This is a genomic window from Rhodococcus sp. 008 (genome assembly GCF_001682295.1).
Classification (GTDB): Bacteria; Actinomycetota; Actinomycetes; order Mycobacteriales; family Mycobacteriaceae; genus Rhodococcus_F; species Rhodococcus_F qingshengii.
Genome location: NZ_CP012749.1, coordinates 5,971,397 through 6,086,739, shown reverse-complemented (window position 1 = coordinate 6,086,739; position 115,343 = coordinate 5,971,397). Strand labels below are relative to the sequence as shown.

The window sequence follows — 115,343 nt, the reverse complement described above, 5'->3', positions numbered from 1 at the left end:
GAATACCTCGGCGGCAGGCAAAAACGACGGCCACACGACCCGCAGCGACAGATACGAGAACGGCGATCCACTGCGTGGGGGAGTCGGCAACAGCGAGGACGCCGAAGGAGACCGATTGCAGCCCGAGGAAGATGAACAGCGCCGCGACCCCGAACGGTCCGGCACCGCCGCTGTGCATGACTTCGCGGGCGCGCTCCGGTGGACCGTAACAACCCAGTCCGTCGACGGAGTCTGCCAGTCCGTCCACGTGCATCCCGCGTGTCCCGAGAGCGAGCGCACCGACCGTCAGCAAGCCTGCGAGATAGGGATTCAGGCCGATACTGGTTGTGCCCCAGAGCAGAAACGTCGCGGCAATGCCGAGAGCGATCCCGGTGAGCGGAGCTGCCGCGATGGCGCGACGGCCGGCAGTTCGATCGATGTCGGAGGGACCACGAACCGGAAGGACCGTCAGCCACGAGAAGGCCAGCGGCACTCCGGACAGCGGGCCCGCCACGCTCACTCCGCCGTATCGGTCTTGGTCAGGTCGATCGACTCCGGTTCGTCGGCAGGTGCGCTGCCCTGAGTGCTGACACCGGCTTCGGAGAATGTCGCCATCTTGCCCAGGATTGCCACTGCGCCCTGAAGAATCGGGAGAGCTGTGACTGCACCTGAACCTTCACCGAGACGCATGTCGAACTCGACGATCGGGTCGAGACCCATTCGGGTCAATGCGATGGTGTGGGCAGGTTCGGTGGAGCGGTGTCCGGCGACCCACCATTCACGTGCGCCGAAAGCCAGTTCGTCGGCAACCATGGCGGCTGCGGTGACCACAACGCCGTCGAGGATCACCGGCGTGCGACGCGAAGCTGCCTGGGCCAGAAAGCCGGCCATCGCGGCGAGGTCGGCACCCGAAGACGTGCGCAGCAGCGCGACTGTGTCGCGAACGTGCGGACGGGCACGCCGGAGAGCGTCGCGAATCGCTGCGGTCTTGCGGATCCATCCGGCGTCGTCGATACCGGTACCTCGACCCACGACCGCGACGGGTTCACTGTCCGTGAGTGCGGCGATGAGTACGGTTGCGGGCGTCGTATTGCCGATGCCCATGTCGCCGGCGATGAGAAGATCTGCGCCCCCGTCGATTTCCTCGTCCGCGATCGCTCGGCCGGCGGCGATGGCCTGAAGGGTTTCCTCGTTCGACATGGCGTCTTCGCGGTCGATGGACCCGGAAGACCTGCGCACCTTGTGGTTCGAGACGGACGGATCGGTATCGCCGTCCACTGCGATGTCGACGACGCGTACCGTGGCGCCGGCAACCTCGGCGAGGACGTTGACTGCCGCGCCGCCCCCGAGGAAGTTGGCGACCATCTGTGCGGTCACTTCCGGCGGATAGGCGGAGACGCCGTTGCGGGCGATTCCGTGATCACCCGCGAACACGACGACGCGAGGCCGAGCGAAAGCGTGTGGGGGACAAACTCCTTGGCAGGCTGATGCCCAGCCGGCGAGAGCCTCCAGTCGGCCCAGCGAACCGGCCGGCTTGGTCAGATCACGCTGACGCGCATCGGCCTGCGCTCGCACCTCGCGGTCGGGCGGGGTGACGGGTTCGAAGTCGGCGCTACTGACTGGCGCGACGTCAGGGTTGGCATCTGGATTCGCCCCTGAAATGGCCCCTGGATTGGCCTCGGTACTCACATCGTGCCTTCCGGTTGTGCAGCAGTATCTTTCAAGATGAGCGGTAACCCTGCAACCACTAGTACGACACGATCGCACACCCCGGCGATACGAGCGTTGAGAGTGCCGATCTCGTCGCGGAACAATCGTCCGGACCGCGTCTCGGGGATGACGGCCAAACCCACTTCGGGGCTGACCAGCACCAGGTGTCCGCGATAGTTCTCGACACTGGCGACCAGGCTGTCCGCAGCGGGAGTGACGGTGCCGCGCGGAGCGTCCCAGGCGCCTTGCCGATCGAGTTCCGCGGTCAGCCACGTTCCCAGATCGTCGACCAACGTCGCTGTGTGTGAATCGCTTTCGAGCTGCGCCGCGAGATCGCCGGCATCTGCGGTTTCGACCGTCGACCAATGGGAGGGCCGTCTGTTGCGGTGCTGGTCGATCCGGCTCTCCCAGTCTGCGTCGGAGACATCACGTCTGGCTGTCGCCAGGTACCGGACCGGTGCCGAACTTTCGGGTAGGTGGCCTCCACAAACCAAATCCTCGGCGTGCGCGGACTTACCAGACCGCGCGCCGCCGAGGACCAAAGTTCTATACGTGTTCGTCACGCTCAGATTGCGTCGCCCGGCCCCACACGAGGCTTCGGTGCGCGCAGCTTACGGATCTGCGACGCGCGAACGAACGCGTACCAGCCGAGCTTGAATCCGCCGTCGGTGCTGTCGGGGAAGCGCTCGGCGACGCGGTTGTTGATCATGCGACCGAGCCAGATGCCTTCACCGACCATGAAGAGCATCATCACGAGCATTGCCAGCGTGACGATCTGCTGGAGTGCGGGCGTGACGAACATCGTCATGATGAGGATCAATGCGAGCGGCATGAACAGCCCGACGAGGTTGCGGCGAGCGTCGATGAAGTCACGGACGTAGGCGCGAACCGGTCCCTTGTCGCGGGGGAGCAGGTACTTGTCCTCGCCGGCGAGCATGCGGGCGCGGCGGTCTGCCGACGATGCGCGACGCTCGGCGGCTTCGGCCTTGCGGTCCTCCTTGGAGCCGCGGGTCGCCTTACGGCGGGCGCGGGCTTCCTTCGCGGTCAGCGGGGCAGGGGCAACGGGGCCACGCCTCTTCGCCTCGGCGTCACGACGCTTGGGTGTGGGGCGGCCCTTGCCCACCTGCTCGATGGGCGCCTCTTCGGAGGCCGAGGATGCCTCAGTGCCCTCGACGTCACGTTTGTCGGAGTTGTCTGAGTCACCGCGGCGTAGCAATTTCACACCTCCAGGCTATTGGATAAGTGCACGGTCTGGGAAACCGACCTCGGTCTTTCTGAAAAACCCGATCGCCCGAGGCACTGAAACGCGCGAGATCGTGAAACATCGGGGTCATTCGGGACTCTTAGACTTCGGCTATGCGGGTAATAGTTGCTCCAGATTCGTTCGGTGAGACGTTGACGGCCGTGGAGGCGGCTGAGTCCATTTCTGCCGGTTGGCGACGTGGCCGACCCGAAGACGACGTTGTCACCGCGCCACAATCCGACGGTGGGCCGGGTTTCGTCGACGTCTTGGCCACGGCTGGGGGCGACATCCGGACTGCACGGGTGTCCGGGCCTTTGACCGCCGCCGTCGACGCCACGTGGCTGTTCGATTCGGACACGGCGTACATCGAGTCCGCCGAGGCCGTCGGGCTCGGCCTGCTCGGAGGTCCGCCGACGCGGGACACTGCACTCGCCGCGCACAGTCTCGGTGTGGGAGAGCTGATCGCTGTCGCGCTCGAGGCAGGCGTGAAGACGGTTGTCGTCGGACTCGGTGGGAGTTGCTGCACCGACGGGGGACGTGGACTGGTGGAGGCGCTGGGCGGCCTGGAGGTTGCAGCGGCGGCTACGGCAGGCACTCAGTTGTTCGCCGCCACCGACGTCGAACACGTACTTCTCGGCGAGCACGGTGCGGCAGCGGTGTTCGGCCCGCAAAAGGGTGCCGACGCCGAAGCCGTCGCTGTCCTCGAAGCGCGGAACGCGAGATGGGCCGAACAGTTGGAGTCCGTCACCGGAAAACGAGTGTCGAATTTTCCGGGTGCCGGCGCCGCGGGTGGTATCGGTGCCGCGCTCTTTGCGCTCGGTGCACAGCGGCGATCCGGGGCCGACGTCGTCGCGGATCGCACCGGACAAGCCGCGCTACTGGCTTCCGCTGACCTGGTGATCACGGGCGAAGGCAAGTTCGACCACCAATCTCTGCGCGGCAAACTCGTCACAACGCTCGCTTCGGCGGGGGCAGCACACGGCGTTCCGACGCTCGTCTTTGCCGGCCAGGTGACGCTCGACGAGGCGGACTATGCGTCGACCTCGATAGTCGCGGCGAAGTCGGTGACGGATTTCGCCGGGTCGGTGGAACGTGCGATGGAGGAAGCGTCGGCGTGTCTCGAGGGACTCGCCGAACACACGGCACGCGAGTGGAACATCTGGCGCGGCGTCCGGAGCTGAGGATCCACAAGCGTCGACGCGCCGTTGCCGTGTCGGGAAGACCGGATAGGATGAAGACGAATCGCACCCGGTAAAGGACTGGCGGGAATAAGTCGGCAGCGGCGTACCGTTGAAGCGTTCACGGGTTGGTACGAACATTAGGGAGAGCCCATGACTGTGCAGAACGAGACCGCCACCCACGGCGTCAAGATGACCGAGGCCGCGTCCGCCAAGGCGAAGGCACTCTTCGATCAGGAGGGTCGCGACGACCTCGCGCTGCGTATTGCAGTGCAGCCCGGCGGCTGTGCCGGACTGAAGTACCAGCTGTTCTTCGACGACCGCACGCTCGACGGTGACCTCACTGTCGACTTCAACGGCGTCAATCTGGTTGTCGACCGGATGAGCGCGCCGTACGTCGAAGGTGCGTCCATCGACTTCCTCGACACCATCGAGCAGCAGGGCTTCTCGATCGACAACCCCAATGCAACAGGCTCCTGCGCCTGCGGTGACTCGTTCAACTGAGTCTGTCGATCACAACTCAATTCACGAACAACTGACGCGGAACCGACATTCGGTTTCGCGTCAGTTGTTTGTGGTGACTCGTACGTAGACCGTTCCGATCCGACAGCTCGGACGCCGATGACGGCGCTACGGGCGGTAACGTGAACTTTTGCTCCTCTTTCATTCTTGTACTCACTTCGCTGAAAGGCCACGATCCGTGACTATTGCGGTAACCGGTTCCATCGCCACCGACCACTTGATGCGCTTCCCCGGCCGCTTCGCCGATCAGCTCCTCGCCGATCAGCTCGCCCACGTTTCGCTGAGTTTCCTGGTCGACGATCTCGTGATTCGCCGCGGTGGTGTCGGCGGCAACATCGCTTACGCCATGGGCGTGCTCGGTGGGTCCCCGCTACTCGTCGGCGCAGTCGGTGCCGACTTCGCCGAGTACCGCACGTGGCTCGAGGACAACGGCGTCGACTGCAGCGCGGTCCGTATCTCGGACAAGGCACATACGGCGCGTTTCGTGTGCACCACCGACGAGGACATGGCGCAGATCGCGTCGTTCTACCCCGGTGCGATGAGCGAGGCTCGCGAGATCGAACTCGCGGCAGTGGCCAAGACTGCAGGCGCAGTCGAGTTGGTGCTGATCGGCGCCAACGACCCCGAGGCCATGGTTCGCCATACCGACGAATGCCGTCTGCTCGGGATTCCGTTCGCAGCGGATCCGTCGCAGCAGCTTGCCCGCCTGTCCGGTGACGAGGCCAAGGCGCTCATTCACGGCGCGAAGTACTTGTTCACCAACGAGTACGAGTGGGGTCTTCTTCAGCAGAAGACTGGTCTGAGCGAGGAAGAGATCCGCGCGCAGGTCGGCATCCGTGTCACCACCCTCGGCTCCAAGGGTGTGGAAATTGTTGACGCCGAAGGCAATTGGGTGCGCGTCGACGTAGTGCCCGAGACCGGCAAGGTGGATCCGACGGGCGTTGGCGACGGCTTCCGCGCCGGGTTCCTGCTCGCACACGGCGCCGGTCTGAGCTTCGAGCGTGCTGCACAGTTGGGATCTTTGGTCGCTGTGTTGATTCTCGAGACCGTGGGAACGCAGGAGTGGGTGTTCAATCGCGACGAGGCACTCAAGCGCCTTACCGACGCATACGGCAGCGCGGCAGCGGACGAGATCGCGACGATCCTGCCGAAGTAGGGCTCCGCCCCGTGAGTGGTTGAGGAGTTCGGAGACTCCCTAACCGCTCACGGGGCCGAAGGCCTAGATATTGACCGGGTACACCGGTTCCTGGATCTGCGGCACGATGCGCTTCTCCACGAAGATTCCGTGCCAGACCATGAAGGTCAGGACGGTCCACAGGCGTCGGCTGTGGTCGGACACGCCCTCGCGGTGATCGTTGAGCATCTTCACGACGGCCTGCTTGTCGAAGATGTGGTCGGTTCCCGACTCTTCGATCTGCAGATGTGCCCAGTCGAAGAGTTCGGTGCCGCGCAGCCAATGGCGCAGGGGAACCGGGAATCCGAGCTTCGCGCGGTGCAGAACATGGTGCGGCACAATGCCTTCCAGGGCCTGGCGCAGTGCGTACTTGGTCGTGTCCTTCGTGATCTTCTGATCGAGCGGTACGCGTGACGCGACGTCGAAGACCTCGGGATCGAGGAACGGCACACGCAGTTCCAGCGAGTTGGCCATCGTCATCTTGTCTGCCTTGACGAGGATGTCGCCGCGCAGCCAGGTGAACAGGTCGAGATGCTGCATCCGCGCAACCGGATCCCAGTCCCGTGACTGCGCGTAGATCGGCGCAGTGACGTCCTGGTGAGTCCACTCGGGGCGGAAATCGCGCAGGACGGCGCGGAGATGAGCGTCGTTGAAGCTACGAGCATTTCCGTAGTAGCGCTCCTCGAGCGTCAAGGAACCGCGGTTGAGCAGACTCTTGCCGCGAGTGCCGTCCGGGATGCGTTCGGACAACTTGCCGGCAGCCCGACGCAGTCCCTTGGGGAGGTACTCGAAAGGCTTGAGCGACAACGGCTCACGGTAGATCGTGTAGCCGCCGAACAGCTCGTCGGCACCCTCGCCGGACAGCACGACCTTGACGTGCTTGCGCGCTTCCTTCGCGATGAACCACAGCGGAATCAATGCCGGATCGGCTACCGGGTCGTCGAGGTACCAGACGATCTCGGGAATGGCAGCGGCGAACTCGGCGGGGGAGACCACCTTGACGACGTGCTTCGCGCCGATCGCTGCGGCAGATTCTGCAGCGACGTCGACCTCGGAATAGCCCTCACGTTCGAAACCGGTCGTGAAGGTGATCAGGTTGGGGTTGTGGCGCATCGCCAGCGCCGCGATCGCCGTGGAGTCGATACCACCGGACAAGAACGAACCGACGGTGACGTCGGCGCGCATGTGCTTGGCGACCGAATCCTCGAGTGCCTCGGCGATTTCCTGGTAGCGCGCCTTCTCGGTGCCAGGTGCAAAAGGCTTGGCCGGGAACTTCGGCGTGAAATACCGCGTGAACGTGGGCTCCTCGCCCGGACGCACCCGGGCGAAGCTGCCCGACTCCAGGCGTCGGATCTGCTTGTGCAGTGTTTCCGGCTCCGGTACGTACTGCAGAACGGTGTAGTGCTCGATGGCACGCGGATCCAGCTCGGTACCGATGCCGATCAGATCGGTGAGTTCGAGCAGGCTCTTCTTCTCGCTGCCGAACGCGGTGCCGCCGTCGCCGGTCGCGATGAACAGCGGCTTGATCCCGAACGGATCGCGCGCGATGAACAGCTCGCGTGTGTCGGTGTCCCAGATCGCGAACGCGAACATTCCGCGCAGGCGCCGGACCGCGTCCTCACCCCAGTAGTGGAATGCAGCGACGATGGCCTCGGAGTCGCCCTCGGTGAAGAACTTGGCGTCGTGGTCCTTGACCAGTTCGGCGCGGATCTCCAAGTAGTTGTAGATCTCGCCGTTGAACGTGAGCGCATAACGCTCCGGGTTCTCCGGTGGGCCCCAACGCAGCGGCTGGTGGGAATGAGCGATGTCGATGATCGCCAGGCGGTTGAACCCGAAGACGAGGTGATCGTCGTTCCACGTCCCGTGTTCGTCCGGCCCGCGGTGACGAAGGCAATGCATCGCCTGGTCGACCCGCGAGACGGCGTCCTCGCTGGTTCCGCCAGATGTCAGTAGCCCGAGCAGTCCACACACAGCGTCCGGTTCCTCGATTCAGAATTTTTGTACAGAAGGCTCCCGGACACGAGTGTCGGGGAGAGGTCAACGAACTCTTGACGAAAGTATGCCGCAGATCGACGTCCCTGCCGATCGCGGCGGAACGAATCGACGTGATGTGCGTCGCCGAAACGACCTGAGCCGTTCCTGAGCAGCACCTGAGAGAGCTGTGTGACGTCCGCCGCGACACGGGCGAGGACCCGAGGATGGATAGCGCCCGGCTTTGGTCTACGCTGCGTAGTAATTGGGCCTTCCCTCCGGGCATGCCCTAGTTGAATTTTGTGGCGATCAGGAAGGCGTGAACGTGGCGCAAGGTCGGATCCTTCGGCGAGCGGGGCTGGCAGTATCTCTGGGCATTGCTGCCTTGCTGCTGTCGGGTTGCTCCATCGACAACGAAGTGCTTCGTTTCGGGTGGCCTTCGGGCATCACCCCGGAGGCGACGCGCATGCGTGAGCTGTGGACGTGGTCGGTTGTAGCCGCCCTCGTCATGGGTGTGCTGGTGTGGGGGCTGGTCTTCTGGGCCGTCATCTTCCACCGCAAGAAGAAGGACTCGCCGGAATTCCCGCGTCAGACGGCATACAACGTGCCGCTCGAACTCGGTTACACGGCAGTTCCCTTCGTCATCATCGCGGTTCTCTTCTACTTCACCGTCATCGTTCAGAACCATGTTCTGGACAAGACGGACAATCCTGACGTCGTCGTAGACGTCACGGCCTTCCAGTGGAACTGGAAGTTCGGCTACCGCTCCATCGAGTTCGGTGACGGCTCCGCCAAGTACAACGGAATCGACGTCGAGGCCGAAGAGGCTGCAAAGACCGAGGGCTCCACCGTGAACGAACACGGGGAAGAAGTCCCCGGCCCGATCCACGGCAACAGCACCGAGGACCTGAGCTACCTGCACTACGACAAGATCGAGACCGTCGGCTCCAGCCAGGAGATCCCGATCCTCGTTCTGCCCACCGGCAAGCGGATCCAGTTCGAACTTGCTTCCTCGGACGTCATCCACGCTTTCTGGGTGCCTGAGTTCCTGTTCAAGCGCGACGTTCTCCCGAACCCCAAGGAGAACCACTCGGACAACATCTTCCAGATCAGTGAGATCGAGAAGGAAGGCGCGTTCGTCGGGCGTTGTGCAGAAATGTGTGGCACGTTCCACGCGATGATGAACTTCGAGGTTCGTGCGGTTTCGCCCGAGGACTTCGCCAAGTACATCGAACTGCGCAAGGGTGACGCGGAGGGCAAGGGTGGTCTGACGACCGCTGAGGCTCTGCAGGCAATCGGTCAGTCGCCGGTGGCTACGTCGACCACGCCGTTCAACACCGACCGCGAGTACCGTCAGGCAACCGTCGCCACTGCAGGCAACTGAGCCGGCCAGCCTCTTCACTGAACAAGGACAAGTGCTGATATGAAGATCGAAGCCAAGCTCTTCGAGATCCTGACGATGTTCTTCATTCTCGTCGCGATCATCTACGGAGTGTTCACCGCTCTGTCACGCACAGGTATCGAGTGGGCCGGACTGACGGCCATCGTCCTGTCTGCAGGTCTGACGCTCATCGTGGGTACCTACTTCCGCTTCGTCGCCCGTCGTCTGGACACCCGTCCCGAGGACTACGACGACGCTGAAATCTCGGATGGTGCAGGAGAACTGGGCTTCTTCAGCCCGGGTAGCTTCTGGCCGATCCTGCTTGCCGCTGCTGCTGCACTCGCGGCAGTGTCGCTGGCGTACTTCCAGCCGTGGCTCATCGCAGTCGCAGTTGTCTGTGTGCTCGCCGCAGCCGCAGGCCTGGTGTTCGAGTACTACACCGGACCCGAGAAGCACTAGTTTCACCCGCACTCGAACAGAGGCGCCGCACCCACCCGGGTACGGCGCCTCTGTTGTCGTTTATGTGAGTTTCGGTGGTAGGAGGGTGCCTGTCAACAGCCGCTCTCTGTCAATCGTGGAGCGAGTATTCGAGGTCGTAGCGGTGCAGACCGTCGACGACCTCGAGCTCGAGAGTGCCTGAGATGCCCTTCAACTCGCCGGTTCCGGACCCCGGCACGATCTCGTACAGAAGCTTCTGCGTTCCGTCGATCATCTGACCGAACTGCTGCAGGGCGAACGATCCCACAGCTTCGTCGACCTGCCCCGTGACAAACTCCAAAGCGATATAGCCCGCTGCACCGGCTGTCGGATCGCCCGCGGACAGCATCAGGCCGGACGACGTGCCTTCGACGCCGCCGATGAACGTCTTGTCGAACTCGAAGCGTCCGACGCGTCCGGAGAGCTCAGGATCGGCGGGGCGAAGATCGATCTCGAAGGTGCCGCGTGCATGAGATGTCATGGTCCGAGTATCTCACCAGGCGACAACGCCTCGAGGGGACTCCCGAGAACGTGCAACACTCGGTAGATGATTCTCGAACATGCCGTCCTGCAGGTCGATCCGTCGCAGTCAGCGCAATTCGAGGCCGCATTCGACGTGGCCCGAACCATCATCTCCGAGGTTCCCGGATTCATCAGGCTGCGGCTCTCGCACTGCCTGGAATCACCGGAGCGATATCTCCTGCTGGTCGAGTGGGAAGACGTGGAGTCACACACCATCGGGTTCCGTAAGTCGCCAGGATACGAGAAGTGGCGAGAACTTCTCCATCACTTCTACGAGCCGTTCCCGACGGTGGAGCACTATTCGACTGTGCTCGAGGTCTAGCAAAGCGTAGTGCCTGCTGTTGTCGGCGCTCAGACGACGAACCGGGGGAGTGGTGCCCACTTGGAGGTTGTCCATACTGAATCGCTCAGAGAACGAGTGAGGCCCCGAACCGGAATCCGGTTCGGGGCCTCACTGGTCAACTGACGTTCTTAGTGGAGTTCTCCACTGGAACCATCGGACTTGCCGTTGGTTCGGTTCTGGTAGTCCAGAAGGATCTGAAGCTGCTCGTGCTCAGCTTCGTGATGAGCGGCTTCGAGAGCCTCGCTCTCCTCGACTGGGTCAGCGGTGATCAGGCTACCGCTACCGGGCTTGCCGGCGAGGCCGAGCTTGTTCATCTTCTTCGGGACAGCAGCACCCTGGTACTCGAGCGGGATCGGGTGTCCGTGCTCGTCGACGGGGCCGAGCGGCTGGTGGATCTCGATGTACTGGCCGTTCGGCATCCGCTTGATGATGCCGGTCTCGATGCCGTGTTCGAGGACTGCACGGTCACTGCGCTGCAGGCCGATGCAGAACCGGTACGTCACGAAGTACGCGATGGGCGGAAGGATGACCATGCCGATACGGCCGATCCACGTCATTGCGTTCAGCGAGATGTGCAGGTGGTACGCGATGATGTCGTTGATGCAGGAGATCGTGAGCACCAGGTAGAACGCGATGGACATCGCACCGATAGCGGTACGGACCGGCACGTCGCGCGGGCGCTGCAGGATGTTGTGGTGAGCGTCGTCTCCGGTGAGACGCTTCTCGATCCACGGGTACGCGATCAACAGTGCGAAGACGAGGCCCATGATCAGGGCGACGGCGAACACTGCAGGGATCGTGTACCGGTTGAACAGGTAGATCTCCCACGCCGGCCACAGTCGAGCAAGGCCGTCCGTCCACATCATGTAGATATCGGGCTGGGAACCTGCCGAGACCTGTGACGGGTTGTACGGACCGATGTTCCACACGGGGTTGATCTGGAACAGACCACCGAGCAGTGCGAGCACGCCGAAGGTCATGGCGAAGAACGCGCCACCCTTCATCGCGAAGACCGGGAGGATGCGGACGCCGACGACGTTCTGTTCCGTACGGCCGGGGCCGGGGAACTGCGTGTGCTTCTGGTACCAGACCAACGCGAGGTGGCCGGCGATCAGAGCCAGGATGATGCCCGGGAACAGCAGCACGTGAGCGACGTAGAGACGCGGGATGATGAGGTCGCCGGGGAAATCGCCGTCGAAGATCAGCCAGTGCATCCAGGTACCGACGATCGGGATACTCATCGTGATACCACCGAAGGCGGCGCGGAGGCCGGTGCCCGAGAGCAGGTCGTCGGGGATGGTGTAACCGAAGAAGCCTTCGAACATCGCCAGGATGAGCAGCAGGCAGCCTATGACCCAGTTCGCTTCACGTGGGCGACGGAAGGCGCCGGTGAAGAAGATGCGAGCGAGGTGAACGATGATCGACGCCGCGAACATCAGTGCAGCCCAGTGGTGAATCTGGCGAACGAAGAGACCGCCGCGCACCTCGAAGGAGATGTTCAGGGTCGTCTCGTAGGCGCGAGACATCGTGACACCGCGAAGCGGCTGGTATGCGCCCTGGTAGACGACGTGTGCCATCGACGGATCGAAGAACAGCGTCAGGAACACACCGGAGATCAGCAGGATCACGAAGCTGTAGAGCGCGATCTCGCCGAGCATGAAGGACCAGTGCGTCGGGAAGACCTTGTTGATCTGCCGGCGCATGCCTGCGGCGAGGTGGTAGCGGGAGTCCATAGCCTCCGCTTGTCCAGCCGCTGCCGCGCTGATCTTGGACGGTTTGGTTGTTGTTGTGGTCACGGTCGACGCTCCCAAAATGCCGGGCCGAGTGCTTCGATGAAGTCACCGTCGGCGACCAGGAAGCCCTCTTCGTTCACTGTAATAGGCAACTGCGGAAGTGCGCGAGCAGCGGGACCGAAGATCGGCTTGCCGTAGGTCAGTGCGTCGAACTGCGACTGGTGGCAGGGGCACAGAATACGGTTGCTCTGCTGTTCGTAGAGCGAGGTGGGGCAACCCAGGTGGGTGCAGATCTTCGAGTAGGCGAAGTAATCGCCGTAGTTGAAGCTTTCCTGGCCCTTACGCTTGGTGACACGCGCGGTGTCTTCCGTGCGGAGGCGGATGAGCATCACCGAGTTACGAATGCCGCGCAGTGCTGCGAGCAGAGCGTGCTCGTCGCCACGGTCGGACTCGCGGAACGGGAAGACCGTTTCCATCGAACCGGCATCGAGATCTTCCGGGCGAACGAGGACGATGTCCTCGGGACGGCCGGTGTCACGACGCAGGTAGATGGTCTCGCCCGGGTAGTTCGGGGTCCAGCCGGACACCCACAGAGGTGAGTCGTCGCCCTTGGCCCACGGGTTCTTGATGAGTCCGCCGAGGGGCATGACCATCATGACGCCGAGTGCGCCGCCGCCGAACATCAAGCTGCGCTTGATGGCCTTGCGGCGGGGGAGGGTGGACGTCTCGAGGGTGTCGCCGAGCTCGGCGACGATCGTGCGACGATCGACCTCGGTGGAACCACCGTCGTGGCGGTCCTGGATCGAGACCTCTTCGGGGATGAACTTCTTCGTGAACTGAACGGCACCGATGCCGACGCCGAGGATCGCCAGACCCATGGTCAAGCCGATCAGCGGGGTGTACAGGCTGTACTTGCCGTAGTTCTCGTCACCGGCGCCTGCGTACTCCCAGGGCCAGAACAGGTAGATCGCGATGAACGCGATCGCCGAAACGCCGGCGAGGCCGAACCAGAAGGCGACGTTGCGCTCGGCGCGCTTTTCCGCCCTGGTGCCCTTTACCGACCAACGATCACGGCGGTAGACGACATCGACGCCATCGAGATTGGTACCCAGCTTGACCAGGTCGTCGCGTGACATCGCGTCGAGCTCTTCATCTGTGTACTTCTTAGGCGTATCGCCGCCATGCTGGCCAGCGTCGCTCATGACCTTGCTCCGATCCACAATGCTGCACCGACGACAGCGATGATTCCGACGGCCCACATGGCGAGACCCTCAGAGGCCGGACCGAGGCCACCGAGCCCGTACCCACCGGGGTCCTTCGACTCGCCCGACGACTTGACGTAGGCGATGATGTCCTTCTTCTCCTCGATCGTCAGCTGACGATCCGAGAACTTCGGCATGTTCTGGGGACCGGTAACCATGGCAGCGTAGATCTGCTGCTCGCTGGCCGGATCCAGGACCGGGGCGTACTTGCCCGAGGACAGTGCGCCACCGCGGCCGGTGAAGTTGTGGCACGACGCGCAGTTGAGCCGGAAGAGCTCACTGCCGCGTCCGACGTCGCCACCGCGCAGCGAGGACTGGGCGATTTCGCCGTTCTCGTCGCGGATGAGCGTCGGGCCGCCGCCGTTGGCCTGGATGAAAGCGCCGAGGGCGTCGGTCTGCGCAGCATCGAACTTGGGGTCCTTGCGTGCAGCCTGGGCCTCGTTGCGAGCTGCCGGCATACGACCAGAGGAGACCTGGAAGTACACGGCTGCTTCGCCGACGCCGATGAGGCTGGGACCGCGGTCCTGCACGCCCTGCAAGTTCGCGCCGTGGCACGTGATGCATGACGTGTCGTACAGCTGCTTGCCTTCACGAATCAGGGCTGCTGAATCGTCACTGGCGGTCGCAACCTGCGGAGCTGGTGTCAACGCCGAAGCGAGGAAACCTGCGCTGATCAATCCCATCATCAATACGAGCGCGCCAGTGACGCGCCGGCGGATTTTCCGCTGGCGACGCGACTTCGCGGCATTCGCTGAGTTATCGGATGCGGGAGGGGGGGATGAACTCATCTGTATCCCTTTGGTATGTCGGGACGGAACTGGACGTCAGGGGCTGCCTGGGGCGTACAGCTGATTAACGGATGAAATAAATCGTGGCAAACAGCGCGATCCACACGATGTCGACAAAGTGCCAGTAGTACGAAACAACGATCGCGGCGGTGGCCTGGGCGGGCGTGAACTTGCTGACCCGGGTACGTGCGATCAAGAAGACGAAGGCGATGAGACCGCCGATGACGTGCAGACCGTGGAAGCCGGTGGTCATGTAGAACACCGAGCCGTACACGCTGCTCGAAATCGTGGTGCCCTCGTGCACGAGGTGGTAGTACTCGTAACCCTGGCCGGCGACGAAGAACGCCCCCATGACCAAGGTGATGGTGTACCAGCGACGAAGTCCGAAGACGTCGCCACGCTCAGCCGCGAAGACACCCATCTGGCAGGTGAACGAAGATGCGATAAGCACCAAGGTCACCGGCACGGCCAGATAAAGGTTCAATTCGGTTGGCTCCGGCGGCCAATTTCCGTTCGCCTGAGCTCGTGCCACGAAGTACATGGCAAAGAGCCCTGCGAAGAACATGAGCTCACTTGACAACCACACGATGGTGCCAACGCTGACCATATTCGGCCGGTTCAGCGAGTGCACGCGTTGGGTGATTGCCGATCCTGAAGTCCCTACTGCGCTCGTCACAGACAGAAGTATGACGCTTCGTCGTAAGAGACGACCACTCGGGTCCACCATCGGCGCGTCGCTCGGCTCGAGTTCGCGGGATCGGGCGGCGAACGCGCTGGTGGCGTGGTCGGAATATGCTGGCGCGATGGCAGCTACACACAAGAGTAGACCGTGGTTCCTGAGAATTTTCGGCACGAAGATTCCGACACCGCTCGATGCAGGGCGGTCGGATCTGGTCGTCGTTGCCGAAGGCTTCGACGACGCCGAGGCGAGCTCGACGGCTCTCGAACGTGCCGCCTCCACCGAGCCGGAGTTCAGGGCGGAGTCCGAAGTGGTTCTGCGGCATCATCTCGACCTCCCGGAGGGCTCGGTAGCCGATGCCGAGAGCATCGTCGCCCAGGACGGATATGTGCGAGGCGTGGGTCGGCCCGAGGACGTGACTCCGGTGGTCGAGAATTCGGTTCGCGTCGTCTTCGAGCGTGTCCAGGTGCTTGACGCCCTGCATTGCTCCCAGGAGCGGTCACGAATGGCCGGTCTGGCGCAGCGACTCGGTGGTTCGGTCGCCGGGTGGGACGCGCTCCAGCCCCCGATACTTGCGGAGGCGCCGCCCAAACGCGGTCGCAGAAAGTCCTGAGCGGCCCTATTCGGTTTCCTCCTTACCTCACTGACTAGGCTGCGAGGGTCATCGGCAGCACAAAATGGCAGCGCGAAACGACAGCTCGAAATCCAGCCCACTTGAACGACAGGGGACCAAGGCACTATGGCCGGCACCGACGCATCCAACGCCGCGAACGTCGATTCGAGTGCAGTGGTGCGGTCCTGGCCGTTGATTCTCGGTTTGCTCACGGACGGCAGTGACTTGTCGGAAGCCGACAGTCGCTGGGCGATGGGCGAGATCATGTCGGACAACGCCACCTCCGCTCAGATCGCTGCTTTCGGGGTCGGTCTGAAGATGAAGGGCGAAACCCCCGCGGAGTTGGAAGGGCTCGCCGCCGCGATGCTCGAACACTCCAGGCGCGTGCCGGTCGATTCCGACGTCGTCGACATCGTCGGCACGGGTGGTGACCGCTCCAACACGGTGAACATCTCGACGATGGCCTCGATCGTGGTTGCCGCGTCCGGTGTGCGAGTTGTCAAGCACGGCAACCGCGCTGCTTCGTCCAAGAGCGGTGGCGCCGACGTGCTCGAGGCGCTCGGCGTTCGCATCAACCTCGGGCCGGAGCAGGTTGCGAGGTGCGTCGAAGAGGTCGGCATCGGCTTTTGTTTCGCGCCGGTCTTCCATCCCGCACTGCGCTTTGCGGCGGTGCCTCGCAAGGAAATCGGCATTCCGACGGCATTCAACGTGCTCGGTCCACTGACCAATCCGGCTCGTCCGCGTGCCGGGCTGATCGGGTGCGCATTTCCGAAACTGATCTCGGTCGTCGCGGGAGTCCTTGCGCAGCGCGGCAATTCGGCGTTGGTGGTACGGGGAGACGACGGACTGGACGAACTGACCACATCGACGACGTCGACGGTTCACATCGTCGGCGGTGGAAGTGTGCGAACTGTCACGCTGGATCCGCGTGACCTCGGAATCGACCGCGTTCCTCTCGAAGAGTTGCGTGGAGGCGACGCCGAAATCAACGCCACCGTCGCCAGAACGCTGCTTTCCGGGCAGAAGGGGCCGGTCCGGGACGCGGTCCTGCTGAACGCGGGAGCAGCCATCGCGGCATTCAACGGTGTCGGCGACGATCTCGAGAGTGCGATCTCTGCCGGGATGACTGCAGCCGCTGCCGCGATCGACAGCGGCGCGGGCGCTGAACTGCTTCACAAGTGGGCGGCGCTCACCGCCGAGCTGGCCGACCAAGCCTGATCGAGGGGCTATTCACCCAGCGAGAAACCGGCCTCGACGTCTGCGCTGGAGAATGACTGGAACGCAATGTGTGTGGCGGTTCGGAGAACGCCGGGCACCTTGTTGATTCCTCCGGTGACCACGTCGGCGATCTGGGCGTGGTCACGCACTTTCACGATGGCGATCAAATCGACGTCACCTGCGCACGAGTAGACCTCGGTCACTCCGGACAGGTCGGCGACGGCCTGCGCGGTTTCCGGGATCCGAGCGGACTCGGCGTGAATCATGACGATGGCGTTGATCATTTCTCTCCTCGATTTCCCTGCGGGTTGTGATGACCCGGCGGTTTCGATCGAGCTTAGGGGTGCCGCCCCGCCGTTACGTCATCGATGTTCGGATTCGGTTCCGGCTCGGGCGAGTCGGCACCAGGCTTCCCACTTGCCGGCGCCGCTCACAGGTTCGACGTATCCGGATGTCGCCGACACGATTCGGACACCGTCCGACGAGAGCCACCTTGCGATCAGTCCCAGTTCTTCGGGTGACGCGCCGCGGAACGGGGCGTCGTCCGGTAGGACGGTTTCGGCCGCCGCGGTGATGGCGTCGACGACGGGCATCGGGTGAGTCCCACGTCTGGCGAGCCCGGCGGACGCGAGACGCCCGGACCGGATCACCGACAGCTCCCAGCCGCCGTCTCCGGTGGGGCGGGCGAGAACGAGTTGTTCGATCGCCGCGATTGCAGCGAGTCGCTGAGTGCGCCGCACTGCGGTGGCGACTGCGACCGTTCGGTCACGCAGACGAGCAGCATTCTCGAACAACGCGTGTGCGGACAGCTCGTCGATCCGGGCCTGCATCTGTTGGAGGGGAGCGTCGTTGGTTCCTCGGAAGAATCCACGCACGGCCTCAGGGGCGGCCGCGTAGTCCTCTGCGTTGATTTCCGGGGTCCAGGAGGCTGGACACGCCCCCAGTTCGCGAGCGGGGCAGTCAGGGCCGTGAACGGCGCCGCGTCCGAGACGCTTGGTACACGTGCGCAGACGACTGAACTCTGCGACGGTGTCGGCGACGTCGACTGCGTCGCCGCGAGAGGTGAACGGGCCGATCGAATCGGCCGTGGGCGTGCGAACCACGGACAGTCTCGGAAACGCCTCGTCGGTGAGGGTGATCCACCAACCTCGCTTGGGAAACTTGGAGCGACGGTTGTACGGCGGCGCATGCGCGCTCAGCAGTCGTAGTTCACGCACCCCGGCCTCGAGAGAGTGCGCGCACTCGACATGGTCCACGCGGGTGGCCAGCGCGACCATTTCCTTCATCCGGCCGCGGGTCTCCGAACCGGTGAAGTAGTTGCGGACGCGGCGTCGAAGGTCGGTAGCAGTTCCTATGTAGAGGGCTTCGTCGGAAGGACCGCGGAAAAGGTAGACACCGGGGCTTCGCGGCAGGTTTGCGGCGAAGGACCGTTTGGCCCGTTGATGCGAGGAAATGTTGGGCAGGTAGTCGACTAGTTCGCTGTAACTGTGGACACCCTGGTTTCCGACCCTGTCGATCAGTCCGTGGAGGACGTCGACGGTCGCACGCGCGTCGTCGAGAGCCCGGTGCGTCGGCTGGGTGGTCACTTGGAAGAGATGGGCGAGTGCGGAGAGCTTCACCGAAGGTGCTTCGTCGCGTGTGAGTACGCGCCGGGCGAGTTTGACGGTGCACAGGACACGGAACGCAGGCCACGGGCGCGCGCTGCGTGACGCCGCTGCTTTGAGGAAACCGATGTCGAACGGCGCGTTGTGTGCCACCAGCACCGCGCCCTCGGCGAACTCGAGAAATGCAGGCAGGACACGTTCGATGGGAGGTGCGCCGATCAGCATGGCTGTGGTGATTCCGGTCAGTTCGACTATGTACGGCGGAATCGACCGGCCGGGGTCGACGAGTGTTGCCATTTCGCCCAGTACCTCGCCGCCGCGGATCTTGACGGCGCCGATCTCGGTGATGGAGTCCTGGTCGGCGCTGCCCCCTGTGGTCTCGAGGTCGACCACGACAAATGTTGTCTCGCTCAGCGGTGTGTCCAGTTCGTCGAAGCTCAGTTGCCGCCCGACGTCGAACTTCTCCCCGTCGGAGAACGGGGGCGGAGACGGAAATTCTCGGGCCGAGGCGGGACTCACACCGCAGACAGTAGAAGTACCCCCCGACACGAATTCGAGAGTGCAGACACGGAATCCGACCCGCACGGACTTCCGTTGCGAAATCGGTCGATGAACGCCCGACAAAAGTAGGAGAGACGAGGATCACACTGGCGGTGGGAACTCGCGAATGTGGACGCGCGCCTACTTGTGAGTAGGGCGAGTCGAGGGGGTCTTCGGTGCGTCTGTCGACGGCTGAAACCGCGTCCGTGACCGGAACAAGTTCTAGTTTCAAGTAATCATCGTTGAACTGCATGGAAGATCGGATTGTCGGGTTTGGTGAGCCTTGGCAGTGGGTAGCGGGTGCGGGTTTGACGGCCTGGAGTGGGTCGCCGAACCGACCTGTTGTTATCTCCCCGTGACCCGCCGGGCGTATCGCGGGCGCGGCACCACGATTTCCGGCGAATCGGGCGCGATTGTCACGAAGCGGTCGACATCGTCGCGATCATTTCGTAACCTTCCTGAGACCTAACGAAGTCTTGCCGGACCAAACAGGACCGGCATCGTCAGGAACCGCCTAATCGGGATCTCCGCGAGGAACCCGAACCGGGAACCCAAGTTTCCACTGGGGTGAATCCCGCCTGGGGTGCAGCACGCAGGATCGCTGCAGACCACGCGGGTAGGGCTGATCTTCCCAGCCCGAACCCGTCAGCTAACTCGGTCGGCGGATGAATGGAAGAAATGGAGCACCCCTTAAGTGGCGTCACAGAGTTTCAAGCGTTCAGCGCAGTTGGCAGTAGCCGGCGCGCTCGCAGTCGGAGCATTCGCTGCAACCGCTGCACCTGCCTCGGCAGACCCCATCACCATCCCCGGCGTCGGCACGTTCGAGGTTCCGGGCGTTTCTATTCCTCAGTTGCCGGTCATTCCGGGCATCACCGACATCGCACCGGCTGCACCGGCCGCTCCCATCTCCAGTGTTGGTGAGCAGGCAGTTCGCGCCGCAGAGAGCAAGCTGGGCTCCCCGTACGTGTACGGCGCAGCCGGCCCGGACGCATTCGACTGCTCCGGTCTCGTTCAGTGGGCATACAAGCAGGCCGGTCTCAACCTGCCTCGCACGAGCTACGACCAGGCTGCAGCCGGCGTTGCCGTCGCACAGTCCGATCTTCAGGTCGGCGACGTGATCTCCTTCTACGGCGGATCGCATTCGGGCATCTACGCCGGTAACGGCAATGTCATCCACGCGTCGACCGCTGGTCAGCCCGTGAAGCTCGCTCCGGTGTCCTCGATGCCGTACGACGGCGCTCGCCGTTACTGATTTCTGAACACGCTCGACGGCTGTCTCCGGTAGGCAGTCGGAACGATCCGCCGCTGTGATGCGGCGGAGCTCGGGGGAGCTCCGGATCTTCGAATGTGGGCCTCGAATCTTCGATTCGGGGCCCACATTTTCGTTTCGCGACAATTCGCCCGGTACTTCACCCCGACACGCCTACCGGCGAGTAGACACAAACGTATGCCGTTCCGTAACCTTATCGAGACATTGCGCGGCCGAGACAGGTACTGTGGATAGTTGACAGCCAGCTAACAGATCGTCGACCGGTCCCGGTCGGCGTCGCTTCACCGAGACGGAGAGTTGCATTCCGTGGTTTCATCGAAAAACAACAGTCGAGTACGGGCCGCATTGACAGTGGGAGTGCTGGCGTTCGGACTCGTTGCAGGGCCTTCGATGCAGGCCGGTGCCGACCCCGTCATCACCAACCCCACCGAGGCGCTCGACAAGCTCGGTGAACTCTCCCGGGTTTCCGAGCAGACCAACGAAGCGCTGCACAACGCGCAGATCGACCTCGACGCGAAGCTGGCAGTCGCGAATGATGCGGACGTGCGATCGGCAGCCGATCAGGGTCTTCTCGACGCGGCTTCGGCGCGCGTCGCCGAGTTCGCTCCGGCGGTAAACCGTATTGCCACAGCGAATTACCAGGGTGCGCGAACCAATCGCCTCTTTGCGTTGATGGTGAGCGACTCGCCGCAGCAGTTGCTCGACCAGATGTCTGCGCTCGACGTGATTTCCAACGACGCGGCAGTACAGGTCTCTCAGTTCAACCAAGCCACTGCCGATGCGCGTGCCGCCTCGGAAGCGTCGAAGCGATCGGCCGAAGAAGCGCGAACCGCCGCCGATCAAGCCCGCGCGCTCAGTGACGATTTGCAGCGCAAGCAGAGTGAACTGCAGACGCAGATCGCCGACGTGACCAAAGCCTTCCAGAATCTCACCGACGACGAACGTAACCAACTGAGCGGTACGCCTTTCCCGCCGGACGTCGATCTCAGCAAAATTCTGGCTAACTTGACCCCTGGCTCGGGTGCTGCTGCTCTGCAGGCAGGCCTCACGCGGATCGGTGACCCGTACGTCTGGGGCGCGACCGGCCCGAACGAGTTCGACTGCTCAGGTCTGGTGGTGTGGGCCTACAAGCAGATCGGAAAGACTCTGCCGCGATCGAGCCAAGCGCAGGCGCAGGGCGGTGTACCGGTGTCGAGGGACCAACTACAGCCCGGCGACGTCGTGACGTTCTACAGCGACAACTCGCATGTCGGCATCTACGCCGGCGACGGAAACATTCTGCATGCGTCGACGTTCGGCGTACCGGTGAAGGTCCAGTCGATGGCAGGCATGGAGTTCTCCACTGCGCGTCGTTACTGACGGCTTGCTGCGCCTGAGTGGCGTGTGGCCAGCCGCCGTGAAGCGTCGAGTCGAGTTCTCCTACACTCGGCACCGTGCCGACTGAACCGATGACGACGCCCGACGTCGGCGCAGATCGACCACGCCGTTGGGAGTATCCGGCCCTCGTGGCGCTCGGTGTAGCCGTGGTGCTCGTTCTGGGCCTGACGATCTTCCTGACGAACAGGTCCGATTCCGACGAAAACGCCGCCGCCGAACAGGACGCGGAACGCAGCGCTCAAGTCCAGAGCTTTCTCGATGCATGGGCCGCGGCTCAGATGTCCGACGATCCGTCGGGGCTGGCGAAGTTCGTCGACAGTTCCGCCGCACCCGGTGTGCTCGAGGCGGAAGTTCGACGAGCCACTGCAGCGGGAGCGCTCGAATTCTCCGACTGGGGATACGAGATTCCCAGCGGCGGCCTGACTCCGGCGCCGCGAACCGGTGCGCCGGGCGGAGACGTCGAAGTATGGAATGCGCAAGTTCTGTTGCGGTACGCCCTCGACGGCGTCGACGCATTGCCCACGCGCAAGGCAGTGTCCATGACACTCGCGAAACGCGGCGATCAGTGGTCGGTTCTTGCGGACGGGTCGATCGTCGGACTGGACGGCGCCCGAACGGCGGGCGAATCCTGGAACGGCCCCTGGGACTTCGGCCCGCTTGCCGTCGCCGAGAATTCTGCGGGTAACGCGCTGGTGATCGGCCACCCGGGTCAGCAGGCGTTCGTCGACGCTTTGGCTGCCGATGTGGACTCAGCCATCGAGAACACGACGCAGTTGTGGGGGCCGTGGTGGTCCGAGCGCGCGGTGCTCATGGTGGCGGGGTCCGCTGAGGAATTCACCGCACTGGTCGGCTCCCATCACGACGGCGCTTCGATTGCCGCAGTGTCGGTCGCGGATGCGCCGGCGGACGGGTCTTCCGACGTGAGCGGCCAGCGGGTGGTCTTCTCGCCTGCCGCGGCTTCGAGGTTGACCGACATCACCAGGCGAACGGTGTTGCGCCACGAACTGATGCACATAGCCGCCCGATCGAAAACCCGTGACGGGTCGCCGATGTGGGTATTGGAAGGGTTTGCCGAATACGCGGGAAACCGTGGATCCTCGCGGGCCTGGGGTGAGATCGCGCCGACTCTGGCGGCAGCGGTACGCTCCGGCGATACTCCGACCGAGTTTCCGGACGACACGCAGTTCAGCGGTGTACCGGTCGTGAGTTCACTGGCGTACGAATCGGCGTGGTCGATCAACGCGTATATCGCCGATCGATTCGGAGAAGCAAAGCTGACCGACCTCTTTCGCGCTCTCGCCTCCGGAAAGATGACTGCCGAAGACCTCGATTCGCGGATCCGAGCGGTCGTTGGCGTCGGAACCGAGGAACTGCGAGCCGGATGGGTCGACTGGACCAACAGCCATCTGGGCTGAGCGGTTCGCGGCTGGGTCGATTGCAGCGGCGAGGTGCCCTTCGCACGTTTGAAGCACCGAGTGCCCTACGGTGGACGGATGCGCCGGACCCTCTTGGTGACCAACGATTTTCCTCCTCGCCCCGGAGGTATCCAGTCCTATCTCCACACGTTCGCCGGGCATCTGCCGCCGGACAAGTTGGTGGTGTACGCACCGCGGTGGCGGGGCGACTCGCACAAGAAGTTCGATGCGGCACAGCCTTTCGAGGTCGTTCGGCACCCGACGACGCTGATGCTGCCGTCGCCTTTTGTCGCTCGTCGAGCCGCGAAGTTGGTCAAGAAGCACGACTGCGAGTCGGTCTGGTTCGGTGCGGCAGCGCCGTTGGCGTTGTTGGCGCCGGTTGTTCGACGTGCCGGAGCGAGCCGAGTGATCGCGAGTACTCACGGCCACGAGGTCGGATGGTCGATGATTCCCGGTGCGCGGCAGTCGTTGCGTGTGATCGGTGACCACACCGATGCGGTGACGTTCGTCAGCAAATACACCCGTGGGCGGTTCTCGGCGGCCTTCGGCCCGCAAGCGGCGCTCGAGCACCTTCCTTCCGGAGTGGACACGTCAGTGTTCCACCCGGACTCGGTCGCCCGCGCGGAACTGCGTAAGCGATACGGGCTGGGCGAGCGGCCCACGATCCTGTGCCTGTCGCGGCTCGTGCCACGCAAGGGGCAGGACATGCTCATCAAGGCGCTGCCGACCGTACGCAAGAGCATTGACGGGGCGGTACTGGTGATTGTCGGAGGTGGGCCGTACGAGGACCATCTCCGCCAATTGGCGCGTAAGACCGGGATGGACGATCACGTCGTCTTCACGGGCACGGTGCCCGCCGCAGAGTTGGCGGCGCACCACACGATCGCCGACGTGTTCGCCATGCCGTGCCGTACCCGAGGCGCCGGATTGGACGTCGAAGGACTGGGAATCGTCTACCTCGAGGCCTCGGCTACCGGTGTGCCGGTCATCGCCGGGCGCAGTGGTGGCGCTCCGGAAACGGTGCAGCAGAACAAGACCGGGCTCGTGGTCGACGGCACCTCTGTTCGCGACGTCGCCGAATCCGTGATCGAGGTGCTGTCCGATCGTGATCGCGCGGCCGCGATGGGAGCAGCCGGCCGGGCATGGGTTGCCGAAGACTGGAAGTGGGACACGCTCGCTTCCAAACTGCGTAATCTCCTCGGCTGAGCAAACGGGACTCGAACGCGAACGGCCCGCACCGAATTCGGTGCGGGCCGTTCATGTCGGCACGTTCGTGTCGGCAGAGGACTGATCGGCGAAAGACTACTTGGCGTAGATCTTTTCGATGTCGGCGGCAAAGCTCTCGTGCACGACGTTGCGCTTGAGCTTCATCGTGGGCGTGAGTTCGCCTGTGTCCTCGGAGAAGTCGACCGGAAGAATGCGGAACTTCTTGATCGCCTCGGCGTGTGAGACGAGCTTGTTGGCCTCGTCGATGGCGTCCTGGATTTCGCCGACCAGTTCGCCGTCCGAAACCAGGTCGGCCGCTGTGGTTCCTGCGGCCTTGTTGTTGCGCTCGTTCCAGGCGGGAAGAGCTTCGGCGTCGATGGTGATGAGGGCGCCGATGAAAGGCTTCTGGTCGCCGACCACGATGGCCTGGCTGATCAGCGGGTGCGCGCGAAGGGAATCCTCGAGCTGAGCGGGGGAGACGTTCTTGCCGCCTGCCGTGACGATGATTTCCTTCTTGCGGCCGGTGATGGTGATGTAGCCGTCCTTGTCGACGGTGCCGAGGTCGCCGGTGTGGAACCAGCCGTTCTCGATCGACTCGGCGGTCGCCTTCTCGTTGCGCCAGTAGCCGGTGAAGACCACCGGTCCCGAGAGGAGGATTTCGCCGTCTTCTGCGATACGAACGGAGTTGCCGGCCAACGGCTTTCCGACAGAGCCGACCTTCTGTGCGCCGATGGTGTTGACGGCGAACGCTGCGGTGGTCTCGGTCAGTCCGTAGCCCTCGTAGATCGTGACACCGATACCGCGGAAGAAGTGGCCGAGTCGAGCGCCCAGAGGTGCACCACCGGAAATGGCCAGCTGGCACTGCCCGCCGAGCGCTGCGCGCAGCTTCGAGTACACGAGCTTGTCGAAGAGAGCGTGCTTGGCCTTGAGAACGATGCCGGCGCCGCCCTTGTCCTGCGCCTCGCTCCACGCGACGGCGGTGTCTGCGGCCGCGTCGAAGATCTTTCCCTTGCCGTCGCCGTGCGCCTTGGCGCGTGCGCTGTTGTAGACCTTCTCGAACACGCGCGGCACCGAGAGGATGAAGTCGGGCTTGAACTCGCCGAACGTCGGAACGAGGTTCGGGATGTCACTCGTGTGCCCCAGCGCTGCACCGGCGTCGAACGACGCGATGCTGACTGCGCGAGCGAGAACGTGCGCGAGCGGCAAGAACATCAGCGTGCGGACGCCAGGAGTCTTGAGCAGCGTGCCGAGGTTGGAGTCGAGGATGCCCTTCGACTCGGCAATCAGGTTGGAGTGCGTCAGCTGGCAGCCCTTGGGTCGGCCTGTGGTGCCCGACGTGTAGATCAGGGTCGCGGGATCGGATGCCTTCAGTGCCGCGACGCGGGCGTGGACGTCCTCGTCGGAGATGTCGGCGCCCAGTGCGGTCAATTCCTCGACGACACCCTTACCGCCCGCCGCGGCATCGATCTGGTAGACCGTGCGCAGCGCGGGTGCGGCTGCAGCGACGTCCTTCACGGTCGCGGCGTGAGTGTCGTTCTCGACGATGAGGTCGATTGCTTCGGAGTCCTCGAGAATCCAACGAACCTGCTCGGCTGCGGAGGTTTCGTAGATCGGAACCGTCACGCCACCGGCTGCCCAGATGGCGTAGTCGACGAGCGGCCATTCGAAACGCGTCGCCGACATGAGGCCGACGCGGTCGCCCTGCTTGACGCCGATCGCGATGAGGCCCTTGGCGACGGCAGTCACCTGAGCGGCGAAATCGCCTGCAGTGACATCGACCCATGCATTTCCGACTTTGCGCTTGTAGACAACCGCCGCCGGCTTCGTCTTCGCGAAGGCGAAGACCGAGTCGACCGCGGAGGCATCCTCGGGAATGGTGAACGTCTGGGGTGCGCTGAACTCAGGCACGAAATACCTCCGACACTGCGAAATACTGACGAGTAGGGTTTTCGTCTCCTACTGTAGTCGCATGTCCGACGCAGTTGTGGCCAGGCTTACAGTCTGTCCGGTATGTAGTGTTGCGACACCCCTCGACGCTTCGCGGACGCGATATGTGAAGCTACTTCGGTGAGCAGCATTCAGGTCGCAGACCAGACTTTCATCGCCGCCCCGCCCGAGCGGGTCGCCGAACTGTTGTCCTCGCGCGCGCAGTGGCGTCGCTGGTTCAGTGATCTCGAGCTCGAAGTCCGGGAAGATCGCGGTCCCGCAGGATTCCGTTGGGGAGTGTCCGGTCAGCTGGTCGGCACCATGGAGGTGTGGCTCGAACCGGCCATGGACGGGACGATCGCGCACTACTTCCTGCACTGTGAGCCGGTCGGCGTATCGCCGTCCGATCTGGCGACCCTCGACCTCGCCGGGATGAACCGCAAGCGTCGGGTCGATGGCAAGGTCATGTCGTTCCAGCTCAAACGCGAACTCGAAGCGGGACGTGCCGCCGGAGTAGCACCGGACTGATAATCGAAGCACTGCACGTTGTGCAGGTTCTGGACCTTTGACGAAGGAAGGTAGCGCAGTCGTATGGCCGAGAAGACCAAGGGGTTGATCAGCATCGACGCTCCTGCCGACGCCGTGATGGACGTCATCGCCGATTTCGAGCGGTACCCCGAGTGGGTGGCCGCGGCGAAGTCCGTCGAGGTGACGGCGCCGGGACAGGGCGGCCGCGCGGACCGAGTACGTTTCGTCCTCGACGCGGGGATGGTGAAGGACACCTACGAACTGCAGTATTCGTGGGCACCGGACGGTATGGCGGTGAGTTGGGAGCTGATCTCGGGCGAGATTCAGAAGTCCCAATTCGGTTCGTACACACTCGAGCCCGGCCCGAACGGCACCACGTCGGTCACCTATGAGTTGACGGTCGACCTGACGATTCCGATGATCGGACTGTTCAAGCGCAAGGCCGAGAAGATCATCACCGACACAGCTCTGAAGGAACTGAAGAAGCGAGTCGAGGGCTGAGTGCCGGAGCAACGATCGCGCGTCCAACTGTTCGTCGGTAAAGGCGGAGTAGGCACGACGACGCTTGCCGCAGCGACTGCTGTGTCGGCTGCGACCGATGGGGCGAGAGTGCTGCTCGTGTCGATCGATCAGGCAGGTTCTCTTGCAGACGTCCTGGGCGTGCCGAATCCGCGAACGACCACATCTCTCACCGAGCGTCTCGACGTCCGGCAACTCGACACGTCAGCGCTCCTCGAGGACAAGTTCCGAGGATTGTCGGGGTTGATCGACGCTGCAGGAACTTTCGGAGCGGGAGATCACGAACACGGTTCGTCGTTCGAGGGCTTGGAACCGGAAGAGTTGACGGGATCCCTGGGCATCCAAGACATGCTCGGGCTCGCCGAGATCGTCGACCTCTCGGACAGCGGCGACTACGACGTCGTGATCGTGGACTGTCCGGCCGCAGCCGAAGCGCTGCGGATACTCGGCTCGCCGTCGATGGTGTCGGAGTATCTCGAGCGATTGTGGCCGCGGCACAGGCGGATGGTCGCTGTGACAGGTACGGACATGCGGCTGCTCCTGCTCGTGTCCGTCGTCGAACGCGTGCTCGCGTCGGTGGATCGGATCGCGGTTCACCTCTCGGATCGGGAGAACACCGGCGTGCGTGTGGTGACGTCGGCCGACGGCGTGTCGGTCGCGGCGACTCGTCGGACGTTGTCCGGGCTGGCTCTGGCCGGGTTGCGAGTTGACGGGATTGTGGTCAACAACCTTGTCCCGCAGTTCAACTCGTCCGCCGGGAAGGGTGTCGACGATTCACCGGCGGCGCAGTGGCTCGCGTCGATCCGGGCGGCTCAGGCACTCGTCGTGGACGAACTGCGTGGATCAACCGATGGAATGTCCGTCACAACGGTCGAACGCGCTTGCGCCGAACCGGTAGGGTTGGCCGCTCTGGGCGAGATCGCGGCCACGTTCGAGGGTGGAACGGGCACGGATTCGGGCACCGTCGGTACCGCGGACAACATCGTGGTGTCGTTGGAGTCCGGGACCGGAGTCGATTCGGTGTACGTGATGCGGATGTACCTTCCGCTCGTGGATCCGTCGTCGTTGTCGTTGGGCCGGGTGGAGGACGATGTGCTGGTGGGAGCAGACGGCGTACGACGCAGAGTTCGTTTGGCGTCGGTGCTGCGTCGTTGTGTCGTGAACGGGGCGGAGTTGGACGGCAGTTACCTGATCATCCGGTTCAGCCCGGATCCCGCGGTGTGGCCGGTATGAGCGAAGAGCACGAGCGCCTCGTCGCGGAGTTTCGCGCGCTGGCGGAAACCGTTCTGACGCGCCTGGAACCGGTGCTGCAGAAGGCCGCAGCAGCGACGGCAGACGTTGCGAGTGACTCGGCGTCCACGGACACGCAGCCGGTGTTCACCGGCTGCAGCTGGTGCCCGGTGTGCGCCCTCGCCGCACTGGTTCGCGGTGAGCACCACGAACTGTTGGCATTCCTCGCGGGTCAAGCAGCAGCATTCCTTGCGTTGCTTCGTGAGATTCTCGACGAGTTTCTCGGGGGGCCGTCAGGTCCCGATCGTGGACCGGACGGCGGTCCGACGACGCCAGGTGCGGAGCGAACTCGCACGGCGGCATTTGTCCCGATCAACGTGACGGTCAAGGACTGACTCAGTACCCCGGGTAGAGCGAACGGCCCGAGATGAGCACAATCGACACAATGGTCACCGACGCACGAGGCACCGATTCAGGGTGCGCACTCCAGCGGACGCCGCTCGCGCGGGAATCGTCGCGATGAGCGCGCGCCGCTTGAAAGCGGTCTCCGACTCCACCATGGACGACATCTTGACGGTCGGCATCGACGTCGGCGGGACGAGTATCAGGGCCTCCGTCGTGGACGTCGACGGACAAGTGCTCGAGATGATTCAAGCCCCGACCCCGCAGTCGGCCAGGGCACTCGAAGACGGTCTCGATCGCGTCGTGCGCGAATTGGTCACCAGGCACGAGGTATCGGCCGTGGGGTTGGCGGTCGCCGGCTTCATCACCTCCGATCGAAGCTCGGTTCGGTTCGCTCCGCACTTGCCGTGGGTGGACGCGCCGGTCGGAAGTGACTTGAGCAAGCGGCTCGGCTTGCCGGTCGTTCTCGAACACGACGCCAATGCAGCGGCGTTCGCGGAGCACCGATTCGGCGCGGCCGCAGGTGGCCGCAATGTCGTGATGGTGGCAATCGGGACCGGAATCGGTGGAGCGCTGCTGATCAACGGTGAGCTGTACCGGGGGAGTCACGGCGTCGCCCCCGAACTGGGCCACATCCAGGTCGTTCCGGGCGGGCGTCAGTGCGCGTGTGGCAAACGTGGGTGTTGGGAGCGCTATTGCAGCGGAACGGCGCTCGTCGACACGGCAATCGAACTGCTTGCCGCCGACCCGGCCGCGTCGACGGTCCTGGCGCGCGAGGTAGCGGTGGATCCTGGTTCGCTCACCGGTCGCCGGATCGCCAACGCCGCGCAGGACGGTGACCCACTCGCGCTGGCAACGATCGCCGAGTTCACCCGTTGGCTGGCCGTGGGTCTGGCCATGGTCGGTGACGTCTACGATCCCGATCTGGTCGTGATCGCCGGCGGCGTCGCGAGTTCTGCCCCACTGTTTCTCGACGACGCCCGCGAGCAATACGCGACATTGTTGACCGGGGCGAAGCACCGCCCACTGGCCCGCATCCGTTCCGCTCAGCTGGGCGAAGCTGCGGGCATGGTCGGCGCCGCCGCATTGGCCCGATCGGTAGTGCCTCAGGATCTCGGTGGGGTCGACGGCGCTGGAACCACGTCTGCCGGACTGTGATCGGGTCGATCCTGCAGGGGCGTGTGTAGCGGGGGTTACCGGTCGGCAGTAAGGTCGTACTCAGCGAAATTCAGCTGTGAATGGGAGGGACGCCGTGTGGTATTGGCTCTTCAAGTATGTGTTGCTGGGGCCGATTCTCTGGCTGCTCGGGCGTCCGACGGTCAAGGGTCACGAGAACATTCCGACTGACGGGGCGGCCATTCTGGCCAGCAATCACCAGGCGGTTCTGGACTCGTTCTACCTTCCGCTTCGCGTCAACCGCCGCATCACGTTCCTTGCCAAGAGTGAGTACTTCACCGGTTCCGGTCTGAAGGGCGCTTTCCAGAAGTGGTTCTTCACCGCGGTCGGTCAGGTCCCTATCGACCGAACCGGTGCAGACGCGGCGCAGGATGCACTCAACGCCGGTCTCAAGGTCCTCGGTTCGGGCAGCCTGCTGGGTATCTACCCCGAGGGGACGCGCTCGCCTGACGGTCGCCTCTACAAGGGCAAGACCGGAATGGCGCGCCTCGCACTTGAATCGGGCGTCAAGGTGATCCCGGTAGCGATGGTCGGCACCGACAAGATGAATCCGATCGGCTCACGGATGTGGCGTCCCGCCAAGGTCACCGTGATCGTCGGCGAACCCATCGATTTCTCCCGCTTCGAAGGCATGGGCGGAAACCGCTTCGTCGAGCGCGCTGTGACCGACGAGGTGATGTACAAGTTGATGAAACTCTCCGGCCAGGAGTACGTGGACATCTACGCGGCAAGCCTCAAGAACCAGGCGCCCACGAAACCCGAAGCTGCCGTCGACGTTCCGGCGGAAGGCGGCGAGTCGGTTGTCGATCTCGTGGCCTCGGCCGAGTCGAAGGAATCCGCGAAGTCCGACAAGGATTCGCTCCCGGACGCACAAGCCAGCTAGAGATTTCCCACACCGGCCGCACGCGCATTGGCTCCAGAGCCTGCGCGTGCGGCATAGTTTTCGGACGTGCGCTACTTCTACGACTGTGAATTCATCGAAGACGGTCGAACCATCGATCTCGTGTCCATCGGCGTTGTCTGTGAGGACGGCCGAGAGTACTACGCGGTTTCGACGGAGTTCGATCCCGCCCGTGCCGGTAGTTGGGTGCGCAAGAACGTGCTGCCGAAGTTGCCGCAGCCTTCGTCGCCGCTGTGGAAATCACGCGAGAAGATCCGCGACGATCTTCTGAAATTCTTCGTTCCGCGGCCGATGGTGGTTCCGGAGCTCTGGGCGTGGGTCGCCGCCTACGACCACGTCGCGCTGTGCCAGTTGTGGGGCGACATGACGGAACTACCGCAGTCGATGCCGCGGTACACCCGCGAACTCCGACAGTTCTGGGAAGACAACGGCAGTCCTGCCCTCCCGTCGGCGCCCGCCGACGCACACGACGCACTTGCCGACGCCAGGCACAACCTCGTGAAGTTCGACGCCATTTCGGCTGCACGGTCACTTCGCTGACCCAGGTTTCGGTGCGTGGGAAGTGTTCCGATTGGGCTGCGATCGAGAGCCTGTGTGACGCGCCGACGAGCGAGCGAATATCCTGTAGAGGTGAACTGGACTGTCGACGTGCCGATCGACCGCTTGCCCGAACTCCCGCCGCTGCCTGCCGGACTGCGTAAGCAGCTCGACGAGGCGCTCGCGAAGCCCGCTGCTCAGCAGCCCTCGTGGCCCGCTGACCAGGCGGCCGCCATGCGGACTGTGCTCGAGAGCGTGCCTCCCATCACGGTGGCCAGCGAAGTCGAGGCGCTGCAAGAGCGTCTCGCGCAGGTCGCGCGTGGTGAGGCATTTCTGCTCCAGGGCGGTGACTGCGCCGAGACCTTCGCGGACAACACCGAGCCGCACATCAAGGGAAACATCCGCACGTTGCTGCAGATGGCCGTCGTGCTCACCTACGGTTCCTCGATGCCGGTCGTCAAGGTCGCTCGCATCGCCGGCCAGTACGCCAAACCGCGCTCGGCCGACATCGACTCGTTGGGTCTGAAGTCCTACCGCGGCGACATGATCAACTCGCTCGTCGCCGACGAGGCAGTCCGCGCCCACGATCCTTCGCGACTGGTGCGTGCATACGCCAACGCCAGCGCCGCGATGAACCTGGTTCGCGCACTCACCGGCGCCGGCATGGCCGACCTGCACAAGGTGCACGATTGGAACCGCGAATTCGTCGCAGCGTCTCCCGCGGGCGCACGTTACGAGCAACTGGCAGCCGAGATCGACCGCGGCCTGCAGTTCATGAACGCGTGTGGCGTCACCGATCCGAGCCTGCACCAGGCACAGATCTTTGCCAGCCACGAGGCTCTGGTTCTCGACTACGAGCGCGCGATGCTGCGTCTCGACAACGACAGCGATCACCCCAAGCTCTACGACCTGTCGGCTCACTTCCTCTGGATCGGTGACCGCACTCGTCAGCTCGACGGCGCGCACATCGCCTTCGCCGAGTTGGTGTCCAACCCGATCGGCCTCAAGATCGGCCCGAGCACGACGCCGGAAATGGCGGTGGAATACGTCGAGCGTCTCGACCCCACCAACAAGCCAGGTCGTCTGACTCTGATCTCGCGCATGGGCAACGGCAAGGTCCGCGACCTGCTGCCGGCGATCATCGAGAAGGTCCAAGCCACCGGTCACCAGGTCATCTGGCAGTGCGATCCGATGCACGGCAACACCCACGAAGCCTCCACCGGGTACAAGACGCGCCACTTCGACCGCATCGTCGACGAGGTCCAGGGATTCTTCGAGGTCCACAACGGTCTCGGCACGCATCCGGGTGGCATCCACGTCGAGCTGACCGGTGAGAACGTCACCGAGTGCCTCGGCGGCGCGCAGGACATCTCCGACCTCGATCTCGGCGGTCGCTACGAGACGGCGTGCGACCCCCGATTGAACACCCAACAGTCGTTGGAGCTCGCGTTCCTCGTGGCCGAGATGCTGCGAGGCTGAAACCTTGCTTCGCCGAAGCTGATTCGCGCCGGCATAGATTTTCGGCAACCGCCCTCACCCGCTCGCGCAGGTGGGGGCGTTCGCTATTGCGTGAATCGTGTGACGAATCGGCGCTGCCAGGGCATTTCGACGGCGCGAGGTGAGTAACGTGCGCGAACGTACGCGGTGGCGTCCTTACTGGGCACTCCGTCCATGACGGCAAGAGCGGCCAACGCTGTTCCGGTGCGGCCGTATCCACCACCACAAGCGATCTCGACTCTTTCGGTTTCCGAGCGCACCCACACTTCGTGCAAGGCCCTGCGCAGCGCATCGGGATCGCTCGGCAACCAGAAATCTCGCCAGCGGACCCACTCCGACTCCCATTCGGTGTCGGGAGGTTCTTTGCCGGTCAGATAGACGCCGAAGGTGGGGAGAGGTCCGGAAGGAAGTGGATTGCGGAGTCCTCGACCCCGAATCGATCTCCCCGACGGCAAGTCGAGTATCCCAATGCTCTCGGGTTCCCACGTGGCCATGAATTCAGATTAGGCCGAAGCGGACTGTCAGGGAATTGCGACGACGCTGATGTCGGTGCCCTTGGCAACGAGGTCGTTCTTGACGCTCTGGCTGATGATGACCGAGCTGTCGTTCTGGGTGAGCTGACGCACGGTGATCTCGAGGCCGAGGCGGCCGAGTTCTTCGCGTGCTGAGGAGACGGAGCGGCCGATCAGCGAGGGAACCTTGACGGAATCGGAGATGAGGAGAACCACGGAGGTGCCGGCGTTGACGGAGGACCCGACTGCGGGATCGGTGCCGATCACGCTACCGCCCTCGACGGCGTCGTCGAACGTTGTTCTGGTGGTGCTGACTGAGATGCCTACCTTGTCGAGGGCGGCGCGCGCAGCGTTCTCGGACATGCCCTTCACATCGGGAATGTCTACGGGCGGTGACCCTTTGGACGTGATGACCTTGACCGAGGAGCCCACGGCAACTTCGGTTCCCGGTGCCGGGTCGAGCGCGGCCACGCCGCCGATCGGGATCTTGGAGCTGAATGTGTCCCCGCCGTCGACCGCGACGAGAGTGCGGTCGGCGAGTTGTGCGCCCAGGGCCGAGACGTCGCCGCCGGCCGGAATGGGCGGGACAGTCGGACGCCCGAGCGAAGTCAGTAACGCCACGGTCGAGCCTTTGGTAACCCTCGAGCCGGAGGCCGGGTCTGTCCCGATCACCGTGTCGATGGGTTGGGCGTCGGAGTACTGACCCTGGACGTCGGGGGAGAGCCCGGCGTCCTGCAGAGCGGTGACCGCAGTGTCCTTGGTCAGCCCGTCGATCGAGGGAACGGCTGTATAGCGGCCAGATCCCATCCACCATCCGCCGAAGCCCAACGCGAGCGCGAGGACCGCGATGACGAGCAGCCAGATCAGGGTGGCTCGTCGCGATTTACGACGTGCCTCGACAAAATGAGCATGCGGATCGTCGTGCCCCGGGTGGTCGTCGCCGAAATCGGAACCGTCGTCGAAATCCGAGTCACCGTCGACCGTCGCCGGACGAGCAGTTTGTGCGGTGACCGCGCGAGTGTGCTGGATACCGCCAGGGGGAGGAGAGCCCGTGCCGAGCGCCGTGGTGGCTGCCACAGCCGGGGCCACGTCGGACGCCAATACCGTCGTGGCAGCAGGGTTCGGGCGCGCAGCAGAGTTCGGGTGTACCTCCGTGGGAGGCGCGGGCGCCGGTTGTGGCCGGGCCGGGGCAACTTGCGCGCTCTGGTGCTGGGCGCTTCGACGCGGAGCGGGAACGCGGTATGACGGAAGTTCCAGTTGCTCGCTCACACTGCGAAGTGCAGCTGCCATCTCACCGGCGTCGGCGAAACGATGTGCGGGCTCGCGGTGAGTGGCTTCGGCAACCAGACGATCGAACTGCGCCGGTACACCGGGGATACGTGAACCTGGGCGCGGGACATCGTCGTGGATGCGTTGGTAGGCGATGGAGAGTGACGTATCGCCGGTGAACGGTGTTGTACCGGTGAGAAGTTCGAACATCAACACACCGGTCGAGTAGACGTCGCTTCGAGTGTCGGCAATTCCTGACGTCACCTGTTCCGGCGACAGATAGGCCGCGGTGCCGAGGATCACGCTGTTGGAGGTGGTGGTTGCTGCCGCAGCTGCACGCACCAATCCGAAGTCGGCGATCTTCACTTCGCCGGTGTCCGAGATCAAGATGTTCTCGGGTTTGACGTCACGGTGAACCAGTCCCGCTCGATGCGCCACCGCCAACGCGTCCAGGACAGGTGCCACGACTGCAGCGACTGCGTGTGGCGGCATCGGTCCGCGCTCACGAAGGAGTTCACGCAAGGTTCCACCGTCGACGAGTTCCATCACGAGGAACACGTGATTGCGATCGCTGCCTTGGTCGTAGACGGCCACAAGGGCCGGATGCTTGAGTCGGGCCACGGCCCGGGCCTCGAACTCGAAACGAGTCAGGAACGCTGGATCGCCGGCGAATTGCGGGTCCATCACCTTGATCGCGACAGGTCGATCCAACCGTGTATCGAGGCCTCGATACACGGTCGACATACCGCCGCGCGCGATCGGTGCGTCCACTCGATAGCGGCGCTCGAGCATTTCGCCGATCAACCCTCGACCTCCGTAATGACTATTCCTCCGTGCTTGCGATCTGCGTGCTTGCGGTCTAGGTGGTAGCTGTCGGCATGTGGGTGGTTGTTTACCGCGTACTGGCTCCCGCAGTGAGGGCGCCCATTTACATCCACCGCGAAATCCCGGTTACTGATACGCCGCATCCCGTCCATCGTAGCCAGCGATACCGACGCGGAAGTCTCGAGAACGTCACAGAGCGCTGTGACCTGAGCGGAGCGGCAGTTTCGAGCACTGCACCGGGCGGTACACAGCGGGCTCGCCGGACCGGATAAACTTCTCGCGGTGAGCGCGATTCCTTATTGTGATGATGTCCTGGATTCTTCGGTTTCCCTGTTCCAGCTGGTGGATGTGGCGAAGAACGTCGGGTTGCCGGTGAGCAAGGTTCACCAGTTGCTTCGCGATCACAAGATCATCGCAGTCAAGCGGCATGGCGTTCTCGGTGTCCCCGAAGTGTTCTTCGGCGAGGACGGCCAGATCGTCAAGTGGCTGCCCGGTCTGCTGGCGGTGCTGCACGACGGCGGCTACACCGATGTCGAAATCCTCCGCTGGTTGTTCCTGGCCGACGATTCCCTGCCGGGGCGCCCGGTGGACGCACTGCATGGTGATCTCGCGCGTGAGGTCATCCGCCGCGCACAGGCCATGGCTTTCTGAGCTGCCGGCCTTCTGACAACTCACCGCATGCGGTTTTTCGCCGCGTAGGTTGCCGACCGGACCAGACCCGGCGCAGCGACTCGAAGTCGCGTGCGTCCTGGAACGGACACACGTCGATGCAGTATCCGGAAGTCGGCGCGCTCGACCTGGTCGAGAATTGCTCCGTACAACACGAAAGCCGTGCGGATCGACGGCTGGACCCGCCGATCGAGCATCGGGATGCCAGATTCGGCAGACCGATACCGCCCCCGCGTCACGGCAATGAAGTGTGCCAGCGCGCGCTTGACCCGAACGTCCACCGTTCCGGTTCTGCGCCCGTGCTCGAGCATCTCGATGTCGACCCCGAATGCGGCGAACTCGCCCGCCGGTAGATACAGACGTCCCCGGTCGAGGTCTTCACCGACGTCGCGGATGAAGTTGGTCAGCTGAAACGCCTCACCGAGATTCGACGCGGGCACTACCGCTTCCTGCTGCGGAACGCTCACTCCGAGAATCGGGAGCATCTGCAAACCGATGACGACGGCAGAGCCGTACATGTACTCGCTGAGTTCGTCCATCGTGTTGTAAACGGGTCGAAACTTCGCCGTGTCGGGGGCGTCCATCCGCATGGACTCGAAGAAGGCGTCGAAATATGCGCGCGGGATGTCGAACGTCTTCACAGCATCCGCGAAGGCCGGGAGTACGCGTGTCAGGTCGAGGGGAACCGTCGACGGGAAGCCACCTGTCGCAGTGGGGTTGTCGAGTGCGTTGACGGCTGCACGTTCGACGTCGGCGAGCACCGTGCCTCGTTCATGCGGACCCGAGGGTTCGTCCACGATGTCGTCGACGACGCGAGCAAATGCGTAGAGCGCGTGAACTGCGCGGCGTCGAGGTACGGGCAACAACCGGGTGGCCAGAAAGTACGTTCGGCCGTGTTCCCTCGTCACGTCCTCGCAGAATTCATAGGACGCAGGCAGTGCGTTCATGACACGCGGATCACGCAGATCCTGACGTCGAGGGCGCCGAGGCGGCTGACGTCATTTCGATCGGTTTCTCGTGTTTGCGTCCACGAAGTCGCAGTGGGTCTTCCGTCTGCAAGGACATCGCCGCGATCACGGCAGCGACGATGGCCAGAGCCACGTGCGGGAAGGTGTAGAGGCCGATCGATCCGTCCGGCTGGAACACCAGCATCAGCCAGGTGGACAGCCCGGTCAGTACGGCGAGAGTCGTCGGCGACATTGCGAAACCGGCAGCTACTGCCAGTGGCCAGGAGTAGTACCAGGGGAGTGCTGCGGGGGACAGAACGACGATGGCGACCATCACGATCACGATGCCCATGACGGCGTCGCGCTCGGTCTTGCGGTAGCGCCACCACACGACGGCGATGATCGCGATCAACACAACCGCCGAGATGGTCCGGGAGACTTCGAGGATGTCGTTGAAATGGTCGCCGGCGAACCAGGAGGTTGCCATGGTTCCGATGTGCGCCACGATCGTGGGCAGCGAGAGCCAGTTGATGATCTTTGCCGAACCGGAGAGTGCCGTCGTCCAGCCGAGGCCGACTCCGGCGATCAGTGAGGTGGATCCGAGTACCGCCACGAACACCGCGAAACCTGCGCCGGCCGTTTTGACGAACGATCGGATCGGTGACGCCGGTTCTCGCCCGGCCGCTGCGGCGTCCTCCCGCTCGTGGATCATCCAGATCCAGACTATGAAGGGAAGTGCGACGCCTGCGGTTGCCTTGATCGCGACGGCGAGCGCGATCAGCCCGATGCCGAAGAGGTGCTTGCGTTCGAGAGCGAGCGCAATGCCTGCGGCCATGAGGCCGACCATGAGCATCTCGTTGTGAACGCCGCCGATCAGGTGGATCAGGACGAGGGGATTGAGTACTGCGAGCCACAGGGCGATCGAGGTGTTTCCGCCGAGCTTCGTCGCGAGATGGGGAACGGCCCACATCATCAGGGCGAGTCCGGGGAGCATCGTGATCCGCAACAGCATCGTGCCGGCGATGACGTTCTCACCGGTCAGCCGAACGATGGCGTCGGCAAGGAGAAGGTGAACCGGACCGTACGGGGTAGTTGTCGTCGTCCACACGTTTGAGACGTTGTCGAGCAGGATTCCCGGATTGACGACGGGGCCGACGGCATACGGGTCGAAGCCGTTGCGCAACAACGCGCCTTGCGCCAGGTAGGAGTAGGCGTCACGGCTGAACATGGGCACCGCGAACAGCAGCGGAAACGTCCAGACCGGGACGACGTAGCGCAATCCGCGCAACGAGACGTCACCGCGCAGAGTCGAGCGGCCCAGTCGAACCCAGGCGGCGATCATGCACAGGACACCGATCCAGACGATGGCCGCCGACAGAATCGATCCGTGGCCGAAACGGAGCCAGGACAGATGCATCGACTCGAGCACCGGATCTTGGCGCCGGACGCTACCGGCACCGAATCCGCCGAAAGTGATCATGACTGCGCCGAAGAAACCGAGCAGTGCACTGTGACCTTCGGGAGTCCGAAGGAAATTGGCGGCCCTTAGGTGCCACGGTCTTTCAGTGGCTGCGGCAGAGGACGTCATCGGTGCAGGTTCCTCCCCCGAGGAGATCGGTGTCGATCGGCGCATGCAGCGCCCGAGTCGGTGAATCGTGGATGAATGGTCGGTTACGAGGGGCTAGTTTAGTTGCTCGCACGAGTGCCCACCGCGCTGGCTCGCTCCCGTGTACCGGTAATACGTTCGGCGGCGAGTCGTCCGGACAGCAGAACGGTCGGTACTCCCACCCCCGGAACGGTTCCCGATCCGGCGAGAACGACGTTGTCGAAGCCGCGGGCGAGGTTCTTGCGTCGGAACGGCCCCGTCTGGGTGAAGGTGTGTGACGCCGCGAACGGGCTACCCGCGGCCATGCCCTTCTCGAGCCAGGTCTGCGGGGTGTCGATGTGATCGATATCGAACCCCTCCACCAGTCCCGTGTAGCCACGTTCTTGCAGCGTGAGGATGATTTCACGCACGTAGGCCGGGCCGAGAACTTCCCAGTCGAGCCTTGCACTGTCCAGATTCGGGCACGGCGCGAGGACTGACAGCGGTTCACGGATTCGGCCGTCTCGCGAGAAGGCCAGGCTCGGATCGGTCTGTGCCGGTCGGGTGACGAGCAGTGACGGATCACTCATCAGTCGCCCGCGGCCGCGGCGTGCCGTGATCTCGGCGAAGGTACGCTTCCACGCCTCGCCGAAGTCGATCATGTGGTGTCGCTGCGCGGGCCATTCGTCGGCGACCGCGGAGGAAACAGTGCCGTGAATCACGACAGCGGACGGCGATGTACGCACCGGGCGCGGACGCAATCGCGTATGCGGGCGCAACAGCGAGTCCGTGACGGCCATGTCGGGAGTGAGGACGGCGGCGTCACAGTAGAAGCGCTCGCCGTCGCGTGTGTGAACGGTGTGCACGCGCCGATCGCTCACCTCGAGGCGTTCGACAGTGCGGCCGAGATGCAGAATTCCGCCGGCCTCGGTGAAGGCGTCGGCCATCGACTCGGCGATCGTGCGCATCCCGCCCTCGGGGAAGTAGACGCCGAGTGAGGTGTCCATGTGAGCGATCGCCCCGTACACCGCGAGGGCCCGAGACGGAGCAACGCCCGCATACAGCGCTTGGAAGGTGAAGATCCGCCGGAGGCGAGGGTCGCGGATCTTGCGATCCACCTGCCCGCCCAGTTTCCCGAATCCTCCCAGTGCGACGAGCCGGCTCAGATCTTTGACTGCGTCACGCGAATTGACCAGTCCGAGGGGAGAATCGAAGTCGGCGTCCATGAAGCGGTCGAATTCCGCGTCGAAGATCCGGTTCAGCCATCGCCGCAACGCACGGTATCGCTGCGCTTCTTCCGGCCCGCAGACACGGGAGACCTCGGCAGCCATGTCTTCTGGATCGGCGTGGACATCGAGAGCGGTGCCGTCTGCGAATCGCGCGTGGTACGTCGGGTCGAGCTTGTGCACAACGAATTTGGGGTTTGTCGAGGCTGGGTCGGCACCGACGGCGGCAAGCGCGTCTTCGACGAGTTCGGGCATCGTGAGCACCGTTGCGCCGTTGTCGATGCTGTAGTCATTGCCCTGGTAGACACCGACTCGCCCACCGACCGAGCTGTTGCTCTCGAGAATCGTGACGTCGCGGCCGGCGCCACGCAGATACAACCCCGCAGACAGTCCGGCAAGTCCCGCGCCGACGATCACGACTCGATCGGTCGGCGAGCTGACGGTTCGAGTGCGGTGCACGTGTGCCACAGTCAGTAGCTTCGCTTCGTGGCCGCGATCGCCATGTCGGTCAGGCGAGCCTTGGACTCTGCCGTTGCCGTGCTCGAGTCGAGGGCGTTCGCAGCTGCCTCGACGAGGGTGTCGATCTGCGTTTCGACGTCGGTGACGGCGCCCAGATCGGTGATCACCTGGCGCAGAGTGTCGACCTCGGTGTCGGTCAGCTGGGTGCCGATTCCGTTGCGGAGCAGTTCTGCTGCCGCCGGATCTGCGGCGTCGGCGCGGGCAAGCGCCATCGCGAACAGGACAGTTCGCTTACCGGCGATGAGATCGTCGCCCGACGGTTTGCCCGTGACGGACGGATCTCCGAAGACACCGAGCAGGTCGTCGCGAAGTTGGAAGGCGATACCGATGTCCGTGCCGAAGGTCCGGTAGGCATCGACCAACTCGGCGTCCGCACCGAACAGCGCGGCGCCGAGGTGCAGTGGGCGTTCGATCGTGTACGCGGCGGTCTTGTAGCGGTTGACCCGCATGGCTGCCTCGACGGTCTCGTCGCCTCGGGCTTCGTTGCTGATGTCGAGGAATTGGCCACCGAGCACCTCGGTGCGCATTGCCGACCAGACCGGGCTCACTCGTGCGGCCGCGTCGGGGCTGATCCCGGATTCTCGGATCATGTCGTCAGCCCAGGCCAAGGCCAGGTCGCCGAGGAGAATGGCGACGGCCTCGCCGAAGTGCGCGGAATCGCCGCTCCACTCCTCGCCTCGGTGCTGGTCCTCGAATTCGACGTGAACGGTCGGGAAGCCGCGCCTGGTCGTTGATGCGTCGATGATGTCGTCGTGCACGAGCGCGCAGGCCTGCACCAGTTCGAGGGCCGCGCACGCACGAATCACCGCGTCTGCGTCCTTACCGTTCGGGTCGCCTCCGGCGCCGAGCCATCCCGTCCAGGCGAACGACGGTCGGACGCGCTTTCCTCCGCGCAGGACGAAGGCCTCGAGGGTGCTGACGGCCTCCTCGTATCCACCGCCGATGTTCGAGACGAGTTCGCGGCGTGAAGCGAAGAAGTCGCGGAGCGCTGCTTCGAACAGACCTGGCAGTTCGAGTGAGGTCGGATGCGGTGCGGTGTTGGTCGAACTCTGTCCAACGCGCGCGGTTCCTGCGGACAGGGTGGCCTCCAAGATCGGTATGTTCTCGCGCCGGATGGTTACACGGAAGCGAGCTTGGGGCCCAGCTTAGTAGGGGTTGGAATCAACGGCGGGTCGGGCCGTGAACTGCGCGATCCTGACATTCGGGATACGCAGTACTGGGCGATGAGCTTGTTTGCAGCTGGAAAACATATGCTTGACCGGTGACATTCGATCCAGTCAGGGGCCGCTCAAGCGAGGGGTGGGCCACCCGAACACCGTCGATCGTCGATCGGATCGCTTCCTCGACAGGTAGCCGTATTCCGTTCTCGGTCGAGTTTTCGCCGCCGCGTGACGCGGACGCCGAAGCGCGCCTGTGGCGTGCGGTGCGTACCTTCGAGCGGCTCGGACCGGCGTTCGTCTCGATGACCTACGGCGCAGGTGGCTCGACGCGCGATCGTACGGTGCGTGTCACCGGCGAACTTGCCGAAGAGACGACCCTGCTGCCGGTTGCTCACCTGACTGCTGTCTCACACAGCACCGAAGAGCTTCGCGCCATGGTCGGTGCCTACGCCGATCGTGGGATCAGCAACATCCTCGTATTGCGCGGCGATCCGCCCGGCGATCCGCTCGGCGAGTGGAAGAAGCATCCCGAAGGCGTCGAGTACGCCGAGGAACTCGTGCGGATGGTCCGTGACCTGGGCGACTTCCACGTCGGCGTCGCATCGTTCCCCGAGGGGCACTACCGCGCTCCGGACTTGGCATACGACACGAAGTACCTGGTGTCGAAGTTGCGTGCCGGCGCCGAGTACTCGATCACACAGATGTTCTTCGACGTGGAGGACTACCTGCGTCTTCGTGACCGGGTGAGTGCGTACGACGCAGAACAGGGCGCCAAGCCGATCATCCCGGAGATCATGCCGGTGACGTCGCTACGCTCGGTGCGGCGCATGCTCGAGCTCTCGGGCTCGTCATTGCCCCCCGCTCTCGAGCGTCGATTCGACGCCGCGGCCGGAAGCGGTCCGGACGAGAACCGTGCAGCGGTCCGCGAACTCGGCATCGATCTGGCCACCGAGATGGGTGAGCGGTTGATCGCCGAAGGCGCTCCGTGCCTGCACTTCATCACGCTGAACTTCGCGCGCGCCACCAGTGAGGTCCTCGAGCGACTCGGTCTCACCCCCGACACCTCTGTCGGGACAGCACAAGCCGTCTGATCCCGGTTGCCCCGCTCGACACCAATCGAGGGGGCAATCGCCAGGCGCTACTTCGCGGTGTTTTTCGGATTCCTGTTGTCAGCTTGCTTGCTGACAGGTGATTTCGTGACAGGCGTCTTCATGACCGGTGCTTTCGCGGCGGGCGCGCGCTTGATCGGTGCTCGATTGCGCGCCATCCAGGCCATCGCACCGACGACAATCGCGACACCGAGCGCCACCCCGGCCATGATTCCTGCCCACCCGGCGAAGCTTCGGGTGCTTGGGTCCGCGTAGTTGACCTCGGCGCGCATTGTCGACACCTCGCCGGCGGGCAAGGTCCACGACACCCGGGAATCGCCGTCTCGTGTTCCGTTGGTCGTGCCGACCCGTGCCGGGAAGGCGATGCTGACCTGGACGTCGGCGCCCTGAGTCGGAACCGTCTTCAGGTCTGCCTTGCCGTCGAGCGTGACGGTGTCCCCGGATCGCTTGAGGGTGATCTGGAACGACCCGGACCCCTCGGCGTACATGGAGCCCAGTTGGGCGACGTCACCGAAGGACAAGTCGCTGAAGAACGCCTGGCTGCCGACGTACCCGTCCTTCTTGTACTCCTGAACCCGTATCTTGTCCTCCAGCGACGAAGGTGGGGTCAGCTGCGGACCCTTGTCCGCCTCGTTCGCCGGAATAGCGGCAGCTACCACCTGTCCGGTCACACGATCGTTCGCGGACACTCCCATCGACACCTGCACGCGGATGCACCCGGCAAGCAAGGGAACAAGCATGAGGGCGAGCGCGGCAACCGTCAGGAAACGTTTCCGACTGGTCGGCTTGGCGGCGGGATCGGTGGACTGTTGCACAGTGGTCATCGTGCCAGCCGTGGCGTAGCCAGTCATCGAGGCGGGGGCGTGTCGGCGGGTGAAGTTCGGCGGGTGACCTTCACGACCTGCTCGAACGACGCATCCAACGACGAGTCGCGCCCTGGCGGCTGTCCGACAGTGCGATTCGAGCCGCACTGCGACCGCTGGCTCCGGACACACCGCCACCGGGATGAGTCGATGCTCCGGTCAGATACAACCCGTCTGCTCCCGGAACGCGATGGCCGGACAGTTCCGGAAGCGGTCGCCACAACATCATCTGATCGAGTGACATCTCGACGTGCATGACATTTCCGCCGATCATCCCCAATTCCGACTCGATGTCCCGGGGAGTCTGAATGAATCGGTCGAGGACGGAATCGGCGAACCCGGGTGCGAAAGCCTCCATCTCGCCGACGATCCGGTCGGCCTCCGCCTCGGCGACCGATGCCCAATCGCGATGTCCGCTGAGGCGATACGGCTGCCACTGCGACCACAGTGTCACCTGATGCCGCCCGGCCGGGGCGATCGTGGGATCGATTCCGCTGAAACTCATTCCGAGAACCGCAGGGCGAGGAGGAAGTTCCCCCGCCAGTGCTGCGCCGTGTGCCGTGCGCAAGTGTGCGCGATCGGAGACGAGTAATTGCAATCCCGAGGTACTTTCCCGTGTCGTGGCGTCGCCGCGGTACGACGGAAGCGCGGATGTCGCCAGTCGAAGTACCGCGCCGATGCCGGGGCCGACCCTGATTTTCCGCCGCCAGTGATCGAGCGTGGTTCGGTCGAAGCCCCCTCGGCCCAGGAGGTCGAGCGTGGTCAGGATGTGGCACCCGGCGATTACCTTGCGAGCGTGAACTTCTCGACCGCTCTCGGTTGTGGCGGTCCAGTGACTCGAGTTTCGACGGATCGACGTCACGCCGTCACCGAGCGCGACCGTGGCGCCGTCGACAGCCATCCGGGAGGCCAACGCAGCACTCAGTGCGCCGCTTCCACCGACTGCTCGCCCTGGCGGCAAGATGTGCATGAGGGCCGCGAAGCCGACCATCGGAGCGGTTCCCGGTTCCGACATCGCAGGCCCGGACTGGGCGCCGAACCACGCAAGCGCTGCTTTGAGTGCCTCACTGTCGAAATACTCGTCGAGCAGTGCGTCGCCAGGCGCGAGGAACTGCCGAGACAGTTCGCTGTTGCCGCGTGCGGTGGCGAGACCTCCGAACGCACCGATCAGGTTCGATCCGGTGGGCGGTGCGGAAAACGCTTTCATGACATGTCGACTGCGCTCCGACCAGACCGCGACGAATCGCCGGTAGGAGTCGGCGTCCTTTGTCCCGCATGCTCGTTCGATGGACCAGCAGGTTGCGTCGAGGTCGCGGTGAAACGCGATGCCCGGCCCGTCGGTGCCCGGGGCGGGCGGCGCGAACGCCCACGGGTCACAGTCGATGTAGCGCAGTCCGTGCGCGCCGAGTCCGAGTTCCTCGATGATGCCGCTGTGTCGGATCATGAGGTGTGCCGACGACCCCCGGTCCACCTTGTATCCGGGAAATCGCTCGACGGTCGAGACGGCGCCGCCGAGAACCGTGTCCTTCTCCAGAACCTCGACCGACCAACCCTCGCGTGCGAGGTAGGCGGCCGATACGAGCGCGTTGTGTCCGGAGCCGACGACGACGGCGTCGAGAAGCGCGCTCACAGCGGCAGTCCACGGCCGAGGACTGCGAACGGCCGGTTGTCGCCGGCAAAACGAAATCTGCGGAGCACGTCACGAAAGCCGAGGCGACGGTACAGCCGCCAGGCTCGGTTGTCCTCGTCGTACACCTCGGGTGTCGACAACAGCACACTACGTTCGGGTCGATCGACGAGGAGGTGACGCAATAGCGATTCGCCCAACCGGTGACCTTGTCCGTTCGGATGCACGTGGAGTTCGGTGAGTTCGAAGTAGTCGCTCAGAATCGCGTCGATCTCGCTCTGGGGACGACCCGAGCGCCGAAGCCCGTGCAGTACCTGTTGATGCCACCACTGGTCCGGGCTCCCGCGATACCCGTAAGCGATCCCCACCAGCGGCAGATTTTCGTGTGACGGTTGCTGAGGAACCGCCAATGCGCCGACGGCCTTCCAGCCAGGCCGGTTCGCGTGCTCCTGCCACATCGGTGCGCGATGGAACTCGGTTCCTCGCGGATAGTCCATCGCGGTGACGTACACGGCCAGTGCCTCGTGGAGTCGACTCGCGAATTCTGCGCGATCGAGGTCGACCGTATGTGGTGTCCAGGCGATCTGCGGGTCGACCGGTCTCACCTCTTCTCTTGACGGCGTGTCGGTGGGTGCAGTTATATTGAATAGGTCGAACAGATGTTCGATGTGGGTGATCCGGAGATGCCCGAAGGGAAGCGGGCATCTCCGGCCCACCTGGTCTTGGATCCTCACGGTGCAGGAGGTGCCCCGATGTCCGAGCGTGTGAAGCCTGAACGTGTGAAGTGCCAACGAACTCTTCCTGCCGAGTTGTCGAGTCCGTCGGATGCCGCAATTTCTCGATTGCCGATGTCGGCGAGGCGGTCCTTCGGCGCGACGGACGCCAGCCACCGCACTGCTCGAGTGGGAAAGTCCGGTGTGGCGTGGGGGCTGCTCCGGAAGGCGGATGCGCTTCTTGAGGAAGCGATTGGGGCGGGCGATCCTGCCGACCGGTTCCGGTGTGCCTACCTGGCGGCCCTACGTGGTGCCGGGGCAGTGTTGGCCGCAGCTCCTGCCGGTGCCGGCTCGAAGCGCAAGCGAAGCGGAAACGCGTGGGTTCTGATGGACGCCGCAGCGCCCGCGTTCGGAGCGTGGTCGAAGTTCTTCGCAGGGTGGTCCTCTACGCGTGCGGCCGTGGAAACCGGCGTGTCGATCGTGATCACGGACTCCGATTCCGACGCATTCTTCGCCGAGGTCGGCCGTTTTCTCACGGCGGTCGAAGATTTCATCGGTCAGGACGCGTCCGAGCATTTGCGAGCGTCGTGAACAAATGGTCCGTGTCGGCAGTTGTTTCCGGGGAATTTCCTGGTCCGCACAGGCAAATGGAGCCGAATCGGGGCCCTTCGGCACGAATACGTACGCTTGTGGCGGAACTCGTACCCGGAGTTGGTGGTCCGAGACCTAAACTGCTCGTATTATGAAAACAGGTAATCGTCCAACTTGATTACCCGCCGCCTCACACCGTGGGGTGGTTGCCAAACTTCCAGTGCCGGGGGAGGTACCGTGCCACTCTCCGAGCACGAGCAGCGCATGCTCGATCAGATCGAGAGCGCTCTCTATGCCGAAGACCCCAAGTTCGCCTCCAATGTGAGGGGCGGCCGTATGCGGGCGCCGTCGAGTAGACGGCGGTTCCAAGCAGCGGCTCTATTCGTGCTGGGTCTGGTCCTGCTGATCGCGGGGGTTGCACTCCCGCTCAAGCCGGGCGGTTTTCCGATCATCAGCCTGTTCGGTTTCTTGTTCATGTTCGGCGCAGGGGTGTTGTTCCTCTGGGGTGGTGGACGTAAGTCTGCGCCGGCCGCCGACTCCGCTTCCGAAGGTGGCAATCATCCCTCCGGTCCGCCGGGTAGGGGTAGTGCCGGCGGATCCGGGCGGGGACGCGGCCGGAAGTCTGGCGGCGGATTCTCGTCGCGGATGGAAGATCGATTCAAACGCAGGTTCGAGCAGGACTAGCTCTCCCGCCCTTCTTCGGGCGTACTTCGAGAGTGATGCAGTTCGGACGTGACGCCCTCTTCAGGGCACGGACGACCACACGTGTGGCGGTCGGCAACCAAGGTTGCCGACCGCCACACGCCGTTGCTGTGGGTGTTGTACGTGTGCGCCGGCAATCCATCGAGTGAATCAGTGACGTGCGAGCGAATCACTCGCCACTCCTGCTGCCTCAGGGCATGCCCGCGGGCTTCCTCCACTTCGCTCCACTCGGCCCTCCACTTTCCTCCACCCTGGTCGAACTGCAACGCACGACCAGACCTCGTCCCGCTCACGTCTATTCGAAAACCGCGCTTGTACTGCGATTTTGTGTGGGGGAGCAACAGATCGTGGCGTAAAGGGTCGATCTGACGGCGGTGTGGGCCGGGACACGGTTACAAATTTCCCCCACGTCTCCCCACCTGCGCTGACCTGCTATTTATCAGCAAATGATGCTGAATAGGGACCATGTGCTCCTTGTTTGTGGGGGAAAGTGGGGTACTGTGGGTTCGGGCGGAGAGCTGAAGCACGATCCGCTCGATAGGGAGGGTTTCAGCGCAAGCTCGCAGGAGGTGTCGAGTGTTCCTCGGTACCTTCACGCCGAAGCTCGACGACAAAGGTCGGCTCACGTTGCCGGCAAAGTTCCGAGACGAACTGGCAGGAGGATTGATGATCACCAAGAGTCAGGATCACAGCCTCGCCATCTACCCCCGGGACGAGTTCGTCAAGCTTGCTCGAAAGGCAGCGGCAGCTCCACGCAATGATCCGGCAGCTCGGGCGTATGTCCGTGCTCTGGCCGCCGGCACAGATGAACAGCACGCCGATGCCCAGGGGCGAATCACCCTCTCGGCTGATCATCGGCGTTACGCAAACCTGTCCAAGGAATGCGTAGTGACCGGCTCCGTCGATTACCTCGAGATCTGGGATCTAGCAGCCTGGGAGAGGTATCTCGGAGACAACGAAGAGGACTATTCGCAGGCAACAGGCGAATCTCTCAGCGAGATCGTCTAGGCGAAGAGCCCCCGGCGAATGCCGCGAGGCCTCTGCCCGGAAAGACCCTGACGCACTTCCCCAGCGCCAGGTTCTCCTTCGGGCAGGGACCTCGAAGCATTCGCCTTCTCGAACAGTCATCGCCTTCTCGGAAAGTCAGCACCTTTTCGAAAAGTCATCGGAAATCATGAAAGTAGGAGCCGGAGCAATCATGGTGGATCACGAGGTGAACGAACCCTCGGATGCCGATGGCTTCGCGCACGTCCCTGTACTTCTGCACCGCGCCGACGATCTTCTCGGCCCTGCCATCACCGCCGTCGGTGACGGTGGAGCGGGCGCATACATGATCGATGCAACGTTGGGGCTCGGTGGCCACTCCGAATTCTTCCTGGGCAAGTACCCGGGCCTTCACCTCATCGGTCTCGATCGCGACACCAACGCACTCCGGATCGCTTCCGAGCGTCTGGCGCCATTCGCGGACCGAACGACGTTCGTGCACACCACGTATGACGGGATCGAGGACGCGCTCGAACAGGCAGGTCTGCCGTCGACGGAGTCGGTTCACGCGATCCTTTTCGATCTGGGTGTGTCGTCGATGCAGTTGGACGAAGCCGACCGAGGTTTTGCGTACTCGATCGACGCTCCTCTCGACATGCGGATGGATCAGACGGTCGGGCTGACCGCGGCAGAGGTCCTGAACACTTACAGTCACGGCGACCTTGCTCGCATTCTGAGCACGTACGGCGAAGAACGGTTCGCGGGAAAGATTGCGTCCGAGATCCTTCGGCAGCGTGAGCGTGAACCCTTCACCACCAGTGCAGCTCTGGTCGAATTGCTGTACCGAACAATCCCGGCAGCCACGCGGCGTACGGGGGGACACCCGGCCAAGCGCACCTTCCAAGCGCTGCGGATCGAAGTCAATGCCGAGTTGGATTCGCTTCGTGCAGCCGTTCCTGCCGGGCTCGACGCACTGGCAGTCGGTGGGCGAGTGGTGTTCATGTCCTACCAGTCGCTCGAGGATCGAGTTGTGAAGGCGGAGTTGGTTCCCCGCTCGAAGTCCACCAGTCCTGAAGGACTACCGGTCGAGTTGCCGGGTATGGGACCGGAGTTCCGCATTCTCACCCGTGGCGCAGAACGTGCGTCAGAGCAGGAAATCGAAGAGAACCCACGATCAGCTCCGGTGCGTTTGCGTGCCGCAGAACGCATTTCCAGGAGGCGGGCATGAGTCGTCAGGGCAAATCCGGTGCAGCGCAACGTGCATACGACAAGCGCACCGCACGGGCGGCAGGCCGGACCGGAACTGTCGCTGCTGCCGGCCCGTCTATCTCTCCTCGGGCGATGCTCAAGGGGAGAGTGCCGTTCGTGGCCTCCGTCATCGGACTTCTGTCCATCGGTCTCGCGGTGACTCTGCTGCTGACCACTCGCGCTGCCGAGGATTCGTACCAACTCAGTGATGCACGTGCATACAACCAGTCTTTGGTCGAGCAGAAAGCAGCGCTCGAACGTGACTTCCAGTCGCGTAACTCGGCTCCGGAGTTGGCAAATCAGGCAAGCGCTCTCGGCATGGTCCCCGCCAAGGACCCTGCACGACTGGTAGTTCATCCGGACGGTTCGGTCGAGGTCGTCGGAACGCCGACTCCCGCGACTGCCGGAGCTATGCCGCCGCTCGATGCGCCCACATCGGTGCCCGCACCGACTGCGACACCCCCGCGCACAACAACGCCGGTTGCTCCCGGAGCCACGCCGAGCGTTCCGAATAACACGCGAAACCTCGCGCAGAGTGAACAATTGGTTCCTGTGATCCCCACGACGACAGCACCCGCCACCACGACGGCGGTGCCTGCTCCGCCTGAGGAACGTCGGTGAGTCAGAACTCCCGTAACAACCCCGGTCGGCGTCCGCGCCGCTCGGCCACCGCCTCATTTCCGTTTCGTCAGCGAGTCGGTCGTATCACCATGTGTGGTGCGCTCGCCGTTGCGGCATTGCAGCTCTTGTGGATTCAGGGAATCGACGCGCCGAGTCTGGCTGCGGAATCTGCCAATCAACGAACCACGACCCAGGTCGATCCGGCTGTACGTGGCTCGATAACCGATCGCAACGGAAACCCCCTCGCCTTCACCATGGAAGCCAAGGCGCTGACTTTCCAGCCGGTGCGGGTACGCAAGGAACTCGAGGAAGCGCGCGCCAAGAGCATCGAGCAGGGCGCCGAGGGTGACAAGCAGGCGCCGGAAGTGAGCGATCGCCTCGCCGAGATCGCCGCCGGAATCCACGCCAAGCTCGGCGATACCGTTCCGGAAAAAGATCTGCTTCAGAAGATGAACAGCAACGAGACTTTCACGTACCTCGCGCGCAGCGTGGATCCGGCGGTTGCTGCCGAGATCTCGGACAAGTTCCGGGAGGTCGGCCTCGAGCGTCAGGACATCCGCGAGTACCCCGGTGGCTCTCTGGCCGCGAATCTCGTCGGCGCGACCGGCTGGGACGGGCACGGTTTGCTCGGTCTCGAAGATTCGATGGACTCCACGCTCGCCGGAACCGATGGATCCGAAACGTACGACCGCGGTTCCGACGGCGCTGTGATCCCCGGCAGCTGGCGTGACAAGCAACCGGCAGTCAACGGTTCGGGTGTCGAGCTGACCATCGATTCGGACCTCCAGTTCTACGTTCAGCAGCAGGTCCAGATCGCCAAGGACAAGTCGGGCGCAAAGAACGCTTCGGTTGTGGTCATGGACTCCAAGACGGGACAGGTGTTGGCCATGTCCAACGACAGCACCTTCAACCCCGCAATCGGCATCGACAAGAACGCGCCGACAGCCGAAATGGGCAATCCGTCGGTCAGTACGCCGTTCGAGCCCGGATCGGTGAACAAGATCGTCACCGCAGCAGCGGCCATCGAGGACGGTAAGACAACTCCGGACGAAGTTCTGCAGGTCCCGGGCAGCATCACGATGTCCGGTGCCACAGTCAAGGACGCGTGGGATCACGGTGTGGCCCCGTACACCTCTACCGGTGTATTCGGAAAGTCCTCGAACGTCGGCACCTTGATGCTCGCTCAGCGAGTGGGCGAGGATCGCTACGCAGACATGCTGAACAGGTTCGGCCTCGGACAACGCACCGACGTCGGACTTCCCGGCGAGAGCGCGGGCAGCGTTCCGAGTCGCGACCAGTGGTCCGGCGGAACCTTCGCGAACCTGCCGATCGGGCAGGGTCTCTCGATGACAACCCTGCAGATGACCGGGATGTACCAGGCCATTGCCAACGACGGCGTGCGAATTCCTCCGCGGATCGTGAAGTCGACTGTCGACTCTTCCGGCACGCGGACCGAGACGCCGCAGCCCGAGGGCGTCGAGGTGGTCAGCGCCCAGACAGCGGCGACTGTTCGGGACATGTTCCGGTCGGTCACTCAGGAAGACACCGGCAACCAACGAGGAACCGGTGTTGCCGCGGGTGTGGAGGGATACCAGGTCAGTGGAAAGACCGGGACCGCGCAGCAGGTGGATCCCGCGTGCAAGTGCTACTCCAACTCCAACTACTGGATCACCTTCGCGGGAATCGCGCCTGCGGACAATCCTCGATTCGTGATCGGAATCATGCTCGACGCACCGGTTCGCGGCGTGGACGGCGGCGGCGGTCAGTCGGCGGCACCGTTGTTCCACAACATCGCGTCGTGGATGCTCCAGCGTGACAGTGTCCCGATGTCGCCGGACCCCGGTCGCAAGTTGGTGTTGCAGGCGGACTGATTGCGGTGTGTCGGTTTCGACACGGTCTTCGGGTGAATCCCGGACACGGTAATCTCAAACGTCGCAGTAACCTCATTCATCGCAGTGCGCCGAACTTTGCTTGCGTTGCGACCGCCATAGACAACGACCGCCATAGACAACGACCGCGATAGAACAACGACAATTGCCAGGAGTCGAGTGACAGTGCCGAATCGTTTGCAATCGTCGAACTCGGACGGCGCTCCCGGGACGCGTCCGACACAACCGGTTGCTACCGCGATCACGGCGCTCTCCGAACTGTCCGGGGCTCGCCTCGAATGGGTGGGGCAACCGGGATCACAGTCCTCGGAGGTCGTCGTCAAGGGCGTCGACCTGCGTGCGCAGGGAATCGTGACCGATGACCTCTTCGCCGCTCTGCCCGGTGCACGGACCCATGGCGCTCAGTTCGCCGTCGACGCTCTGGGGCGCGGTGCGACCGCGATCTTGACCGACGAGGCCGGCCTCGAATTGATTGAGGCAGCGGACAAGGCGCCTGACCGGTCCGTCCCAGTTCTCGTTCATCCGAACCCGCGGGATGTGCTCGGTGAGATCTCAGCGGAAATCTACGGCCGGCCCTCGGAGAAGATGCAAGTCGTCGGTATTACCGGCACATCGGGCAAGACCACGACGTCGTACTTGCTCGAAGCTGCGATTGCCGGAGCCGGCCGCAAGCCGGGCCTGGTCGGGACCATCGAGACTCGAATCGACGGCCGCCGGGTGCCCAGCGCTCTGACCACGCCGGAGGCTCCGCAACTGCATGCTCTGTTCGCCGTGATGGCCGAGCAGGGGATCGACACCGTCGTCATGGAGGTGTCCAGTCACGCGCTTGCCCTCGGGCGCGTCGACGGCATCCGCTTCGACATCGGAGCCTTCACGAACCTTTCTCAGGATCACCTGGATTTCCACCGGGACTTCGAGGAGTACTTCCAGGCCAAGGCACGGTTGTTCGATCCCGAGTCGACTGTGCGAGCCGAGCATGCGGTCGTCTGCGTCGACGACGTGTGGGGTCGACGGATGGCCGAGTTGGCCGCGACCGACGAGAGCGACGCGGTGACCACGGTCTCGACCTCGACGGCCGAGGCCGAGTGGACGGTCGGCGCAGTCGAGGTTGCCGAGGACGGCTCGCAGACCTTCGAGTTGGTCGGGCCGGACGGACAATCGTGGCCGGTCTCACTTCGGCTCCCCGGGCGATACAACGTGGCCAACGCTGCACTGGCGTTGACCGTCAGTTTTGCTGCGGGCCTCGACCCGGACGCGGCTGTTCGAGCGCTCGGGACCGTGGACGTCCCGGGGCGAGTTCAGCGGATCGACCGGGGGCAGAGCTTTCTCGCCGTGGTCGACTACGCGCACAAACCGGCAGCGCTCGAAGCTGTGATCGCCACGCTGCGCAACCAGGTTCCCGGTCGCGTTGCCGTGGTGGTCGGCGCAGGCGGGGATCGCGACGCCGGCAAACGGGCACTGATGGGTGAAGCGGGTGCGCGTGGCGCAGACCTGCTGATCGTCACCGACGACAACCCACGCACCGAGGATCCGGCGAAGATTCGCGCTTCGGTGATGCAAGGCGCCACGGACGTGCCCGAATCCGAACGCGGCGAGGTTCGCGAAGTGGGGGACCGGGCCGCCGCGATCGAGCAAGCAGTCCGGTGGGCACAGCCAGGAGATGTCGTCCTGGTGGCAGGCAAAGGCCACGAAGTAGGTCAAGAAATCGACGGGGTCAAACACCCGTTCGACGACCGCGAGGTGTTGGGCGAAATGATCGGCCGATTCGCGATCAACACAGCACATGGAGGCAAGCAATGATCCCGATGACGCTCTCTCGGATCGCCGAGATCGTCGGAGGAACCCTGCACGACGTCGACGATTCGTCGACGCAGGTGACTGGAACCGTCGAATTCGATTCGCGCAAAGTAGCTCCAGGTGGGCTCTTCCTCGCCCTACCCGGAGCGCGTGTCGACGGTCATGATCACGCGGAAGCGGCGGTGGCAGCGGGCGCTGTGGCGGTGCTCGCGGCGCGGCCGGTCGGAGTTCCGGCAATCGTCGTTCCATCGGTGCCGAACGACGGTCCCAGTGCAGTGATGCTGCTCGAACACGACACCGACGGGTCCGGAGCCGCGGTCCTGCATGCCCTCGGCCTTCTGGCCCGAGCAGTCGTCGACGAACTGGCAACTGATGGCACACCGGCCGATGGTGGACTGACGCTGGTCGGTGTCACCGGTTCTGCCGGCAAGACCTCGACCAAGGATCTGATAGCAGCGCTGCTGCGCGAGTGCGGCGAGGTGGTTGCGCCCCCCGGGTCGTTCAACAACGAATTGGGTCTGCCGTGGACAGTGCTCCGTGCCGACGAGAAGACCCGCTTCCTCGTTCTCGAGATGTCGGCCCGTGGGGTCGGTCATGTCGGCGAACTGACGAAGATCGCGCCGCCGAAGATCGGCGTAGTTCTCAATGTGGGCACTGCCCATCTCGGTGAGTTCGGTTCGCGTGAAGCGATCGCGGTCGCCAAAGGTGAACTGGTGGAAGCACTCCCGTCGGCAGCCGACGGTGGAGTTGCGGTCCTCAACGCCGACGACCGCATGGTCGCCGCAATGGCGAGTCGAACCAAGGCCCGGATCGTATTCGTCGGTCAGTCGGAAGACTGCGACGTTCGGGCGACCGACGTGGTTGTCGACGACCAGGCCAGGGCTTCCTTCACACTGAACTGTTCACAGGGTTCTGCACGTATTCGCCTGGCCGTTCACGGCGAACACCACGTGAGCAACGCCCTGGCCGCGGCGGCCGTCGCACTCGAGAACGGCCTCGCGGTTGCAGACATCGCACGTGTCCTCGAGGGCACGAAGGCAGCGTCCGCGAGGCGGATGGAAGTCACCGAGCGCGCCGACGGCGTCACCGTCGTCAACGACAGTTACAACGCCAATCCCGATTCCATGCGCGCCGCCCTCAAAGCGTTGGTGTCCATGGCGCGATCGGATCGGCACTTCGGTCGCCGTAGCTGGGCTGTGCTCGGAGAGATGGGTGAGCTCGGACCGGAATCAGTTGTCGAGCACGACGCGATCGGTCGCCTGGCCGTCAGACTCGATGTCAGCAAGTTGATCGTCGTCGGAACGGGCCGCACCTCGCGTGCGATGCATCAAGGTGCGGTGATGGAGGGGTCGTGGGGTGACGAGTCCGTCGTCGTGCCCGACGCAGCTGCGGCAATCGCCATTCTCGAAGCGGAACTCGAACCGGGCGATCTCGTCCTGGTGAAGGCGTCCAAGTCGGTTGAACTGTGGACGGTCGCCGAAGCGATACTGGCTGCAACGCCCAACACCGACAGCGAGAACACCGGTGACGCGAACACCGATGGCGAGAACGGCGGGGATTCGCAGTGATCCAGATTCTTCTCGCCGCAGGCATCGCGCTGGCGGTCTCTATCATGCTCACGCCGATCCTGATCAAGGCGTTCTCGAAACAAGGTTTCGGGCAGGAGATCCGAACCGAAGGTCCAGCCAGTCACCAGGCCAAGCGCGGCACTCCCACGATGGGCGGCGTCGCGATCCTGACCGGAATCTGGGCCGGCTATCTCGGCTCACACCTCATCGGTCTCGGCATGGACAACGCGGAGGGGCCATCGGCGTCCGGCCTACTCGTTCTCGGTCTGACCACCGCGCTCGGTGGAGTCGGTTTCCTCGACGACTTCATCAAGATCCGCAAGCAGCGCAATCTGGGACTGAACAAGACAGCGAAGCTGGTCGGCCAGTTCGTCGCTGCCATTGCCTTCGGAATCCTGGCCCTTCAGTTCCGCGGTGACGACGGGCTGACTCCGGGCAGTGTTCATCTGTCGTACGTCCGCGACATCGCCACCGTCTCACTCGGTTCCGTGGTCTTCATCGCCTTCTGCTACCTACTGGTCAGCGCCTGGTCCAATGCCGTCAACCTGACCGACGGCCTCGACGGATTGGCCGCCGGTGCGATGAGTTTCGTTCTCGGCGCCTACGTCATCATCACGTTCTGGCAGTTCCGCTACTCGTGCGAGACGAATCCCGGTAAGGGTTGCTACGACGTCCGAGACCCGCTCGACCTCGCGGTGCTCTGCGCGGCAGGCGCCGGCGCGTGCATCGGTTTCCTCTGGTGGAATGCCGCACCCGCCAAGATCTTCATGGGCGACACCGGTTCTCTTGCCCTCGGCGGCATGCTCGCCGGATTGTCGATCACCACAAGCACGGAACTGTTGATGGTGGTCATCGGTGCACTGTTCGTCGCGGAGGCCGCGTCGGTGGTGATCCAGGTAGCGGTGTTCCGGTCCAGCCGACGGCGAGTCTTCCGAATGGCGCCGTTCCATCACCACTTCGAACTCGCCGGGTGGGCTGAAACCACGGTCATCATCAGATTCTGGTTGTTGGCGGCTATTGCGTCGGCTATCGGATTGGCACTCTTCTACAGCGAATACCTCGCAGCGCTCGGAGGCTGAAAACCATGACCAGCTCAGCGGATTCCGAGAACGACCTGTCCTGGCTCCGCGGTACGCGAGTGCTGGTCGCCGGAGGGCGGGTGTCCGGTCAAGCGACCATCGAACCTCTCGTCGCCCTCGGTGCTGTCGTGACGGTTGCCGATTCGACCTTGGACTTCGCGGAGCGCTGCGCGGAGCTCGGCGCGGACATGGTGACCACCACCTCGATCGAGGATGCCCCGGATTCGATCACCGAGTACGGGCTCGTAGTCACCAGTCCGGGCTTTCGGCCGGATGCACCGATCCTTGCAGCCGCCGCCGGTCACGGGATTCCCATCTGGGGAGACGTCGAGTTCTCCTGGCGCGTCGACCACAGCGGGCACTTCGGCACACCCCGTAAATGGCTCGTCGTGACGGGGACGAACGGAAAGACCACGACGACGTCGATGCTGGCCTCGATTCTCGACGCCGCCGGAGTTGTCGGCCGAGCCTGCGGAAACATCGGGCTGCCGATACTCGACGCACTCGCCGAGACGTCGCCGCGCGTGGAGTACCTCGCTGTCGAACTGTCGTCCTTCCAATTGCACTGGGCGCCTTCGGTGCGTCCGGATGCCGGCGTGGTCCTCAACGTCGCCGAGGATCACCTCGACTGGCACGGCGGAATGAGCGCGTACGCCGAGGCCAAGTCGCGGGCGCTGAGCGGAAAGGTCGCGGTGGTCGGCCTCGATGACGCGATCGCTTCCGAACTGGGAACTCGCGCAACTGCAGACATTGTCACCGGGTTCAGATTGGGTGAACCGGGCGAAGGAGAACTGGGTGTCGAAGCGGGACACCTCGTGGACAACGCATTCGGCGATCACGTCCGCTTGGCCGAAGCAGCGTCGATAGATCCCGCCGGCCCGGCAGGCGTCATGGACGCGCTGGCCGCCGCCGCGTTGGCGCGGGCACTCGGATTCGAGGCAGACGTCGTCGAACGCGGTCTGGCCGCACACAAGGTCGGCCCACACCGAGGGGCGCTGGTCGGCCGTGTCGGGTCCGTTGTGTACATCGACGACTCCAAGGCCACCAATCCGCACGCAGCCCGACCGTCGATACTCGCGCACGATCGCGTCGTCTGGGTTGCAGGCGGTCTGCTCAAGGGAGCCAGCGTCGACCAATTGGTGAGCGAAGTCGGCCCTCGACTCTCCGGCGCTGTCCTTCTCGGGCGTGACGCTGGTGTGATCGAGGACGCGCTCGCGCGACACGCGCCCGATGTTCCCGTGGTGCACGTGATGTCGGGGGACGATGCAGTGGTGAGCGAAAACAGCAGCAACTCGACTCTCACCATCCGGCTGCCGTCGGGTGCCGACGCGGATGCCGTCATGGCCGCAGTGGTAGTCGAAGCTGCCGAGTTGGCGTCCCCCGGTGATGCAGTTGTACTCGCCCCGGCCGCCGCGTCCTTGGACATGTTCGCCAGCTACGGACATCGTGGTGACAGCTTCGCCGCCGCCGTCGCCGCATTACCCGATCCGTTCACGGATTCGCCTGGCCAAGCCGGGAACTTGCTATGACCAAGGGTCCCAAGACCCGAATCGGTGCCTGGTTGGCGCGGCCGTTGGCGTCGTTCCACCTGGTGGTGACGATTGCCACGATGTTGACTGTCTTGGGGCTCGTGATGGTTCTGTCGGCGTCGAGCGTCGAGCAGTACGTGTCCGGTGGCTCGGCGTATTCGTTGTTCACCCAGCAGTTGATCTTCGCGATTCTCGGAGCTGTGCTCTTCTACGTCGCGCTGCGGATCCCGGCGAGAGTGCTCCGGCAGTATTCGTTTCCGCTGTTCGTCGTCGTGCTGATCATGCTGGTACTCGTCCTGATTCCGGGAATCGGCACAGAAGCGCAGGGCGCGCGTCGCTGGTTCAACGTCGGCGGGTTCTCGGTGCAGCCCTCGGAAATCATGAAGGTCGCGTTGGCGATCTGGGGCGCCCATCTGTTGGCTTCGCGGCGGCCGGACGACCGATCCGTGAAGTCGATCCTGATTCCGCTCGTGCCCGCAGCAATGCTGGTCTTCGCGCTGGTCGTCGCGCAACCGAACCTCAGTACGACCATCGCATTGGGAATCATCGTCGGGGCCCTGCTGTGGTTCGGTGGGCTGCCACTGAAGCTCTTCGGCTCGATCGCGGTGACGGGCGTCGTCGTGGCGGGCGTGCTGGCGATGACGGCCGGTTATCGTTCCGATCGAGTTCAAGCCTTCTTCAACAAGAGCGACGACCTGCAGGGCAACAACTATCAGGCCAAGCAGGCTTTGTATTCGCTCGCCGACGGGGGCCTTTTCGGACGCGGACTCGGTCAGAGCGTCGCCAAGTGGAACTACCTACCCAACGCGCACAACGACTTCATCTTCGCGATCATCGGCGAAGAGTTGGGATTTGTCGGCTGCGCAGTGGTGATCGGTTTGTTCGCTGTATTCGTCTACACGGGATTGCGGATCGCAGCCCGCAGCATCGATCCGTTCTGGCGGCTCCTGTCGGCCACTGCAACTACCTGGATCGTCGGCCAGGCAATGATCAACATCGGTTACGTCATCGGACTGCTGCCGGTGACCGGACTCCAGTTGCCCTTGGTCTCCGCCGGCGGTTCGTCCTTGGCGATCACATTGTTCATGTTCGGTGTCATCGCCAATGCAGCGCGCCACGAGCCCGAAGCAGTTGCCGCTCTGAACTCCGGGCAGGACGGCAAGATCTCGAAGTTGCTCAGACTGCCGAAGCCCGTGCTGTACCACCCGCCGTCAGGGGGCCGGCCGATCCGTCGACCGAAGCCCGCACGGCAGATCGAACCGGCACGCGGACGCGACGGCCGGCGCGCGATCGAGACGGGCGATCGACGCAAGCGGGCAGATCAAGGTGCTCGCCCTTCCTCGGATTCCAACCGAGGTGCGGCCGCTGGGTCACGGAAGCGCACCGCGGGAGGGCAGAATGGTCAGCGTCGGCAGGCGCCGACACGTAGGGCACAAGATCCACGAGAAGTTCGAGAGCGAGGAATTCGTAGGTGAGCGGCAACAAATCGGCTCTGTCGGTAGTGGTGGCAGGGGGAGGCACGGCTGGTCACATCGAACCCGCACTTGCTGTCGCGGACGCGGTCAAGGCCGCTGCGCCCGACACCAGAATCACTGCGCTCGGGACGGCGCGTGGTCTCGAAACCACCTTGGTGCCGGCTCGCGGGTACACGCTCGAGCTCATTCCCCCGGTTCCGCTTCCTCGTAAGCCCACGATGGATCTCGTCAAACTGCCGACACGCATCCTCGCCTCGGTGCGCAAGACCCGTGAGGTACTCGATTCCGTCGACGCCGACGTGATCGTCGGTTTCGGTGGTTACGTCGCGCTTCCGGCGTATCTTGCCGCACGTGGCGGTGTTCTTCGGCGCCGCCGCAAGATTCCGATCGTCATCCACGAGGCGAACGCCAGTGCCGGCATCGCGAACAAGATCGGTGCTCGCCTGGCGACGCGGGTGCTTGCTGCTGTTCCGGGTTCCGGAGTGAAGAACCGCGGCGATCAGGACGCCGAGATCGTTGGCATCCCGGTTCGCGCGTCGATCGCCAATTTCGATCGAGCGGGACTCCGCTCGCAAGCTCGCGAGTACTTCGGACTACCTCAGGACGGTCCCGTTCTGCTCGTCTTCGGCGGATCGCAAGGCGCGAAGTCGCTCAACGACGCGGTGTCCGGAGCAGCGGAAGAACTGGCGAAGGCCGGGATCTCGGTCCTTCACGCACACGGACCCAAGAACTCTCTCGAAGTCACGCAGTACTCGGAGACGGCACCGTATGTGGCTGTTCCCTATCTTTCGCGGATGGATCTCGCGTATGCCGCAGCCGACGCGACTATCTGTCGTTCGGGCGCGATGACGGTCGCCGAGGTCTCGGCGGTCGGGCTTCCGGCCGTCTACGTTCCGTTGCCGCACGGCAATGGTGAGCAGGAACTCAACGCGAAACCCGTTGTCGCAGCGGGCGGTGCGATCATCGTCTCCGACAACGAGCTCACGCCGACGTTCGTCGCCGGTACCGTCGTCCCGATGCTGAGCGACAGCGCGCGCCTCGACAAGATGAGCAGTGGTGCTGCCAACGTCGGGCACCGCACCGCGGCAACCGAGATCGCACGGATCGTGCTCGACATCGCGGCAAAGGAAAACGCCGTCCAGGAAAACGCAAGGGGAAACCGATGACCGCGCTGCCCGCCCACCTCGAGCGAGTACACATGGTCGGAATCGGCGGTGCCGGTATGTCCGGCATCGCTCGAATTCTGCTTTCCCGCGGGGGCCTTGTCTCGGGTTCGGACGCCAAGGAGAGCCGAGGAGTCCTGGCGCTTCGTGCACGCGGGGCACAGGTCCGGATCGGCCACGACGCCGATGCTCTCGACCTGCTGCCGGGTGGTCCGACCGTCGTCGTCACGACGCACGCGGCTATCCCGAAGGACAACCCGGAACTCGTCGAGGCCGCTCGCCGCGGAATCCCGGTGATTCTTCGTCCGGCTGTCCTTGCATCACTGATGCAGGGCAATCGCACGTTCCTGGTTTCGGGTACACACGGCAAGACGTCGACAACGTCGATGCTCGTGGTCGCCCTGCAGCACTGTGGTTTCGACCCTTCGTTCGCCGTTGGCGGCGAACTCAACGAAGCGGGAACGAATGCCCATCACGGCAGCGGTGACGTCTTTGTCGCGGAGGCGGACGAGAGTGACGGGTCGCTGCTGCAGTACGACCCCAACGTGATCGTCGTGACCAACATCGAGGCCGATCACCTCGACTATTTCGGGAGTGTCGAAGCGTATGTGAAGGTGTTCGACGATTTTGTCGACAAGTTGCGTCCGGGTGGGCTCTTGATTGCTTGCCTCGACGACCCGGGATCGGCGGATCTCGCGAAGCGAATCGTGGCCTCGGGCCGTTCGGACATCCGGGTACTCGGTTACGGATCGGCAGACGCGCAGGAAGTGGAGGCGGGCACCGCCTTCGAGCCTGTCGACGGTGTCGAGGTCGGAGTCCGACTACTGGGCTTCCATGCGCACGACGTCGGGGGAGTCCTGCAGTTCCACCTGGCGGGCGAGAGCGCCGCGCGAACCGTGCGGATGGCAGTGCCGGGTCGTCACATGGCGCTCAACGCACTTGCGGCTCTACTGGCTGCCCGTGACGCCGGCGCCGAGACGGAGGAGATCGTCGAGGGGCTCGCCGGATTCGGTGGCGTACACCGCCGGTTCCAGTTCACCGGCCGCGAGCGTGGTGTCCGGGTGTTCGACGACTACGCCCACCATCCGACCGAAGTTCGTGCGGTTCTCGGCGCGGCGGCGGATCTGGTTCGACCGGAGGACGATTCGTCGTCGACCAATTCGGCAGCCGGACGCGTGATCGTGGTCTTCCAACCTCATCTCTATTCACGCACCGCCGCGTTTGCCGAGGAGTTCGCGCAGGCGCTGGACTTGGCCGACGAGGTTGTCGTTCTCGATGTCTACGGCGCTCGCGAAGAGCCGATGCCGGGCGTCAGTGGTGCGCTGGTCGCTCAGTCGGTCACGAAACCTGTTCACTATCAACCGGATCTGTCACAGGCGCCGAAGCAGGTGGCGGCGTTGGCTCACCCCGGCGACATCGTCATCACGATGGGTGCCGGTGACGTGACCATGCTCGGCAAACAGATCCTCGATGCTTTGCGTTCGGCGCCGCATCCCGCGCCGCGATGACACCCGACGCACGAAGTCGGCGCGGGCGTCGAGATCCTCGAGCCAGACAAGCCACCAGTACGCGTCGGCGCAGTACTCGCACCGAATCGCGATACTCGACGCGGTCGACGGAGCCGGCTCCCGAACCCACACCGACTCGTAAGTGGTTCAAGCGACCGCTGATCGTGGCACCGCTGGCAATCGTGCTGGTGGTGGGAATTGCGTTGACGGCTTGGTTGTCTCCGGTGCTCTCGGTCCGGGGCACCGAAGTTCTCGGTGCGACGACCGTCAGTGAGGAACAGATCCTTTCGCTCCTGGCCGTACCGACCGGTCAGCCGTTGATGCGGGTAGACACCGGCGCCGCCGCCGCACGTGTGGCGACGATTCCGAAGGTGGCCTCGGCTCGTGTGCAGCGGATGTATCCGTCGACTATCCGCGTCACCGTCACCGAACGGGTACCGGTCGTCTTCGTCGACTCACCTGAGGGTGCACACCTGCTGGACGAGAAGGGCGTCGACTTCGAGATGGGCGTCCCGCCGCCCGGGGTTCCGCGTCTGGTGACACCGACGCCCGGGTGGAACGACGAGCCGACGCTTGCCGCGCTCGAGGTGTTGTCGGTGTTGCCGCCGGATCTGAGATTTCAGGTGGGAGAGGTTGCCGCTCGGTCGATTTCGAGTGTCACGCTGACTCTGCTCGACGGTCGCGTCGTAAACTGGGGCGGTGTCGAGCACTCGGATCGTAAGGCTGCTGTGACGCTTCCGCTGTTGACCCAACCGGGGCAGACGTACGACGTGTCCAGTCCTGATCTGCCGACGGTGCGATAGCGCCCGGTGCAGCCGTGCGTCAGTGCGCAGCAAATACTTCGGTGTGTCTCGGCGCGCCTAATGGCGGAACGCGACGACGGTGCATAGCGTTTCGTTTCAGATCGAATACTTGACATAACTCTAACCCTGTGGTTGAGGTTTAGAGTTTATCTCGAACACCAGCAGTACCAAATACACCAGCAGTACCAAATACACCAGCAGTACCAAATACACCAGCAGTACCAAATACACCAGCAGTAACAAATACAGCAGCAGTAAAAAGACAGCAGCACTGACAAGCAGCGTGAAACACGACACGGAAGGCGAGAGCCGATGACGCCCCCGCACAACTACCTCGCCGTAATCAAGGTCGTCGGCATCGGCGGCGGCGGCGTGAACGCAGTCAACCGCATGATCGAACAGGGACTCAAGGGAGTCGAGTTCATCGCGGTCAACACGGACGCGCAAGCCCTTCTGATGAGTGACGCCGACGTCAAGCTCGACGTCGGTCGTGAATTGACCCGTGGCCTCGGCGCCGGTGCCGACCCGGAAGTGGGTCGCAAGGCAGCCGAAGATCACAAGGACGAGATCGAAGAGGTCATCAAGGGCGCCGACATGGTGTTCGTGACCGCAGGCGAGGGTGGTGGCACCGGAACCGGTGGTGCCCCTGTCGTGGCAAGCATCGCCCGGAAGCTGGGCGCACTCACCGTCGGCGTCGTGACGCGACCGTTCTCTTTCGAGGGCAAGCGTCGTGGGGGACAGGCGGATACCGGAATCCAGGCGCTCCGCGAGTCCTGCGACACACTGATCGTCATTCCCAACGATCGCCTGCTCCAGCTGGGTGACGCGGCCGTCAGCCTGATGGACGCGTTCCGCAGCGCGGACGAGGTTCTCCTCAACGGCGTCCAGGGCATCACCGACCTCATCACCACTCCGGGTCTGATCAACGTCGACTTCGCGGACGTCAAGGGTGTCATGTCCGGTGCCGGTAGTGCGTTGATGGGAATCGGTTCCTCGCGGGGTGAGGGACGCGCGATCAAGGCGGCGGAATCCGCGATCAATTCCCCGCTCCTCGAAGCTTCGATGGAAGGCGCCCGCGGCGTGCTTCTGTCGATCGCCGGCGGTAGCGATCTGGGCCTGTTCGAGATCAACGAGGCGGCTTCGCTGGTGCAGGAAGCTGCCCACATCGACGCCAACATCATCTTCGGAACGGTCATCGACGATTCACTCGGTGACGAGGTTCGTGTGACGGTCATCGCTGCGGGATTCGACGGAGGAGCTCCGGCTCGTCGTCCCGTGGAGTCGACCGCGCAGGGACGTGGAGCTATCGGCGCCGGGCGCGCGGGTGAGGTCGGCCGGTCGCCGGTGGCCGCCGAACCTGCTGGCGAGCAGCCGATTTCCGCAGCGCGCGAGACCACCGGTTCGGGCAGCTTGCCTCCGATCGGTGGCCCCCGCCATGCGCCGGTCCAGGAAGACGAGGGCGACGACGACGTCGACGTGCCGGTCTTCATGCGTCGCTGACGTAGGGCTACAAACAGTTTCGAGAACAGGGTGCCCGGAATTTCTGGGTACCCTGTTCTTGACTGGATGTCCGGTCACGTCTGAGCCGGACGACAACTTTCGACGTTTGTGAGCACACTTATCTTGAGTACCGAGAAGTCGACCACCCGCACCCGCATTCGCCGCGTCGTGACCAGCCGAGCCGGTGGTGTTTCCGCGTCACCGTACGAGTCGTTCAATCTGGGCGATCACGTCGGAGACGATCCGGCAGCCGTCGATGCGAATCGCCGACGTCTGGCTCGCGAAATAGGCGTCGAGCCTGACCATCTCGTGTGGATGGAACAAATCCATTCGCGCAACGTCACTGTCGTGACGGAACCGACCGACGAAGTGATTCCGGTGACGGATGCTCTGGTCACCACTGTTCCCGGCCTGGCGCTAGCCACCCTCAGTGCAGATTGTGTTCCCGTTCTGCTCTCCGACGAGGAGGCCGGTGTGATCGCGGCCGTTCATGCCGGACGGATCGGTGCCCGCATCGGTATCGTCCCGCGCGTCCTCGCGGAGATGGTGCGTCAGGGCGCGGACGTTTCGCGTATCGGCGCCTTCCTCGGTCCGGCTGCGAGCGGACGCCAGTACGAGGTTCCCGCTGCGATGCGCGCGGACGTGGAAAAGCACTTGCCGGGCAGCGCAACTCGCACCGAGAAGGGCACGCCGGGGCTCGATCTGCGTGCGGGACTGCGTAAGCAGTTGCTCGCCGCGGGTGTGTCCGGTGTCGCCGAGGACCCGCGGTGCACGATCGAGGATCGCGCGTTGTTCAGTCATCGCCGAGAATCTCTGACCGGGCGTCAAGCTGCAGTGATCTGGATGGAAGCGCCCGCAGCGCAGGAAACCGTCTAGGCAGAAATGCGCGAGACGGAAATGCGGCTGACAGAAATATCGACGGCACTCGACTCGGTGAGGGCGCGATTGGCGGCCGCCTGCCTTGCCGCCGGTCGCGAGGTTTCCGACGTAGCACTGCTGCCGGTGACCAAATTCTTTCCGGCGTCCGACGCTCGAATCCTGTACGAACTGGGTTGCCGTGAATTCGGTGAGTCTCGTGAGCAGGAAGCAGTGGAGAAGGTCGCGGACTTCGACGGCGCTGCACAGACGGGCGCGATCGATGATCCGGTTCGCTGGCACATGATCGGACAGTTGCAGCGCAACAAAGCTCGGTCGGTAGCGAAGTGGGCCTATGCAATTCACTCGGTGGACAGTGCGCGACTGGTCGATGCACTCGATCGGGCTGCGCTGAGTGCTTTGTCGGACGGTGAGCGCACGGAGCCGCTCCGGGCGCTCATCCAGGTAAGTCTCGACGGAGACCCCGCGCGTGGCGGAGTTCCGACGGGCGAACTAACGCCTCTCGCCGAGCGGATCGAATCAGCCGAAGGTCTCGAATTCGCGGGACTGATGGCCGTCCCGCCGCTTGGATCAGATCCGGACGAGCAGTTCGAAATCCTCCGCAGGGCACATCTTTTGATCCTCGAATCGCATCCCCGGGCAACCGAACTCTCGGCCGGTATGACCGGCGATCTGGAGGCTGCAGTGCGCCACGGATCAACCTGCGTGCGTGTCGGAACCGCACTGCTCGGCTCACGACCAGTAATCTCGAGGTGATCGCTCAGGTGATCGCCCAACCCGTCCACACCGCTGCGACCGGTCGCAGTCGGATTGATTCCGCCGCGCCAAGGAAGGTCGATCAATGAGCAACCTGCATAAGTTCAAGGCTTACTTCGGCATGGTTCCCCTCGATGACTACGAGGACGAATACGTGGAGGAGCCCGATCAGGCTCGCCGCGCACCCCGTCGTAGTCACGACGGCTATGCCGAGCGCGACGACCGCGAGTTCGTCGAACCTGCCTTCTCGAAGGCGAGCTACGCGCCCAGTCGTCGTGACGAAGAGGACGCGGAGTTCGATCGCTACGATTCCCGGCCCCGCGTCGACACCGTTCCCAGCCGCAGCAGCCGCCCGGCGATGGCGCCGCGCCCGGCAAGCCGTGGCAACCTCGCGGTCGACGCGCGCGCAGAGCGACCCGAAGCGCGACGTGCGCCGGTTGTCGACGACGGCGGCCCGCTCGCCAAGATCACGACACTGCGTCCGCAGAGCTACGCAGAGGCCCGCACGATCGGTGAGCGGTTCCGGGACGGCACTCCCGTCATCATGGATCTGGTCGACATGAGCAACGCCGACGCGAAGCGTCTGGTCGATTTCGCGGCCGGCCTGGCGTTCGCATTGCGTGGTTCTTTCGACAAGGTAGCCACCAAAGTGTTTCTTCTCTCACCGGCCGACATCGACGTTTCCGCCGAGGAGCGCCGTCGGATCGCCGAGACGGGTTTCTACAGCCAGAAATGATGGTCTCGACCGCAGTCCGGCCCCTGAGCAGGGGTGACGTGAGCACATTCGAACGGCGGCCCGCCTCGGCGGACGCCGCATTCGGACCCATCGCCGGCCGTTACAAGACGGACTCGATGCGGACCGGTTCCGGAATTGCTGCGGTGTGTCTGTTTTGGACACACCGCAGAAGTCAGGCAGAGTGAGGGTGTGGACGCGCTTCTCTCTGTGATCTATCTGGTGCTGGTTGTCTTCTGGCTGTTGCTGATCGGCAGAGTGATCGTCGAGTTCGTTCGTTCGTTTGCCAGAGATTGGCGACCGACCGGATTGGTCGCAGTCATTCTCGAAACCATTTTTACGATCACCGATCCTCCGGTGAAACTGCTCCGCAGGTTGATCCCCCCGATCAACCTCGGTGGAGTTCGCTTGGATCTATCCATCATGGTCTTGCTTTTCATCGTCATCATCCTGATGTCGGTTGTTCGCTGAGCGCAGTCCGAGTGAGTGGTATGCCAGAATGGATGCCATAACTCATCCAGTGGTTCGCCACTACGTAGACTGTGTTGCAACTGAATGCTTGCTAGACCGCCAAATGACGCGTGAAGGGATCCTTCCATGCCGCAACTGACTCCAGCTGACGTGCACAACGTTGCGTTCAGCAAGCCGCCTATCGGCAAGCGTGGCTACAACGAGGACGAGGTCGACGCATTCCTCGACCTCGTCGAGCAGGCGCTGTCGCAGCTCATCGAAGAGAATGCGGACCTGCGCCAGCGCGTAGGTGAGCTGGATCAGGAGCTCGCGGCTGCCAAGAAGTCGCCGGCACCTGCTCAGCAGGCAGCACCCGTCGCAGCGCAGCCCAAGCCGGAGCCCGCTCGGGTCGTCGAACCGCCCAAGCCTGCACCTGTTGCAGCGCCGGTTCCCGCCGCCGCTGCCGTTGCAGCGCCGCAGAGTGGCGACACCCACATGCAGGCCGCAAAGGTCCTCGGACTGGCTCAGGAGATGGCGGATCGCCTCACCAACGATGCCAAGACCGAGTCCGAGCAGCTGCTCGGCAGTGCCCGCACCAACTCCGAGCAGCTCATGAGCGAGGCTCGCAGCAAGGCTGACGGCATGATCGCGGATGCGCGCAACAAGTCGGAGGCGATGCTCACCGACGCTCAGACTCGCTCCGAGACCCAGCTTCGCCAGGCTCAGGAGAAGGCAGACGCTCTCAAGGCGGACGCCGAGAAGAAGCACACCGAAATCATGGCGACCATCAACCAGCAGCGTTCGGTCCTCGAGGGCCGTATCGAGCAGCTCAAGACGTTCGAACGCGAGTACCGGGTGCGCCTGAAGTCCTACCTGGAATCGCAGCTCGAAGAGCTCGAACAGCGCGGCTCGGCCGTTCCGGTCGACGGTGGACAGGATTCCTACAGCCCGTCCTTCGCCAAGGGAAACAGCTGACCGAGAGCGCCCCGTCGGCTCAGCTATCGGACCGGACAAAGGTTGATACGTGCTGGTCGTGACGTTGGTTCTCGCGGGAGTTGGTTTCGCTCTCCTGATCGTCGCCCTGACCACAGGGTCGCTGATCTGGGCGTGGGCATGTATCGCGATTTGTGTAGCAGGTGCCGTCCTCCTGCTGGTCAGTGCGCTGACCAGCAGGAAGGCGGTTCCTTCGTTGGATGACCCGGCATCGGGCAGCGGAATGTCGTCGCCTTACGGTCGAGTCGAGAGTTCCTCGGATTCGTCGATCGACGATGCAGCCACCGCCAACGATGACAATCAGAGAAATCATGGCGAGTCGCCGGGTGGCCCCGACAAGTCCTAGGGCGAGTTCCGACAAGGTCCAGGACGAGTATTAGACTGTCCAACACGAATACCAGGCTGTGATCCGGCAATCACCGGGGAGCTTTCGGAAGAACGGTTCTTGTCGCTTCAGGCGCCCAGAACTCAGTAGAACCGAACGGGTGAGCCCGTCACAGCTCGATCGAGTGGCACCTCGGGATCCAAGCGCGGATCTACGGGGTGCAAACGGGGTGGTACCGCGGTGTCGGCGCACAAGCGCCACGTCGTCCCCGTGCCGAGTCCGACTGGCACGAGGAGATCGCCATGGCGAGTAACGGGTATCCCAAAGTCGACTACGGTGTCCCCGCCGACACCGGAGTCAAGTTCCCCGAACTGGAACAGAAAGTCCTGAAACAGTGGGACGACGACGACACCTTCCGTGCGTCGGTTTCCAATCGGGACGGCAGCGAAGAGTTCGTTTTCTACGACGGACCGCCCTTCGCAAACGGTTTGCCGCATTACGGTCACCTGCTGACGGGGTACGTCAAGGACCTGGTGCCGCGCTTCCAGACCATGCGTGGACGCAAGGTCGAGCGACGCTTCGGCTGGGACTGCCACGGACTGCCCGCAGAACTCGAAGCGGAGAAGCAACTCGGCATCAAGGACAAGGCCGAGATCGAAGTCATGGGTCTGGCCAAGTTCAACGAGTACTGCAAGGCCTCGGTGCTCAAGTACACCGACGAGTGGCGCGACTACGTCACCCGCCAGGCACGTTGGGTCGACTTCGACAACGACTACAAGACCCTGGACGTCGACTTCATGGAGTCCGTCATGTGGGCCTTCAAGGAGCTGCACGACAAGGGCCTGATCTATCAGGGCTTCCGCGTGCTGCCCTACAGCTGGTACGAGCAGACTCCGCTGTCCAATCAGGAGACTCGTCTCGACGACGCGTACAAGATGCGTCAGGATCCTGCAGTCACGGTCGACATGCCGCTGGTCGCTCCGGGTTCACCATTGGACGGCGCAAACGCGATCATCTGGACCACGACTCCGTGGACACTGCCGTCCAACTTGGCCACTGCGGTTCATCCCGAGGTCGACTACGTCCAGGTGCTCGGCGAGGACGGAAAGCGGTACGTGCTCGCGGAAGCACGGGTTGCTCATTACGCACGTGAGCTGGGGGAGGACCCCGAGGTCGTTTCCCGTCACAAGGGCGCCGAGTTGGTCGGACTGTCGTACACACCGCCGTTCGACTTCTTCCTCGGACATCCGAACGCGCACGTCGTGCTTTCGGCCGACTACGTGACAACCGATTCCGGAACCGGAATCGTCCACCTCGCACCGGCTTTCGGTGAGGAGGATATGGATGTCGCCACGGCCAACGGTATCGAGGTCGTGCAGCCGCTCGATCCGGGTGGAAAGTTCACCTCGATGGTTCCGCCGTACGAGGGCTTGATGGTCTTCGACGCCAACCCGGTCATCATCAAGGACCTCAAGGCCGCTGGAAAGCTGCTGCGGCACGAGACGATCGAGCACTCGTACCCGCACAGTTGGCGCAGTGGGCAGCCGCTCATCTACATGGCGGTTCCCTCGTGGTTCGTCGCGGTCACCAAGTTCCGCGATCGCATGGTCGAGCTGAACAAGGACATCACCTGGGTGCCCGAGCACATCCGTGACGGCCAGTTCGGCAAGTGGCTCGAAGGTGCACGCGACTGGAACATCAGCCGAAACCGCTACTGGGGCAGCCCGATCCCGGTGTGGGTGTCGGACGATCCGCAGTACCCGCGTACGGACGTCTACGGATCGCTCGATCAGTTGGAGGCAGACTTCGGTGTGCGTCCGACCGATCTGCATCGCCCGATGATCGACGACCTGGTCCGCCCGAACCCCGACGACCCGACCGGGAAGTCGATGATGCGCCGCGTTCCCGAGGTGCTCGACTGCTGGTTCGAATCCGGTTCGATGCCGTACGCGCAGGTGCACTACCCATTCGAGAACCGTGAATGGTTCGAGGGCCATTTCCCGGGCGATTTCATCGTCGAGTACAACGGGCAGACTCGCGGCTGGTTCTACACGCTGCACGTGCTGGCCACCGCACTCTTCGATCGTCCGGCGTTCAAAACCGTTGCTGCGCACGGCATCGTGCTCGGCGACGACGGACTCAAGATGAGCAAGTCCAAGGGCAACTACCCGGACGTGAAGGAGGTGTTCAACCGCGACGGCAGCGATGCCATGCGATGGTTCCTGATGTCTTCGCCGATCTTGCGCGGCGGAAACCTCATCGTGACCGAGCAGGGCATCCGCGAAGGTGTGCGTCAGGCATTGCTCCCGCTGTGGAACGCCTGGAGCTTCCTGCAGTTGTACGCGCCGGAATCCGGTGTGTGGCGTACCGATTCGGAGAACATCCTCGATCAGTACATCCTGGCCAAGCTCGCTACCACCCGCGACGTGATCACCGAGGCCCTCGAGGTCAACGACATCGCCGGCGCGTGCGACGAGCTTCGGTTGTTCTGTGACGCACTCACCAACTGGTATGTGCGACGGTCGCGTTCGCGGTTCTGGGACGAGGATCGCGACGCGATCGACACCCTGCACACCGTGCTCGAGGTCGTGACGCGTCTCGCTGCGCCGCTGTTGCCGCTGGTGTCCGAGGTGATCTGGCGCGGGCTGACCGGGGAGCGCTCGGTTCACCTGGCTGATTGGCCCGAGGCGTCGGAGCTCCCCGCGAACCCCGAGCTGGTAGCGGCGATGGACGACGTCCGGACCGTGTGCTCCACGGTGCTGAGCCTGCGCAAGGCGCAGAATCTGCGTGTTCGTCTTCCGCTGCCCGAGGTCACGGTTGCGGCGCCGGATGCCGAGCGTCTGCGTCCGTTCCTCGGACTGATCGCCGACGAGGTCAACGTCAAGAAGGTCGATCTGACCGATGACGTCGACGTGCACGGGCGCTTCGAGATCGCGGTCAATGCGCGTGCTGCAGGACCGCGTCTGGGCAAGTCCGTTCAGACTGTCATCAAGGCGGTCAAGGCGGGCGACTGGACCGAGAACGCGGACGGCGTCGTGGTTGCGGCGGGCATCGAACTGCTGCCCGAGGAGTACACGCAGAAACTGGTTGCGGCCGAGCCGGATTCGACGGCAGCACTGCCGGACGGTGCGGGACTGGTCGTACTCGATTCCGCTGTGACGGAGGAACTCGAAGCCGAGGGATGGGCCAAGGACCGTATCCGTCAGTTGCAGGATGCGCGCCGTGCTGCCGGTTTCGACGTCTCGGACCGGATCAACGTCGTGCTCGAGGTTCCGCAGGACTGCAAGGAGTGGGCGGAGCGTCATCGCGAATTGATCGCCGGTGAGGTTCTGGCCACCTCCTTCTCGGTGGGTGAAGCGGGAGACGACGCCGTCGATCTCGGTGACGGTATCCGCGCCGCGATCACGAAGGTCTAATACCGCCATATCTACTCCGGCTCCCCGATGAATGTCTGTATGTCGGGGTGCCGGAGTAGTTTGCTCTCATGAGCACGAGCAAGGAAACCGTGGCGCGCATTCTCGAGCAGTTGGAACCGCTCGACGTGCGGGCAAGGGCGATGTTCGGCGAGTACGGACTGTATTGCGACGAGAAGATCGTGGGCTTGATCTGCGGAGACGTTCTGTTCGTCAAACCCACCGAGGTCAGTACGGAGTTCGGATCAGAGGCCGATCTGGCTCCGCCGTACCCGGGAGCGAAGGATTATTACCGGGTGACGGAGGAACGGTTGCAGGACCTCGATCACCTGCACGCCTTCATTCAACGGACTGCCGACGTATTGCCCCTGCCGAAGAAGAAGTCGCCGAAGAAGAAGGCGCGGACGTAAATTCTGCACCTACTTTTGAGAGAACCGTAACGCCCGATGAATCAAGGTGATCCCACACGAAGTCGTAGGTGGGTGCTGCATCTCGACATGGATGCGTTTTTCGCTTCCGCCGAGCAGTTGACGCGTCCCACTCTGCGAGGTCGCCCGGTGCTGGTCGGCGGCTTGGGCGGGCGCGGGGTGGTGGCCGGGGCAAGTTACGAAGCGAGAGTTTTCGGTGCGCGATCGGCAATGCCGATGCATCAAGCACGCCGGATGGTCGGTGGTGGAGCGGTGGTATTGCCGCCACGGATGTCCCTGTACTCGGTTCTCAGTAAACGCACGTTCGACGCGTTGCGCCTTCGTATGCCGATCCTCGAGCAACTGTCGGTGGACGAGGCTTTCGGGGAACCGGTGGAGTTGGCCGGTGTCGGAGCTGACGAGGTCCGCGCGTTTTGTGAGGACCTGCGGGCGTTGATCAAAGCCGAGACCGGGTTGGTCGCTTCGATCGGGGCCGGCGCAGGTAAGCAGGTCGCCAAGATCGCGTCGGGACTGGCAAAGCCCGACGGCGTCGCAGTGATTCCTCCCGGGATGCAGCACGAGTTGCTCGATCCACTGCCGGTGCGAAAGCTGTGGGGGATCGGCCCTGTTGCCGAGGAAAAGCTCAAGCGTCTCGGCATCGAAACCATCGGAGGGTTTGCCCGCACTCCCATAGCGGAGGTGGCGTCGATACTCGGAACCACTGTCGGACCGGGGTTGCACCGCCTCGCTCAGGGGATCGACGATCGACCGGTCGCGGAGCGTGCCGAATCCAAGCAGATCAGCGCGGAATCCACGTTCGCCGCAGACATCGTCACCATGGCGCAACTGCGCGCGGCCGTCGAAAGTAGTGGTCGTGCAGCATTTTCCAGGCTGGAGAAGGACGGAAGAGCTGCTCGCACCGTCGTACTGAAGCTCAAGAAGTCCGATATGAGTATCTTGACTCGATCCGTGACGCTGCCGTTTGCCACCATCGACCGCCAAATCCTCATTGCGACTGCGCAGAAACAGGTCATCGATCCACAGGAATTGGGGCCGATTCGCCTGGTCGGTGTGGGATTCGCCGGTTTGTCCACCGTTCGGCAAGGATCACTTTTTCCCGAGTTGGATCAGGATGTTCCCGGCTATCCGGTCGAGACTCTCACTGGTGCCCTCGATGAGGCCGAACTCGACGTTCCGGTGGCAGCACGTGTCCCTCAGCGCTACTGGCACCCCGGTTTGGACGTGAAGCATCCAGAATACGGACACGGTTGGGTGCAGGGCGCCGGGCACGGTGTGGTCACCGTTCGCTTCGAAACCCGTTCCAGCGGAACGGGAATCGCCAAAACCTTTGCCGAATCCGATGAGGTGCTCGAGGTAGCAGATGCGGTCGACAGCCTTCTCTGAGGATGTCCTTAGACTTTTTCCGCTTACCGTTGGGTAATGTTGTCGACGATCCTCGAGCAAGCACGATGTTCGACTGACGCTCGAATGTGAACACCCGAATGGATAGGACTGAGAAGTTGAAGCTTCAGAAGATGACCGTTGCAGCCGTGGCGATCGCAGCAGCCCTGACGATGACCGCGTGTGGTTCAGACGGAGGAGACTCCGACAAGACGACTTCGGCGAAGCCCACGACCACCACCTCTGCGGCACCCACGTCCGAGGTTGTTCTGCCGACCGCCCCTGAGCTCAACGCCAAGGTCGCTCAGGCACTCGACGAGAGCGTTCCGGCCGCAGACAAGGTCAACCTCGTCCAGGGCGCCGAGGCTGATCCCGAGCTGATCAACCAGGTCGCCGCTGCCGCCAAGGCTGCCGGCGCGCAGGTCGAGATCCTCGACCCGGTCACCGACACGGGCAGCGAGACGGCAGCAGCTTCGCTGAACATCGTCGTCAACGGCCAGCCGCTGCAGCAGGGCCTGCAGGCGTCGTTCGTCTACGAAGACGGCGTCTGGAAGCTCTCGAAGACCACCGCTTGCCAGATCGTCGGCGTTGCAGGTCTGACCTCGCCGGCTTGCGCTGCTTGATCTCTCGGTAACACCTGAAACACCAGAGCGGCCGCCGACTCCCGAAGGGGAGTGGGCGGCCGCTCTTCACGCGGTAAGCGACGTCAGTGATGGAATCCCTCGGTGACGCGCGGCCGCGGCATCGGGCTGTCCAGTTCGTCGAGGAACGCGGTTTCCTCTTCGATGATGCGCAGCAGATTGGCCGCCAGGTCCATGCTCAGTCCGTTACGAACCACGATGCGCTGCACTGTCAGATCCGCGAGATCGTCCGGCATGGGGTAGGCCGGCACCAACCAGCCCTTGCCTCGCAACCGGTCCGAGAGGTCGTACAGCGTCCAGTTGGACGTGTGCCCCTCGGCGAGGCGCCACGCGAAGACCGGGATGTCGGAACCGTCGTTCCACAGTTCGAACGCGTCGAGTTTCCCGATCCCTTCGGCGAGAAATTTCGCCACGTCCTGGGAGGACTGCTGGATCGCGCGATAGCCGTCGTGGCCGAGACGCAGGAACAAGTAGAACTGCAGGATCACCTGAGCGCCGGGACGCGAGAAGTTCAGTGCGAAGGTCGGCATACTGCCGCCGAGGTAGCTCACCTTGAAGACGAGGTCGTCGGGAAGTAGATCCTGCGATCGCCAGACCACCCAGCCGAGGCCGGGGTAGACGAGCCCGTACTTGTGCGCCGAGGTGTTGATGGAGTGGACGCGCGGTAGTCGGAAATCCCATTCGAGTTCGGGCTGAAGGAACGGTGCGATCATCGCACCGGAAGCGCCGTCGACGTGGATGGGGACGTCGAGTCCCGTCTTCGCCTGGATCGCATCGAGTGCCTTCGAGATTTCCAGGACCGGCTCGTACATCCCGGTGTACGTGACGCCCATGATCGCGACGACGCCGATGGTGTTCTCGTCGACGTACTTGTCCAGATCGTGACCGTCGAGGGTGCGGTGTTCCTCGCTGATCGGCACGTAACGCGCTTCGACGTCCCAGTAGTTGCAGAACTTCTCCCAGCACACCTGGACCGCGGAACTCATGATGAGATTTGGCTTTTCGGTCGACTTGCCCGCGGCTTTTCGTGCGTGCTGCCAGCGTCGTTTCATCGCCAGGCCGCCGAGCATGCAGGCTTCGGACGAACCGATCGTCGAGGTGCCGATTGCGTCCTTGGGGGAGGGTGAGTGCCAGAGATCGGCAAGGATGCGCCAGCAATAGGTTTCGATCGCGGCGGTCTGCGGATACTCGTCCTTGTCGATCATGTTCTTGTCGAACGACTCGGCATACAGTTTGGTGGCGTGATCGTCCATCCACGTGCTGACGAACGTCGCGAGATTGAGCCGCGCATTGCCGTCGAGCATCGTTTCGTCGTGGACGATCTGATACGCGGTCTCGGGAAGCATGCCATCGGGTTCGAGTGTGTACTTCGATGCAACCGAATCCTCGCCAGGCCTCGAGAAGATCGGATTGACGGCTACGTAATCGGTGTGATCTGACCTTCTGGGTTCCGGCATGAACTCTGGCTCCTCACATCAGTGTGTCGCGTTGGTCTGTTTCGTACCTACTCTCACCGTTCAGTGTGGACGGGCAGTTGTCAAAGGGTCTGTGGTCCCGAATCATTCGCGAAAGGCCGAGACAGGACGAATCCGCTCGTTGTCAGGGCGTTTGTGCGCGCAGGCGATCTGCGGCGGCCGATGCCATCGAGTGGAGAACATCGGGGGCGATCGGACTCGGCGCCGTCGCGGACAGCTGAGTCAACGTCGTCCCGACTGCGGCCACGATCGCGTCGGCAACCAAGGTGAAACCGCCACTCTCCGTGATGATTCGGAAAGCGAAAGACGCATCGCCGATGTTCGGGTCCGACGCTCCGCCGACGCGATAGGTGATTGTCGTTCCGTCGGCATCGGTTCCCGAATACTCCGCACACCCAGCCAGCGTGGTCTGAAGTTTCTCGAAAGCTGCTGCTGCCGCGGTGCCGTCGGCGTACGAAGCAGAGTCCTGATCGATGCTCGTGAAATCGGGGCCGGTGAACATGTCGGAGAGGTCGGCGACCGATCCGGGAGCCTGGGTGGCTATCGGCGCCAGAACCTGGGCGCAGACGGCGGGGTCGGTGCTCGACTTGTCCGCCTCCGAATTCTCCGGCGCCGGTGCGAGGCCGAGGTCGTCGACCGGGTCGGGAACTATGTCGAAGTCCGCAGGTAGCTCGGACAGGGTGAGCGCGGCTCGTTGCAGGCCGTCACGGTCGAGAGGCGCCCCGCTCAGCGGTGCGGCCGGAGCAGCCGTGAACGGCGCCAAGCCGACCTGTGGGGCGGAAACCTGCGTAGTCGTGTCGGCACCAGGCGAGTCGTCCGAGCCGCAACCGGTCACGACGAACAGTGCCGCCGTTGCGGTCAGACCAAGTGCGAGAAGCGACCGGCGTGTCACGATTCCCACCGAATGCTGTTGGAGATGGTCTGCCGGATCACCGAGGAGCTGTCCGGGTCGCCGTATGCCTGGTCGCCGCCGACGGTCATCTGTCCGTCGATCGGCAAGGGGAGTGAGAGGTCGACGGTGAGGTTTCCGGAGCCGGCCATGACGTACTGATCGATGTTCAGCGTTCCGGCGTCACCGGCCAGGTTCCAGACCGGGCTCTGCGGGGTCTGCGATACGTCCACCGCGAGCGAAAGCCGATTGCCCTCGCGCGCGGTGAGCGTGACGGTGGTTGTCTGATCGAGCAGGATTTCGCTGCTGACTTGCTGCCGAACCACCCAACGTGCGCCGACACCGACCGGAGCGTCGGGGAGTGCGACGGTCCGGTAGACCGCTTGGCCCAGCGCTTGTTCGATTGCAGCGCGGGCAGCATTGGCCGAGTTGGCGGAGGGCTTCAACCGTAGGGCGGTGATGGCGCCCGAATCCGTGACCGACAATCCGGCCGCAGACCCGTCGGCCCCGCTCAGCGCAGCCTGCAGCGTTGCATCGGGCGAGGTCATCGACGACAGCGTGAGGTCAACGACTGCGGTGGGATCGTCAGCGGTCACGTTTGCCGAGAGCGGGATCGTGATCTCCGGCGAAGAGAAATCCTGCGCCGGTTGTTGATCGATCTGCTGACTCACGACGGCCTGGGTGACGAGCGTCGCCGTCTGCGTGGTGCCGACAGGCAAGCTCGTACGCAAAACCTCGCGCGGCTCGCTTCCCGCCTCGAGAACTTCGACCGTCGCGGCGGTCACCGGAACAGTCACCTCACTCGGCGAGGAGGTCGGGGTGTTCGGAGGTTGATCCGAGTCGCCGCAAGCGGTGAGAACGGTGGTGAGAGCGAGGGCAGCGAGGGCGAACGGAACGCGTCGGCCGGTCGTGGACAGCAGTGGCACGCGCTCCAGGCTAGCCGCAGTTGCAGAGTGCGTGACCCGGTGCGGTGAACATGAGGGATGATGGTTGCGTGAGTACAGACCACCCAGACCGAGATGTCAACGCGGAGGATCAGCCGATTACCGAAATCTCGAAGGCCGACGAGCCCGAAACCGTGAAACCGGAAGCCGTGAAATCGGAAGACGGTGACCTGGCGGTTGCGCCGGTCGAAAAGCCCCGCCGGCTGACCATGCTCATTGCCATCGCCGCTGTCATCCTGCTCTCGGACATTCTCACGAAGGTGTGGGCAGTCGCCGCGGTCAAACCGGGGCAGCCGATCGAAATCATCGGTGACGTGGTCACATTCACGATGGTGCGCAATCCGGGGGCAGCGTTCTCGATGGCGACGTCGATGACGTGGATCCTCACTCTCGTCGCAATCGGTGTGGTCATCGGTGTGATCAAGATCGGTCGCACGCTCCGATCACCGTGGTGGGCGCTCGGTCTCGGCCTCGTTCTCGGCGGCGCGCTGGGTAACCTCGTCGACCGATTCTTCCGCTCTCCCGGAATCATGCGCGGACATGTGGTGGATTTCGTCTCCGTCGGCTGGTGGCCGGTGTTCAACATCGCGGATTCCGCGATCGTCTGTGGCGCGATTCTGCTCGTCGTCCTGACACTGTTCGGCTTCGAACCCAACGGTGAACGCCTGCGTGATCACAAGGCGGACGACAAGAAGCTCACCGAATCGAAGGCTGCAGCCGAGGGAGAAACCAAGTGAGGGAATCCCGTTCGATGCCAGTGCCCGACGGTCTCGATGCCATGCGCGTCGATGCCGGCCTCGCGCGCCTTCTCGGACTCTCGCGCACCGTGGTCGCGACACTCGCGGAAGAAGGCTCGGTACTCGTCGACGGTGTGGCCGTCGGCAAGTCCGATCGTCTGACCGCAGGGTCGTGGCTCGAGGTAGTCCTGCCCGAACCGCCGCGGCCCCTGACCATCGAAGCGACACCGGTCGAGGGAATGGAGATCCTCTACGCCGACGACGACGTCGTGGCAGTCGACAAGCCCGTCGGAGTTGCCGCGCACGCCAGCGTCGGGTGGACGGGACCGACCGTCATCGGCGGACTTGCCGCGGCCGGTTTCCGCATCTCGACGTCCGGTGCCCACGAGCGTCAGGGCATCGTCCACCGTCTGGACGTCGGAACGTCGGGTGTCATGGTGGTTGCCACATCCGAGCGCGCGTACACGTTGCTCAAGCGCGCTTTCAAGCAGCGGACCATCGACAAGCGCTACCACGCTCTCGTGCAGGGACATCCCGACCCGAGCAGCGGAACGATCGACGCGCCCATCGGACGCCATCACGGGAACGACTGGCGATTCACGGTCACGGCCGACGGCAAGCCCAGCGTCACGCACTACGACACCATCGAGGCGTTCCAGGCAGCGAGTCTGCTGGACGTGCACCTCGAAACCGGTCGCACACACCAGATCCGTGTCCACTTTTCGGCGTTGCGCCATCCGTGCTGCGGCGACCTGACTTACGGCGCGGACCCTCGACTTGCCGAAAGGCTCGGCCTCGAGCGCCAGTGGTTGCACGCCGTGTCTCTTGGATTCGCACATCCGGCGGACGGTCGCTGGGTCGAGATCAAGAGCAAGTACCCGAAGGATCTCGAACACGCACTCGAAGTTCTCCGGTCCTCATGACACCGCGCGGGCTTACCCCCGCGCTGGCCGTCGTCGCGGTGGTGGTCGGTGTGGCGGCGGTGGTGGGCGTGGGGTTCGCGAATCCCGTGCCGACCCCGCCGATCCGGACGGACACTCTGGGTCCGGACAGCGGGGAAGCTGTCCCGGACTACCTCGACCGAGCGCGAGATTCTGTTGCGTCGGTCGACGGGCCGGCGTGGGCGTTGGTCTCGTTCACGAAGGCACTCACCGTCGGCGAGGTCATCACGTCGACCAGCAGTGTTCAGGTGCCGGGCGCTGAGGTCTCGGGCGTTCGCGTGTCCAGGGTCATGTTCCGAGTTCCGATCGAACGCGTCCAGACGCCGCTCATGTCGGTGCCCGTGCCCGACAACGACGAAGCAGTGCGCAGATCGCCCGGGGTTGCAGCCACGCGACTGGTCTCGCTCGGCGGCGACACCGATCGTCAGCAACAGGTGGCGCTCGCGTCGGCGAAGCGATTGTCCGCCGGGTGCGCCTGCGCGGTGGGCGTGCTGGTGCGAGCTACTCCCGAAGGACTCGAAGCGATCGAACATGACTCGAACGTCCGTGCAGTGGAAGCGTTGCCGTCCGACGCCTCGCCGTGGCTGGCAGCCGTCCGCCCCTTGCTGCCGGAGTACGTGGACGTCGTTGCTCCCGGCCCCGACGACGGCCCGGTCCCGTGAACTCCGGTTCTGTGAACAAGGACGAACGCGCTAGGTCCGGTTCGTCCTCGGGGATCCTCTACGGTGTGGCGGCGTTCCTGTTGTGGGGAACGTTCCCGGCATTCTTCGGACTACTCGACTTCGCCGATCCGGTCGAGATCCTGGCGCACCGGGTGGTGTGGACCCTTCTGTTGATGCTGATCGTGTTGGCCTTTGCCGGCCGCCTCGGATCGCTTCGCGGAATCAGCGCACGCACCTGGCTGCTGGTGACCGCGGCGTCAGCGGCGATCGCCGTGAACTGGGGGACGTACATCTATGCCGTGGTGTCAGGCCGCGTCGTGGAGGCGGCTCTCGGGTACTTCATCAACCCGCTGGTCACCGTTCTGCTCGGCGTCGTGATCTTCCGCGAACGACTGCGTCCCGCCCAGATCGCCGCGCTCGTTCTCGCTGCCACGGCAGTTGTGGTGATCACGGTCGACTTCGGGAAACCTCCGATCGTCGCTTTGCTGCTCGCCGGCTCGTTTGCCACCTATGGGTTGGTCAAGAAGGTGGTTCCGCTCGATCCTCGAACCAGTTTGACTGCCGAGGGAGTCGTTGCCGCACCGTTCGCGGTCGGCTACCTCGTGTTTCTCGGCCTGACCGGGGCCGGTGCATTCATCAGCAGCGGTACCGGGCACAGCCTGTTGCTGCTTGCCGCCGGCCCGGTCACCGCGCTGCCGCTGCTCCTGTTCGGCGTCGCCGCTCAGAGAGTTCCGTTGGCGACGATGGGCATGCTGCAGTACCTCACCCCGGCGCTCCAGATGGCGTGGGGTGTGGCCGTCATGCACGAGGACATGCCGGCGTCACGGTGGATCGGCTTCGTTCTGATCTGGGCTGCACTGGTGATCTTCACGACAGACACCTTCGTCGCCAGTCGACGTTCGCGGCGTTCGGTGAGGTCGAGCGCCGAACCCGAGGTTCCGGTCACGTGACCGGAGGCGGCGCACGGCGACTCCGCTACGTCGGTCGCCGGTCGTGTCGGCAGCGCGGCATACACTCGATCTCGCTCCCAGACCTTCAGAGAGGCGCACGTGGCTGACTCGTTCGTACATCTTCACAATCACACCGAGTACTCGATGCTCGACGGTGCGGCCAAGGTCGGCGCCATGTTCGAGGAGGCCGCTCGTCTCGAAATGACCGCAGTCGGCATGACCGACCACGGAAACATGTACGGCGCCAGCCAGTTCTACAACGAGGCAAAGAGCGCCGGCATCAAGCCGATCATCGGCATCGAGGCGTACATCGCACCCGAATCCCGCTTCAACACAAAGCGAGTTCTGTGGGGCGATCGAAGCCAGAAGTCCGACGACGTCTCCGGTAGCGGTGCGTACACGCACATGACGATGGTGGCCGAGAACGCGACCGGACTCCGAAACCTCTTCAAGCTGTCTTCTCTCGCGTCCATCGAGGGACAGCTCGGCAAGTGGCCTCGCATGGACGAGGAGCTCATCGCGGCGCACGCCGAGGGCATCATCGCCACCACGGGCTGCCCGTCCGGTGAGATCCAGACCCGCCTTCGTCTCGGCCACGATCGCGAGGCTCTCGAAGCTGCCGCGAAGTGGCAGGAGATCTGGGGCCCGGACAACTTCTTCCTCGAACTGATGGATCACGGTCTCTCGATCGAGCGCCGTGTGCGAGAGGGTCTGCTCGACATCGGCAAGCAACTCGGTATTCCGCCACTTGCCACCAACGACTGCCATTACGTCACCAAGGACGCCGCCGAGAATCACGAGGCGCTGCTCTGCATTCAGACCGGCAAGACGCTCTCCGACCCCACTCGCTTCAAGTTCGACGGCGACGGCTACTACCTCAAGTCCGCTGCCGAGATGCGCGCCATCTGGGACAACGAGGTACCGGGGGCATGCGACAACACCGTTGCCATCGGCGAGCGTGTGCAGTCGTACGAGGACGTGTGGGCGTTCCACGACCGCATGCCGATCTTCCCGGTCCCGGAGGGACACACGCAGCAGACCTTCCTGCGCGCCGAGGTGATGCGCGGACTCGATCGCCGCTTCCCGAGCGGACCGCCGCAGGAGTACCTCGCCCGCGCCGACTACGAGATCGGCGTCATCAACGAAATGGGCTTCCCGGCCTACTTCCTCGTGGTCGGCGACCTGATCAACCACGCCAAGGACGTCGGGATCCGTGTCGGGCCCGGCCGTGGATCGGCTGCCGGTTCGTTGGTGGCCTACGCGATGGGTATCACCAACATCGACCCCATCCCGTACGGGTTGCTGTTCGAGCGATTCCTCAACCCCGAGCGTGTGTCCATGCCCGATATCGATATCGACTTCGATGATCGCCGTCGCGGCGAGATGGTTCGCTACGCGACGGACAAGTGGGGCAACGACAAGGTCGCCCAGGTCATCACCTTCGGCACCATCAAGACCAAGGCTGCCATCAAGGACTCGGCTCGCGTCCAGTTCGGCAAGCCGGGCTTCGCCATCGCCGATCAGATCACCAAGGCACTCCCGCCGCCCATCATGGCCAAGGACATCTCTGTCTCCGGTATCACCGATCCGAAGCACGAGCGGTACAAGGAGGCCGTCGAGGTTCGAGCACTCATCGACTCCAGCCCGGACGTCGCGAAGATCTACAAGACTGCGGTGGGTCTGGAGGGGCTGATCCGTAACGCCGGTGTGCACGCCTGCGCGGTCATCATGTCGTCCGAACCGCTCACCGACGCAATCCCGGTCTGGAAGCGCGCCCAGGACGGCGCAATCATCACCGGGTGGGACTACCCCTCGTGTGAAGCCATCGGCCTGCTCAAGATGGACTTCCTCGGTCTGCGAAACCTCACGGTCATCGGCGACACGCTCGAGAACATCAAAGCCAACCGCGGCATCGACCTCGACCTCGACACTTTGCCGATGGACGATGCGGCAACATACGAACTGCTCGCCCGCGGCGACACTCTCGGTGTGTTCCAGCTCGACGGCGGCGGTATGCGCGAGTTGCTGAAACTGATGCAGCCCACCGGATTCGGCGACATCGTCGCCGCCTTGGCGCTGTATCGACCGGGACCGATGGGTGTGGACGCCCACATCTCGTACGCTAAGCGCAAGAACGCCTTGGAAGACGTCAAGCCGATTCACCCCGAATTGGAGGAGCCGCTCGCGGAGATCCTCTCGGAGACCTACGGCCTGATCATCTACCAGGAGCAGATCATGCAACTGGCGCAGAAGGTGGCCGGGTATACCCTGGGTCAGGCCGACTTGCTGCGTCGCGCCATGGGTAAGAAGAAGCTGTCCGAGCTGGAAAAGGCCTACGCCGGCTTCCGGCAGGGCATGTTGGACAACAACTTCAGCGAAGCCGCCATCAAGGCGCTGTGGGACACGGTCCTTCCCTTCGCCGGCTACGCGTTCAACAAGTCGCACTCCGCCGGCTACGGACTCGTGTCGTATTGGACTGCGTACCTCAAGGCGAACTACCCGGCCGAGTACATGGCGGGTCTGCTGACCTCCGTCGGTGACGACAAGGACAAGTCCGCGATCTACCTCGCAGACTGCCGCAAGTTGGGCATCACCGTTCTCCCACCGGACGTCAACGAATCGCGAGTCGACTTCGCGACCGTCGGTGACGACATCCGTTTCGGTATGGGGTCGGTGCGTAACGTCGGCGCCAACGTCGTCGCCTCGATCATCAAGGCGCGCACCGAGAAGTCGAAGTTCACCGATTTCTCCGACTATCTCGGCAAGATCGACGCGATGGCTTGCAACAAGAAGGTCACCGAATCGCTCATCAAGGCCGGTGCTTTCGACTCGTTGGGTCATCCGCGCAAGGGCCTGATGTTGGTTCATGCCGACGCCATCGATTCCGTGATGAGCACCAAGAAGGCGGAGGCGATCGGACAGTTCGACCTCTTCGGCGGTGCCGAGGCGGACGAGTCGATCACCTCGGTGTTCGACGTCAAGATTCCTGACGAAGAGTGGGATTCCAAGCATCGCCTGGCGCTCGAACGAGAGATGCTGGGGCTGTACGTTTCCGGTCACCCGCTCAACGGCGTCGAGCACATTCTTCGCCAGCAGTCCGACACGTCCATCGCCGCGATACTGGAAGGCGGCGTCCAGGACGGTGCCCAGGTAACTCTCGGCGGCATCATCGCCTCGGTGGACCGCCGGGTCAACAAGAACGGTCTGACCTGGTGCATCGTGCAGCTCGAGGATCTCGTGGGTGGAATCGAGGTGCTGTTCTTCCCACAGGCGTACGCCGTGTACGGAATGGACATCGCCGAGGATGCCATTGTGTTGGTCAAGGCTCGCGTCTCGATCCGAGACGATCGGATGTCACTGATCGGCAACGACCTTGCGGTACCTGATATTTCGGCGATCGGGGTTGCGCGTCCGCTGTCGGTCTCGCTGCCGCTTCGGCAATGCACCAAGGACAAGCTCAGTGCTCTCAAGCAGGTGTTGACCAGGCATCCGGGGACGTCCGATGTCCATGTCCGACTGATCGGCGGAACCGAAATCAGCTTGTGGAAGATCGACGACGTCCTTCGGGTCGAACCGTCCTCGGCACTGATGGGCGACCTGAAGGCTTTGCTCGGACCGAGTTGCCTGACGGTCTGACCGCCGAGCGGACCTGAACCGAACGAAGGGACCTTGCTGCTGATGCAGCAAGGTCCCTTCGTGGTTCGCGGGAGTTCGGGGGAGTGCGGTGATCAGGTGGTGCGTGAGTAGTGCACGCGCCGTACCCACCACGTGACTACAGCGGCCGTTGCGGCAGTCAGTACGGCCACCTGCATCGACTGCGTGACGGCACCGGCGACGACGAACAGCACGAACCCGACCACGAGAGCTTCGATCTTGTACAGCGGCCACCGAGTTCCGGCCAGATCGACGCAATAGTCGGGGGAGGGGCGTGATTCGCGAGTGGAGATATCTGCGGTGGTCATCTCGTCCCTTTCCGATACGGCTGTTCGAAGCTGTGGTTTCAGAGTAGCCAGAGATGAGAGTTCGGGCAAGCGAACTTTATTGATCGGCAGCTCACTTAATCGATCAACCAGGGGAGTGCGCGGGCGACAGGCCTGGTCGGCGTGGTTCGGTGGCCAAGGTGCTCGAGTGGGTGTTCACTGGTATACATGCCAATCACAGGTGAGTACGAACCCAGTCCAGCGTCGTGGGCCGCCGATCAGGTCGCACGCATCGAGAACTCCGGTGGCACCGAGGGAAACGACATGAACGGCATGCCCGTCGTCGTTCTCACGACCATCGGGGCAAAGTCCGGCAAGGTCAGGAAGACGCCGCTGATGCGGGTCGAGCACGACGGTTCGTATGCCGTTGTGGCTTCGCTCGGTGGCGCCCCGAAGAATCCGGTCTGGTACTACAACGTCAAAGCCGACCCGCACGTCACGCTGCGTGACGCGACGCAGGTCTTCGACCTGGTTGCTCGGGAAGTCACCGGCGACGAGAAGGCGGTCTGGTGGGAGCGCGCTGTCGCTGCGTACCCCGACTACGCCGATTATCAGACGAAGACCGATCGTGAGATTCCGGTGTTCGTGCTCGAACCCAAGTAACCCCGCATTCCACTAGAAGCGCTGCATCAATCACAAGTAAATCGTCACTCCCGGGGGTCGGCGATCCCGACTCCCGGGAGTGTGTCATGGAGGTCTGATGAGTCCGAAAACCGTTGCAGATCAATTGGTTCAGCAGCTCGTTGACGCGGGTGTCAGTCGGATCTACGGCATTGTCGGTGACAGTCTCAATCCCATCGTCGATGCGGTTCGTCGCACCGGTGGTTCCGAGAAGGGCGGAATCGATTGGATACACGTCCGGCATGAGGAAGCAGCTGCGTTTGCGGCCGCAGCGGATGCCCAGATCACCGGAAAACTCGCAGTGTGTGCCGGATCCTGCGGCCCCGGAAACCTTCACCTGATCAACGGCCTGTACGACGCTCATCGTTCGGGCGCGCCGGTCCTCGCGATCGCCTCACACATCCCCAGCGCCCAGATCGGAATGGGCTACTTTCAGGAAACGCATCCCGAGCGGATCTTCATCGAATGTTCGAGTTACACCGAACTCGTCAGCACGGCAGTCCAATCACCTCGCGTGGTGCAGTCGGCGATTCAGCATTCGGTGGCTCGAAACGGCGTCTCGGTGATCGTGCTTCCCGGGGACATCGCCGATTGTCCGGCAGAAGGCACCCCGCCGACGCTCGTCGAAACCCGAAGGCCGACAGTCGTTCCGGATGCCGGTGACGTCAAGGCGTTGGCAGATGTGATCAACGGCTCGCGTAAGGTTGCGATCTTCGCCGGCGCGGGCGTGCGAGATGCGCGCGCGGAGGTTCTGGCGTTGGCCGAAACCGTCGGCGCTCCCATCGGGCATTCACTGCGTGGCAAGGAATGGATCCAGTACGACAATCCATACGACGTCGGGATGACCGGATTGCTCGGTTACGGTGCGGCGCACGACGGTATCCACGGCGCCGATCTCCTGCTCCTGATCGGTACGGACTTTCCCTACGATCAGTTCTTGCCCGACGACGTTCGCACTGCTCAGATCGACATCGCGGCCGAGCGGTTGGGGCGTCGAACCAGCCTGGACCTGGCTGTGCACGGCGACGTCGCGAGCACCTTGAGCGCACTGATTCCGCAGCTCGATCGAAAGACCGACCGCGGGTTCCTGGAGGACACGCTCGCCAAGCACAACACTCTGATGACCAAAGTGGTTGGTGCATACACGGATCCGGTCAAGCAGCGCACGCCGATTCACCCCGAGTATGCGGCATCGATCTTGGACGATCTGGCAGCCGACGACGCAATCTTCACCGCCGACACCGGGATGTGCAACGTGTGGACGGCGCGCTATCTCAATCCGAACGGATCGAGACGCTTCATCTCCTCGGCGCTGCACGGATCGATGTCCAATGCGCTCCCACACGCGATGGGTGCTGCATGGTCGAGTCCGGGGCGTCAGGTCATCTCGGTGTCGGGCGACGGTGGATTGTCGATGCTGCTCGGTGAGTTGGTCACCGTCGCGATGTACAAGTTGCCGGTCAAGATCGTGGTGTTCAACAACTCGACGCTCGGAATGGTCAAGCTCGAGATGCTGGTCGACGGCCTTCCGGATTTCGGGGTCGACGTGCCCGCGGTCGACTACGCGGCGGTTGCTGCTGCGCTCGGTATCTTTTCGCGCCGAATCGAGAATCCCGCGGATATCGAAGCGGGCCTACGCGCCGCGCTCGATCACGACGGTCCGGCCTTGGTTGATCTGGTGACCGATCCGCTGGCATTGTCGTTGCCGCCCACCATCACCGGTGGTCAGATGAAGGGCTTCGCTTTGGCGATGTCGAAGATGGTGATGAACGGCGGCGTCGGCGAGGCAGTACAGATGGCCAAGTCGAATCTGCGGAACGTGCCACGTCCCTCACAGTTGGATCCTCGCGGCTGACCTACCGCCACCCTGCCTCGCAGACCATGCGGGGCGGGGTGGTGGGAAGGTTGATCCCCGACGTGCGAAAATGGCGGAGTGTCTAACTCGCCCGATGTCGTAGTAACGAAGTCCACCGTCCCCGCGCTCGACGCGCAGGAGATCGACGCGGCCATCGAGCGAATTCAGCACGTCATTGCGGCGACACCTCTGCAGTACAGCGACCGTCTTTCGGCGTTGACCGGGGCACACGTGTACCTCAAGCGCGAGGACCTCCAGGGCGTTCGTTCGTACAAGATTCGTGGCGCTTACAACCTGATCGCTCAGCTCAACGAGGCTGAACGCGGTGCCGGCGTAGTGACTGCCAGTGCCGGTAACCATGCGCAGGGTGTTGCTTTCGCGTGCCGAACGATGCAGATCAAGGGTCGGATCTACGTTCCGGCAAATACCCCCAAGCAGAAGCGTGATCGCATTCGCGCCCACGGCGGAGCGTTTGTCGAACTGTTCATGATCGGTGAGACCTATGACGCCGCCGCTGCTGCGGCCGCCGAGGACGTAGCCGAAACCGGCGCAACCATGGTTCCCCCGTTCGACGACGTGCGCACCGCTGCGGGGCAAGGAACCATCGCAGCGGAGATTCTGACGCAATTGGACGCCCCTCTCGACACGATCGTCGTGCCGGTCGGCGGCGGCGGTTGCATTGCGGGCATCGCGACCTACCTGCACGAACGGTCGCCGAAGACGTCGATCGTCGGGATCGAGCCGTCCGGTGCGGCGTCCATGACGGCCGCTCTTGTTGCCGGGGGCCCGGTGACTCTTCCCGACGTCGATCCATTCGTCGACGGAGCAGCGGTCAAGAGGATCGGCGATGTTCCCTACGAGGTCGTCTCACGTCTGGGTGCCGCCGTGGTGTCGCACGCGTCGTTGCCGCTCGTGGCTCGTCAACTTCAGACACGGTCCGGTTCGGGATCGTTTGTCGTCAATCAGATCGACGAGGGCGCTATCTGCACGGCGATGCTCGAGCTGTATCAGAGCGAGGGCATCATCGCCGAACCCGCGGGAGCGCTTTCCGTTGCGGCACTTCAGAATTTGACGTTCGAGCCGGGTTCGACCGTCGTGTGCCTGATCTCCGGTGGCAACAACGACGTCTCCCGTTACGGCGAAATTCTCGAGCGTTCGCTCGTTCACCTCGGGCTCAAGCACTACTTCCTGGTCGACTTTCCGCAGGAACCGGGAGCGCTCCGTCGCTTCCTCTCGGACGTGCTCGGGCCGGACGACGACATCGCGCTGTTCGAGTACGTCAAGCGAAACAATCGCGAGACGGGTGCCGCGTTGGTGGGTATCGAACTCGGTTCCGCCGACGGGTTGGCGGCGTTACTCGAGCGGATGGAGCGCGCGCCGATGCAGTCCGAGAGGCTCGAGCCGGGAAGCCCGGCGTACCGCTATCTGACGTAAGGGACGCCCCCGGTCAGGGCCGCAGTCGCTCGACCACCTGTCGATGCAATTCGGGATCCGGCTGGGGGAGCCCGAGCATGGCCGCCAGATACAGGCCGTCGCCGACGAGTCGGATGATCTCGGCCTGCACAGGGTCGGCGATCTCGGTCTGAAGGCCCTTGTCCCAGCTCCGCATCACGTGGGTGACGGCTTTCTGGATCTCGTCGTGTTGTCCGTCGACTGTTCGCAGTGCCGCGATGATCGACCGGAAGAGTGAGAGTTCTTCGCTTTCGTTCGCATCGGGGATCTGCAGATAGAACTCGGTGACCGTCGTACCGCCGGCTACGGCGTCTTCGAGTTGCTGATCCGAGCGTTCTCCGAGTCTGCGGACCATCGCCGCGAGCAGTGCTTCCTTGCTGGGGAAGTGATAGAGAAGTCCGCCCTTGGAAACCCCGGCTTCGGCGGCAACGCCTTCGAGCGTGACTTGGGCGACGCCGCTGACCAGCAGCAGCTTCTCCAGTGCGTCGAGAATTCGATCGCGAGTGTCGGCAGCCATGTGATGTGACCCTACCCGGAAATAACTTTACCGCTCGGACGGTTCACTGTTACCGTAGACCTACTGTACCGGCTGGACGGTGCAGTGAAGTCTTTTCGAAAGAACTCAGAGAAAGTCGCAGGGGAGCAATGTCAGTGTCGGCAGATCACACGTCTGCAATCAATCCCGACGAGGTTCGGGCGACAAAGCGTGACTGGGCGGGCTTGATAGTCCTTGCCTTTGCTGTGTTGCTCATCGCAGTCGACGGCACGGTGCTCGATCTTGCGCTTCCGTTCATCAGCGCCGACCTCGAACCGAGCAGCACGCAGTTGCTGTGGATCATCGACGTCTATTCGTTCGTGCTCGCCGGTCTGCTCATCACCATGGGTACGCTCGGCGACCGGATCGGTAGGCGAAAACTGCTCCTGATCGGCGCAGTCGGCTTCGGTCTCGCCTCGATCATCGCCGCTCTCGCTGTCAGTCCCGAGATGCTCATTGCCGCCCGCGTGCTGCAGGGTATTTCCGGTGCAACGCTGATGCCGGCCACCCTCGGTCTGATCCGCACGATCTTCGTCAACCCGCGTCAGCGCACCGAGGCGATCGGCGTCTGGGGCGCGATGGCCGGTGGCGGTACCGCGGCAGGCCCTTTGGTCGGTGGTTGGTTGCTCGAGCACTTCTGGTGGGGTTCGGTCTTCTTGATCAACATTCCGGTCATGATCGCGCTGGTTGTACTCGGCCCGATCCTGATCCCGGAGTCGAAGGACCCCAATCCGGGTCGATTCGACCTCATCAGCGCTGGTCTGTCGATGGCGACCATGTTGCCGTTGGTGTACGCGGTCAAGGAATCCGTGGTGCACGGTGTCAGCATCACGTTGCTGGTGATCGGCCTTGTTGGTCTCGCGGCGGGTTACGTGTTCGTGCGTCGTCAGCGGATGCTGAAGGATCCGATGTTGGATCTGAAGCTGTTTGCCAACGCGTCGTTTTCCACCGCCGTCATCACCAACCTGCTCTCGATCTTCGCGCTGGCCGGTGTCCTGTTCTTCGGCTCGCAGTACCTGCAGTTGGTGCTCGGTAACTCGGCGCTCGACGCCGGCCTGCTGATGCTCCCGGGTATGTTGCTCAGCGCATTCACCGCGGTTGCGGCGGCCTGGTTGATTCGCCGGTGGTCGGTGTCTCACGTGCTCAGCGCAGGCCTCGCGGTTGCCGGTATCGGTGCTGCGATGCTGCTCGCCCTCGGGGTGGACAGCGGCCCGTTGATGTTCGTGATCGGCTTCGGTCTGGCCGGTGCAGGTGTCGGTGTCGCATTGACCCTGACGTCGGATCTTGTGGTCAGTTCGGTGGAACCCGAGCGTGCCGGCGCTGCGTCCGCGGTGTCGGAGACTGCGTACGAACTCGGTATCGCGCTCGGCGTGGCGATCCTGGGCAGCGTGGTGATGGCGATCTTCCGCAAGGGAATCGACACGTCCATGCTCGAAGCAGATCAGGCGCACGCTGCGCAGGGCACGCTCGGCGGTGCGCTGCAGGAAGCGACGTACCTACCTGGTGAACTCGGTTCGGTGCTTGCCGATTCCGCGAAGGCGGCGTTTGTCGACGGTATGCACGTTGCTGCCGGTGCAACAGCTTTGGTTCTGTTCGTCAGTGCCGCATTGGTGTTGAGGATGCTGCGGAGTACGCCAGAGAACGCGAAGCGTTAATACCGGAATCTCGAGAGTTAGTCAGCTTTCGAGTACGACGAACGAGTGCCCCGGCACGACGGTTGCGGACGCGGTCTCGTCCTGTGTCGGCGGATCCCACCAGAGGATGGGGGTTCCGCCGGCCGGGACCGAGGCCGCGTCCGTTCCCAGATTGCACACGATCTGTAATGCGCCGCGGCGTAGGGTGATCCACTGGTCGTCCTCGTCGTAGTCGACGTGCATGTGCCCCAGCCAGGGGTCGGTGATCTCGATTCGCTTCTTGCGCAGGGCAAGTAGATCGCGATAGCACGCCAGGACGCGAGCGTGTGTCTGGTCGGTTCGCTCGTCCCAGTCCAGTTTGGATCGCAGAAATGTCTGTGGATCTTGCGGATCCGGAATGTCGTCGCTGTTCCAGCCGTGTGCCGCGAACTCCGCCTTACGGCCCTTGGCGGTGGCCTCGCCGAGTTCCCGTTCCGGATGCGAGGTGAAGAACTGGAACGGAGTGGTGGCTCCCCATTCTTCGCCCATGAACAGCATCGGCGTGTACGGCGAGAGCAGGACCAGTGCTGCCTTGATCGCCAATTGTCCTGGCGTCAGATAGGCGCTCGGGCGGTCGCCGATCGCTCGGTTGCCGATCTGGTCGTGGGTGCACGTGTATGCGAGCAGAGCGCTGGCGGGCTGATGCGTGATGTCGATCGGCCGGCCGTGAACCCGCCCACGGAACGAGGAATACGTTCCGGCGTGGAAGAACCCGCGCCGCAATGTACTTGCAAGGGATTCCAAGGATCCGAAGTCGGCGTAATAACCCTGGCGTTCGCCGGAGACGGCTGTATGAATGGTGTGGTGGATGTCGTCGTCCCACTGCGCGTCCAAGCCGAACCCGCCGGCCGCTCGTGGCGTGATCAGAGTGGCGTCGTTGAGATCACTTTCGGCAATCAACGTGAGCGGTCGGCCCAGATGGGCCGACAGTGTTTCCGTTCGGACGGCGAGTTCCTCGAGGATGTGCGTTCCGGTGTGATCGACCAACGCGTGGACGGCGTCGAGGCGTAGGCCGTCGATGTGGAAATCACGCATCCATCGCAGGGCATTGCCGATGATGTATTCGCGAACCTCGCCCGACTGCGGGCCTCCGATGTTGATCGTTCGGCCCCAGGTGTTCGCGCCATCGGCAATGTAGGGGCCGAACTTTTCGAGGTAGTTGCCCGACGGGCCCAGGTGGTTGTAGACCACGTCCAGGATCACGCCGAGTCCACGTTCGTGGGCTGCATTCACCAAGCGCTGTAACCCGTCCGGGCCACCGTAGATCTCGTGGACCGTGTACCAGAGCACACCGTCGTAGCCCCAGTTGTGAGTTCCGTTGAAACCGTTGACCGGCATGATCTCGACGAACCCGACACCGAGGTCGACGAGGTGATCGAGACGCTCGATCGCGGCGTCGAAAGTTCCTTCGGGGGTGAACGTTCCGATGTGCAGTTCGTAGACCGACGATCCCGGGAGTTGCCGTCCGGTCCACTGAGAGTCGGTCCAGGACGCCTCGTCGAGCTGGTGCAGTTGGGAGAGAAGGTGCACGCCTTCGGGCTGGCGTGGTGACCGCGGATCCGGGAGTATTTGACCGTCGACGACAAAGCCGTAGCGAGCTTCGTTGTCGCAGTCGACCTCGCCTCGCCACCACCCGTCGTCGGTCCGCTCCATGTCGTGCGTGATGCCATCGACTTCGACCCGGACCGATTCCGGCGTTGGCGCCCAGACCTCGAAAGTATGCACACGATCAGCATGCCTTGTTCGGTCGGATGTGGCAGCCCGGCGGGCTGGATCCGTCGTCATGGACTGTTTCTATCCGCAGGTGTTGCCAGACGGCGCCGATAGCGTGATCAGTTCCGGAGTGGGTGCGCCGCAGCATCCGGCTTCGGTTTCCCCGGTGTCAGCTGCGTCTGCGTCAGCTTCGTCGAAAACACCTGCGCCGCCGCAGACTCCGGTCTCCGGAAGGATCAGCTCGACGCGGGCTGCGGCGTCGTGATCGCCGGCGAGCTCGGCTGCGATGCTGCGAACCTGCTCGTAGCCGGTCATCGCCAGGAAGGTGGGTGCTCGGCCGTAGCTTTTCATTCCTGCCAAGTACACCCCCGGCTCCGGATGGCGAAGCTCCTTCGCGCCATGCGGGTAAACGGTGCCGCACGAGTGGACGTTCGGGTCGATCAGCGGAGCAAGCTCGACCGGTGCTTGTAAGACCGGGTCGAGGCCGAGTCGAATTTCCGAGAGCCAGGACAGATCGGGGCGGAAGCCGGTCAGCGTTATGACGTTGTCCACGTTCTCGATGCGATCACCCGCATCGGAGGCGAGTATGAGTTGTCCCGAAGGGGTAGTTGTCACCTCTGCGGTGCGGAAGCCGGTGACGACTCTCAACAGGCCATCCTCGACGGCCTTCTTTGCACGCAAGCCCAGGGCGCCGCGCGTGGGCAGTTCGTCAGCGTCGCCGCCTCCGAATGCAGAGCCGATGTTTCCTCGGCGGACCGCCCAGGTGATGCGGGTGCTCGGAGCCTGCTCCGCCAACCCTGACAGCGCAACGATCGCCGTCAGCGCGGAGTGGCCACTACCTGCGATGACGGTGTGCGTTCCGGCGAACTGTGCCCGCACCGCCGGATCGTCGAGATCAGGAACCCGGTACCGGATCGCAGTACCCACAGCGCCTTCGCCGAGTGCAGGAAGACCTTCACCACCGAGCGGGTTCGGGGTGCCCCAGGTGCCGGACGCATCCACAATGGCCTGGGCGAACATCCGATCCTCGGTTCCGTCCCGGCGCCGCAGGTGAATCGAGAGGGGTTCGCTGTCGCGTCCGGCGTCGACGACCAGGTCACGTCCGCGTCGAGCGACGCCGATCACCTCGGTGTCGAACTGGACCAGGTCGGCGAGGGCCGAGGCGAGTGGTTCGAGGTAGAGCTCGCGCCATTGCCGGCCGGTCGGATAGGTCTGCCCGTCGGGTGAGCTCCATCCATTCTGGTCGAGGAGTCGCCGCGCGGCGGGGGAGACGAGTTCGGACCACCGGGAGAACAGTCGAACGTGATTCCACTCGGAGATCGCAGCACCGGCTGTGGTTCCGCGCTCGAATACAAGGGGTGTGAGTCCGCGCTCGCGCAGTTCTGCTGCGGCTGCCAGGCCGATCGGGCCGGCCCCGATCACGACAACGGGTAGGGGGTTCATTTTCGTGCCTTTCATCGACGATTATCGATCTACGGAGAACTGTATCGACGATCATCAATGTAGGCAACCATCGACTGCTGTCGATATAGTGGAGAGATGACTTCGCTGCAGACTCCGACGGTGCGAGTCGGCGATTCGGACCCGGATCAGATCCGTTCTTCCGTCCTCGCGCAGGGCGATGCCGATACCTACGCGCAGTGGTTCGCCTGCCTTGCCGAGCCGATGCGCGTCCGATTGCTTCACCGGGTAGCGAGCGCGGTCGGTGGTATTACCGTCGGAGCGCTCGCCGAGGCGTTGGGGATCGGGCAGCCGACGGTGTCGCATCACCTGCGCAAGCTCGCCGATGTGGGTTTTGTGACCATGCGTAGGGAAGGGACGAGCACGGTCGTCGCGATGAGTCCGACGTGTTGCGTTGCCTTGCCGCAGGCGGCGGATGTGGTGATGGGAGTCCTTGCTCCGCGTCCGTGCTGCCCGAGTGATCTGCCCGGCGATGTCTCTGTCCGGGCCATGATCGACGACGACTGGGATGCGGTTCGCCGTATTTACGGCGAGGGTATCGACACCCGAAATGCCACCTTTGCCGCTGAGGTCCCCTCGCGTGAGCATCTCCACGAACGGTGGCTGCCGCAGCATCGATGGGTGGCGACTATCGGGGGTGTTGTTGTCGGATGGGCTGCGTTGAGTCCGGTTTCCGAGCGTGACTGCTACCGCGGGGTTGCCGAGAACTCCGTGTACGTTGCGGACGGCATGCGTGGTCGTGGCGTCGGAAAGGCGTTGTTGCGCAAGCAAGTCATGGCCGCCGACGCCGACGGACTCTGGACTCTGCAGACGTCGATGTTCCCGGAGAACCGTGCCTCCATCTCGCTCCATCATTCGGCCGGGTTTCGAACGGTCGGCCTTCGCGAGAAGATCGCCGAACTCGACGGCGTGTGGCGCGACACTGTTCTGCTCGAGCGTCGAACGGCGATCGCCGAGGGATGAGTCCGGGATCCGGCTGACCGGATGCCCGATTGCGCGTTGATTCGATATCTGTCAATATCGAAGAATGTCGAATCAAGAGCTGCCGGACTCCGAGGCTTGCTGCACCCCGCTCGTTCGTGAACCGTTGACCGAGGATTGGGCCGGCGACTTGTCTCGGATGTTCAAGGCCCTCGGCGATCCGGTTCGTCTCCGCTTGCTCAGCTTGGTGGCAAGTCACGAGGGTGGTGAAGCCTGCGTCTGCGACATCTCCGACTCGTTCGATCTGTCTCAGCCGACTATCTCGCATCACCTCAAGGTGTTGCGCCAGGCCGGGTTACTCGATTGTGAACGACGCGGGACCTGGGTGTACTACTGGGTTATTCCGGCTGCGCTGCAACAGCTTTCCGCCGTTCTACTGGTTGAAGGTACGAGCGTGAGTGTCGCGGACGCGTGCGTAGAGGTCACCGCATGAGCAACACCGCTGCCACCACCGAACACCCCGAAGTCGTCGGAAAACTCTCCACCCTCGACCGCTATCTGGCGGTCTGGATCGGCGTGGCCATGGTCGTCGGCCTGCTGGTTGGACGCTGGATCCCCGGTGTGAACACTGCCCTGGACAAGGTGCAGATCGACGGCATCTCGCTACCGATCGCCCTCGGTCTGCTGATCATGATGTACCCGGTCCTGGCGAAGGTCCGCTACGACCGCCTCGACACAGTCACCGGGGACAAGAAACTCCTCGCCGGCTCCCTGTTCCTGAACTGGGTTCTCGGCCCGGCGCTGATGTTCGCCTTCGCCTGGCTGTTTCTGCCTGACCTGCCGGAATACCGAACCGGTTTGATCATCGTCGGTCTCGCTCGCTGCATCGCGATGGTGATCATCTGGAACGACCTGGCCTGCGGAGACCGCGAAGCCGCCGCGGTGCTGGTCGCCATCAATTCGGTGTTCCAGGTGATCATGTTCGCCGTGCTCGGTTGGTTCTACCTCTCGGTCCTGCCCGGGTGGCTCGGCCTCGAACAGACCACCATCGACACCTCGCCCTGGCAGATCGCCAAATCCGTTCTGATCTTCCTCGGTATCCCGCTGCTGGCAGGTTTTCTGTCCCGCTTCTTCGGCGAACGCGCCAAAGGCCGCGACTGGTACGACAACAAGTTCATCCCCAAGATCAGCCCCTGGGCGCTCTACGGTCTGCTGTTCACCATCGTCGTGCTCTTCTCGATGCAGGGCGAACAGATCACCTCCCAGCCTTGGGATGTCGTCCGGATCGCGCTGCCCCTGCTCGCGTACTTCGCGCTCATGTGGGGCGGAGGCTACATCCTCGGCGCCGCAATCGGATTGGGCTATGAACGCACCACGACCCTGGCGTTCACCGCCGCGGGCAACAACTTCGAACTCGCGATCGCGGTAGCCATCGCCACCTACGGCGCCACCTCGGGGCAAGCTCTTGCCGGTGTCGTCGGCCCGCTGATCGAGGTACCGGTGCTCGTCGGGCTGGTCTATGTCTCCCTTGCACTACGCAAACGCTTTGCAGTCGAAGAGGTTTCATCCAGTCGAGAAAGAGCGAGGTCATGAGCAAACCATCGGTGTTGTTCGTCTGCGTCCACAATGCCGGTCGATCTCAGATGGCCGCGGGATTCCTGAGCCATCTCGCAGGCGACGCCATCGAGGTCCGTTCCGCCGGATCCGCACCCGCCGAGACCGTCAATTCGGCAGCGGTCGAGGCGATGGCAGAGCGCGGTATCGACATCTCAGCGCAGTCTCCGAAGATCCTCACTGTCGACGCCGTCCAGGATTCGGATGTCGTCATCACCATGGGCTGCGGCGACACGTGCCCGATCTTCCCCGGCAAGAGTTACCGAGACTGGGTTCTCGACGACCCGGCCGGACAGGGCCTTGAAGCAGTTCGCCCGATCCGTGACGAAATCGAGCGGCGCGTTCAAGCTCTGATCGACGAACTCACGCAGATTCGCCAGGCATTGACCACGGCGACAGATTCGGACCCGCCAGACACAAACAGAACGGATGACCAGCGGGATCGAGTAGAACCCGGCAACGCTCCGGCGCGTTCTGCCGGCTACCGATTTGAGCACCGAGGCTGACAGCTTGCTCCTGTGCGATGTCCAGATCATCGACCACTAAATCCAGATGAATCTGCTTCGGTATTGCAGCCATCGGCCACGTGCTCGGGCGGTGTTCGTCGATGCGGATTGCGGTGATCTGGCCACCGCCTGTGCTGACGGTCGCAAACTTCTCAGTGTTGTACGTGATTTCGCCGCCCAGCATATTTCGCCAGAATTCCGCAAGGCGTTGTGGATCACTGCAATCGAGGGTGATCGATCCCAAGCAAGCTACAGGCATGGTCTCGACGCTACAGAATGCCTTGCTTCGGCTTCCTTTGCGGAGGCGTCATTCGTCGGTGGGCTCGATGTGTTCGGCACCGAGGACGGAGAGTCGGTATTCCTGTGCGTCCTGCTCGGTTTCGAAATCTTTCTCTTCGAGGAGATTCCGGTCGGCGTCGAGGTATCGGTAAGTAGTCATTCCTCCACCGTGTCACTGATGAACGATTCGTGCTCGGATACCGGTTCGATTTCGTCGACGGCTATTTGAATCAGCCTTCCGTAGCGCCGGATCAGATCCTCCGACGACAGTGAATCCTCACCGAGGAGTTCGAGCGTCCGCATGCCGGTGGCCAGTCCGAGCAGCAGTGAGACGACGATCTGGCTGCGTACCAAACCGGGCTCCGTGTCGCCGATGCGGCGCGCGATCCCGTGAACGTATCGTTGCTTGATCTCGGCCCGAGCGGCGGCCGGATCTGGCGCCTCGTGAACGTGTACTGCGAGCATTGCCCACGGATCGGTTTCGTCGGATTCTCTACGAGCGACAAGTTTCTCGACCAGTTGACAGCCGATGTCTCCGGTGGCGTCGGCATTCGGATCCTCGTCCATCGGAGGTGCGGACGGGATCGCAGCCGAGTACAGCCGAGCTTTGCTGCCGTAGATCTTCATGACCAGGGCAGGGGAGTAGCCGGCTGCGACCGCGATGTCCTTGATGGTCGTCGATGCGTAACCTCGTTCCGCGAACAAGGCTTTCGCTGCTGTGAGGATGCTGGCTTCGCCGCTGCTCATGTCGCTCGCCTCGATACCCGATCGCCATGCGTTCGGTTGCTCGTACTGGCGTTCATACTGTCGTCAACGGCTCGGCATCGACGGGTACGTCGAAGTCGACGACGGTGGACTGCGCGATGACCGCTATCTGACGAGCCAATGTGCCGTGTCCGCTCTCGGTCAGCGCGGTCAGGATGTACCGGCCGGATGTCGGGAGCGCGATTCCGTAGTGCCCGGTTCCGTCGGTGACGGTGGATGCGACGAATTCGCCGGTCGGTTTCGTGAGCGTGACGACGGTTCCCGAGGTTGTTCGGCCGCCGACTCCGACCTTGCCGGAGATGGTGAGGCGGTCACCGAGTTCGACGGTGTGCGTCGATTGCGCGCTGTCGAAAGCGATCACCTGCGACCGAGGGGACCAGCCGTCGGCACTCGTCACTACCAAATACCGTCCGGGCCGGGGTAGGGCGAGGGAAAAGTTGCCCTCGTTGTCGGCGCGACTCCAGTCGATCGGTCGACCCTCCATGTCCATCACGGTGACAACGGCCTGCCGGATCGGTCGGCTGTCGGCCCGGATCACACGACCGGCAACCACAATTTCCGTTTCGGACACGGCGGCGTCGGGAAGCTCGAACCCTTCCGGGGTCACCGGGCGAAGTGCCGCTTCCGGTTTTGCGCCGCGGCGAGGAATGAACGCAGCGGCAGCGGCAGCAGCCACGGCGGCGAGGGCGGCCAGCCAGAAGATGTTCTTGAAGGCGTCGATCGACGGAAGGCCCTCGCCCGGCCCGGACGGGATGACCATCGAAGTGAGCATGGCGGCAACCACCGCGCTGGACGTGGAAGTACCGACTGAGCGGAGCAGCGAATTGAGGCCGTTTGCCGACGCGGTTTCGGTAATCGGAACCGATCGCATGATCAGCATCGGCATCGCGGAGTAGGCGATTGCGGTTCCGATGCTGACCACCGCCGCGCTGATGATGATCAGTGCTATCGAACCGGTCAGGAACACTCGCGCGATGTAGGCGAGCGCGAGCACCGTGCCGCCGACGATCAGGGTGATCTTGGCTCCGAATCGCTTCGTGATGTTCGCGGAGACGGGCGCGAAGAAGACCATCGCGAGGCCTGCCGGAATCATGCACAGTCCGGCCGCCATCACGCCCAGTTCGAAGCCGTAGCCGGAGATCTTCGGCATCTGAAGTTGTTGGGTGGTGGAGAGGTTGTTCGCGTACATCGAGAAGCCGACGAGGATCGAGGCGACGTTGGTCAGCAGAACAGGCCGCTTGGCCGACGTTCGTAGATCGACCATCGGCTGGGTGACGCGAAGTTCGTAAGGGAACCACAATGCGAGAGTCACGATTCCGATGACAAACATCAGCAATGTCAGTTCGCTCGTCCACCCCCAACGGGCGCCCTTGGAGATGGCGAGGAGGATCGCCGTGAGTGCTGTCGAGAGCATGACCGCGCCCAGGAAGTCGAATTTGCCGCGGGTACGAACACTCGATTCCGGGACGACGACGGCTACCGCGATGATCAGCAGGACGCCCACGATCGCCGAGAGCCAGAAGATGGCGGGCCAGCCCAGATGCTCGAAGATCAACCCGGACAGGGGGAGCCCGAGTGCGCTGCCGATTCCGAGAGTGGCACTCATCAACGCTGTTGCCGACGCCACCTTTTCCTTGGGCAGTTCGTCGCGCATGATGCTGATTCCGACGGGGATCATCGAGATCGCGAAGCCCTGGAGACCACGTCCGATGAGCAGGGCGACAAAATTGCCGCCGATCGCCGCGACCAGTGATCCGACCACGATCATCGTCATCGAGATCAGCATCATGCGTCGTTTTCCGAACATGTCTGCCAGGCGGGAGACGATCGGAGTGGCGACGGCACTCGTGAGGAGCGTGACGGTGACGAGCCAGGAGGCGTCGTCAGCGCTGACGCCGAGGATCTTCGGGAAATCGGGCAACAACGGAATGACCATCGTTTGTTGCAGCGCGACCACGGTGCCGGAAAGACAGAGAATTGCGGTAATGAGCCGACTTGAACGGCGAGTGGTCGGAGACGAGTGCAATGCCAAGAGACGGTCCTTCACGCGGCGATGGTGAACGGGAATTCACCCATGAGTGAACCACTGTTCACCCGTCGCTGTCACCTTCGGTGAATATGCGATTTCTCACGACGGCAACTCGCCCCAGGGTTTCCGAGTCGGCATGGCGGGAACAACGTCAGTGGTTGGTCTGCGCCTGCGCGAGCGGGCAGCGAGGAGGAGTGATGCATGCCGAAGTGGGTGACCGTCTCCACGTCCAGGGGCGCGTGGTGGGGCAGGCGGAGGTAACTGCCGAGGTTCTCGAGGTGCACGGCGAGGACGGCGGTCCTCCCTATCTGGTCAGGTACGACAACGGCCACGAGGCGTTGGTGTTTCCCGGTAGCGACGGCTGGATAGATCACCCCGGAAAAGGCTCCTGAGCTGCACGATTCTTTCCATGCATGGTCGTTGCATCGAATGCGGCTAAAGTGTGCGCAATGGAGGGCAGACGCCAGTACCACTCCCGCGTGCGTGAAGCTTCCGCGCAGCGAACGCGTGAACTCATTCGTGATGCGGCGACGGCCTTGTTTATTCGAGACGGGTATGTCAAAGCCACCGTCAAGCAGATTGCCGCCTCGGCCGGCGTCGCCGATCGGACGGTGTTCACAGCCTTCCCCGGCGGGAAACTCGAGATCTTCGAAGCGGCCCTCGCTGCGGCGCTCGATGCCGAAGAGGTTCCACTCGGCGCGCCGAACCTGGCCTCGGACCCCGATGACGTTCGCCGGATCGTCTCCCAGATCGTGGCTCAGGGCATCGGACTGCTCGAACGTGCCGGCGCTCTGATGATGGTCGCGGTCGAATCCTCGGGTGCGGATGCCGACATGCGTCGACTATCCGAGGAGTCGTCGGATCAGTCGGCCGTCAATGCGATGTCGATAGCCGAGGGTCTCTCCGCGCATGGCTTGTTGAGGCCTGAGATTTCGCTCGAGAAAGCCGCGGGCATACTTGCCGCTTTCGTCTCGCCTCAGCTTCATCAGCAATTGCGTCGGGTCAGTGGGTGGGACGTCGATGCGTACCGAGGATGGCTCGAGTTCAACATTCGCCAGAATCTAATGTACTAATTGGTCTGTTTTCGTTAGCATGGCGAGGGTTTTTTATTCTCGGGAGGAATCGCCAGCGTGCCCTATGCCTTGTTCGGCCTCATCACGATGTTGCTGTGGATTTTCTGCATCGTCGACGCCATCACGAGAGATGACGCCTACATCCAGTACCTACCCAAGGTCGTCTGGATTCTGATCATCATCTTCCTTCCTACTTTGGGATCGGTTCTGTGGCTGGTGGTCGGGCGCGGACAGAACGCGCCCCGCGGTTACGTCGGCCCAACCGGTTACGGCGAATACGAGCGCCCGGGACGTGCCGTTGCGCAGGATCCGGCGGCGGACGAAGCCTTCTTGCGTCAGTGCCGCGAGCGGGCGGAAGAGCAGCGTCGAATTGCCAAGCAGCAGCGCCGCGACGGCGACGCTGATCGGATGTGAGTTATCGGTAGGCCGTGAGTCGGTCCAACACGAGCCGAAGCGGCGGCCACGACGATCGGCCGCGACGCGTCACCGCATAGGCAGTGAGGATGACGGGCGGATCGACGAGTGGTTCGACGCGCACGCCTTCGCGAGTCTTGCGTTCGAGCGGCATCAGCCCCACGCCGTAACCACTGAGGATCAAGAGTTCGACCAAGTCGAGACTGTCGATCTGGTGAGTGATCCGAGGGGTGAACCCGGCCAGCGACGCGAGGGTTCGCACAGCGCGCTCGTCTGCCGTGTTGCGTGAGTTCACTATCCATGACGTGTCGGCGAAGGCGCGGAGATCGATTCCGGATTCTGTGGACTTGTCGGGAGCTTTGGCGTCGTCGGGAACACACAGTCCCCATGGCGTCGACCAGAGCGGAATTGCTTCGAGTAGTGGGCTCGGCGACGCGGGGGCAAGGTTGTAGTCGTACGTCAGTGCGAGGTCTAGATCGTCGCGTTCGAGGAGTGCAAAAGCCTCGACGGGTTCGTATTCGTAGATCATCACGTCCACCTGCGGGTGACTGCGTTGCAGGCTCCGAGCGACGGGGAGCATCGCGGTTCTGATCGCAGTTGCGAATCCGCCGACTCGCAGGGTCCCCACCGGTTCCGCGTCCGGATCGAGGTCCAGGCGAGCTGCATCGACGGCTGCCAGGATGGTGACGGCATGATCGGCCAGTCGTTGACCGGCCGGCGTCAGCCGCACCCGGCGACCGTCGGGCTCGATCAGTGCGGTACCGGTCTCCGCGGTCAAGGCCGCGAGTTGTTGGGACACTGTCGACGTCGTGAGGTTGTGCGCTTCGGCGACCGCACGCATCGAACCCAAGCGGGAGAGTTCGAGGAGGAGATGGAGTCGACGGGTTTCCATCCTTCGATCATTCACTAATCGTGAACATAATGTAGGTCAAAATCGCGTGGACACGAACGGTTGGCCTCCCGTTCAATTCAGCTATGGATACGAAAGCGCGGGCCGGAGTGGGCCTGGCTGTTTTGGCGATGTTGTGCGTGCAGCTCGGGCTCGCCGTGTCGGTGGGCCTGATCGATCAGCTCGGCGCAGACGGAGCGGCGTGGCTACGACTCGCCTGGGCAGGCATCATTCTTCTGATCATCGTCAGGCCCCGCCCTTCGGCGTTCACTCGCAAGGCGTTTCTGGCTTGCGTGGTTCTGGGTGTGGTCACCGCAGGCATGACGCTCCTGTTCATGGCAGCGGTGGAGCGCCTTCCGCTGGGAACAGCAAGCGCATTGGAATTCTTGGGTCCGCTGACGGTTGCTTTGCTCCGGGGGCGTGGCCGCGTTCTGTGGCCGGTTCTGGCAGGCGTGGGCGTCGTGCTTCTCACCGAACCGTGGGCCGGGACAGTCGATCTGGTCGGTGTGGCGTACGCACTCGGTGCGGCGCTCTGCTGGGCGATGTACATTTTGCTCACCCAGCGCGTCGGCGACGAGGTTGCCGGTATCAACGGGCTGGCGGTGTCGATGGCGGTAGCCGGGTTGGCCGCGACAATTGCCGTAGGCCACTCGGCTATCGGGCGGCTGACTCCGCATCTGATTCTCGTGGGCCTCGGACTCGCGATCTTGCTGCCCGTCGTGCCGTTCGTTCTGGAGATGGTCTCGTTGCGAAGGCTGTCCACGGCGGCGTTCGGCACGCTGATGAGTCTCGAGCCTGCTTTCGCGCAGCTTATCGGTCTGGTTGTGCTGCAACAGGTTCCGAGTGTTCTGGCCGTGGCAGGTATCGCGTGCGTCGTCGTCGCAGGGATCGGCGCGGCCCGCGGTGGTGCTCGGGATGGTGCTCGGGATGGCGCCCGGAAGCCTGCTGAGCCACCCTCCGATTCCGAGCGAACGTACCTTTCGGCGCCTTCATGAGACCGAGAGTGCCGTTCGCTCAGGTCGCGTTCGCTCAGTGAGAGTGCGCCGCGGCGATTGCTCCGTCGAACACGTCGGCGACCTCGCCGAGGGAATCGAGAATCGGCTGACCGGATCGTTCGACGCGAGCCCGCACCAGCGAGCCCTCGAGCGCGGACACTGCCAGGATGGCAAGCCGTTCCGCTCGCGCACGTCCGACCCCGGACGCGATCAGTGTGTCGCGCAGTAGCGAAGTCCACTGTCGATACACCGCCTGTCCGGCGGCTGTCACGCTCTCCGAATCGGGGGCAAGTTCCAACAACACCGTCGTGATCGGCGAGCCTTCGTGGAAATCCGAATCGCTCACCCATCCGGCGAGCAACCGCGCGTACTCGCGCAGTAGCGACCCGGCGTCCGATTGGCTGTCGGCGAGTTCGGTCAGGGTGTCGGTGACCAATTGCCCGCCGACGCGGACGACCTCTTCGCCGATCTGCTCTTTGCCGCCGGGAAAGTAGTGGTAGAGCGAACCTTTCGGCGCCCCGCTCGACTTGAGGATCTCGTTGAGGCCCGTTGCCGCATACCCCTGGCGGCGAAACAGATCGGCCGCAGCTCGTACGAGTGCTTCGCGGTGTTTCGGGGGAGTCGCCACGAGTTGGAGCTTAAACACCCCAGCGATCCACCACAATCTATGTAGACTGGTCTACATGGGAAATTCTGAAATGCTCGAACAGTTGCGCGCGGTCAACGCCTCGGCGGCCTTCAACCGGTGGGCCGGATTCGAAGTCACGGAGGCCGAACCGGGTCGCGTTTGTCTGCGGCTCGAATGGCGTGAGGATCTGGGCCAGTACTCGGGACACCTGCACGCTGCGCTCGTGGCGGGACTCGTCGACACCGCGTGCGGATTTGCTGCTTTCACCCAGGTAGGTGTCGTGGCGGCGTCCAACTGCGCGGTCAATTTCGTGAGTCCGGGCGTCGGAACCGCATTTGTCGCTACGGCGCGCTCGGTCAAGGCCGGGCGCAAGCAGGTGTTCGTCGCTGCCGAGGTACATGCCGAACGCGAAGGCGAATCCGTGCTCGTCGCGTTCGGCACCACCCTGTTGGTTCCACTCGCCCCTCAGACACAGGGAACCGCAAGCAACGTCAGGGAATGAGGATGAACTTTCCCGCGGGGTGCGAACTCTGCAACTCGGTGTGAGCGAGTGCCACGTCCGCTAGCGGGAAGGTCTTGGCGACCTTCACGATGAGGTGTCCGGAACCGGCTTGTTCGACAAGTTCGGATCGTGCCTTCAAACGCGCTTCCGCACTTGCCGGATTGCCTCCGCCGACGGAAGCGAAGCCGTCGGTCTGGGCGCGTCCGAACGCGACGATGGTGACGATGCGACTCTTGTCGGTGACCAAAGCCAGAGATGCATCGACGGCTTCGTCCGTGCCGGCGGTGTCGAACGCCGCATCGACGCCGTTCGGCGCGAGTTCACGGACACGCGCTTCGAGGCCGTGGCCGTAGAGCACAGGCGTGGCGCCGAGCGAGCGCACGTAATCCTGATTCGAGGCTCCCGCAGTGCCGATCACCGTAGCTCCGCGACCAACAGCCAGCTGAACAGCGATCGCGCCGACGCCGCCGGACGCGCCGTGGATGAGAACGGTGTCGCCGGAACGGACCCGAATGGTGTCGAGGGCGTCGACTGCAGTTCCGCCGACCAGAAGGAGGCCGGCTGCCTGTTCCCAGCTGATGCCTGCGGGCTTCGCGGTGACAGAGGAGACCGGCACGACTACTTGTTCGGAGTAGAGGCCGTTGCCGGGGCTGACGATCACTTCGTCGCCGACGTTCACATTTGTGACGCCGTCGCCGACAGCCGAGACGACGCCCGCTGCCTCGCCGCCGAGGCGGATGGGAAGTTTCTCGGGGTCGGTGCCGAAAGCGCCGCTGTAGAGCTTGAAGTCGAAGGGATTGACGCCGATCGCCTTCACGTCGACCAGGACTTCACCTGATTTCGGTGCCGGTAAATCGACGTCCACCAGCTTCAGGACCTCGGGCGTGCCGTACGTCTGCGCTACAACAGTTTTGGTCATGTCTCGCGCAACCGTCCTCGGGGAAGCGATATTCCCCGAGGACGGGAAAAACTCGAGAAGATTCGATCAGCGGATCAGGGTGCCCAGATCGAGCGGCATCGCGATGCCGGTGATGTGATGGGCCTCGTCGGAACCGAGGAACGCGACGGCGGCGGCGATGTCCTCCGGCTGGCTGACCGGGTCGGGCAAGGTCTGCATGAAGATCGGACCGAGTGTGTGGGCGTTGGCGTCGATGAGCGGCCGCATGTCCGTCATCTGCATTCCGGTTTCCACGCCGTGTGGGTGGATGGTGTTGACCCGAATGTTGTACTGCCCCAACTCCGAGGCCATCGTCTTGGCCAGACCGGTGATGCCGTGTTTGCTCGCGACGTAATGGCCGAGGAAGGGGAGGCCGCGCAGGCCGGCGACGGAGCTGGTGAAGATGATCGAGCCACCGGTGCCTTGCTTGATCAGGTGCGGGATCGCTGCCTTGGCGGTGTGGAAGACGCCGGTCAGGTTGACGTCGAGCGTTTCCTGCCACTGCTCGGGCGTGATTTCCCAGGACATGTTGGCAGAACAGATTCCGGCGTTCGCGACGACGACGTCAAGTCGCCCCAATTCGTCGATGCCGGCCGCGAGCGCCGCGGACAGCGCAGAGAAGTCGCGAACGTCGGTCTTGGTAGCGACAATTCGACGGTCCAGGGCCTTGACCAGTTCGACTGTCTCGGCCAGGTCGTTGTCGGTGGCGCCGGCGTAAGACGTGGATTCGAATTGAACACACGCGTCGACGGCGATAATGTCTGCGCCCTCTTCTGCCAGCCGGACAGCTTCGGCGCGCCCCTGACCGCGGGCGGCTCCGGTGATGAAGGCAACTTTTCCGGTGAATCGACTGGCGGCCATGCTCAAACCTCCGACTAGTGGTGACGATCTGCTCTTCGGAAGTTAGCGCGACGAAGGTCTTTTCGGGGGTGAATGCCCAGTCAGCGGAAACCGCTCAGCGCACCCTGGTCAACAGGGCACATGGTCCGGCAGCGAAGATGTCCCGCGCATCCGAAGACAAGACGGGTTGTCCGCTCAGTGCGTCGACCCATTCGCCATCTGGCAGGTCCACTCGCGTATCTCTCCAACCGTGCGACGATAGTCTGAGCGAATGTCGCGTCGCCAGAGCAACGACCATAGGCGGATCACCTGCCGGGCCGCGCGAGAAGCCGACCAGATGACCGGATCCGGAACCTGAAGCGAAGACCGGCCGGTACTCACCGTGATCGAACCACGAGGGGTTCTCCCGTCGCAGTGTCAGTGCCGTGCGAACGAGGTGCAACTTTGCGGTTCCTGTTGCGTCGATCGGCGCGGCGCCGGAATCGAGCAGTGATCGCCTCGTTCCGTAGTCGACAAGCCGCCGGTTGTCCGGATCGACCAACGAGTCCTCCCACAGCTCAGTGCCCTGGTAGACGTCGGGAACGCCGGGCCCGAGAAGTTGGAGCAGCTTTTGGCCCAGAGAGTCCGACCAGCCGTGACGCGCGATCCGGCCGACGAATTCGCTGACCGAATCACCGACTGGGCCGTCGATCACCTCGTCGATCCAGCGGTGCACTGCCGACTCGAAGTCGACGTCCGGATCGTTCCAGGAAGTTCTGGCGCCGGACTCGCGGACGGCTTTCTCCGCATAGGCGTGCAAACGCTCGCGCAGCTCTGGAACCGAGGCTGCCGAGCGGCCGTCCGCCGGCCACACACCGATGATGTTCTGCCACAAGAACAATCCGGTAAGCGGATCAGGGCTGGGGCACACGTCTTCCCACTCGCGAATCAGCCGGGCCCACAGGGTCGGCACTTGAGACACAACACCGATCCGTGCCCGCACGTCCTCGCCGCGTTTGGTGTCGTGAGTGGACAGACTCGTCATCGCGCGCGGCCACCGCTTCGCTCGGTCCGCGTTATGGAGATGGAATTCGGCGACGGAGACGGCAAGCGATGCCGGGTTGCCGCCGACTTCCTGACGTGAGACCAGGCGCGCCGTCCGATAGAAGAGTCGATCTTCGACGGACTTGGCCATGACAGCGCCACACACCTGCTGGAAGCGAACTGAGGCTTCACCGCTGTTCACCAGGGATTGCGCCAACACGTTGAACGATGGTTCATGTCCGGGAGCCAATTCGTGCATGTCGCCGACGATCCGAGCGGCCAAACCGGCGAGGGGACTGTAGTCGGATCGGTACACCGGCATCCGAGCGATCGCGACGACAACTGCGTCGTTCAGTTCGGTCTCACTGCAACGACTTCCGGTTTCGCGTCGGATTGCACGTACGAGCCTGCGAACCTCCGGTGCCAGGTCACCGCGCCCGGTGTCGCGTTTGAACTGACGTTCGGTGTGATGCAACCACGTACTGTCCCCGTCGTCGCCGGTCAGATCTGCCGAGAGTTCGGTCAATTCGAGTTCGGCGGCGGGATCGACGAAAATGCCGCCCAGCTGATTGAGGGCGTCGTATCCGGTGGTGCCGTCGATCGGGAGCATCGGATCGAGTGGTTCCGTATGGCCGAGGATCTTTTCGATCACGAGCCACTGATCTGGTCCGATCAGTTCTCGCAGGCGCCCGAGATATTCCGCCGGATTCGCGAGTCCGTCCGGATGATCGATGCGAACGCCGTCGATCAGTCCTTCGTCGACCCACGACTTCACTTGCCGATGGCAGAGTTCGAAGACTTGGGGGTCCTCCTGGCGCAGCGCAGCGAGTTCGTTGACGGCAAAGAACCGTCGGTAATTGACGATCCCGGCGTTCCACGGTACGAGTCGGTACGACTGCCTGGAGTGCACCTCCTGTGGAGATCCGAATTCAGTACCGGCAGCGATGGGGAAGCGGTGCTCGTAGAACGCGAGAAGTGTTTCCTCGCCATCTTTCTCGACAGTCAGTGCGTCGAGATCGTCCGGGCTGCCCAGTACCGGGAGTGAGAGTTTGCCGTCGGCGCCGTTGGCTCCGTTGTCCTCGGCCCAATCGACGTCGAAGAAATGCGCGTACTCCGACGACTGCCCGTGCGTGAGAACGTCCCACCACCAAGCATTTTCGCGAGGTTTGGCGACACCGACATGGTTGGGGACCAGATCGACGATCAGGCCCATCCCACGTGATCGAACGGCGCGCGAGAGCTCCACCAGGGCCTCGCGGCCACCAAGTCCTTCGGACACGGTTGTCGGATCGGTGACGTCGTAGCCGTGCGTCGATCCGGACGTTGCAGTGAGGATGGGGGAGAGATAGAGATGTGAGACCCCCAATGCCTCGAAGTAGTCCACCTGTGCGGCCGCATCACGAAGAGTGAATGCATCCGGTCGCAACTGCAGTCGGTAGGTGCTGGTTATCGGGGCCATGTGCACGTCTCCCTCAAGCGGTTCTGCGAAGTACCGTCAATGCTCGCGCTTTTACATCCAATATTGTTCCGGCTTTGATCACGGTATCGCTCTCACCGGTGGGGACCGAGGTGTCGAGTACGACGGTCCACTCCGACGCGTAGTCCGCGTTGGGGGTGGAGAATTCGAGATCTTCGTAGTGGGCGTTGAAGCAGAGAAGGAACGAATCTCCGGTGACGCGCTCGCCACGGTAGTTCGGTTCCGGGATCGCGTCACCGTTGAGAAAGACAGCCAACGACTTGCCGAAACCGCTGTCCCAGTCGGCCGGAGTCATCTCTTCGCCAGACGGCGTGAGCCAGGCGATGTCGCGACTCTGATCGCCGCTTCGAATAGGTCGCCCCTCGAAGAATCGACGACGCCGGAAGACCGGGTTCTTGGCGCGCAAGGCAATTGCGCGCTTGGTGAACTCGACGAGGTCGGCGTTGGTTTCCGCGAGAGTCCAATCCATCCATGACAGTTCCGAATCCTGGCAGTAAACGTTGTTGTTACCCTGCTGAGTTCGGCCCATCTCGTCGCCGTGAGCAAGCATCGGGGTGCCCTGGCTGAGCATCAGCGTAGCCAGTATGTTCCGGCTCTGACGGCCACGCAGTTCGAGGATTTCCGGGTCGTCGGTGGGGCCTTCGACCCCGCAGTTCCAAGATCGGTTGTGCGATTCGCCGTCGTTGTTGTTCTCGCCGTTGGCTTCGTTGTGCTTCTCGTTGTACGAGACGAGGTCGTGCAGGGTGAAACCGTCGTGAGCGATGACGAAGTTGATGCTCGCGCCAGGGCGACGTCCGGTGGCCTCGTAGAGATCAGAGGATCCGGTGAGACGGGAGGCGAACTCCCCCAGCGTTGCCGGCTCACCACGCCAGTAGTCGCGGACGGTGTCGCGGTATTTGCCGTTCCATTCGGTCCACAGGCCGGGGAAGTTGCCGACCTGGTAACCGCCTTCGCCGACGTCCCACGGTTCGGCGATCAGCTTCACCTGACTGACGATCGGATCCTGTTGCACGAGATCGAAGAAGGCCGAAAGGCGGTCCACGTCGTGCAGTTCACGGGCGAGTGTCGAGGCGAGGTCGAAGCGGAAACCGTCGACGTGCATCTCCGTGACCCAGTACCGCAGAGAGTCCATGATCAATTGCAGCGTATGCGGATGACGGGCGTTGAGGCTGTTGCCCGTTCCGGTGTAGTCCATGTAGTGCTCTTCGTCGCCGTCGACCAGGCGGTAGTAGGCGGCATTGTCGATTCCGCGGAAGCTGATGGTCGGCCCCATGTGATTGCCCTCGGCGGTGTGGTTGTAGACCACGTCGAGGATCACTTCGATACCCGCCTGGTGGAAGCTGCGCACCATGGCTTTGAATTCCGCTACGGCCGCATCGGGTTTCGTGGCCGAGGAGTAGTCGGTGTGCGGAGCGAGAAAGCCGAAGGTGTTGTAACCCCAGTAGTTTCGCAGACCTTGGTCGAGAAGCACCTGATCGTGCATGAACTGGTGGACCGGCATCAGTTCGATCGCCGTGACACCCAGATCGGTGAGGTGCTCGATGATCACCGGATGAGCGAGCCCCGCGTACGTGCCGCGCAATTCCTCCGGAACTCCGGGATGCGTCGCGGTCATACCCTTGACGTGCGCTTCGTAGATGACCGTCTCGTGATACGGACGCTTCGGCGAGTGGTCGGACGCCCAATCGAAGAACGGGTTGATGACGACGGTCGACATCGTATGGCCGAGCGAATCATGTTGGGGGAAAGGGATGGTGGCGGGTTCGTCGACGAGTGGTTCCGGCTCGAAGGGTTCGGGCTCGAGGATCTCGTCCGATTCCTGATCGCCCGTGGGCGAGTCGTCTTCGAGGCCCACCTCGTCCGATTCGGCTTCCGAACTCGTGTCGTCGGTAGCCTCTTGCGGCTCCACGGCGGGAGATTCGTCGTCTCCTGAAGGTTCGGGGTCCGCCGCCGATTCGACGTCGTACGAGAACAGCGAACGGTCTCCGTCGAAGTCTCCGTCGAACGCTTTTCCGTACGGGTCCAGCAGGAGCTTGCTCGGATCGCATCGCAGACCTGCAGCCGGATCGTACGGCCCGTGTACGCGGTAGCCGTATCGCTGGCCGGGGGATACCGACGGAATGTACGCATGCCAGACGTAACCGTCGACCTCGTCCATCCGAATGCGGGTTTCGGTTCCGTCCTTGGCGATCAGGCACAGCTCGACGGCCTCGGCGACCTCGGAGAAGAGCGAGAAATTGGTCCCCGCGCCGTCGTAGGTGGCACCGAGTGGGTACGCACTGCCAGGCCATACCGGGATGGGAGTGGCTGAGGTCTCGCTCGGCGGTTGATCCATGAATCAGACCCTATCGGGTGCAGCCGATCGAATCTCGTCGACTGTCTACGGTGCCGATCACCGTTTCGCCTGGCTGCGGGCGGTTGCAAGCATTCCGGCTGTGATCTGTTCCACCTCTGCCTCCGAACACAGGTACGGAGGCATCGCGTACACGAGGTTGCGGAACGGCCGGAGCCAGACGCCGGCGTCGACGGCTGCATCGGTCGCGCTCTGCATGTCGACCGGCTGTTCGAGTTCGATCACTCCGATTCCGCCTTTGACGCGGACGTCGACGACCCCGGGAATTGTGACGGCTTCGGCGAGGCCTCGAGCGAGGCCACGTTCGAGGGTTGCGACGTCACGCCGCCAGTCCATCGCAAGCAGAAGTTCGGTCGACGCCACCGCGACGGCGCACGCGAGTGGATTGCCCATGAAGGTGGGGCCGTGCATCAGCCCGCCGCCCTCACCGGCAGTGATGGTCTCCGCGATCTCCGTGGTGCACAGCGTTGCCGCCAGACTCATGTACCCGCCGGTCAGTGCCTTGCCGACGCACATGACGTCGGGACTGACGCCGGCGTGATCGGCGGCGAACAATTCTCCGGTGCGTCCGAATCCGGTCGCGATTTCGTCGAAGACCAGGAGGACTTGGTACTTGTCGCAGAGGTTACGCAGGTCGATCAGGTACGCGGGATCGTGGAAACGCATTCCGCCGGCGCCTTGGACCACTGGTTCCACGATCACCGCTGCGAGGTGCTCGTGATGCTCGGCCAAGAGCGATTCCAACTCCTGCACGTATTCGGGGAGATAGCCCGCCGGGGGAGCCTGCGCGAAGACCTGAGGGCGCAGGACGTCGGTCCAGAGAGAATGCATGCCGCCGTCGGGATCGCAGACGCTCATGGGGGTGAAGGTGTCACCGTGGTATCCGCCGCGCCAGGTCATCAAACGATTCTTCGACGGCTTTCCGAGGCTCCGCCAGTACTGCAGGCACATCTTCACTGCGACTTCGACCGCCACCGAACCGGAGTCGGAGAGGAACACCTTGTCGAGGTGAGGTGGTGTGATGTCGACGAGCAGTCGCCCGAGGCGAGCGGCGGGTTCGTGCGTCAGTCCGCCGAACATGACATGGCTCATTTTGCCGAGCTGCCGTGCGGCGGCGGTGTCGAGCACGGGATTGCGGTAGCCGTGAATGGCGGCCCACCACGAGCTCATCCCGTCGACCAATCGGCGGCCGTCGGAGAGCGTCAGGGTAGCCCCCTGCGCAGAGTCGACGATCAGCGGACGAGTCGACGCGGGAAACGATCCGTACGGATGCCAGAGGACATCGGCATCGATGGCGGAGACGTCATGGGGATCAAGTCCGGTTGTGAGCACGGATGCACCCTAACCATTGAGTTGAACGGTGTTCAAGTATGGTCGGAAAAGTGAACACCTCGCTGAATTGGCTGACGGCCGTCGAAGCGGACCGCAGGGCCGCTGGACTGCGTCGCGAACTCCGTCCTCGCACGGTCGACTCCCCGTTGATCGACCTGGCGTCGAACGATTACCTCGGACTCGTGCGGCACCCCGATGTGATCGAGGGTGCCGCGGCGGCTCTGCGCCGTTGGGGCGCGGGCGCCACGGGCTCTCGTCTGGTCACCGGCACCACCACCGAACACGAACTGCTCGAAGTCGAACTGGCCGAGTTCGTCGGGGCGGACTCCGGACTTGTCTTCTCCTCCGGTTACACAGCCAATCTCGGCGCGGTGACGGCGCTCTCGGGTCCAGGGTCGTTGATCGTCTCCGATGCGGGATCGCATGCCTCGCTGGTGGATGCCTGCCGCCTGTCACGTGCTCGGGTCGCCGTTGCTCCGCATTCGGACGTGGGCTTTCTCGCCGACACGTTGCGCAGCAGAGTGGAAGAGCGAGCGCTGGTCGTCACCGATTCGGTCTTCAGTGCCGACGGAGACCTCGCGCCACTGCGGCAGATGCATCAGGTGTGCCGCGAGTACGGGGCGATCCTGTTGGTCGACGAGGCGCATGGCATCGGTGTGCGCGGTGCCGGTGGACGTGGACTCGTCCACGAGTCGGGCCTGGCCGGTGAACCCGACGTCGTCGTGACGGCAACACTGTCCAAGTCGCTCGCCAGCCAGGGCGGAGTTGTGCTCGGTGACAACAAGATCCGCGCGCATCTCATCGACGCGGCAAGAACGTTCATCTTCGACACCGGTCTCGCACCGGCCGCCGTAGGCGCGGCCAGGGCTGCACTCGCCGTACTCCAGCGTGAGCCGACGCGAGCGCTCGACGTCCTGGCCCGGGCATCCGAGTTGGCGGACGTCACCGGTGCTCCGTCGCCTGAATCTGCTGTCGTCTCAGTCGTTCTCGGTGATCCGCAGCGGGCGTTCGATGCCGCGTCGGCGTGCCGGGATCAGGGGTTGCATGTCGGTTGCTTCCGCCCGCCGTCGGTTCCGGAAGGAACGTCACGGCTGCGTCTGACCGCACGAGCGACGCTGTCCGCATCCGAGATGGAGCAGATCGCTCTCGTACTGCGCGAAGTATTGGCCGGAGCCCGAGCATGAGCATTTTCCTGGTGACCGGAACGTCGACCGACGTCGGAAAAACAGTGGTGACAGCCGCATTGGCATCGGTGGCCTTGCAGTCGGGAAAGTCGGTTGCAGTGCTCAAACCGGCCCAGACCGGCGTCGACGTGGACGGTGCGGGTGATCTGGCCGAGATCGAGCGTCTGACCGGCGGCGGCGTGACGCTGGTCGAGTTGGCGCGGTATCCCGAACCTTTGGCGCCGGATACTGCTGCCCGTCGAAGTGGTCTGCCGTTGTTGGCGCTCGACGAAGTAGTCCGAGTTGCTCGCGACCTGGACACGACCCACGACTTGACCCTGATCGAAGGCGCCGGCGGCTTGCTGGTCCGCTTGGGCGTCGACGGGTTCACCGCTCGCGATCTTGCCGCGGCTCTGGCAGTGCCAGTGGTGCTGGTGGTTGCGTCCGGCCTGGGCACGCTCAATCACACCGCACTGACCGTGGAAGCCCTACGTGCATCCGGCGTGGACTGCGCCGGGTTGGTGATCGGTTCGTGGCCGCAGGAACCGGACCTCGCCGAGAGATGCAATCGCGAGGATCTGGTTTCGGTCAGCGGTGTTCCCCTTCTTGGGGTAATGCCTGCCGGAAGTGGAGGCGCGAGTGTCCGAGAGTTTGCTCGCACCGCTTCGATCACGCTCGGTGAACTTCATTTGACCAACTGACGACGTAACATCCGATTTGTCCGCATCGATAGCCAAGGCACAGTGGGGCGCCTTGGGTTTCGACGTCCCTCGCGTACGATTCCGGTCGGTATATTTCGACGGGTGTCTTGCGGCGACCCTGCATCCGGGGCGCCTTGGTCACCGACAGTGGTTGTCGAATTGTGAGTAGGTCAGTCGAATGTAGGTGGTGAGCACGGTCGAAAAGTCGTTGTCGTCATCGGCCGTACGTCGCGCACTGCTTATCGGCGTAGTCGTCTTCGTCTCGTGCCTGGTCGGAATTCTGAGCCGTCTGCCGGGCACGCTTGCAGTCTTCTGGCCGGCGAACGCGCTGCTACTCGGGATCCTCTTTCGGTCGCCGCGTTCCGCCACACTGCTCACCTGGATCTGCGTCGTAGTCGGTTATGTCGGAGCCGACCTGATCACCGGTGGGGCATGGGAGTCCACGGTGTGGCTCAACGCGGCCAACATCGTCGGGGTTGCGAGCGGCTTCTACGCCTTTCGCTGGGTCGACAGTGAGGACCGTCGACTGACCAGTATTCAGTCCGTCGGATATCTCGTGTCGATGACTGTCGCCGCCGCGTCGATGGCGGCGCTCGTGGGCGGAATCGCGAACCGCG

General features: G+C 63.4%; 108 protein-coding genes, 1 pseudogene and 1 riboswitch (2 of these 110 running past the window's edge). Of the genes and pseudogenes, 68 read left to right on the top strand and 41 right to left on the bottom strand.

Annotated elements, in window-relative coordinates:
• The 4 genes in view from AOT96_RS28025 to AOT96_RS28010 are tightly spaced (at most 23 nt apart) and all read right to left on the bottom strand, a layout consistent with a single transcriptional unit that may run on beyond the window.
• A protein-coding gene (locus AOT96_RS28025; RefSeq protein WP_083197676.1) for an adenosylcobinamide-GDP ribazoletransferase crosses the window boundary here: on the bottom strand, positions 1 to 493 show its 5' portion. Its footprint begins 275 nt before the window's first position; only the first 493 of its 768 coding nucleotides appear in the window; it begins with the start codon at positions 491 to 493; the stop codon falls past the left edge of the window.
• A gap of 2 nt (positions 494 to 495) precedes the next feature.
• Entirely contained in the window at positions 496 to 1,641 is a 1,146-nt protein-coding gene (cobT, locus tag AOT96_RS28020; RefSeq protein ID WP_050793993.1) for a nicotinate-nucleotide--dimethylbenzimidazole phosphoribosyltransferase, read from the bottom strand.
• Between the two features lie 23 nt (positions 1,642 to 1,664).
• Positions 1,665 to 2,252, bottom strand: coding sequence for a bifunctional adenosylcobinamide kinase/adenosylcobinamide-phosphate guanylyltransferase (gene cobU / locus AOT96_RS28015; protein ID WP_065352591.1), 588 nt, complete (start codon positions 2,250 to 2,252; stop codon positions 1,665 to 1,667).
• Between the two features lie 2 nt (positions 2,253 to 2,254).
• Complete coding sequence (locus AOT96_RS28010; protein ID WP_007730051.1) at positions 2,255 to 2,911, bottom strand: DUF3043 domain-containing protein; 657 nt, start codon at positions 2,909 to 2,911, stop codon at positions 2,255 to 2,257.
• Positions 2,912 to 3,045: 134 nt separating this feature from the next.
• Here AOT96_RS28010 and AOT96_RS28005 point away from each other — a divergent pair, with 134 nt between their 5' ends.
• The 3 genes from AOT96_RS28005 to AOT96_RS27995 all read left to right on the top strand — a co-directional run bounded on the left by AOT96_RS28005 (position 3,046) and on the right by AOT96_RS27995 (position 5,788).
• Positions 3,046 to 4,113, top strand: a complete 1,068-nt coding sequence (locus AOT96_RS28005; protein ID WP_050655816.1) for a glycerate kinase family protein — start codon at positions 3,046 to 3,048, stop codon at positions 4,111 to 4,113.
• 150 nt (positions 4,114 to 4,263) lie between these two features.
• Positions 4,264 to 4,614 (top strand): HesB/IscA family protein, encoded by a 351-nt coding sequence (locus tag AOT96_RS28000; RefSeq protein WP_007730053.1) that lies wholly within the window; start codon positions 4,264 to 4,266, stop codon positions 4,612 to 4,614.
• Positions 4,615 to 4,810: 196 nt separating this feature from the next.
• On the top strand, positions 4,811 to 5,788 hold the full coding sequence (locus AOT96_RS27995; RefSeq protein ID WP_003941700.1) for a carbohydrate kinase family protein: 978 nt from the start codon (positions 4,811 to 4,813) through the stop codon (positions 5,786 to 5,788).
• A 63-nt stretch (positions 5,789 to 5,851) separates the two neighbouring features.
• On the opposite strand, the gene asnB is transcribed toward AOT96_RS27995, so the two are convergent.
• On the bottom strand, positions 5,852 to 7,777 hold the full coding sequence (asnB, locus tag AOT96_RS27990) for an asparagine synthase (glutamine-hydrolyzing) (RefSeq protein WP_065352590.1): 1,926 nt from the start codon (positions 7,775 to 7,777) through the stop codon (positions 5,852 to 5,854).
• A 319-nt stretch (positions 7,778 to 8,096) separates the two neighbouring features.
• Between asnB and ctaC the strand changes: the two genes are divergently transcribed.
• On the top strand, positions 8,097 to 9,161 hold the full coding sequence (ctaC, locus tag AOT96_RS27985; protein WP_030537048.1) for an aa3-type cytochrome oxidase subunit II: 1,065 nt from the start codon (positions 8,097 to 8,099) through the stop codon (positions 9,159 to 9,161).
• Positions 9,162 to 9,200: 39 nt separating this feature from the next.
• Entirely contained in the window at positions 9,201 to 9,617 is a 417-nt protein-coding gene (locus AOT96_RS27980) for a cytochrome c oxidase subunit 4 (RefSeq protein WP_003941723.1), read from the top strand.
• Between the two features lie 109 nt (positions 9,618 to 9,726).
• Here the strand turns inward: AOT96_RS27980 and AOT96_RS27975 are convergent, their stop codons facing one another.
• Positions 9,727 to 10,116, bottom strand: coding sequence for a DUF3224 domain-containing protein (locus AOT96_RS27975; RefSeq protein ID WP_065352589.1), 390 nt, complete (start codon positions 10,114 to 10,116; stop codon positions 9,727 to 9,729).
• Between the two features lie 66 nt (positions 10,117 to 10,182).
• Here AOT96_RS27975 and AOT96_RS27970 point away from each other — a divergent pair, with 66 nt between their 5' ends.
• Positions 10,183 to 10,479, top strand: a complete 297-nt coding sequence (locus tag AOT96_RS27970) for an antibiotic biosynthesis monooxygenase family protein (RefSeq protein WP_003941710.1) — start codon at positions 10,183 to 10,185, stop codon at positions 10,477 to 10,479.
• A 149-nt stretch (positions 10,480 to 10,628) separates the two neighbouring features.
• Here AOT96_RS27970 and qcrB read toward each other — a convergent pair whose 3' ends face one another.
• From qcrB to ctaE, 4 genes are all read right to left on the bottom strand, one after another.
• Positions 10,629 to 12,233 (bottom strand): cytochrome bc1 complex cytochrome b subunit, encoded by a 1,605-nt coding sequence (gene qcrB / locus AOT96_RS27965; protein WP_007730057.1) that lies wholly within the window; start codon positions 12,231 to 12,233, stop codon positions 10,629 to 10,631.
• Positions 12,234 to 12,292: 59 nt separating this feature from the next.
• A complete protein-coding gene (qcrA, locus tag AOT96_RS27960; protein ID WP_007730058.1) occupies positions 12,293 to 13,435 on the bottom strand; it encodes a cytochrome bc1 complex Rieske iron-sulfur subunit in 1,143 nt (380 codons plus the stop codon).
• Complete coding sequence (qcrC, locus tag AOT96_RS27955; RefSeq protein WP_003941682.1) at positions 13,432 to 14,283, bottom strand: cytochrome bc1 complex diheme cytochrome c subunit; 852 nt, start codon at positions 14,281 to 14,283, stop codon at positions 13,432 to 13,434. Before qcrC ends, qcrA begins: the two co-directional genes overlap by 4 nt.
• Positions 14,284 to 14,347: 64 nt before the next feature.
• The gene (gene ctaE / locus AOT96_RS27950) at positions 14,348 to 14,959 is read right to left on the bottom strand and encodes an aa3-type cytochrome oxidase subunit III (RefSeq protein ID WP_007730060.1); all 612 of its coding nucleotides are present in this window, start codon (positions 14,957 to 14,959) and stop codon (positions 14,348 to 14,350) included.
• A 127-nt stretch (positions 14,960 to 15,086) separates the two neighbouring features.
• Here ctaE and AOT96_RS27945 point away from each other — a divergent pair, with 127 nt between their 5' ends.
• Positions 15,087 to 15,575: a hypothetical protein gene (locus tag AOT96_RS27945; RefSeq protein WP_030537046.1), complete on the top strand. Its 489-nt coding sequence runs from the start codon at positions 15,087 to 15,089 to the stop codon at positions 15,573 to 15,575.
• A gap of 126 nt (positions 15,576 to 15,701) precedes the next feature.
• A complete protein-coding gene (gene trpD, locus AOT96_RS27940) occupies positions 15,702 to 16,793 on the top strand; it encodes an anthranilate phosphoribosyltransferase (protein WP_065352588.1) in 1,092 nt (363 codons plus the stop codon).
• 8 nt (positions 16,794 to 16,801) lie between these two features.
• Here trpD and AOT96_RS27935 read toward each other — a convergent pair whose 3' ends face one another.
• Both AOT96_RS27935 and AOT96_RS27930 read right to left on the bottom strand, forming a co-directional pair.
• Positions 16,802 to 17,077 carry an Lrp/AsnC family transcriptional regulator gene (locus AOT96_RS27935; RefSeq protein WP_003941677.1) on the bottom strand — a complete coding sequence of 92 codons (276 nt, stop codon included), beginning with the start codon at positions 17,075 to 17,077 and terminating at the stop codon, positions 16,802 to 16,804.
• A gap of 78 nt (positions 17,078 to 17,155) precedes the next feature.
• Positions 17,156 to 18,838, bottom strand: a complete 1,683-nt coding sequence (locus AOT96_RS27930) for a DEDD exonuclease domain-containing protein (protein WP_054187293.1) — start codon at positions 18,836 to 18,838, stop codon at positions 17,156 to 17,158.
• Between the two features lie 600 nt (positions 18,839 to 19,438).
• A riboswitch (cyclic di-AMP (ydaO/yuaA leader) is annotated at positions 19,439 to 19,617 on the top strand.
• Between the two features lie 14 nt (positions 19,618 to 19,631).
• Here AOT96_RS27930 and AOT96_RS27925 point away from each other — a divergent pair.
• From AOT96_RS27925 to AOT96_RS27910, 4 genes are all read left to right on the top strand, one after another.
• A complete protein-coding gene (locus AOT96_RS27925; RefSeq protein WP_003941754.1) occupies positions 19,632 to 20,189 on the top strand; it encodes a C40 family peptidase in 558 nt (185 codons plus the stop codon).
• Between the two features lie 324 nt (positions 20,190 to 20,513).
• On the top strand, positions 20,514 to 21,566 hold the full coding sequence (locus tag AOT96_RS27920) for a C40 family peptidase (RefSeq protein ID WP_003941704.1): 1,053 nt from the start codon (positions 20,514 to 20,516) through the stop codon (positions 21,564 to 21,566).
• Between the two features lie 74 nt (positions 21,567 to 21,640).
• Complete coding sequence (locus tag AOT96_RS27915) at positions 21,641 to 22,999, top strand: peptidase MA family metallohydrolase (protein ID WP_231917362.1); 1,359 nt, start codon at positions 21,641 to 21,643, stop codon at positions 22,997 to 22,999.
• A gap of 78 nt (positions 23,000 to 23,077) precedes the next feature.
• The gene (locus AOT96_RS27910; RefSeq protein WP_003941734.1) at positions 23,078 to 24,205 is read left to right on the top strand and encodes a glycosyltransferase family 4 protein; all 1,128 of its coding nucleotides are present in this window, start codon (positions 23,078 to 23,080) and stop codon (positions 24,203 to 24,205) included.
• A gap of 96 nt (positions 24,206 to 24,301) precedes the next feature.
• On the opposite strand, the gene AOT96_RS27905 is transcribed toward AOT96_RS27910, so the two are convergent.
• Positions 24,302 to 26,113 carry an AMP-dependent synthetase/ligase gene (locus AOT96_RS27905; protein ID WP_047887999.1) on the bottom strand — a complete coding sequence of 604 codons (1,812 nt, stop codon included), beginning with the start codon at positions 26,111 to 26,113 and terminating at the stop codon, positions 24,302 to 24,304.
• Between the two features lie 159 nt (positions 26,114 to 26,272).
• On the opposite strand from AOT96_RS27905, the gene AOT96_RS27900 reads away from it, so the two are divergent.
• The 8 genes from AOT96_RS27900 (at position 26,273) to AOT96_RS27865 (ending at position 32,903) form a co-directional block, all read left to right on the top strand.
• Positions 26,273 to 26,659 carry a polyketide cyclase / dehydrase and lipid transport gene (locus AOT96_RS27900; protein ID WP_054827545.1) on the top strand — a complete coding sequence of 129 codons (387 nt, stop codon included), beginning with the start codon at positions 26,273 to 26,275 and terminating at the stop codon, positions 26,657 to 26,659.
• Positions 26,660 to 26,722: 63 nt separating this feature from the next.
• A complete protein-coding gene (locus tag AOT96_RS27895; protein ID WP_003941701.1) occupies positions 26,723 to 27,160 on the top strand; it encodes an SRPBCC family protein in 438 nt (145 codons plus the stop codon).
• On the top strand, positions 27,161 to 28,411 hold the full coding sequence (locus AOT96_RS27890; protein WP_054826515.1) for an ArsA family ATPase: 1,251 nt from the start codon (positions 27,161 to 27,163) through the stop codon (positions 28,409 to 28,411).
• Positions 28,408 to 28,803 carry a hypothetical protein gene (locus tag AOT96_RS27885; protein WP_042453569.1) on the top strand — a complete coding sequence of 132 codons (396 nt, stop codon included), beginning with the start codon at positions 28,408 to 28,410 and terminating at the stop codon, positions 28,801 to 28,803. The genes AOT96_RS27890 and AOT96_RS27885 overlap by 4 nt, the downstream gene beginning before the upstream one ends.
• A 124-nt stretch (positions 28,804 to 28,927) precedes the next feature.
• A complete protein-coding gene (locus tag AOT96_RS27880) occupies positions 28,928 to 29,968 on the top strand; it encodes an ROK family protein (RefSeq protein WP_020969875.1) in 1,041 nt (346 codons plus the stop codon).
• A 94-nt stretch (positions 29,969 to 30,062) separates the two neighbouring features.
• Entirely contained in the window at positions 30,063 to 30,869 is an 807-nt protein-coding gene (locus tag AOT96_RS27875) for a lysophospholipid acyltransferase family protein (protein ID WP_003941692.1), read from the top strand.
• A gap of 66 nt (positions 30,870 to 30,935) precedes the next feature.
• Positions 30,936 to 31,427, top strand: coding sequence for a polyadenylate-specific 3'-exoribonuclease AS (locus AOT96_RS27870; protein WP_003941683.1), 492 nt, complete (start codon positions 30,936 to 30,938; stop codon positions 31,425 to 31,427).
• Between the two features lie 90 nt (positions 31,428 to 31,517).
• Positions 31,518 to 32,903, top strand: a complete 1,386-nt coding sequence (locus tag AOT96_RS27865; RefSeq protein ID WP_007730070.1) for a class II 3-deoxy-7-phosphoheptulonate synthase — start codon at positions 31,518 to 31,520, stop codon at positions 32,901 to 32,903.
• A gap of 83 nt (positions 32,904 to 32,986) precedes the next feature.
• Here the strand turns inward: AOT96_RS27865 and AOT96_RS27860 are convergent, their stop codons facing one another.
• Positions 32,987 to 33,415 (bottom strand): protein-tyrosine phosphatase family protein, encoded by a 429-nt coding sequence (locus AOT96_RS27860; protein ID WP_003941706.1) that lies wholly within the window; start codon positions 33,413 to 33,415, stop codon positions 32,987 to 32,989.
• A 27-nt stretch (positions 33,416 to 33,442) separates the two neighbouring features.
• Entirely contained in the window at positions 33,443 to 35,506 is a 2,064-nt protein-coding gene (pknB, locus tag AOT96_RS27855) for a Stk1 family PASTA domain-containing Ser/Thr kinase (RefSeq protein WP_083197675.1), read from the bottom strand.
• A 303-nt stretch (positions 35,507 to 35,809) separates the two neighbouring features.
• Between pknB and AOT96_RS27850 the strand changes: the two genes are divergently transcribed.
• A complete protein-coding gene (locus tag AOT96_RS27850; protein WP_003941747.1) occupies positions 35,810 to 36,178 on the top strand; it encodes an Rv2175c family DNA-binding protein in 369 nt (122 codons plus the stop codon).
• 20 nt (positions 36,179 to 36,198) lie between these two features.
• Here AOT96_RS27850 and AOT96_RS27845 read toward each other — a convergent pair whose 3' ends face one another.
• The 4 genes from AOT96_RS27845 to AOT96_RS27830 all read right to left on the bottom strand — a co-directional run bounded on the left by AOT96_RS27845 (position 36,199) and on the right by AOT96_RS27830 (position 41,564).
• Positions 36,199 to 37,143: a phytoene/squalene synthase family protein gene (locus AOT96_RS27845; protein WP_007730072.1), complete on the bottom strand. Its 945-nt coding sequence runs from the start codon at positions 37,141 to 37,143 to the stop codon at positions 36,199 to 36,201.
• Between the two features lie 10 nt (positions 37,144 to 37,153).
• Positions 37,154 to 38,731, bottom strand: coding sequence for an alpha-(1->6)-mannopyranosyltransferase A (locus tag AOT96_RS27840; RefSeq protein WP_156778982.1), 1,578 nt, complete (start codon positions 38,729 to 38,731; stop codon positions 37,154 to 37,156).
• 98 nt (positions 38,732 to 38,829) lie between these two features.
• Positions 38,830 to 40,422 (bottom strand): phytoene desaturase family protein, encoded by a 1,593-nt coding sequence (gene crtI / locus AOT96_RS27835; protein ID WP_007730073.1) that lies wholly within the window; start codon positions 40,420 to 40,422, stop codon positions 38,830 to 38,832.
• Between the two features lie 2 nt (positions 40,423 to 40,424).
• Positions 40,425 to 41,564 carry a polyprenyl synthetase family protein gene (locus AOT96_RS27830; RefSeq protein WP_007730074.1) on the bottom strand — a complete coding sequence of 380 codons (1,140 nt, stop codon included), beginning with the start codon at positions 41,562 to 41,564 and terminating at the stop codon, positions 40,425 to 40,427.
• 170 nt (positions 41,565 to 41,734) lie between these two features.
• Between AOT96_RS27830 and AOT96_RS27825 the strand changes: the two genes are divergently transcribed.
• Complete coding sequence (locus AOT96_RS27825; RefSeq protein WP_003941803.1) at positions 41,735 to 42,724, top strand: methylenetetrahydrofolate reductase; 990 nt, start codon at positions 41,735 to 41,737, stop codon at positions 42,722 to 42,724.
• 47 nt (positions 42,725 to 42,771) lie between these two features.
• On the opposite strand, the gene AOT96_RS27820 is transcribed toward AOT96_RS27825, so the two are convergent.
• The 3 genes from AOT96_RS27820 to AOT96_RS27810 all read right to left on the bottom strand — a co-directional run bounded on the left by AOT96_RS27820 (position 42,772) and on the right by AOT96_RS27810 (position 45,837).
• On the bottom strand, positions 42,772 to 43,566 hold the full coding sequence (locus tag AOT96_RS27820) for an LppM family (lipo)protein (RefSeq protein WP_231917361.1): 795 nt from the start codon (positions 43,564 to 43,566) through the stop codon (positions 42,772 to 42,774).
• 70 nt (positions 43,567 to 43,636) lie between these two features.
• On the bottom strand, positions 43,637 to 45,235 hold the full coding sequence (locus tag AOT96_RS27815) for a phytoene desaturase family protein (protein ID WP_007730076.1): 1,599 nt from the start codon (positions 45,233 to 45,235) through the stop codon (positions 43,637 to 43,639).
• The gene (locus AOT96_RS27810; RefSeq protein WP_003941672.1) at positions 45,232 to 45,837 is read right to left on the bottom strand and encodes a GNAT family N-acetyltransferase; all 606 of its coding nucleotides are present in this window, start codon (positions 45,835 to 45,837) and stop codon (positions 45,232 to 45,234) included. Before AOT96_RS27810 ends, AOT96_RS27815 begins: the two co-directional genes overlap by 4 nt.
• Before the next feature lie 147 nt (positions 45,838 to 45,984).
• On the opposite strand from AOT96_RS27810, the gene AOT96_RS27805 reads away from it, so the two are divergent.
• Positions 45,985 to 46,536, top strand: a complete 552-nt coding sequence (locus AOT96_RS27805; protein ID WP_228401065.1) for an SAV_6107 family HEPN domain-containing protein — start codon at positions 45,985 to 45,987, stop codon at positions 46,534 to 46,536.
• 237 nt (positions 46,537 to 46,773) lie between these two features.
• Positions 46,774 to 47,220: a DUF3040 domain-containing protein gene (locus AOT96_RS27800; RefSeq protein WP_003941660.1), complete on the top strand. Its 447-nt coding sequence runs from the start codon at positions 46,774 to 46,776 to the stop codon at positions 47,218 to 47,220.
• Here AOT96_RS27800 and AOT96_RS27795 read toward each other — a convergent pair.
• Complete coding sequence (locus AOT96_RS27795) at positions 47,217 to 47,411, bottom strand: hypothetical protein (RefSeq protein ID WP_003941749.1); 195 nt, start codon at positions 47,409 to 47,411, stop codon at positions 47,217 to 47,219. The genes AOT96_RS27800 and AOT96_RS27795 overlap by 4 nt on opposite strands.
• A gap of 403 nt (positions 47,412 to 47,814) precedes the next feature.
• Here AOT96_RS27795 and mraZ point away from each other — a divergent pair, with 403 nt between their 5' ends.
• From mraZ to AOT96_RS27675, 23 genes are all read left to right on the top strand, one after another.
• On the top strand, positions 47,815 to 48,246 hold the full coding sequence (gene mraZ / locus AOT96_RS27790) for a division/cell wall cluster transcriptional repressor MraZ (protein WP_003941779.1): 432 nt from the start codon (positions 47,815 to 47,817) through the stop codon (positions 48,244 to 48,246).
• Between the two features lie 190 nt (positions 48,247 to 48,436).
• On the top strand, positions 48,437 to 49,450 hold the full coding sequence (rsmH, locus tag AOT96_RS27785) for a 16S rRNA (cytosine(1402)-N(4))-methyltransferase RsmH (RefSeq protein ID WP_007730079.1): 1,014 nt from the start codon (positions 48,437 to 48,439) through the stop codon (positions 49,448 to 49,450).
• Entirely contained in the window at positions 49,447 to 50,091 is a 645-nt protein-coding gene (locus AOT96_RS27780; protein ID WP_003941715.1) for a hypothetical protein, read from the top strand. Before rsmH ends, AOT96_RS27780 begins: the two co-directional genes overlap by 4 nt.
• Positions 50,088 to 51,962, top strand: coding sequence for a peptidoglycan D,D-transpeptidase FtsI family protein (locus AOT96_RS27775; RefSeq protein ID WP_003941764.1), 1,875 nt, complete (start codon positions 50,088 to 50,090; stop codon positions 51,960 to 51,962). Before AOT96_RS27780 ends, AOT96_RS27775 begins: the two co-directional genes overlap by 4 nt.
• Before the next feature lie 183 nt (positions 51,963 to 52,145).
• Entirely contained in the window at positions 52,146 to 53,780 is a 1,635-nt protein-coding gene (locus AOT96_RS27770; RefSeq protein ID WP_007730084.1) for a UDP-N-acetylmuramoyl-L-alanyl-D-glutamate--2,6-diaminopimelate ligase, read from the top strand.
• Positions 53,777 to 55,345 (top strand): UDP-N-acetylmuramoyl-tripeptide--D-alanyl-D-alanine ligase, encoded by a 1,569-nt coding sequence (locus AOT96_RS27765; RefSeq protein ID WP_054187274.1) that lies wholly within the window; start codon positions 53,777 to 53,779, stop codon positions 55,343 to 55,345. The genes AOT96_RS27770 and AOT96_RS27765 overlap by 4 nt, the downstream gene beginning before the upstream one ends.
• The gene (gene mraY, locus AOT96_RS27760; RefSeq protein WP_003941699.1) at positions 55,342 to 56,424 is read left to right on the top strand and encodes a phospho-N-acetylmuramoyl-pentapeptide-transferase; all 1,083 of its coding nucleotides are present in this window, start codon (positions 55,342 to 55,344) and stop codon (positions 56,422 to 56,424) included. The genes AOT96_RS27765 and mraY overlap by 4 nt, the downstream gene beginning before the upstream one ends.
• A 5-nt stretch (positions 56,425 to 56,429) precedes the next feature.
• Positions 56,430 to 57,953, top strand: coding sequence for a UDP-N-acetylmuramoyl-L-alanine--D-glutamate ligase (gene murD / locus AOT96_RS27755; protein ID WP_047270101.1), 1,524 nt, complete (start codon positions 56,430 to 56,432; stop codon positions 57,951 to 57,953).
• A complete protein-coding gene (gene ftsW, locus AOT96_RS27750; protein WP_007730088.1) occupies positions 57,950 to 59,428 on the top strand; it encodes a putative lipid II flippase FtsW in 1,479 nt (492 codons plus the stop codon). Before murD ends, ftsW begins: the two co-directional genes overlap by 4 nt.
• The gene (murG, locus tag AOT96_RS27745; RefSeq protein ID WP_003941767.1) at positions 59,425 to 60,594 is read left to right on the top strand and encodes an undecaprenyldiphospho-muramoylpentapeptide beta-N-acetylglucosaminyltransferase; all 1,170 of its coding nucleotides are present in this window, start codon (positions 59,425 to 59,427) and stop codon (positions 60,592 to 60,594) included. Before ftsW ends, murG begins: the two co-directional genes overlap by 4 nt.
• Positions 60,591 to 62,099 (top strand): UDP-N-acetylmuramate--L-alanine ligase, encoded by a 1,509-nt coding sequence (gene murC, locus AOT96_RS27740; protein WP_030537033.1) that lies wholly within the window; start codon positions 60,591 to 60,593, stop codon positions 62,097 to 62,099. Before murG ends, murC begins: the two co-directional genes overlap by 4 nt.
• Before the next feature lie 164 nt (positions 62,100 to 62,263).
• The gene (locus AOT96_RS27735) at positions 62,264 to 62,902 is read left to right on the top strand and encodes a cell division protein FtsQ/DivIB (RefSeq protein ID WP_007733212.1); all 639 of its coding nucleotides are present in this window, start codon (positions 62,264 to 62,266) and stop codon (positions 62,900 to 62,902) included.
• Between the two features lie 312 nt (positions 62,903 to 63,214).
• The gene (ftsZ, locus tag AOT96_RS27730; RefSeq protein ID WP_003941788.1) at positions 63,215 to 64,402 is read left to right on the top strand and encodes a cell division protein FtsZ; all 1,188 of its coding nucleotides are present in this window, start codon (positions 63,215 to 63,217) and stop codon (positions 64,400 to 64,402) included.
• Positions 64,403 to 64,510: 108 nt separating this feature from the next.
• Positions 64,511 to 65,278 (top strand): peptidoglycan editing factor PgeF, encoded by a 768-nt coding sequence (gene pgeF, locus AOT96_RS27725; protein ID WP_007733207.1) that lies wholly within the window; start codon positions 64,511 to 64,513, stop codon positions 65,276 to 65,278.
• Positions 65,279 to 65,284: 6 nt separating this feature from the next.
• The gene (locus tag AOT96_RS27720) at positions 65,285 to 66,034 is read left to right on the top strand and encodes a YggS family pyridoxal phosphate-dependent enzyme (RefSeq protein WP_007733204.1); all 750 of its coding nucleotides are present in this window, start codon (positions 65,285 to 65,287) and stop codon (positions 66,032 to 66,034) included.
• Positions 66,035 to 66,119: 85 nt separating this feature from the next.
• Positions 66,120 to 66,770, top strand: coding sequence for a cell division protein SepF (locus tag AOT96_RS27715; RefSeq protein ID WP_003941752.1), 651 nt, complete (start codon positions 66,120 to 66,122; stop codon positions 66,768 to 66,770).
• Between the two features lie 189 nt (positions 66,771 to 66,959).
• On the top strand, positions 66,960 to 67,238 hold the full coding sequence (locus AOT96_RS27705) for a YggT family protein (protein ID WP_003941780.1): 279 nt from the start codon (positions 66,960 to 66,962) through the stop codon (positions 67,236 to 67,238).
• Positions 67,239 to 67,364: 126 nt separating this feature from the next.
• The gene (gene wag31, locus AOT96_RS27700) at positions 67,365 to 68,192 is read left to right on the top strand and encodes a DivIVA-like cell division protein Wag31 (RefSeq protein WP_003941722.1); all 828 of its coding nucleotides are present in this window, start codon (positions 67,365 to 67,367) and stop codon (positions 68,190 to 68,192) included.
• A 49-nt stretch (positions 68,193 to 68,241) separates the two neighbouring features.
• Positions 68,242 to 68,556: a hypothetical protein gene (locus tag AOT96_RS27695; protein ID WP_047270105.1), complete on the top strand. Its 315-nt coding sequence runs from the start codon at positions 68,242 to 68,244 to the stop codon at positions 68,554 to 68,556.
• Between the two features lie 281 nt (positions 68,557 to 68,837).
• Positions 68,838 to 71,951, top strand: a complete 3,114-nt coding sequence (ileS, locus tag AOT96_RS27690) for an isoleucine--tRNA ligase (RefSeq protein WP_047270136.1) — start codon at positions 68,838 to 68,840, stop codon at positions 71,949 to 71,951.
• A gap of 68 nt (positions 71,952 to 72,019) precedes the next feature.
• Complete coding sequence (locus tag AOT96_RS27685; protein WP_003941748.1) at positions 72,020 to 72,358, top strand: TfoX/Sxy family protein; 339 nt, start codon at positions 72,020 to 72,022, stop codon at positions 72,356 to 72,358.
• 36 nt (positions 72,359 to 72,394) lie between these two features.
• Entirely contained in the window at positions 72,395 to 73,759 is a 1,365-nt protein-coding gene (locus tag AOT96_RS27680; protein WP_042452844.1) for a DNA polymerase IV, read from the top strand.
• 131 nt (positions 73,760 to 73,890) lie between these two features.
• Entirely contained in the window at positions 73,891 to 74,379 is a 489-nt protein-coding gene (locus AOT96_RS27675; protein WP_371713249.1) for a hypothetical protein, read from the top strand.
• 83 nt (positions 74,380 to 74,462) lie between these two features.
• Here AOT96_RS27675 and AOT96_RS27670 read toward each other — a convergent pair whose 3' ends face one another.
• The 3 genes from AOT96_RS27670 to AOT96_RS27660 all read right to left on the bottom strand — a co-directional run bounded on the left by AOT96_RS27670 (position 74,463) and on the right by AOT96_RS27660 (position 77,687).
• A complete protein-coding gene (locus AOT96_RS27670; RefSeq protein WP_042921836.1) occupies positions 74,463 to 75,854 on the bottom strand; it encodes a glutamate decarboxylase in 1,392 nt (463 codons plus the stop codon).
• A gap of 142 nt (positions 75,855 to 75,996) precedes the next feature.
• On the bottom strand, positions 75,997 to 76,764 hold the full coding sequence (locus AOT96_RS27665) for a sensor domain-containing protein (RefSeq protein WP_231917360.1): 768 nt from the start codon (positions 76,762 to 76,764) through the stop codon (positions 75,997 to 75,999).
• Complete coding sequence (locus AOT96_RS27660) at positions 76,761 to 77,687, bottom strand: hypothetical protein (protein ID WP_065352582.1); 927 nt, start codon at positions 77,685 to 77,687, stop codon at positions 76,761 to 76,763. Before AOT96_RS27660 ends, AOT96_RS27665 begins: the two co-directional genes overlap by 4 nt.
• A gap of 68 nt (positions 77,688 to 77,755) precedes the next feature.
• Between AOT96_RS27660 and lspA the strand changes: the two genes are divergently transcribed.
• The 5 genes from lspA to dnaE all read left to right on the top strand — a co-directional run bounded on the left by lspA (position 77,756) and on the right by dnaE (position 84,631).
• Positions 77,756 to 78,442, top strand: a complete 687-nt coding sequence (gene lspA, locus AOT96_RS27655; RefSeq protein ID WP_003941684.1) for a signal peptidase II — start codon at positions 77,756 to 77,758, stop codon at positions 78,440 to 78,442.
• Positions 78,439 to 79,365: an RluA family pseudouridine synthase gene (locus AOT96_RS27650; protein WP_007733161.1), complete on the top strand. Its 927-nt coding sequence runs from the start codon at positions 78,439 to 78,441 to the stop codon at positions 79,363 to 79,365. Before lspA ends, AOT96_RS27650 begins: the two co-directional genes overlap by 4 nt.
• Positions 79,362 to 80,045 carry a hypothetical protein gene (locus AOT96_RS27645; RefSeq protein ID WP_065352581.1) on the top strand — a complete coding sequence of 228 codons (684 nt, stop codon included), beginning with the start codon at positions 79,362 to 79,364 and terminating at the stop codon, positions 80,043 to 80,045. The genes AOT96_RS27650 and AOT96_RS27645 overlap by 4 nt, the downstream gene beginning before the upstream one ends.
• A gap of 11 nt (positions 80,046 to 80,056) precedes the next feature.
• Positions 80,057 to 80,995 carry an EamA family transporter RarD gene (rarD, locus tag AOT96_RS27640; protein ID WP_064113284.1) on the top strand — a complete coding sequence of 313 codons (939 nt, stop codon included), beginning with the start codon at positions 80,057 to 80,059 and terminating at the stop codon, positions 80,993 to 80,995.
• Between the two features lie 99 nt (positions 80,996 to 81,094).
• Positions 81,095 to 84,631, top strand: a complete 3,537-nt coding sequence (gene dnaE, locus AOT96_RS27635) for a DNA polymerase III subunit alpha (RefSeq protein ID WP_065352580.1) — start codon at positions 81,095 to 81,097, stop codon at positions 84,629 to 84,631.
• A gap of 92 nt (positions 84,632 to 84,723) precedes the next feature.
• Here dnaE and AOT96_RS27630 read toward each other — a convergent pair whose 3' ends face one another.
• Positions 84,724 to 84,957 carry a hypothetical protein gene (locus AOT96_RS27630; protein WP_003941759.1) on the bottom strand — a complete coding sequence of 78 codons (234 nt, stop codon included), beginning with the start codon at positions 84,955 to 84,957 and terminating at the stop codon, positions 84,724 to 84,726.
• A 186-nt stretch (positions 84,958 to 85,143) separates the two neighbouring features.
• Here AOT96_RS27630 and AOT96_RS27625 point away from each other — a divergent pair, with 186 nt between their 5' ends.
• The 3 genes from AOT96_RS27625 to ilvA all read left to right on the top strand — a co-directional run bounded on the left by AOT96_RS27625 (position 85,144) and on the right by ilvA (position 88,885).
• Complete coding sequence (locus tag AOT96_RS27625; RefSeq protein WP_003941666.1) at positions 85,144 to 85,578, top strand: nitroreductase family deazaflavin-dependent oxidoreductase; 435 nt, start codon at positions 85,144 to 85,146, stop codon at positions 85,576 to 85,578.
• Positions 85,579 to 85,675: 97 nt separating this feature from the next.
• Positions 85,676 to 87,451: a pyruvate dehydrogenase gene (locus tag AOT96_RS27620; protein ID WP_020969844.1), complete on the top strand. Its 1,776-nt coding sequence runs from the start codon at positions 85,676 to 85,678 to the stop codon at positions 87,449 to 87,451.
• A 78-nt stretch (positions 87,452 to 87,529) separates the two neighbouring features.
• On the top strand, positions 87,530 to 88,885 hold the full coding sequence (gene ilvA / locus AOT96_RS27615; RefSeq protein WP_007733150.1) for a threonine ammonia-lyase IlvA: 1,356 nt from the start codon (positions 87,530 to 87,532) through the stop codon (positions 88,883 to 88,885).
• 13 nt (positions 88,886 to 88,898) lie between these two features.
• Here the strand turns inward: ilvA and AOT96_RS27610 are convergent, their stop codons facing one another.
• A complete protein-coding gene (locus tag AOT96_RS27610; RefSeq protein WP_007733148.1) occupies positions 88,899 to 89,420 on the bottom strand; it encodes a TetR/AcrR family transcriptional regulator in 522 nt (173 codons plus the stop codon).
• A 128-nt stretch (positions 89,421 to 89,548) separates the two neighbouring features.
• Here AOT96_RS27610 and AOT96_RS27605 point away from each other — a divergent pair, with 128 nt between their 5' ends.
• The gene (locus AOT96_RS27605; RefSeq protein WP_065352579.1) at positions 89,549 to 91,093 is read left to right on the top strand and encodes an MFS transporter; all 1,545 of its coding nucleotides are present in this window, start codon (positions 89,549 to 89,551) and stop codon (positions 91,091 to 91,093) included.
• Between the two features lie 21 nt (positions 91,094 to 91,114).
• Here the strand turns inward: AOT96_RS27605 and treZ are convergent, their stop codons facing one another.
• Together treZ and AOT96_RS27595 are read right to left on the bottom strand one after the other, a co-directional pair.
• On the bottom strand, positions 91,115 to 92,836 hold the full coding sequence (treZ, locus tag AOT96_RS27600) for a malto-oligosyltrehalose trehalohydrolase (RefSeq protein ID WP_065352578.1): 1,722 nt from the start codon (positions 92,834 to 92,836) through the stop codon (positions 91,115 to 91,117).
• A gap of 69 nt (positions 92,837 to 92,905) precedes the next feature.
• Positions 92,906 to 94,267 carry an NAD(P)-binding domain-containing protein gene (locus AOT96_RS27595; protein ID WP_065352577.1) on the bottom strand — a complete coding sequence of 454 codons (1,362 nt, stop codon included), beginning with the start codon at positions 94,265 to 94,267 and terminating at the stop codon, positions 92,906 to 92,908.
• 96 nt (positions 94,268 to 94,363) lie between these two features.
• On the opposite strand from AOT96_RS27595, the gene AOT96_RS27590 reads away from it, so the two are divergent.
• The 4 genes and pseudogenes from AOT96_RS27590 to AOT96_RS27575 all read left to right on the top strand — a co-directional run.
• Positions 94,364 to 95,248, top strand: a complete 885-nt coding sequence (locus tag AOT96_RS27590) for a helix-turn-helix domain-containing GNAT family N-acetyltransferase (protein ID WP_065352576.1) — start codon at positions 94,364 to 94,366, stop codon at positions 95,246 to 95,248.
• A 64-nt stretch (positions 95,249 to 95,312) separates the two neighbouring features.
• On the top strand, positions 95,313 to 95,699 hold the full coding sequence (locus AOT96_RS27585) for an ArsR/SmtB family transcription factor (protein WP_030537016.1): 387 nt from the start codon (positions 95,313 to 95,315) through the stop codon (positions 95,697 to 95,699).
• On the top strand, positions 95,696 to 96,799 hold the full coding sequence (gene arsB / locus AOT96_RS27580) for an ACR3 family arsenite efflux transporter (RefSeq protein WP_065352575.1): 1,104 nt from the start codon (positions 95,696 to 95,698) through the stop codon (positions 96,797 to 96,799). Before AOT96_RS27585 ends, arsB begins: the two co-directional genes overlap by 4 nt.
• A pseudogene (locus AOT96_RS27575) lies at positions 96,796 to 97,185 on the top strand (arsenate reductase ArsC); the annotation flags it as partial. The gene arsB and the pseudogene AOT96_RS27575, both read left to right, overlap by 4 nt.
• Here AOT96_RS27575 and AOT96_RS35830 read toward each other — a convergent pair.
• The 4 genes from AOT96_RS35830 to AOT96_RS27565 all read right to left on the bottom strand — a co-directional run bounded on the left by AOT96_RS35830 (position 97,184) and on the right by AOT96_RS27565 (position 100,417).
• Entirely contained in the window at positions 97,184 to 97,510 is a 327-nt protein-coding gene (locus AOT96_RS35830; RefSeq protein ID WP_230691664.1) for a VOC family protein, read from the bottom strand. The pseudogene AOT96_RS27575 and the gene AOT96_RS35830 overlap by 2 nt on opposite strands.
• A 123-nt stretch (positions 97,511 to 97,633) precedes the next feature.
• Positions 97,634 to 97,765, bottom strand: a complete 132-nt coding sequence (locus AOT96_RS36385; RefSeq protein WP_256082667.1) for a hypothetical protein — start codon at positions 97,763 to 97,765, stop codon at positions 97,634 to 97,636.
• Positions 97,762 to 98,352, bottom strand: coding sequence for a TetR/AcrR family transcriptional regulator (locus AOT96_RS27570; RefSeq protein WP_003941800.1), 591 nt, complete (start codon positions 98,350 to 98,352; stop codon positions 97,762 to 97,764). Before AOT96_RS27570 ends, AOT96_RS36385 begins: the two co-directional genes overlap by 4 nt.
• Positions 98,353 to 98,404: 52 nt before the next feature.
• Positions 98,405 to 100,417, bottom strand: a complete 2,013-nt coding sequence (locus AOT96_RS27565) for an MFS transporter (protein WP_030537115.1) — start codon at positions 100,415 to 100,417, stop codon at positions 98,405 to 98,407.
• A gap of 179 nt (positions 100,418 to 100,596) precedes the next feature.
• Here AOT96_RS27565 and AOT96_RS27560 point away from each other — a divergent pair, with 179 nt between their 5' ends.
• Genes AOT96_RS27560 through AOT96_RS27550 form a run of 3 tightly spaced genes read left to right on the top strand, consistent with a single transcriptional unit; the run spans position 100,597 to position 101,886 of the window.
• Positions 100,597 to 100,791, top strand: coding sequence for a DUF1918 domain-containing protein (locus AOT96_RS27560; RefSeq protein WP_003941743.1), 195 nt, complete (start codon positions 100,597 to 100,599; stop codon positions 100,789 to 100,791).
• 57 nt (positions 100,792 to 100,848) lie between these two features.
• On the top strand, positions 100,849 to 101,472 hold the full coding sequence (locus AOT96_RS27555) for a TetR/AcrR family transcriptional regulator (protein ID WP_065352574.1): 624 nt from the start codon (positions 100,849 to 100,851) through the stop codon (positions 101,470 to 101,472).
• A 57-nt stretch (positions 101,473 to 101,529) separates the two neighbouring features.
• A complete protein-coding gene (locus tag AOT96_RS27550) occupies positions 101,530 to 101,886 on the top strand; it encodes a PLD nuclease N-terminal domain-containing protein (RefSeq protein ID WP_003941757.1) in 357 nt (118 codons plus the stop codon).
• Position 101,887: 1 nt separating this feature from the next.
• Here AOT96_RS27550 and AOT96_RS27545 read toward each other — a convergent pair whose 3' ends face one another.
• A complete protein-coding gene (locus AOT96_RS27545) occupies positions 101,888 to 102,778 on the bottom strand; it encodes a LysR family transcriptional regulator (protein ID WP_042921818.1) in 891 nt (296 codons plus the stop codon).
• Between the two features lie 83 nt (positions 102,779 to 102,861).
• Between AOT96_RS27545 and AOT96_RS27540 the strand changes: the two genes are divergently transcribed.
• Positions 102,862 to 103,770, top strand: coding sequence for an EamA family transporter (locus AOT96_RS27540; protein ID WP_065352573.1), 909 nt, complete (start codon positions 102,862 to 102,864; stop codon positions 103,768 to 103,770).
• Positions 103,771 to 103,804: 34 nt separating this feature from the next.
• Here AOT96_RS27540 and AOT96_RS27535 read toward each other — a convergent pair whose 3' ends face one another.
• The gene (locus tag AOT96_RS27535) at positions 103,805 to 104,398 is read right to left on the bottom strand and encodes a TetR/AcrR family transcriptional regulator (protein WP_063316132.1); all 594 of its coding nucleotides are present in this window, start codon (positions 104,396 to 104,398) and stop codon (positions 103,805 to 103,807) included.
• Positions 104,399 to 104,453: 55 nt separating this feature from the next.
• On the opposite strand from AOT96_RS27535, the gene AOT96_RS27530 reads away from it, so the two are divergent.
• Positions 104,454 to 104,900, top strand: a complete 447-nt coding sequence (locus AOT96_RS27530; protein ID WP_231917359.1) for a PaaI family thioesterase — start codon at positions 104,454 to 104,456, stop codon at positions 104,898 to 104,900.
• On the opposite strand, the gene AOT96_RS27525 is transcribed toward AOT96_RS27530, so the two are convergent.
• From AOT96_RS27525 to AOT96_RS27505, 5 genes are all read right to left on the bottom strand, one after another.
• The gene (locus tag AOT96_RS27525) at positions 104,890 to 105,819 is read right to left on the bottom strand and encodes an NADP-dependent oxidoreductase (protein ID WP_065352571.1); all 930 of its coding nucleotides are present in this window, start codon (positions 105,817 to 105,819) and stop codon (positions 104,890 to 104,892) included. The genes AOT96_RS27530 and AOT96_RS27525 overlap by 11 nt on opposite strands.
• A 66-nt stretch (positions 105,820 to 105,885) precedes the next feature.
• Positions 105,886 to 106,698: a mycofactocin-coupled SDR family oxidoreductase gene (locus AOT96_RS27520; RefSeq protein ID WP_065352570.1), complete on the bottom strand. Its 813-nt coding sequence runs from the start codon at positions 106,696 to 106,698 to the stop codon at positions 105,886 to 105,888.
• Between the two features lie 94 nt (positions 106,699 to 106,792).
• The gene (gene treY / locus AOT96_RS27515; RefSeq protein WP_050655324.1) at positions 106,793 to 109,159 is read right to left on the bottom strand and encodes a malto-oligosyltrehalose synthase; all 2,367 of its coding nucleotides are present in this window, start codon (positions 109,157 to 109,159) and stop codon (positions 106,793 to 106,795) included.
• A 13-nt stretch (positions 109,160 to 109,172) separates the two neighbouring features.
• Positions 109,173 to 111,512, bottom strand: a complete 2,340-nt coding sequence (glgX, locus tag AOT96_RS27510; protein ID WP_065352569.1) for a glycogen debranching protein GlgX — start codon at positions 111,510 to 111,512, stop codon at positions 109,173 to 109,175.
• A gap of 57 nt (positions 111,513 to 111,569) precedes the next feature.
• Positions 111,570 to 112,862, bottom strand: a complete 1,293-nt coding sequence (locus AOT96_RS27505) for an adenosylmethionine--8-amino-7-oxononanoate transaminase (protein WP_007733120.1) — start codon at positions 112,860 to 112,862, stop codon at positions 111,570 to 111,572.
• A gap of 38 nt (positions 112,863 to 112,900) precedes the next feature.
• Here AOT96_RS27505 and AOT96_RS27500 point away from each other — a divergent pair, with 38 nt between their 5' ends.
• The 3 genes from AOT96_RS27500 to AOT96_RS27490 form a co-directional block, all read left to right on the top strand.
• Complete coding sequence (locus AOT96_RS27500) at positions 112,901 to 114,046, top strand: 8-amino-7-oxononanoate synthase (RefSeq protein ID WP_007733119.1); 1,146 nt, start codon at positions 112,901 to 112,903, stop codon at positions 114,044 to 114,046.
• Positions 114,043 to 114,726: a dethiobiotin synthase gene (gene bioD, locus AOT96_RS27495; RefSeq protein WP_007733117.1), complete on the top strand. Its 684-nt coding sequence runs from the start codon at positions 114,043 to 114,045 to the stop codon at positions 114,724 to 114,726. Before AOT96_RS27500 ends, bioD begins: the two co-directional genes overlap by 4 nt.
• A 187-nt stretch (positions 114,727 to 114,913) precedes the next feature.
• A protein-coding gene (locus tag AOT96_RS27490; protein WP_231915827.1) for a GGDEF domain-containing protein crosses the window boundary here: on the top strand, positions 114,914 to 115,343 show its beginning. 983 nt of this gene lie beyond the right edge of the window; the window shows 430 of its 1,413 coding nt (coding positions 1-430); its start codon is at positions 114,914 to 114,916; the stop codon falls past the right edge of the window.

Coding starts and splice junctions, on each gene's coding strand:
- AOT96_RS28005 (WP_050655816.1), top strand. CDS start 3,046: ATGCGGGTAATAGTTGCTCCAGATTCGTTCGGTGAGACGTTGACGGCC.
- AOT96_RS28000 (WP_007730053.1), top strand. CDS start 4,264: ATGACTGTGCAGAACGAGACCGCCACCCACGGCGTCAAGATGACCGAG.
- AOT96_RS27980 (WP_003941723.1), top strand. CDS start 9,201: ATGAAGATCGAAGCCAAGCTCTTCGAGATCCTGACGATGTTCTTCATT.
- AOT96_RS27975 (WP_065352589.1), bottom strand. CDS start 10,116: ATGACATCTCATGCACGCGGCACCTTCGAGATCGATCTTCGCCCCGCC.
- AOT96_RS27970 (WP_003941710.1), top strand. CDS start 10,183: ATGATTCTCGAACATGCCGTCCTGCAGGTCGATCCGTCGCAGTCAGCG.
- qcrB (WP_007730057.1), bottom strand. CDS start 12,233: ATGGACTCCCGCTACCACCTCGCCGCAGGCATGCGCCGGCAGATCAAC.
- qcrA (WP_007730058.1), bottom strand. CDS start 13,435: ATGAGCGACGCTGGCCAGCATGGCGGCGATACGCCTAAGAAGTACACA.
- qcrC (WP_003941682.1), bottom strand. CDS start 14,283: ATGAGTTCATCCCCCCCTCCCGCATCCGATAACTCAGCGAATGCCGCG.
- AOT96_RS27945 (WP_030537046.1), top strand. CDS start 15,087: ATGGCAGCTACACACAAGAGTAGACCGTGGTTCCTGAGAATTTTCGGC.
- trpD (WP_065352588.1), top strand. CDS start 15,702: ATGGCCGGCACCGACGCATCCAACGCCGCGAACGTCGATTCGAGTGCA.
- AOT96_RS27935 (WP_003941677.1), bottom strand. CDS start 17,077: ATGATCAACGCCATCGTCATGATTCACGCCGAGTCCGCTCGGATCCCG.
- AOT96_RS27910 (WP_003941734.1), top strand. CDS start 23,078: ATGCGCCGGACCCTCTTGGTGACCAACGATTTTCCTCCTCGCCCCGGA.
- AOT96_RS27895 (WP_003941701.1), top strand. CDS start 26,723: ATGGCCGAGAAGACCAAGGGGTTGATCAGCATCGACGCTCCTGCCGAC.
- AOT96_RS27885 (WP_042453569.1), top strand. CDS start 28,408: ATGAGCGAAGAGCACGAGCGCCTCGTCGCGGAGTTTCGCGCGCTGGCG.
- AOT96_RS27880 (WP_020969875.1), top strand. CDS start 28,928: ATGAGCGCGCGCCGCTTGAAAGCGGTCTCCGACTCCACCATGGACGAC.
- AOT96_RS27860 (WP_003941706.1), bottom strand. CDS start 33,415: ATGGCCACGTGGGAACCCGAGAGCATTGGGATACTCGACTTGCCGTCG.
- AOT96_RS27845 (WP_007730072.1), bottom strand. CDS start 37,143: ATGAACGCACTGCCTGCGTCCTATGAATTCTGCGAGGACGTGACGAGG.
- AOT96_RS27840 (WP_156778982.1), bottom strand. CDS start 38,731: ATGACGTCCTCTGCCGCAGCCACTGAAAGACCGTGGCACCTAAGGGCC.
- AOT96_RS27820 (WP_231917361.1), bottom strand. CDS start 43,566: ATGACCACTGTGCAACAGTCCACCGATCCCGCCGCCAAGCCGACCAGT.
- AOT96_RS27805 (WP_228401065.1), top strand. CDS start 45,985: ATGTCCGAGCGTGTGAAGCCTGAACGTGTGAAGTGCCAACGAACTCTT.
- rsmH (WP_007730079.1), top strand. CDS start 48,437: ATGGTGGATCACGAGGTGAACGAACCCTCGGATGCCGATGGCTTCGCG.
- AOT96_RS27780 (WP_003941715.1), top strand. CDS start 49,447: ATGAGTCGTCAGGGCAAATCCGGTGCAGCGCAACGTGCATACGACAAG.
- AOT96_RS27765 (WP_054187274.1), top strand. CDS start 53,777: ATGATCCCGATGACGCTCTCTCGGATCGCCGAGATCGTCGGAGGAACC.
- murD (WP_047270101.1), top strand. CDS start 56,430: ATGACCAGCTCAGCGGATTCCGAGAACGACCTGTCCTGGCTCCGCGGT.
- ftsW (WP_007730088.1), top strand. CDS start 57,950: ATGACCAAGGGTCCCAAGACCCGAATCGGTGCCTGGTTGGCGCGGCCG.
- murC (WP_030537033.1), top strand. CDS start 60,591: ATGACCGCGCTGCCCGCCCACCTCGAGCGAGTACACATGGTCGGAATC.
- ftsZ (WP_003941788.1), top strand. CDS start 63,215: ATGACGCCCCCGCACAACTACCTCGCCGTAATCAAGGTCGTCGGCATC.
- AOT96_RS27720 (WP_007733204.1), top strand. CDS start 65,285: ATGCGCGAGACGGAAATGCGGCTGACAGAAATATCGACGGCACTCGAC.
- AOT96_RS27715 (WP_003941752.1), top strand. CDS start 66,120: ATGAGCAACCTGCATAAGTTCAAGGCTTACTTCGGCATGGTTCCCCTC.
- wag31 (WP_003941722.1), top strand. CDS start 67,365: ATGCCGCAACTGACTCCAGCTGACGTGCACAACGTTGCGTTCAGCAAG.
- ileS (WP_047270136.1), top strand. CDS start 68,838: ATGGCGAGTAACGGGTATCCCAAAGTCGACTACGGTGTCCCCGCCGAC.
- AOT96_RS27685 (WP_003941748.1), top strand. CDS start 72,020: ATGAGCACGAGCAAGGAAACCGTGGCGCGCATTCTCGAGCAGTTGGAA.
- AOT96_RS27680 (WP_042452844.1), top strand. CDS start 72,395: ATGAATCAAGGTGATCCCACACGAAGTCGTAGGTGGGTGCTGCATCTC.
- AOT96_RS27675 (WP_371713249.1), top strand. CDS start 73,891: ATGACCGTTGCAGCCGTGGCGATCGCAGCAGCCCTGACGATGACCGCG.
- AOT96_RS27670 (WP_042921836.1), bottom strand. CDS start 75,854: ATGCCGGAACCCAGAAGGTCAGATCACACCGATTACGTAGCCGTCAAT.
- AOT96_RS27645 (WP_065352581.1), top strand. CDS start 79,362: ATGACACCGCGCGGGCTTACCCCCGCGCTGGCCGTCGTCGCGGTGGTG.
- AOT96_RS27630 (WP_003941759.1), bottom strand. CDS start 84,957: ATGACCACCGCAGATATCTCCACTCGCGAATCACGCCCCTCCCCCGAC.
- AOT96_RS27625 (WP_003941666.1), top strand. CDS start 85,144: ATGCCAATCACAGGTGAGTACGAACCCAGTCCAGCGTCGTGGGCCGCC.
- AOT96_RS27620 (WP_020969844.1), top strand. CDS start 85,676: ATGAGTCCGAAAACCGTTGCAGATCAATTGGTTCAGCAGCTCGTTGAC.
- AOT96_RS27610 (WP_007733148.1), bottom strand. CDS start 89,420: ATGGCTGCCGACACTCGCGATCGAATTCTCGACGCACTGGAGAAGCTG.
- AOT96_RS27605 (WP_065352579.1), top strand. CDS start 89,549: ATGTCAGTGTCGGCAGATCACACGTCTGCAATCAATCCCGACGAGGTT.
- AOT96_RS27595 (WP_065352577.1), bottom strand. CDS start 94,267: ATGAACCCCCTACCCGTTGTCGTGATCGGGGCCGGCCCGATCGGCCTG.
- AOT96_RS27590 (WP_065352576.1), top strand. CDS start 94,364: ATGACTTCGCTGCAGACTCCGACGGTGCGAGTCGGCGATTCGGACCCG.
- AOT96_RS27585 (WP_030537016.1), top strand. CDS start 95,313: ATGTCGAATCAAGAGCTGCCGGACTCCGAGGCTTGCTGCACCCCGCTC.
- arsB (WP_065352575.1), top strand. CDS start 95,696: ATGAGCAACACCGCTGCCACCACCGAACACCCCGAAGTCGTCGGAAAA.
- AOT96_RS35830 (WP_230691664.1), bottom strand. CDS start 97,510: ATGCTGGGCGGCGAAATCACGTACAACACTGAGAAGTTTGCGACCGTC.
- AOT96_RS36385 (WP_256082667.1), bottom strand. CDS start 97,765: ATGACTACTTACCGATACCTCGACGCCGACCGGAATCTCCTCGAAGAG.
- AOT96_RS27570 (WP_003941800.1), bottom strand. CDS start 98,352: ATGAGCAGCGGCGAAGCCAGCATCCTCACAGCAGCGAAAGCCTTGTTC.
- AOT96_RS27560 (WP_003941743.1), top strand. CDS start 100,597: ATGCATGCCGAAGTGGGTGACCGTCTCCACGTCCAGGGGCGCGTGGTG.
- AOT96_RS27555 (WP_065352574.1), top strand. CDS start 100,849: ATGGAGGGCAGACGCCAGTACCACTCCCGCGTGCGTGAAGCTTCCGCG.
- AOT96_RS27545 (WP_042921818.1), bottom strand. CDS start 102,778: ATGGAAACCCGTCGACTCCATCTCCTCCTCGAACTCTCCCGCTTGGGT.
- AOT96_RS27540 (WP_065352573.1), top strand. CDS start 102,862: ATGGATACGAAAGCGCGGGCCGGAGTGGGCCTGGCTGTTTTGGCGATG.
- AOT96_RS27530 (WP_231917359.1), top strand. CDS start 104,454: ATGGGAAATTCTGAAATGCTCGAACAGTTGCGCGCGGTCAACGCCTCG.
- AOT96_RS27525 (WP_065352571.1), bottom strand. CDS start 105,819: ATGACCAAAACTGTTGTAGCGCAGACGTACGGCACGCCCGAGGTCCTG.
- AOT96_RS27520 (WP_065352570.1), bottom strand. CDS start 106,698: ATGGCCGCCAGTCGATTCACCGGAAAAGTTGCCTTCATCACCGGAGCC.
- treY (WP_050655324.1), bottom strand. CDS start 109,159: ATGGCCCCGATAACCAGCACCTACCGACTGCAGTTGCGACCGGATGCA.
- glgX (WP_065352569.1), bottom strand. CDS start 111,512: ATGGATCAACCGCCGAGCGAGACCTCAGCCACTCCCATCCCGGTATGG.
- AOT96_RS27500 (WP_007733119.1), top strand. CDS start 112,901: ATGGTCGGAAAAGTGAACACCTCGCTGAATTGGCTGACGGCCGTCGAA.
- bioD (WP_007733117.1), top strand. CDS start 114,043: ATGAGCATTTTCCTGGTGACCGGAACGTCGACCGACGTCGGAAAAACA.